The organism is Bacillus sp. VA15, assembly GCF_055721145.1.
In genome coordinates this window covers 1-92,988 of sequence record NZ_JBVQPQ010000009.1, presented here as the reverse complement: position 1 = coordinate 92,988, position 92,988 = coordinate 1, and the positions used below count along the sequence as shown (strand labels likewise).

89 protein-coding genes, 17 tRNA genes, 2 rRNA genes, 3 pseudogenes and 1 riboswitch are annotated in these 92,988 nt (G+C 43.9%); of the genes and pseudogenes, 82 read left to right on the top strand and 29 right to left on the bottom strand.

What is annotated here, in order from left to right; genetic code table 11:
* The 18 genes from AC0DBE_RS19665 to AC0DBE_RS19580 all read left to right on the top strand — a co-directional run.
* Positions 1–129 (top strand): 23S ribosomal RNA (locus AC0DBE_RS19665); the annotation flags it as partial.
* 113 nt (positions 130–242) lie between these two features.
* Positions 243–358: ribosomal RNA gene (rrf, locus tag AC0DBE_RS19660) — 5S ribosomal RNA — on the top strand.
* Between the two features lie 9 nt (positions 359–367).
* Positions 368–442, top strand: a tRNA-Asn gene (locus tag AC0DBE_RS19655).
* 5 nt (positions 443–447) lie between these two features.
* Positions 448–539, top strand: a tRNA-Ser gene (locus tag AC0DBE_RS19650).
* 34 nt (positions 540–573) lie between these two features.
* Positions 574–645 (top strand) — tRNA-Glu (locus AC0DBE_RS19645).
* 9 nt (positions 646–654) lie between these two features.
* Positions 655–730: transfer RNA gene (locus tag AC0DBE_RS19640), tRNA-Val, on the top strand.
* A gap of 7 nt (positions 731–737) precedes the next feature.
* Positions 738–814 (top strand) — tRNA-Met (locus AC0DBE_RS19635).
* Between the two features lie 61 nt (positions 815–875).
* Positions 876–952 (top strand) — tRNA-Asp (locus AC0DBE_RS19630).
* Between the two features lie 12 nt (positions 953–964).
* Positions 965–1,040: transfer RNA gene (locus tag AC0DBE_RS19625), tRNA-Phe, on the top strand.
* Between the two features lie 5 nt (positions 1,041–1,045).
* Positions 1,046–1,118 (top strand) — tRNA-Thr (locus AC0DBE_RS19620).
* Between the two features lie 22 nt (positions 1,119–1,140).
* Positions 1,141–1,225, top strand: a tRNA-Tyr gene (locus AC0DBE_RS19615).
* A gap of 5 nt (positions 1,226–1,230) precedes the next feature.
* A tRNA-Trp gene (locus AC0DBE_RS19610) sits at positions 1,231–1,304 on the top strand.
* A 24-nt stretch (positions 1,305–1,328) separates the two neighbouring features.
* A tRNA-His gene (locus tag AC0DBE_RS19605) sits at positions 1,329–1,404 on the top strand.
* Positions 1,405–1,413: 9 nt separating this feature from the next.
* A tRNA-Gln gene (locus tag AC0DBE_RS19600) sits at positions 1,414–1,485 on the top strand.
* 48 nt (positions 1,486–1,533) lie between these two features.
* A tRNA-Gly gene (locus AC0DBE_RS19595) sits at positions 1,534–1,608 on the top strand.
* Between the two features lie 5 nt (positions 1,609–1,613).
* A tRNA-Cys gene (locus AC0DBE_RS19590) sits at positions 1,614–1,684 on the top strand.
* A 7-nt stretch (positions 1,685–1,691) separates the two neighbouring features.
* Positions 1,692–1,780 (top strand) — tRNA-Leu (locus AC0DBE_RS19585).
* Between the two features lie 280 nt (positions 1,781–2,060).
* Positions 2,061–2,142: transfer RNA gene (locus AC0DBE_RS19580), tRNA-Leu, on the top strand.
* Between the two features lie 92 nt (positions 2,143–2,234).
* On the opposite strand, the gene spo0M is transcribed toward AC0DBE_RS19580, so the two are convergent.
* The gene (gene spo0M, locus AC0DBE_RS19575) at positions 2,235–3,011 is read right to left on the bottom strand and encodes a sporulation control protein Spo0M (RefSeq protein WP_472963444.1); all 777 of its coding nucleotides are present in this window, start codon (positions 3,009–3,011) and stop codon (positions 2,235–2,237) included.
* A 139-nt stretch (positions 3,012–3,150) separates the two neighbouring features.
* Here spo0M and AC0DBE_RS19570 point away from each other — a divergent pair, with 139 nt between their 5' ends.
* A complete protein-coding gene (locus AC0DBE_RS19570; RefSeq protein WP_072566821.1) occupies positions 3,151–3,354 on the top strand; it encodes a hypothetical protein in 204 nt (67 codons plus the stop codon).
* Positions 3,355–3,406: 52 nt separating this feature from the next.
* Here AC0DBE_RS19570 and AC0DBE_RS19565 read toward each other — a convergent pair whose 3' ends face one another.
* A complete protein-coding gene (locus tag AC0DBE_RS19565) occupies positions 3,407–3,667 on the bottom strand; it encodes a spore coat protein (protein ID WP_472963441.1) in 261 nt (86 codons plus the stop codon).
* Between the two features lie 115 nt (positions 3,668–3,782).
* Here AC0DBE_RS19565 and AC0DBE_RS19560 point away from each other — a divergent pair, with 115 nt between their 5' ends.
* The 3 genes and pseudogenes from AC0DBE_RS19560 (at position 3,783) to AC0DBE_RS19550 (ending at position 6,885) form a co-directional block, all read left to right on the top strand.
* Positions 3,783–4,475: a Type 1 glutamine amidotransferase-like domain-containing protein gene (locus tag AC0DBE_RS19560; RefSeq protein ID WP_472963439.1), complete on the top strand. Its 693-nt coding sequence runs from the start codon at positions 3,783–3,785 to the stop codon at positions 4,473–4,475.
* Positions 4,476–4,543: 68 nt separating this feature from the next.
* Positions 4,544–4,651: riboswitch (TPP riboswitch) on the top strand.
* A gap of 131 nt (positions 4,652–4,782) precedes the next feature.
* Positions 4,783–6,555 carry a phosphomethylpyrimidine synthase ThiC gene (thiC, locus tag AC0DBE_RS19555; RefSeq protein WP_327816315.1) on the top strand — a complete coding sequence of 591 codons (1,773 nt, stop codon included), beginning with the start codon at positions 4,783–4,785 and terminating at the stop codon, positions 6,553–6,555.
* A 131-nt stretch (positions 6,556–6,686) separates the two neighbouring features.
* A pseudogene (locus tag AC0DBE_RS19550) lies at positions 6,687–6,885 on the top strand (FbpB family small basic protein).
* Positions 6,886–6,909: 24 nt separating this feature from the next.
* Here the strand turns inward: AC0DBE_RS19550 and katA are convergent.
* Complete coding sequence (gene katA, locus AC0DBE_RS19545) at positions 6,910–8,361, bottom strand: catalase KatA (protein WP_003239645.1); 1,452 nt, start codon at positions 8,359–8,361, stop codon at positions 6,910–6,912.
* Between the two features lie 409 nt (positions 8,362–8,770).
* Between katA and AC0DBE_RS19540 the strand changes: the two genes are divergently transcribed.
* From AC0DBE_RS19540 to rpsN, 6 genes are all read left to right on the top strand, one after another.
* Positions 8,771–9,538, top strand: coding sequence for an ABC transporter ATP-binding protein (locus AC0DBE_RS19540; RefSeq protein WP_061188402.1), 768 nt, complete (start codon positions 8,771–8,773; stop codon positions 9,536–9,538).
* 17 nt (positions 9,539–9,555) lie between these two features.
* Positions 9,556–10,554, top strand: coding sequence for an aliphatic sulfonate ABC transporter substrate-binding protein (locus tag AC0DBE_RS19535; RefSeq protein ID WP_072565976.1), 999 nt, complete (start codon positions 9,556–9,558; stop codon positions 10,552–10,554).
* Positions 10,551–11,381, top strand: a complete 831-nt coding sequence (locus AC0DBE_RS19530) for an ABC transporter permease (protein ID WP_072183475.1) — start codon at positions 10,551–10,553, stop codon at positions 11,379–11,381. The genes AC0DBE_RS19535 and AC0DBE_RS19530 overlap by 4 nt, the downstream gene beginning before the upstream one ends.
* Positions 11,382–11,403: 22 nt before the next feature.
* On the top strand, positions 11,404–12,540 hold the full coding sequence (gene ssuD, locus AC0DBE_RS19525; protein WP_072565978.1) for an FMNH2-dependent alkanesulfonate monooxygenase: 1,137 nt from the start codon (positions 11,404–11,406) through the stop codon (positions 12,538–12,540).
* Positions 12,541–12,636: 96 nt separating this feature from the next.
* Positions 12,637–13,173: a hypothetical protein gene (locus AC0DBE_RS19520; RefSeq protein ID WP_061188404.1), complete on the top strand. Its 537-nt coding sequence runs from the start codon at positions 12,637–12,639 to the stop codon at positions 13,171–13,173.
* A 113-nt stretch (positions 13,174–13,286) separates the two neighbouring features.
* The gene (gene rpsN / locus AC0DBE_RS19515; RefSeq protein ID WP_061188229.1) at positions 13,287–13,556 is read left to right on the top strand and encodes a 30S ribosomal protein S14; all 270 of its coding nucleotides are present in this window, start codon (positions 13,287–13,289) and stop codon (positions 13,554–13,556) included.
* A 17-nt stretch (positions 13,557–13,573) separates the two neighbouring features.
* On the opposite strand, the gene AC0DBE_RS19510 is transcribed toward rpsN, so the two are convergent.
* The gene (locus AC0DBE_RS19510) at positions 13,574–14,047 is read right to left on the bottom strand and encodes a hypothetical protein (protein ID WP_014113134.1); all 474 of its coding nucleotides are present in this window, start codon (positions 14,045–14,047) and stop codon (positions 13,574–13,576) included.
* A gap of 1 nt (position 14,048) precedes the next feature.
* The gene (locus AC0DBE_RS19505) at positions 14,049–14,249 is read right to left on the bottom strand and encodes a helix-turn-helix transcriptional regulator (RefSeq protein ID WP_041521149.1); all 201 of its coding nucleotides are present in this window, start codon (positions 14,247–14,249) and stop codon (positions 14,049–14,051) included.
* A 190-nt stretch (positions 14,250–14,439) separates the two neighbouring features.
* Here AC0DBE_RS19505 and AC0DBE_RS19500 point away from each other — a divergent pair.
* A tRNA-Gly gene (locus tag AC0DBE_RS19500) sits at positions 14,440–14,513 on the top strand.
* Between the two features lie 90 nt (positions 14,514–14,603).
* Here AC0DBE_RS19500 and AC0DBE_RS19495 read toward each other — a convergent pair.
* Positions 14,604–15,227: a B3/B4 domain-containing protein gene (locus AC0DBE_RS19495; RefSeq protein ID WP_072565979.1), complete on the bottom strand. Its 624-nt coding sequence runs from the start codon at positions 15,225–15,227 to the stop codon at positions 14,604–14,606.
* An 82-nt stretch (positions 15,228–15,309) separates the two neighbouring features.
* Between AC0DBE_RS19495 and queG the strand changes: the two genes are divergently transcribed.
* From queG to AC0DBE_RS19415, 16 genes and pseudogenes are all read left to right on the top strand, one after another.
* Positions 15,310–16,470, top strand: a complete 1,161-nt coding sequence (queG, locus tag AC0DBE_RS19490; protein WP_061188232.1) for a tRNA epoxyqueuosine(34) reductase QueG — start codon at positions 15,310–15,312, stop codon at positions 16,468–16,470.
* Positions 16,471–16,537: 67 nt separating this feature from the next.
* Positions 16,538–17,467, top strand: a complete 930-nt coding sequence (locus AC0DBE_RS19485) for an amidase domain-containing protein (protein ID WP_087987987.1) — start codon at positions 16,538–16,540, stop codon at positions 17,465–17,467.
* Positions 17,468–17,504: 37 nt separating this feature from the next.
* Positions 17,505–17,987 (top strand): tRNA (uridine(34)/cytosine(34)/5-carboxymethylaminomethyluridine(34)-2'-O)-methyltransferase TrmL, encoded by a 483-nt coding sequence (gene trmL / locus AC0DBE_RS19480; RefSeq protein ID WP_072183318.1) that lies wholly within the window; start codon positions 17,505–17,507, stop codon positions 17,985–17,987.
* Positions 17,988–18,114: 127 nt separating this feature from the next.
* Complete coding sequence (locus AC0DBE_RS19475; RefSeq protein WP_242734552.1) at positions 18,115–18,756, top strand: YhbD family protein; 642 nt, start codon at positions 18,115–18,117, stop codon at positions 18,754–18,756.
* Entirely contained in the window at positions 18,747–19,460 is a 714-nt protein-coding gene (locus tag AC0DBE_RS19470; RefSeq protein WP_061188236.1) for a bactofilin family protein, read from the top strand. Before AC0DBE_RS19475 ends, AC0DBE_RS19470 begins: the two co-directional genes overlap by 10 nt.
* An 11-nt stretch (positions 19,461–19,471) precedes the next feature.
* Complete coding sequence (locus AC0DBE_RS19465) at positions 19,472–20,179, top strand: hypothetical protein (RefSeq protein WP_472963431.1); 708 nt, start codon at positions 19,472–19,474, stop codon at positions 20,177–20,179.
* 350 nt (positions 20,180–20,529) lie between these two features.
* The gene (gene prkA, locus AC0DBE_RS19460) at positions 20,530–22,425 is read left to right on the top strand and encodes a serine/threonine protein kinase PrkA (protein WP_003224051.1); all 1,896 of its coding nucleotides are present in this window, start codon (positions 20,530–20,532) and stop codon (positions 22,423–22,425) included.
* Positions 22,426–22,604: 179 nt separating this feature from the next.
* On the top strand, positions 22,605–23,783 hold the full coding sequence (gene yhbH / locus AC0DBE_RS19455) for a sporulation protein YhbH (protein ID WP_014113143.1): 1,179 nt from the start codon (positions 22,605–22,607) through the stop codon (positions 23,781–23,783).
* Positions 23,784–23,942: 159 nt separating this feature from the next.
* Positions 23,943–24,407 (top strand): MarR family transcriptional regulator, encoded by a 465-nt coding sequence (locus AC0DBE_RS19450; protein ID WP_242734549.1) that lies wholly within the window; start codon positions 23,943–23,945, stop codon positions 24,405–24,407.
* 35 nt (positions 24,408–24,442) lie between these two features.
* Positions 24,443–25,109, top strand: a pseudogene (locus AC0DBE_RS19445) (biotin/lipoyl-containing protein).
* Positions 25,110–25,149: 40 nt separating this feature from the next.
* Positions 25,150–26,748, top strand: coding sequence for an MFS transporter (locus AC0DBE_RS19440; RefSeq protein WP_088679597.1), 1,599 nt, complete (start codon positions 25,150–25,152; stop codon positions 26,746–26,748).
* Between the two features lie 22 nt (positions 26,749–26,770).
* Entirely contained in the window at positions 26,771–27,301 is a 531-nt protein-coding gene (locus AC0DBE_RS19435) for an NAD(P)H-dependent oxidoreductase (RefSeq protein ID WP_014113147.1), read from the top strand.
* A 12-nt stretch (positions 27,302–27,313) separates the two neighbouring features.
* The gene (locus tag AC0DBE_RS19430) at positions 27,314–27,688 is read left to right on the top strand and encodes a hypothetical protein (protein WP_372402588.1); all 375 of its coding nucleotides are present in this window, start codon (positions 27,314–27,316) and stop codon (positions 27,686–27,688) included.
* A 426-nt stretch (positions 27,689–28,114) separates the two neighbouring features.
* Entirely contained in the window at positions 28,115–29,290 is a 1,176-nt protein-coding gene (locus AC0DBE_RS19425) for a transglutaminase-like domain-containing protein (RefSeq protein WP_472963427.1), read from the top strand.
* A 504-nt stretch (positions 29,291–29,794) separates the two neighbouring features.
* Positions 29,795–30,220: pseudogene (locus AC0DBE_RS19420) on the top strand (ATP-binding cassette domain-containing protein); the annotation flags it as partial.
* On the top strand, positions 30,213–31,154 hold the full coding sequence (locus AC0DBE_RS19415) for an ABC transporter permease (RefSeq protein ID WP_327816314.1): 942 nt from the start codon (positions 30,213–30,215) through the stop codon (positions 31,152–31,154). The pseudogene AC0DBE_RS19420 and the gene AC0DBE_RS19415, both read left to right, overlap by 8 nt.
* Before the next feature lie 92 nt (positions 31,155–31,246).
* Here AC0DBE_RS19415 and cspB read toward each other — a convergent pair whose 3' ends face one another.
* The gene (gene cspB, locus AC0DBE_RS19410; RefSeq protein WP_003224086.1) at positions 31,247–31,450 is read right to left on the bottom strand and encodes a cold shock-like protein CspB; all 204 of its coding nucleotides are present in this window, start codon (positions 31,448–31,450) and stop codon (positions 31,247–31,249) included.
* A gap of 436 nt (positions 31,451–31,886) precedes the next feature.
* On the opposite strand from cspB, the gene AC0DBE_RS19405 reads away from it, so the two are divergent.
* The gene (locus AC0DBE_RS19405; RefSeq protein ID WP_061188244.1) at positions 31,887–32,717 is read left to right on the top strand and encodes a MetQ/NlpA family ABC transporter substrate-binding protein; all 831 of its coding nucleotides are present in this window, start codon (positions 31,887–31,889) and stop codon (positions 32,715–32,717) included.
* Positions 32,718–32,719: 2 nt separating this feature from the next.
* On the opposite strand, the gene AC0DBE_RS19400 is transcribed toward AC0DBE_RS19405, so the two are convergent.
* Positions 32,720–33,799, bottom strand: coding sequence for a GGDEF domain-containing protein (locus AC0DBE_RS19400; RefSeq protein ID WP_079288693.1), 1,080 nt, complete (start codon positions 33,797–33,799; stop codon positions 32,720–32,722).
* 171 nt (positions 33,800–33,970) lie between these two features.
* On the opposite strand from AC0DBE_RS19400, the gene tcyP reads away from it, so the two are divergent.
* Complete coding sequence (tcyP, locus tag AC0DBE_RS19395) at positions 33,971–35,362, top strand: L-cystine transporter TcyP (RefSeq protein WP_072182539.1); 1,392 nt, start codon at positions 33,971–33,973, stop codon at positions 35,360–35,362.
* A gap of 41 nt (positions 35,363–35,403) precedes the next feature.
* Here the strand turns inward: tcyP and AC0DBE_RS19390 are convergent, their stop codons facing one another.
* Entirely contained in the window at positions 35,404–35,805 is a 402-nt protein-coding gene (locus AC0DBE_RS19390) for a hypothetical protein (protein ID WP_079288719.1), read from the bottom strand.
* 190 nt (positions 35,806–35,995) lie between these two features.
* On the opposite strand from AC0DBE_RS19390, the gene AC0DBE_RS19385 reads away from it, so the two are divergent.
* Together AC0DBE_RS19385 and AC0DBE_RS19380 are read left to right on the top strand one after the other, a co-directional pair.
* Positions 35,996–36,583 carry a YhcN/YlaJ family sporulation lipoprotein gene (locus AC0DBE_RS19385; RefSeq protein ID WP_472963421.1) on the top strand — a complete coding sequence of 196 codons (588 nt, stop codon included), beginning with the start codon at positions 35,996–35,998 and terminating at the stop codon, positions 36,581–36,583.
* A gap of 120 nt (positions 36,584–36,703) precedes the next feature.
* The gene (locus tag AC0DBE_RS19380) at positions 36,704–37,678 is read left to right on the top strand and encodes a hypothetical protein (RefSeq protein ID WP_472963418.1); all 975 of its coding nucleotides are present in this window, start codon (positions 36,704–36,706) and stop codon (positions 37,676–37,678) included.
* On the opposite strand, the gene AC0DBE_RS19375 is transcribed toward AC0DBE_RS19380, so the two are convergent.
* The gene (locus tag AC0DBE_RS19375; RefSeq protein ID WP_472963416.1) at positions 37,604–38,263 is read right to left on the bottom strand and encodes a spore coat protein; all 660 of its coding nucleotides are present in this window, start codon (positions 38,261–38,263) and stop codon (positions 37,604–37,606) included. The two genes, AC0DBE_RS19380 and AC0DBE_RS19375, sit on opposite strands and share 75 nt — an antisense overlap.
* A gap of 82 nt (positions 38,264–38,345) precedes the next feature.
* Between AC0DBE_RS19375 and AC0DBE_RS19370 the strand changes: the two genes are divergently transcribed.
* Together AC0DBE_RS19370 and srtA are read left to right on the top strand one after the other, a co-directional pair.
* A complete protein-coding gene (locus AC0DBE_RS19370) occupies positions 38,346–41,999 on the top strand; it encodes a 5'-nucleotidase C-terminal domain-containing protein (RefSeq protein ID WP_472963414.1) in 3,654 nt (1,217 codons plus the stop codon).
* Positions 41,996–42,592: a sortase SrtA gene (gene srtA, locus AC0DBE_RS19365; RefSeq protein WP_090558548.1), complete on the top strand. Its 597-nt coding sequence runs from the start codon at positions 41,996–41,998 to the stop codon at positions 42,590–42,592. The genes AC0DBE_RS19370 and srtA overlap by 4 nt, the downstream gene beginning before the upstream one ends.
* 30 nt (positions 42,593–42,622) lie before the next feature.
* Here the strand turns inward: srtA and AC0DBE_RS19360 are convergent, their stop codons facing one another.
* On the bottom strand, positions 42,623–43,531 hold the full coding sequence (locus AC0DBE_RS19360; protein WP_072565992.1) for an RluA family pseudouridine synthase: 909 nt from the start codon (positions 43,529–43,531) through the stop codon (positions 42,623–42,625).
* Positions 43,532–43,641: 110 nt separating this feature from the next.
* On the opposite strand from AC0DBE_RS19360, the gene AC0DBE_RS19355 reads away from it, so the two are divergent.
* From AC0DBE_RS19355 to AC0DBE_RS19290, 14 genes are all read left to right on the top strand, one after another.
* Positions 43,642–44,037 carry a YhcU family protein gene (locus AC0DBE_RS19355; RefSeq protein ID WP_087987999.1) on the top strand — a complete coding sequence of 132 codons (396 nt, stop codon included), beginning with the start codon at positions 43,642–43,644 and terminating at the stop codon, positions 44,035–44,037.
* Between the two features lie 137 nt (positions 44,038–44,174).
* The gene (locus AC0DBE_RS19350) at positions 44,175–44,597 is read left to right on the top strand and encodes a CBS domain-containing protein (RefSeq protein ID WP_014113165.1); all 423 of its coding nucleotides are present in this window, start codon (positions 44,175–44,177) and stop codon (positions 44,595–44,597) included.
* A gap of 125 nt (positions 44,598–44,722) precedes the next feature.
* Entirely contained in the window at positions 44,723–45,385 is a 663-nt protein-coding gene (locus AC0DBE_RS19345; protein WP_014113166.1) for an HAD family hydrolase, read from the top strand.
* 15 nt (positions 45,386–45,400) lie between these two features.
* Positions 45,401–46,942, top strand: coding sequence for a GNAT family N-acetyltransferase (locus AC0DBE_RS19340; protein ID WP_409509556.1), 1,542 nt, complete (start codon positions 45,401–45,403; stop codon positions 46,940–46,942).
* A 110-nt stretch (positions 46,943–47,052) separates the two neighbouring features.
* On the top strand, positions 47,053–47,967 hold the full coding sequence (locus AC0DBE_RS19335) for an AEC family transporter (protein ID WP_072565995.1): 915 nt from the start codon (positions 47,053–47,055) through the stop codon (positions 47,965–47,967).
* A gap of 144 nt (positions 47,968–48,111) precedes the next feature.
* Positions 48,112–49,464, top strand: coding sequence for an aminotransferase (locus AC0DBE_RS19330; RefSeq protein WP_472963449.1), 1,353 nt, complete (start codon positions 48,112–48,114; stop codon positions 49,462–49,464).
* A 30-nt stretch (positions 49,465–49,494) separates the two neighbouring features.
* Positions 49,495–50,067 (top strand): glycerol uptake operon antiterminator GlpP, encoded by a 573-nt coding sequence (gene glpP / locus AC0DBE_RS19325; RefSeq protein WP_014113169.1) that lies wholly within the window; start codon positions 49,495–49,497, stop codon positions 50,065–50,067.
* 181 nt (positions 50,068–50,248) lie between these two features.
* Positions 50,249–51,073 carry a glycerol uptake facilitator protein GlpF gene (glpF, locus tag AC0DBE_RS19320; RefSeq protein ID WP_014113170.1) on the top strand — a complete coding sequence of 275 codons (825 nt, stop codon included), beginning with the start codon at positions 50,249–50,251 and terminating at the stop codon, positions 51,071–51,073.
* Between the two features lie 18 nt (positions 51,074–51,091).
* Positions 51,092–52,582, top strand: coding sequence for a glycerol kinase GlpK (glpK, locus tag AC0DBE_RS19315; RefSeq protein WP_014113171.1), 1,491 nt, complete (start codon positions 51,092–51,094; stop codon positions 52,580–52,582).
* A gap of 141 nt (positions 52,583–52,723) precedes the next feature.
* Positions 52,724–54,391, top strand: coding sequence for a glycerol-3-phosphate dehydrogenase (gene glpD / locus AC0DBE_RS19310; RefSeq protein ID WP_472963446.1), 1,668 nt, complete (start codon positions 52,724–52,726; stop codon positions 54,389–54,391).
* Positions 54,392–54,523: 132 nt separating this feature from the next.
* Positions 54,524–56,269: a phospho-sugar mutase gene (locus AC0DBE_RS19305; RefSeq protein ID WP_472963408.1), complete on the top strand. Its 1,746-nt coding sequence runs from the start codon at positions 54,524–54,526 to the stop codon at positions 56,267–56,269.
* Positions 56,270–56,419: 150 nt separating this feature from the next.
* A complete protein-coding gene (locus AC0DBE_RS19300; RefSeq protein ID WP_472963406.1) occupies positions 56,420–57,562 on the top strand; it encodes a GAF domain-containing sensor histidine kinase in 1,143 nt (380 codons plus the stop codon).
* Positions 57,559–58,206 carry a response regulator gene (locus AC0DBE_RS19295; RefSeq protein ID WP_014113175.1) on the top strand — a complete coding sequence of 216 codons (648 nt, stop codon included), beginning with the start codon at positions 57,559–57,561 and terminating at the stop codon, positions 58,204–58,206. Before AC0DBE_RS19300 ends, AC0DBE_RS19295 begins: the two co-directional genes overlap by 4 nt.
* On the top strand, positions 58,203–58,727 hold the full coding sequence (locus tag AC0DBE_RS19290) for an NADPH-dependent FMN reductase (protein ID WP_014113176.1): 525 nt from the start codon (positions 58,203–58,205) through the stop codon (positions 58,725–58,727). Before AC0DBE_RS19295 ends, AC0DBE_RS19290 begins: the two co-directional genes overlap by 4 nt.
* A gap of 14 nt (positions 58,728–58,741) precedes the next feature.
* On the opposite strand, the gene AC0DBE_RS19285 is transcribed toward AC0DBE_RS19290, so the two are convergent.
* Positions 58,742–58,984, bottom strand: a complete 243-nt coding sequence (locus AC0DBE_RS19285; protein ID WP_003224139.1) for a YhdB family protein — start codon at positions 58,982–58,984, stop codon at positions 58,742–58,744.
* Positions 58,985–59,184: 200 nt separating this feature from the next.
* On the opposite strand from AC0DBE_RS19285, the gene AC0DBE_RS19280 reads away from it, so the two are divergent.
* Entirely contained in the window at positions 59,185–59,508 is a 324-nt protein-coding gene (locus tag AC0DBE_RS19280) for a YqzG/YhdC family protein (protein ID WP_014113177.1), read from the top strand.
* 43 nt (positions 59,509–59,551) lie between these two features.
* Here the strand turns inward: AC0DBE_RS19280 and lytF are convergent, their stop codons facing one another.
* The 3 genes from lytF to AC0DBE_RS19265 form a co-directional block, all read right to left on the bottom strand.
* Positions 59,552–60,994, bottom strand: coding sequence for a peptidoglycan endopeptidase LytF (lytF, locus tag AC0DBE_RS19275; protein ID WP_472963401.1), 1,443 nt, complete (start codon positions 60,992–60,994; stop codon positions 59,552–59,554).
* Positions 60,995–61,146: 152 nt separating this feature from the next.
* Positions 61,147–61,587 carry a nitric oxide-sensing transcriptional repressor NsrR gene (gene nsrR / locus AC0DBE_RS19270; protein ID WP_014113179.1) on the bottom strand — a complete coding sequence of 147 codons (441 nt, stop codon included), beginning with the start codon at positions 61,585–61,587 and terminating at the stop codon, positions 61,147–61,149.
* A gap of 113 nt (positions 61,588–61,700) precedes the next feature.
* Positions 61,701–63,227 carry a mechanosensitive ion channel gene (locus tag AC0DBE_RS19265; RefSeq protein WP_014113180.1) on the bottom strand — a complete coding sequence of 509 codons (1,527 nt, stop codon included), beginning with the start codon at positions 63,225–63,227 and terminating at the stop codon, positions 61,701–61,703.
* 164 nt (positions 63,228–63,391) lie between these two features.
* Here AC0DBE_RS19265 and spoVR point away from each other — a divergent pair, with 164 nt between their 5' ends.
* A complete protein-coding gene (gene spoVR, locus AC0DBE_RS19260; RefSeq protein ID WP_041520906.1) occupies positions 63,392–64,798 on the top strand; it encodes a stage V sporulation protein SpoVR in 1,407 nt (468 codons plus the stop codon).
* 30 nt (positions 64,799–64,828) lie between these two features.
* On the opposite strand, the gene phoA is transcribed toward spoVR, so the two are convergent.
* Entirely contained in the window at positions 64,829–66,214 is a 1,386-nt protein-coding gene (gene phoA, locus AC0DBE_RS19255) for an alkaline phosphatase PhoA (protein WP_472963397.1), read from the bottom strand.
* Between the two features lie 528 nt (positions 66,215–66,742).
* Here phoA and AC0DBE_RS19250 point away from each other — a divergent pair.
* Positions 66,743–67,756: a C40 family peptidase gene (locus AC0DBE_RS19250; protein ID WP_014113182.1), complete on the top strand. Its 1,014-nt coding sequence runs from the start codon at positions 66,743–66,745 to the stop codon at positions 67,754–67,756.
* A gap of 68 nt (positions 67,757–67,824) precedes the next feature.
* Here the strand turns inward: AC0DBE_RS19250 and citR are convergent, their stop codons facing one another.
* A complete protein-coding gene (gene citR, locus AC0DBE_RS19245; protein ID WP_087988004.1) occupies positions 67,825–68,700 on the bottom strand; it encodes a transcriptional regulator CitR in 876 nt (291 codons plus the stop codon).
* A gap of 108 nt (positions 68,701–68,808) precedes the next feature.
* Between citR and citA the strand changes: the two genes are divergently transcribed.
* The 4 genes from citA (at position 68,809) to AC0DBE_RS19225 (ending at position 73,975) form a co-directional block, all read left to right on the top strand.
* Complete coding sequence (gene citA, locus AC0DBE_RS19240) at positions 68,809–69,909, top strand: citrate synthase CitA (RefSeq protein ID WP_087988005.1); 1,101 nt, start codon at positions 68,809–68,811, stop codon at positions 69,907–69,909.
* A 73-nt stretch (positions 69,910–69,982) separates the two neighbouring features.
* Positions 69,983–70,852, top strand: coding sequence for an SDR family oxidoreductase (locus AC0DBE_RS19235; RefSeq protein WP_014113185.1), 870 nt, complete (start codon positions 69,983–69,985; stop codon positions 70,850–70,852).
* 251 nt (positions 70,853–71,103) lie between these two features.
* On the top strand, positions 71,104–72,501 hold the full coding sequence (gene bcaP, locus AC0DBE_RS19230; protein ID WP_014113186.1) for a branched-chain amino acid transporter BcaP: 1,398 nt from the start codon (positions 71,104–71,106) through the stop codon (positions 72,499–72,501).
* Positions 72,502–72,619: 118 nt separating this feature from the next.
* Complete coding sequence (locus AC0DBE_RS19225) at positions 72,620–73,975, top strand: sodium-dependent transporter (protein ID WP_072183558.1); 1,356 nt, start codon at positions 72,620–72,622, stop codon at positions 73,973–73,975.
* Positions 73,976–74,009: 34 nt separating this feature from the next.
* On the opposite strand, the gene pdxR is transcribed toward AC0DBE_RS19225, so the two are convergent.
* A complete protein-coding gene (pdxR, locus tag AC0DBE_RS19220; RefSeq protein ID WP_472963392.1) occupies positions 74,010–75,419 on the bottom strand; it encodes a MocR-like pyridoxine biosynthesis transcription factor PdxR in 1,410 nt (469 codons plus the stop codon).
* Positions 75,420–75,528: 109 nt separating this feature from the next.
* Between pdxR and AC0DBE_RS19215 the strand changes: the two genes are divergently transcribed.
* A complete protein-coding gene (locus tag AC0DBE_RS19215; protein WP_472963391.1) occupies positions 75,529–75,957 on the top strand; it encodes a GNAT family N-acetyltransferase in 429 nt (142 codons plus the stop codon).
* Between the two features lie 35 nt (positions 75,958–75,992).
* On the opposite strand, the gene AC0DBE_RS19210 is transcribed toward AC0DBE_RS19215, so the two are convergent.
* From AC0DBE_RS19210 to sigM, 3 genes are read right to left on the bottom strand one after another with little or no spacing between them, the layout of a single operon-like run.
* Positions 75,993–76,283 carry an anti-sigma-M factor gene (locus AC0DBE_RS19210; protein ID WP_003224169.1) on the bottom strand — a complete coding sequence of 97 codons (291 nt, stop codon included), beginning with the start codon at positions 76,281–76,283 and terminating at the stop codon, positions 75,993–75,995.
* Entirely contained in the window at positions 76,271–77,347 is a 1,077-nt protein-coding gene (locus AC0DBE_RS19205) for an anti-sigma factor (protein WP_072183560.1), read from the bottom strand. The genes AC0DBE_RS19210 and AC0DBE_RS19205 overlap by 13 nt, the downstream gene beginning before the upstream one ends.
* On the bottom strand, positions 77,337–77,828 hold the full coding sequence (gene sigM, locus AC0DBE_RS19200) for an RNA polymerase sigma factor SigM (protein WP_003224177.1): 492 nt from the start codon (positions 77,826–77,828) through the stop codon (positions 77,337–77,339). The genes AC0DBE_RS19205 and sigM overlap by 11 nt, the downstream gene beginning before the upstream one ends.
* A gap of 196 nt (positions 77,829–78,024) precedes the next feature.
* Here sigM and AC0DBE_RS19195 point away from each other — a divergent pair, with 196 nt between their 5' ends.
* The 3 genes from AC0DBE_RS19195 to AC0DBE_RS19185 all read left to right on the top strand — a co-directional run bounded on the left by AC0DBE_RS19195 (position 78,025) and on the right by AC0DBE_RS19185 (position 80,983).
* Complete coding sequence (locus AC0DBE_RS19195; protein WP_114150758.1) at positions 78,025–79,020, top strand: aldo/keto reductase; 996 nt, start codon at positions 78,025–78,027, stop codon at positions 79,018–79,020.
* 134 nt (positions 79,021–79,154) lie between these two features.
* Positions 79,155–79,754, top strand: a complete 600-nt coding sequence (locus tag AC0DBE_RS19190; protein ID WP_472963385.1) for a 1-acylglycerol-3-phosphate O-acyltransferase — start codon at positions 79,155–79,157, stop codon at positions 79,752–79,754.
* A gap of 101 nt (positions 79,755–79,855) precedes the next feature.
* Positions 79,856–80,983 (top strand): NAD(P)/FAD-dependent oxidoreductase, encoded by a 1,128-nt coding sequence (locus AC0DBE_RS19185; protein WP_472963383.1) that lies wholly within the window; start codon positions 79,856–79,858, stop codon positions 80,981–80,983.
* A gap of 20 nt (positions 80,984–81,003) precedes the next feature.
* Here the strand turns inward: AC0DBE_RS19185 and AC0DBE_RS19180 are convergent, their stop codons facing one another.
* From AC0DBE_RS19180 to cueR, 3 genes are all read right to left on the bottom strand, one after another.
* Positions 81,004–81,903 carry an NAD-dependent epimerase/dehydratase family protein gene (locus AC0DBE_RS19180; RefSeq protein ID WP_003224186.1) on the bottom strand — a complete coding sequence of 300 codons (900 nt, stop codon included), beginning with the start codon at positions 81,901–81,903 and terminating at the stop codon, positions 81,004–81,006.
* Positions 81,904–82,062: 159 nt separating this feature from the next.
* Positions 82,063–83,397 (bottom strand): hemolysin family protein, encoded by a 1,335-nt coding sequence (locus tag AC0DBE_RS19175; RefSeq protein WP_088679553.1) that lies wholly within the window; start codon positions 83,395–83,397, stop codon positions 82,063–82,065.
* A 60-nt stretch (positions 83,398–83,457) separates the two neighbouring features.
* The gene (cueR, locus tag AC0DBE_RS19170) at positions 83,458–83,889 is read right to left on the bottom strand and encodes a Cu(I)-responsive transcriptional regulator (protein ID WP_268400284.1); all 432 of its coding nucleotides are present in this window, start codon (positions 83,887–83,889) and stop codon (positions 83,458–83,460) included.
* A gap of 157 nt (positions 83,890–84,046) precedes the next feature.
* Between cueR and AC0DBE_RS19165 the strand changes: the two genes are divergently transcribed.
* Together AC0DBE_RS19165 and AC0DBE_RS19160 are read left to right on the top strand one after the other, a co-directional pair.
* Positions 84,047–85,228 carry a pyridoxal phosphate-dependent aminotransferase gene (locus tag AC0DBE_RS19165; protein WP_472963379.1) on the top strand — a complete coding sequence of 394 codons (1,182 nt, stop codon included), beginning with the start codon at positions 84,047–84,049 and terminating at the stop codon, positions 85,226–85,228.
* A gap of 307 nt (positions 85,229–85,535) precedes the next feature.
* Positions 85,536–86,921, top strand: coding sequence for a hemolysin family protein (locus AC0DBE_RS19160; protein WP_090558570.1), 1,386 nt, complete (start codon positions 85,536–85,538; stop codon positions 86,919–86,921).
* A 13-nt stretch (positions 86,922–86,934) separates the two neighbouring features.
* On the opposite strand, the gene crcB is transcribed toward AC0DBE_RS19160, so the two are convergent.
* From crcB to AC0DBE_RS19145, 3 genes are read right to left on the bottom strand one after another with little or no spacing between them, the layout of a single operon-like run.
* Entirely contained in the window at positions 86,935–87,291 is a 357-nt protein-coding gene (gene crcB, locus AC0DBE_RS19155) for a fluoride efflux transporter CrcB (protein WP_061188269.1), read from the bottom strand.
* Entirely contained in the window at positions 87,288–87,683 is a 396-nt protein-coding gene (locus tag AC0DBE_RS19150) for a fluoride efflux transporter FluC (RefSeq protein WP_014113200.1), read from the bottom strand. The genes crcB and AC0DBE_RS19150 overlap by 4 nt, the downstream gene beginning before the upstream one ends.
* Positions 87,670–88,401, bottom strand: a complete 732-nt coding sequence (locus AC0DBE_RS19145) for a glycerophosphodiester phosphodiesterase (RefSeq protein ID WP_061188270.1) — start codon at positions 88,399–88,401, stop codon at positions 87,670–87,672. Before AC0DBE_RS19145 ends, AC0DBE_RS19150 begins: the two co-directional genes overlap by 14 nt.
* A 234-nt stretch (positions 88,402–88,635) precedes the next feature.
* Between AC0DBE_RS19145 and AC0DBE_RS19140 the strand changes: the two genes are divergently transcribed.
* The 3 genes from AC0DBE_RS19140 to AC0DBE_RS19130 all read left to right on the top strand — a co-directional run bounded on the left by AC0DBE_RS19140 (position 88,636) and on the right by AC0DBE_RS19130 (position 90,824).
* Complete coding sequence (locus AC0DBE_RS19140; RefSeq protein ID WP_003224203.1) at positions 88,636–88,743, top strand: YhdX family protein; 108 nt, start codon at positions 88,636–88,638, stop codon at positions 88,741–88,743.
* A 149-nt stretch (positions 88,744–88,892) separates the two neighbouring features.
* The gene (gene mscY / locus AC0DBE_RS19135) at positions 88,893–90,008 is read left to right on the top strand and encodes a small-conductance mechanosensitive channel protein MscY (RefSeq protein WP_014113203.1); all 1,116 of its coding nucleotides are present in this window, start codon (positions 88,893–88,895) and stop codon (positions 90,006–90,008) included.
* A 72-nt stretch (positions 90,009–90,080) separates the two neighbouring features.
* The gene (locus tag AC0DBE_RS19130) at positions 90,081–90,824 is read left to right on the top strand and encodes an NAD-dependent protein deacylase (protein WP_061188271.1); all 744 of its coding nucleotides are present in this window, start codon (positions 90,081–90,083) and stop codon (positions 90,822–90,824) included.
* A gap of 28 nt (positions 90,825–90,852) precedes the next feature.
* Here AC0DBE_RS19130 and AC0DBE_RS19125 read toward each other — a convergent pair whose 3' ends face one another.
* On the bottom strand, positions 90,853–91,701 hold the full coding sequence (locus AC0DBE_RS19125; protein ID WP_472963373.1) for a polysaccharide deacetylase family protein: 849 nt from the start codon (positions 91,699–91,701) through the stop codon (positions 90,853–90,855).
* 285 nt (positions 91,702–91,986) lie between these two features.
* On the opposite strand from AC0DBE_RS19125, the gene dat reads away from it, so the two are divergent.
* Positions 91,987–92,835: a D-amino-acid transaminase gene (gene dat / locus AC0DBE_RS19120; protein ID WP_072182726.1), complete on the top strand. Its 849-nt coding sequence runs from the start codon at positions 91,987–91,989 to the stop codon at positions 92,833–92,835.
* A 68-nt stretch (positions 92,836–92,903) separates the two neighbouring features.
* Here the strand turns inward: dat and AC0DBE_RS19115 are convergent.
* Positions 92,904–92,988, bottom strand: an 85-nt coding sequence (locus tag AC0DBE_RS19115; RefSeq protein WP_131121716.1) for an IS3 family transposase, incomplete at its 5' end; no start/stop codon positions are given.

Here is a 92,988-nt window from a genome sequence, read left to right as displayed (position 1 = left end):
CCTCAAGATGAGATTTCCCATTCCGCAAGGAAGTAAGATCCCTGAAAGATGATCAGGTTGATAGGTCTGAGGTGGAAGTGTGGCGACACATGGAGCTGACAGATACTAATCGATCGAGGACTTAACCTACATTTTTGAATGATGTCACACCTGTTATCTAGTTTTGAGAGAATAAGTTTTTTCAAAAAAACACTTGATTTTCTCAAGAATACATAGTATAATGTTAAATGTCACTGAAATTGTCTGGTGATGATGGCGAAGAGGTCACACCCGTTCCCATACCGAACACGGAAGTTAAGCTCTTCAGCGCCGATGGTAGTCGGGGGTTTCCCCCTGTGAGAGTAGGACATCGCCAGGCAGACTTCATTCCGCAGTAGCTCAGTGGTAGAGCTATCGGCTGTTAACCGATCGGTCGTAGGTTCGAATCCTACCTGCGGAGCCATTATTGGAGAGCTGTCCGAGTGGTCGAAGGAGCACGATTGGAAATCGTGTAGGCGGTCAACTCCGTCTCAAGGGTTCGAATCCCTTGCTCTCCGCCACTGATACTTATACATAATTACATTTGAAAGTCTGGGCCCGTTGGTCAAGCGGTTAAGACACCGCCCTTTCACGGCGGTAACACGGGTTCGAATCCCGTACGGGTCATTATATGATGGAGGATTAGCTCAGCTGGGAGAGCATCTGCCTTACAAGCAGAGGGTCGGCGGTTCGAGCCCGTCATCCTCCACCATTATCATCGCGGGGTGGAGCAGTTCGGTAGCTCGTCGGGCTCATAACCCGAAGGTCGCAGGTTCAAATCCTGCCCCCGCAACCAAATATATAAATGATATAAGAAGTGCCCGAAGGGTGCAGCCGAAATCATTTTATACAAATATGGTCCGGTAGTTCAGTTGGTTAGAATGCCTGCCTGTCACGCAGGAGGTCGCGGGTTCGAGTCCCGTCCGGACCGCCATTTAAATAATAAGGCTCGGTAGCTCAGTTGGTAGAGCAACGGACTGAAAATCCGTGTGTCGGCGGTTCGATTCCGTCCCGAGCCACCACCTATGCCGGTGTAGCTCAATTGGTAGAGCAACTGACTTGTAATCAGTAGGTTGGGGGTTCAAGTCCTCTTGCCGGCACTGTTTTTTCAAAACTTAATGTGGAGGGGTAGCGAAGTGGCTAAACGCGGCGGACTGTAAATCCGCTCCCTCAGGGTTCGGCAGTTCGAATCTGCCCCCCTCCACCATTTATAGGGGCATAGTTTAACGGTAGAACAGAGGTCTCCAAAACCTCCGGTGTGGGTTCGATTCCTACTGCCCCTGCCAAATTTATGACATCTTGAGATTATGGCGGTTGTGGCGAAGTGGTTAACGCACCAGATTGTGGCTCTGGCACTCGTGGGTTCGATTCCCATCAATCGCCCCATATTATCATTGGGCTATAGCCAAGCGGTAAGGCAACGGACTTTGACTCCGTCATGCGTTGGTTCGAATCCAGCTAGCCCAGTCTCACTTTTTATATTAATTGCATATGATGTATGAAGTCCCTTAAGATGCGGAAGTAGTTCAGTGGTAGAACACCACCTTGCCAAGGTGGGGGTCGCGGGTTCGAATCCCGTCTTCCGCTCCAATTACGGCGGCATAGCCAAGTGGTAAGGCAGAGGTCTGCAAAACCTTTATCCCCGGTTCGAATCCGGGTGTCGCCTTTCTTTTGCCGGGGTGGTGGAATTGGCAGACACACAGGACTTAAAATCCTGCGGTAGGTGACTACCGTGCCGGTTCAAGTCCGGCCCTCGGCACCAATTTTACTTACATGGTAAGTTGAATTGGTGTTTGTGTTTTATCATTATAACTAATCATATTAATGATCTACTTGTGTAGATCATTTTTTTATTGTTTTGATTTATGCAGCTAAGTTACGTTCCGATACATGATCATAAAGCTGCTTGAGTTATTATGTTTAGTTAAGTCTCTTAATCCTTTTTTATTTTATATTTTCAAAAAAACTTTTTTGAAATACGTTGACACTTTGTAAGATCCATGATATATTTATATTCGTCGGTTAGATACGACGTAAAACTTGCCGGTGTGGCGGAATTGGCAGACGCGCACGACTCAAAATCGTGTTCCTTCTGGAGTGTCGGTTCGACCCCGACCACCGGTATACTGAAAAAAACCTGTTTCTTATACAGAAACGGGTTTTTATTTTTTATCAAAGAAAAGGAGCCTATCTTAATTGAGGCTCCTTTTTACCATTCACTCAGCGTATTGGTCTATGATCTCTTCTAGTACCTCTTTAAGCTCTTCTGCATCTTCAAGCTCTGATTGGCTGAAACGGACGCGTACAAGCTGTTCTCCGTCATTATACATCTCTTCCAGCCATCCTCGTAGGCCTCTTGCCCTGCGGTCGACTTCGAAAATGATTTCTAAACCGTTTTCGTCTAAAAGGAAAATGAGCTCTAATTCATCAAACATCTGACGATAATATCCGGAAGTCGGAACGAACTCGAATTCTTGAACGAATGGAAGACGGCGCTGGAAGTAGGGCGCTTGTTCACAATCTGCTTCGTTAAGACGGAAACCTAGGTTTTCGATTGCTTCCAGCACACTTTCAATCCAAGGGTGCGCTTCAACGAAAATGCGGTCTTGATCGGATTTATCGATACCGCCTTGTATATCAAGGTCTGTCACCACGGCGACCTCTACTTTCCCTACAGTAATTGGTGTATCAAGAGGGAGGGTGAATGAGAACGGAAATTGATGCTCTTCTCCAGGCTGAATGGTGAATGAACCAGTGACCTGAAAAGAATGAATTGTAGCGTATTTCCGGTGTTCTTCATCGTCTTTTACAATGACGTACCGTGTGTTAAGCTGTAAATCAATATAACGGATGTCCTGAGCGATTTTCCCGCCTTTGACATGGACAGTTCCCCGTACTTCTTCTCCTGGATAATATGCGTCTTTCTCTAAAATTGTATCTACTTTTGCAGCACCGATACCGGCACTTGCTGCAAGCTTCTTAAAAAATGACATGTTAGATCTTCCCCTTTTTCTTTTTCTCAACAGATATACGTAAGAAGGAAGAAAAAAGATTCATTTGATTCATACTTTTTACCTATTATTCGTCCGGCCTAGGGACAGACTAAGAATACTATTGAAAGCAAAGGAGCGGATTGAAATGGATAAAGAAAGTATGGTTGCTGATGAATTACACAGAATGTTTTTGGCTGGTGAGCTGCAAATCACGGTAGAGGAGGATATAAACAATATTTCCGAAAGGCTGAGAAACGGCGATCTCAGTTTAGACCGATTAAGCGGTGAAGACGCGTTTATAAAAGAAACGGTAAACGAGGCTTTAAGAAGAGTGGAGCAATAAAAGGGAGAGACGGGATCTGAAAGATGAGATTCCGTCTTTTTTTGTGACTTTGTTACAGTTCTCTGCAAGATAAAAGCAAATCGATTTGAAATGGTTTACTCAGGAGCCAGCCTTTTTCCATCAGAAGTTCAGATAGTTCCCCATGCAGATGAACAGCTGCATCTAATTGATCATGCAACGCTGTTCGGAGGTTGGGGTTTGCAGTTTCCGTTATTGCGACAGTGTACTTTTTAATGATGATTTGTATTGTCGTTAAGCAATCAAGAATCATTATAGGTATGATTGGGGTTGAAAAATCGTTCAATGCCTTCACCGCCTGTTAGTGGGTTTTATCTTTTAGATCTTCCTATTGAGAAGTATTTAGCCTTGTTTCATGGATTTATACAAAATGCTATAATGATTAACAAATTTTTTCGGGGAGTGGGATGATGAAACAGATTATTGCGATGGGCGGCGGGGGTTTTTCGATGGAACCGGAAAATTTGTCCCTCGATCAATATATCATCAATCAATCGGGACGGAAGTCGCCTCGCATTTGTTTTTTGCCGACGGCGAGCGGTGATTCCCAAAACTATATTCAGCGGTTTTATCATGCTTTTCAAACACTGGATTGTGTGCCGTCTCATTTATCCTTATTTAAGCCGCCGACAACAGACTTCATTTCTTTTGTTATGGAAAAGGACGTGATTTATGTTGGCGGGGGAAATACGCGGAATATGCTTGTGCTGTGGAAGGAATGGGGGCTGGATCTTATTCTCAGAGAGGCATGGAAGAACGGGGTGATTTTAGCTGGATTAAGTGCCGGTGCGATCTGCTGGTTTGAAGAAGGAGTGACAGATTCGGCAGGACCGCTGACAAGTATGAAAAGTTTAGGTTTTTTGCAAGGGAGCTTTTGTCCTCATTATGACGGTGAAAAGAACCGGAGGCCGATATACCATCAGTTGATATCTAACGAATTCTTGTGCGATGGCTATGCGGCGGACGATGGAGCGGCTCTCCATTTCATAATTGATCAGCTGTTTCAGACTGTGAGTTCAAGACCGGGTGCAAAGGCATATCGGGTGATGAGGGGTGAACATGAGATTTCTGAAATCCCGCTGCGGGCCAAATATTTGGGTTGAATTAGCTGAATATTTTCTATATTCCTCTTTTTTTTCGATTGGTTTTATGTTAAGATGAGTCCGAAATCAATAGTTACTGGGGGTGCCCGTTTTCGGGCTGAGAGAGAAGGTAAGCTTCTTAACCCTTTGGACCTGATCTGGTTCGTACCAGCGTGGGGAAGTAGAGGAATTGTTTTTATTATTGTCGTGCTGGGCAATAATATGTTTCTTTCTGACTGTAACCGGGTTCATTCACTTGAATCCGGTTTTTTGTGCTGGTTATGGGCTTGATTTTGTCCTTTCAAACGAGAGAGGGGAAGGATCAATGATGCAAAACGATTCAGTGCAGCAAGCCAACATTTCCATTATGTCGAGTTTTTCGGGGAGTAAGAAAGTATACGTGGAGGGTTCTTCCTCGGACATCCAAGTGCCGATGAGGGAAATCGCCTTAAGTCCGACGACAGGATCGTTCGGCGAAGAGGAAAACGCACCTGTGCGTGTCTATGATACAAGCGGACCGTATACGGACCCTGATGTGACCATTAATATTCAAGAAGGATTAAAGCCGCTCCGCCAAAAATGGATCACAGAGCGTAACGATGTGGAAGAATATGAAGGACGGACTATAAAACCAGAAGATAACGGTTATAAAAAGGCAATCCCAAACATAAGCTACCCAGAACTAAAGCGGAAACCGCTGCGGGCGAAAGCGGGTCAAAATGTCACCCAAATGCATTATGCCAAAAAGGGGATCATTACACCTGAGATGGAGTTTATCGCCATTCGCGAGCATGTATCTCCCGAATTTGTCAGAGATGAGGTAGCAAGCGGCCGGGCGATCATTCCTTCAAATATTAATCACCCTGAAAGTGAACCGATGATTATTGGCCGGAATTTCCATGTGAAGATTAATGCGAATATCGGGAATTCAGCGGTTACGTCATCAATTGAAGAAGAAGTGGAAAAAATGACGTGGGCCATCCGCTGGGGAGCGGATACGATGATGGATCTATCTACCGGAAAAGATATTCATACGACGCGTGAATGGATTATTCGCAATTGCCCTGTGCCTGTGGGAACTGTTCCGATTTATCAGGCGCTTGAAAAAGTAAACGGTGTAGCGGAGGATTTAACGTGGGAGATTTACCGTGATACGCTGATCGAGCAGGCAGAGCAGGGAGTGGATTATTTTACGATTCACGCGGGTGTTTTGCTGCGGTATGTCCCGCTAACCGCCAAACGGACAACAGGAATCGTGTCACGCGGGGGAGCGATTATGGCACAGTGGTGTCTGGCCCATCATCAGGAAAGCTTTTTGTATACTCATTTTGAAGAAATCTGTGAAATCATGAAAACGTATGATATTGCTTTTTCTCTTGGGGACGGGCTTCGCCCCGGATCAATCGCTGATGCCAATGACGAAGCGCAATTTGCTGAATTAGAGACCCTCGGAGAACTGACGCAAATTGCCTGGAAGCATGATGTTCAGGTGATGATTGAGGGACCGGGGCATGTGCCGATGCATAAAATCAAAGAGAACGTCGATAAACAAATGGACATTTGCAAAGAAGCGCCTTTTTACACATTGGGGCCGCTGACGACAGATATTGCGCCGGGCTATGACCATATTACTTCAGCGATCGGAGCGGCGATGATCGGCTGGTATGGGACAGCAATGCTTTGTTATGTAACGCCGAAGGAGCATTTGGGGCTGCCAAACCGTGATGATGTTCGTGAAGGGGTCATTACATATAAAATTGCTGCGCACGCAGCAGATCTTGCAAAAGGGCATCCCGGAGCGCAAATACGGGATGATGCGTTATCGAAAGCCCGCTTTGAATTCCGTTGGCGAGACCAGTTTAATTTATCTCTTGATCCGGAAAGAGCGCTTGAATATCATGATGAAACACTGCCGGCAGAAGGAGCAAAAACCGCTCACTTTTGTTCAATGTGCGGGCCGAAGTTTTGCAGCATGAGAATTTCTCAGGATATTCGGGATTATGCGAAGAATAAAAAGCTTAGTGAATGGGATGCCATTCAAGAGGGAATGAAAGAAAAAGCTGAAGAATTTGTGAATCAAGGCAGCAAGCTGTATAAATAATAGATTGACAGGCGAAATGGAATACGTTTTAATATAGCTAATAAATATTTCCAGTATTTGCTGATCGGGACACCGAAGGCTCTTATCTTTTAGATAAGGGCCTTTTTTGTATGAAAAAGGAGGGATCATTGATGGGAATCAAAAAAGAGAAGGGGAGAAAACGATTTAGGAAGCGAAAAACATATGGGAATCAGATTTTGCCGCTTGATCTTCTGATTGAAAAAAATAAACGAGAGATTATGAACAGCGCGGAGCTTATGGAGGAAATTTATATGAAGATTGATAAGAAGCATACGGCAGTGCGTAACTAAATATAAAAAAACCCGCTAATTACAGCGGGTTTTTACATTTCTATTAAGCATCTTTTTTAATCGGCAATCCAAGGCCTTCTGCCACGCGTTTTCCGTATTCTGGATCCGCTTTGTAGAAATGCTCGATTTGGCGAAGTTTGATTTCTTCTTTTTCTACCGGCTTCATGGCGTTTACGATATTTTCAACAAGGCGGGCACGCTCATCTTCGCTCATTAAACGATAGAGGTCACCGGCTTGTGTGTAGTGGTCGTTGTGATCGTAGCTTACGCTGTCAGCGATTCCTTGTACCGGATATGCTGCTTGTTTATCCTCAGGTGACTCTTTCGGACCGCCGAAGCTGTTAGGCTCGTAATAAACAGATCCGCCGCCGTTATTGTCAAAACGCATTTGTCCGTCACGCTGATAATTGTTCACTTCGTTGCGTGCGCGGTTGATTGGCAGTGCTTGATGGTTTGCACCGACACGGTAGCGGTGTGCATCATGATAAGCAAACAGCCGGCCTTGAAGCATTTTATCTGGAGAAACATCAATACCAGGCACGAGTGTTCCAGGTGAGAATGTCGCTTGTTCTACTTCTGCAAAGTAGTTTTCCGGATTTCTGTCTAGAACCATGCGTCCGACTTCGATTAACGGATAGTCTTTTTGAGACCAAACTTTTGTGACATCAAACGGATCGAAGCGATACGTATTTGCATCTTCTAAAGGCATGATTTGCACATATAGTTTCCATGCAGGGAAATCACCGTTTTCAATTGCGTTGAAAAGATCTTCTGTATGGTAATCAGGGTTTTCACCGGCAATTTTTGCTGCTGTATTGACATCAAGGTTTTTTACGCCTTGTTCTGTTTTAAAGTGATATTTAATCCATACGCCTTCGCCTTCGGCATTTGTCCATTTGAATGTATGGCTTCCGAAGCCGTGCATGTGGCGAAGTGTCGCAGGAATTCCGCGGTCTGACATCAGAATTGTCACTTGGTGCAGTGATTCTGGTGAAAGTGACCAGAAATCCCATACAGCTGTAGGGTTTTTCAAGTGTGTTTTTGGATCTCTTTTTTGTGTATGGATGAAATCAGGGAACTTAATCGCATCGCGGATGAAGAATACCGGTGTATTGTTACCGACGATGTCGTAGTTTCCTTCTTCAGTATAAAATTTAACAGCAAATCCGCGCGGGTCGCGAACGGTGTCAGCCGAGCCAAGTTCACCGGCAACTGTTGAGAAACGGATGAACAACGGTGTCCGTTTGCCGACTTCAGAAAGGAAAGCGGCTTTCGTGTATTTTGTTACATCATTTGTCACTTCAAAATATCCGTGTGCGCCTGCTCCTTTGGCGTGAACGACACGTTCGGGAACACGTTCTCTGTTGAAATGGGCCAATTTTTCGAGTAAATGTACATCTTGGATTAAAGTTGGTCCGCGAGAACCGGCAGTCATTGAATTTTGATTATCTCCAACCGGAGCGCCCCAGCTAGTTGTCAGTTTATTTGAACTCATGTCATCACCTCTTGAAATTTATAAGAACATAATATCATCTCTAAGTAAAAAGTCAATATTATTTTATAATTATTATAAAATAGTCATTTCTATTAAGGGATATAAAGTATTAAAAATGTTGATAAACCCTTGTCATAACAGCTTATAAGAGAGAAAAAGTTTTTTGAAGAAATGATTTTTTCTTCTCTATTTGCGAATCAAGCAGATTAAGTGATAAACAAGAATGCCAAAAATCTTGTTTGAAAAAAAGAGTTGACACATCGGAATAGTTTGAATTAACATGATATTCAAACAAAAAACAATTGGGCAGCTGATCGGACCGCCGAAGGCTCTCATCTCTACAACGAACAGAGATGGGGGCCTTTTTGTTTTTGTAGAAGGCGGGGTTGGCAGAAAGAGAGGGATAAAAGTGGCTGTGACCATCAGCATCAAAGAAAAGACATTCGTTCAAGAGGGCCGCAAAACAACGGTCTTGGAGAACATTCAATTATCAATCGCACCAGGTGAATTTCTTACGCTCATCGGACCGAGCGGGTGCGGAAAAAGCACGCTGTTAAAGATTATTGCGGGGCTTGATTCAGATTATGACGGGAGTGTTGAAATTAACGGACGCAGCGTAACAGCTCCGGGTATTCAGCAAGGATTTATTTTTCAGGAGCACCGCCTCTTTCCATGGCTGACGGTTGAGCAGAATATTGCCGCCGATTTGAACTTGAAAGATCCAACAGTCAAACAGAAGGTGGATGAACTGATTGAGATTGTCAGATTGAAAGGATCGGAGAAAGCATACCCGCGCGAGCTGTCAGGCGGTATGTCACAAAGAGTCGCTATCGCACGGGCTCTTCTGCGGGAGCCTGAGGTCCTGCTTTTAGATGAACCGTTTGGTGCACTCGACGCTTTTACTAGAAAACACCTGCAGGACGTGTTGCTGGATATATGGAGGAGGAAAAAAACAACGATGATTCTCGTGACTCATGATATAGATGAATCTGTTTATTTAGGAAATGAGCTTGCGATCCTTAAGGCCAAACCGGGGAACATCCATAAGCTGATGCCCATTCATCTGGCGTATCCGCGAAACCGGACGACTCCGGATTTCCAAGCGATCAGACAGAAAGTGCTGTCGGAATTCGAGAAAACAGAAGATCTAGAGTACGCTGAAGGATCAGGGATATAGAAAGGGCGGAAGCAGAAATGAAAAAAGGACTCATTGTATTGGTTACCGTTTTTTTTCTGCTGGCAGGCTGTGGAGCAAATGGAGCCAGCAGTGACAACAAACAATTGAAAGAAATTCGAATCGGTATTCAGCAAAGTTTAAGCCCGCTTTTGATTGCGAAGGAGAAAGGCTGGTTTGAAGATGCATTTGAAAAAGAAGGCATCAAAGTGAAATGGGTGGAGTTTCAAAGCGGTCCGCCCCAATTTGAAGGACTTGCGGCAGACAAACTTGATTTTTCTCAAGTCGGCAATTCTCCTGTGATCGCTGGACAGGCGGCAGGCATTGACTTTAAAGAAATCGGTTTGTCTCAGGACGGATTGAAAGCAAACGGCATCCTTGTCAATCAAAACAGCGGCATTCAGGACGTCAAGGACTTAAAGGGGAAGAAAATTGCAGTCGCCAAAGGCAGCAGCGGTTTTGATTTTCTGTATAAAGCACTTGATCAAGTGGGGTTGTCAGCTAATGATGTGACGATTATTCAGCTTCAGCCTGATGAAGCGGCCTCTGCGTTTGAAAACGGATCTGTTGATGCCTGGTCCATTTGGGAGCCGTACTTGTCTTTAGAAACAATCAAACACGGAGCAAACATCCTTGTGAACGGGGAAAGCACAGATTTATATTCACCCGGTTTTACTTTAGTAAGAACAAAGTTTGCCGAAGAGCACCCGGACGAAGTGGTCCGTTTTCTGAAGGTGTTTAATAAGGCTGTTGTGTGGCAAAAGGAACATCTGGATGAAGCCGCTGACTTGTATGCAGACATTAAAGGTCTCGATAAAAAGGTCGTCGAAAATGTGTTGAAAAATACTGAGCCTCTGAATGAGGTCATCAGTGACGACATTGTGAAAGCACAGCAGGAGACAGCAGATTTTCAATATCGAACGAAGGCGATAGACAAGAAGATTGATGTGAAAGAGGTTGTGGATAACACATTTATTAAAAAAGCGTTAAAGGAAAATTCCTCAGGAGGTGATCAATGATGAAAGCAGAGGCTGCAGGCTCGCTGCCGAAAACGAATGCGGAAGCGGTGCGAAAAAAGCCCCGAAGGATGAAATACGGCTGGATGAAGGGGCTTTTGCTGCCCGCTGTCATTATCGCCATCTGGCAAATCATCGGCGGCCTTGGGGTAGTGTCCGCTACAGTGCTGCCCACACCCGTTGCGATCGTTCTGACGTTTAAAGAGCTTATTTTGTCCGGTGAGCTGTTCGGTCATCTGCAAATCAGCATCTATCGGGCGGCGCTTGGTTTTTTGCTTGGCGCGGGGCTTGGCTTGATTATCGGGATTTTGGCCGGATTCTCCAAACGGACGGAGCTGTATCTTGATCCGTCATTGCAAATGCTCAGAACCGTTCCCCATCTGGCGGTCACGCCGCTGTTTATTTTATGGTTCGGTTTTGATGAGGTATCCAAAATTTTGCTGATTGCGCTCGGTGCTTTTTTTCCTGTCTATATCAATACATTTAACGGCATCCGCGGAGTTGACGCGAAGCTGTTTGAAGTCGCCCGGGTGCTTGAATTTAAATGGCATCAGCAGATTTCCAAAGTGATATTGCCGGCATCCCTGCCAAATATATTGCTCGGCATTCGCTTATCGCTCGGCATTGCATGGCTTGGACTTGTTGTAGCAGAGCTGATGGGCTCAAGCTCAGGAGTCGGTTATATGATCATGGATGCAAGACAGTTTTCACAAACGAACAAAGTGTTTGCCGGGATTATCATTTTTGCGGTGGTTGGAAAGCTGACGGATTCCTTTGTCAGGCTGCTTGAACGAAAACTGCTAAAGTGGAGAAACAGTTACGAAGGGTAATATACGTAAAGGGGAGATGGATATGGAAATTCTTTGGTTTATACCGACTCATGGAGACGCGAGATATTTAGGATCTGAAAGCGATGGACGGACTGCGGATCATCTTTACTTTAAACAAGTCGCGCAGGCGGCTGACAGGCTGGGATATACGGGTGTTCTTCTGCCGACGGGAAGATCGTGCGAGGACCCATGGCTTACAGCATCGGCTTTGGCAGGAGAAACAAAGGACTTAAAGTTTTTAGTCGCGGTAAGACCCGGTTTAATGCAGCCTTCTCTAGCAGCCAGAATGACATCTACCTTAGACCGCATTTCAGACGGCCGGCTGCTGATCAATGTTGTGGCAGGAGGCGATCCGTACGAGCTGACTGGAGATGGCCTGTTTATCAGCCATGATGAACGCTATGAAGCGACAGAAGAATTTTTAACCGTTTGGCGGAGACTTTTGCAGGGAGAAACGGTTTCCTATGAAGGAAAGCATATAAAAGTGGAAAACAGCAATCTGCTCTTCCCACCGCAGCAAGCGCCGCATCCGCCTATCTATTTCGGAGGATCGTCACAGGCGGGGATTGAAGCTGCCGCAAAGCATACAGACGTGTATTTAACGTGGGGCGAGCCGCCTGAACAAGTAAAAGAAAAGATTGAGAGAGTCAAAAAGCAGGCGGAAAAAGAAGGGAGATCCGTTCGATTCGGCATTAGGCTGCATGTCATTGCCCGTGAAACCGAACAAGAGGCGTGGGAAGCGGCTGAGCGCTTGATCAGCCACTTGGATGATGACACCATTGCCAAAGCGCAGGCAGCTTTGAGCCGTTACGATTCTTCAGGCCAGCAGCGGATGGCGGTCCTTCATCAAGGCGATCGGACGAAGCTTGAAATCAGCCCGAATTTGTGGGCGGGGATCGGCCTGGTCAGGGGCGGGGCAGGAACAGCTCTTGTCGGTGATCCGCAGACTATTGCCGACCGGATAGCGGAGTACCAGGCACTCGGCATAGAATCGTTTATATTCTCTGGCTATCCGCATTTAGAAGAAGCATATTATTTTGCAGAGCTTGTGTTTCCGCTTTTGCCGTTTGAAAATGAGCGCACGAGAAAGCTTCAGAACAAAAGGGGAGAAGCCGTCGGGAACACTTATTTTGTCAAAGAGAAAAATGCGTCAGTTTAAGTAAAACACAGCCCCCAAACATGGTATGATATTCAAATAAAGGGGGCTGTTTTTCTGAAAACATTGATAAGCGCAGCAGTCATTTGCCTGATAGCTATGCTGTCAGCATGCGGACATTCAAAGCAGATGGAAATCAAAGCAGCGGACATGTCAGATCTTGAAAAAAACAGAATGGATATTGCAGCTTCACAGGCATTCACTGCCGAAGCCGTTAATATCAGTGAAAGTATTTCTTCAGCTGACATGTACATCGAACATTATCAAAAAGGAAAGCTTATTGAGACGATTGGTCCGGTAAGTGCAGATTATTCAGAGAAAAAACCCGATACATTACAATTTGTTTATTTTGAGAATGAAGAGGGAGAAGGAAAGACTAAACGCAGCACTGTTCATTTTGGCATTGTTGATAAACAGGGAAATACAGCGGCCAGTTCATCGGTGAAACGTGACGATAGCGCAACACAGGAAATGACTCAGAATATTTCATCGGCGGTACCGATTTCTTTCGAGAAACCTGTTTTGATCGGCAGCAGTATAAAAGGGACTGACGAGCCAATGCACACCTCTGAACATAAAAAAGAGCTTATTAAGCATCAAGATGCGTTACTGTATTATGTGGAGTTGCATCATTAGAAACGGGCGGCTTCAGGCCGTCTGTTTTACAAAGCGGTATGCTTGCTTTTTTGAATGGTGCATGATACATTTTAAATCGTAATAATTTCGATTTAAAAAGGAGGCTATGTGTCTTGGCTAAAAAGTCAAAAGTGGCAAAAGAGTTAAAACGCCAACAGCTTGTTGAACAATACGCTGATATTAGACGCGAGTTGAAAGAAAAAGGAGATTACGAGGCACTCAGCAAGCTGCCAAGAGATTCAGCACCGGGAAGGCTCCACAATCGTTGCATGGTAACGGGGCGCCCGAGAGGATATATGAGGAAGTTTAAAATGTCCAGAATCGCTTTCAGGGAACTGGCTCATAAAGGCCAGATTCCCGGTGTGAAAAAAGCGAGCTGGTAAGAAAAAACTCCGGCCGATTACAGCGCGCCGGAGTTTTTTTCGTTTTTCTTGAAAGAGATGACATAGGATAGGTGCTGGATGATCATAATGATAAACACGATAATAATAGGGAAAAACGGAATACGTGATTGAAAAAGCGGATAAAAAATGAGAAGAACCGCTGCGGCAGGAAGCGAGAAGTAGACGGCGATATATGACGCGCGGCATGCTTTTGCCGTCATCATCTTCTCTCTTTCGTCCTGCTCTTCAAATTCATCAGGCAGAAGAAGCTTTTTTGCAGCAGGGCGGCTTTTTTTCTGTAAGTACAAATAAACCGCAGACGCCGCAACAAACAGAATAAAGGGAGTGAGGTTTAATTCAAACACCATCTCGCCGCTCTTTGTGCGGATAAAGGATGCAATGCCTTCTGATGCTTCAAAGTATGCAATCAGCGTCCAGCATGCAAGGCCAAATAAAACAAGTTGAAAAGCTGCTTTTGTTTTCATGCTCATCTTAGTTTTCCTCCTCTAACCAAAAGACATCCTCCATTTTCATGGAGAAGGCTTTGCAGATTTTCAGTGCTAACAACAGTGAGGGAACATAATCGCCTTTTTCGATAGCTGCCACAGTCTGTCTTGTAACGCCGACCGTTTCTCCGAGTTTTTCCTGAGAATAGCCGAGGCGTGCCCTCAGCTCTTTTACTTTATTTTTCATCATGACGTCTGTCCCCTTCACATTCTCGATTGATTATATTGTATAGTATACTTAACATTATGTAAATGTGACTTAACACTTTACAAAAAGAAAACTTTTTTTCGACAAAATTTTTATATTCTCTTGACGAAAAATTAATAAACGTGTAATATAAAACAAGTCAGCGGTACTGTTACTGAAAAACACAAATGCGGGTGTAGTTTAGTGGTAAAACCTCAGCCTTCCAAGCTGATGTCGTGAGTTCGATTCTCATCACCCGCTCCATACATACGTTATTAACGCAGTGTTTCGTTTCTTAGATAAACGAAGTATTGCGTTTTTTTATGTAAAAAAGAACACGTCATTCGTGTTCTTTTACGTAAGCCAATGTACTGTATGGGCACCGCCGTGAATTTGTTCAAACATTTTCGTTAATGATGATAAGAGTTTAACAGCGCTGCTTTTTTCAATGGATGGCGGGAAAAAAATGATTTGCAGCATTTTCTTCGTCTCGTTTGAAACGGGATAGCGATTGACGCTGTTTTTTAAATCGCCAAATATGCCATTTTCATCAGAGAAAAGCAGTATGTTTTCTTTTTCTCCCAATGAGATTCGGACTGGCTCATGAAGCTTGCCGGCATCATAAATCATAATGGGCAGAGAATATTTTAATGCGAAAAAATCGATGGTGTCATGGGCTGAATCCTTGCTTTCCATGAATTGTTCTTTGGATATTGGGATCAGCATGTCTTCCATTGGGGTTGTTTCTCCCTCAAATGTAGGGTTAAGCTGTTTAAAGAGTTCCCGCCATTCCTTGACGAAGGATTCATCAGATATTCCGCCGTCCGCATAATCGAAAAACAGGGATTCTTGAAATAGGCGAAGCCTGCCTTTCAGCATTTGCGGAGAGGAGCCGACTTCGATATTCTTATAAATCACAGCCGCCGCATGTAAGCCGGCCGCACGTTCAGTAATAACAGAATCAAGTTTGATATTCACTAGCATTCACTCCAGTTACGTGATATCAACCTATTATAAACGCTGTATCGTTTTATCACAAAGAAAGGAGGCTGTGCAAAACATGAACGTTTATCAGCTCAAAGAAGAATTAATTGAATACGCGAAAAGCATTGGCGTGGACAAGATTGGTTTTACGACCGCTGATACATTTGACAGTTTAAAAGACCGTTTGATTCTTCAAGAGTCACTCGGCTATCTCTCCGGCTTTGAAGAGCCTGATATCGAGAAAAGGGTGACGCCGAAGCTACTTTTGCCGAAAGCGAAATCAATTGTGGCGATCGCTCTCGCATATCCTTCCAGAATGAAGGATGCGCCGAGAAGCACGAGAACGGAGCGCAGGGGCATTTTTTGCAGAGCCTCCTGGGGCAAAGACTATCACGATGTGCTGAGGGAAAAGCTCGATCTGTTGGAGGAATTTCTGAGAAGCAAGCATGAGGATATCAGAACAAAGTCAATGGTAGATACAGGTGAATTGTCTGATCGGGCGGTTGCAGAACGGGCCGGCATCGGGTTCAGCGCGAAAAACTGTATGATCACAACGCCTGAGTATGGCTCATATGTGTATTTGGCGGAAATGATCACAAATATACCTTTTGAGCCTGATGTGCCAATTGAAGATATGTGCGGGTCCTGCACGAAATGTCTGGACGCCTGTCCGACGGGAGCACTTGTAAATCCGGGACAGCTGAATGCGCAGCGCTGTATCTCTTTTCTGACCCAGACGAAAGGATTTTTGCCTGATGAATTCCGGACAAAGATTGGAAACCGCCTGTATGGGTGCGACACGTGTCAAACGGTGTGTCCTCTCAATAAGGGGAAGGACTTTCATCTTCATCCGGAAATGGAGCCGGACCCTGAGATAGCCAAACCGTTATTGAAGCCACTCTTGACCATCAGCAACCGCGAATTTAAGGAGAAATTCGGACATGTCTCAGGTTCTTGGCGCGGAAAAAAACCGATTCAGCGAAACGCCATTCTCGCCCTTGCCCACTTTAAGGATGCTTCCGCACTGCCTGAATTGACGGAACTGATGCATAAGGACCCGCGTCCTGTTATCAGAGGAACAGCTGCATGGGCGATCGGTAAAATCGGAGACCATGCATACGCGGAAGAGCTTGAAAAAGCGCTGGAAAAAGAGAAGGATGAAGAGGCAAAGCTGGAAATTGAAAAAGGAATTGAGTTGCTAAAAGCTTCAGGCATGACTAAACAAGGCCTGTCCTGACATACGTATAGAACAGAAGGGAAAAACACTTGAGATGCATCCAAGTGTTTTTTCTCTATAAATAAGTATGGCGGGTGGGGTGAGCTTGAAGCACATTTTAGAACAATTAGCGGAGGAACGGCTGAGCTATTTGGTTAACGGGCATGCTATGAGACAAGAGTCTGAAGTCGGGGACCTTGAAGTCATGGAGCGAAAGAAGAGGCTTCTGGAAAAACGTAAAGTTGACATCATAAAAGCGAAAGCAAAGGCCGTCATCGATCATGTGCGGGTTGAGGATGACGGAACGACCTGCCTTACGTATACCATCCATTATGAATACGTGTGTAAAGAGCATGATGACAGCTTGTATATGGAAGAGCATATAGAGGAGCGGGTAGCTTTCCTTTATGATCATATTTTGATTAGTGATCAGGAAATTGCGAAAAAGCCGGCTGGATTTCATGAAGGGACCAGTATTATTGACTATTCTCAAGAGGAAAGGGAAGCGTTTGGCAGAGCCTTTCAATACGATCGTCTCGGCGCTGTGCAATATGCCGAGAAATTTTGGAACAAGCGCAACCCGGCTTATAAAAATTTCAGCGATAACTGCACGAATTTTATTTCACAGTGCCTTCATGCGGGAGGCGCACCGATGCGCGGCCATCCGAACAGAGGGTCAGGCTGGTGGATGAAACAAAGCTCATGGAGCTATAGCTGGACGGTGGCTCATTCTATGAAAATGTATTTGTCGAATTCAAAGGCCGGTCTTCGTGCGGTGCGGGTGAAATCTGCGGAAGAGCTGATGCCTGGCGATGTGATTTGCTATGACTTTGAAGGAGACGGCCGGTTTAATCATACAACGATTGTTGTGGCGAAGGACAAAGGCAATATGCCGCTTGTCAACGCCCAGTCCTATGACAGCCGGATGAGGTATTGGTCATACGAGGATTCTACGGCATACACGCCGTCAATACGATATGCCTTTTTTCATATCGTTGATGATACGACAAAAGACTAATTAATGATATAATGATGGGCGGATAAGAAAAACAGAGGTGAACATTGTGGCATTACATGTCGTTTTATATCAACCAGAAATTCCCGCCAATACAGGGAATATTGCACGTACTTGTGCAGCAACCAATACAACGCTCCACCTGATTCGTCCGCTCGGCTTTTCAACGGATGATAAAATGCTGAAGCGTGCCGGACTCGATTATTGGGAGTTTGTTAACGTTGTGTATCATGATTCGTTAGAAGAATTGTTTGAGGAATATCAAAAAGGCCAGTTTTTCTTTATCACGAAATTCGGCCAGCAGCCTCATACATCTTTTGATTACACTGATCTTGACGAGGATTATTTCTTTGTATTCGGAAGAGAAACAAGCGGTTTGCCAAAGGATTTAATTCAAAATAATATGGACCGCTGCCTGCGTCTTCCGATGACAGAGCACGTTAGATCGTTAAATCTGTCCAACACTGCGGCGATTCTCGTTTATGAAGCGCTGCGCCAGCAAAATTACCGTGATTTAAAATAGTGAAAAAAATCCGCTCATTGATGATGGGCGGATTTTTTTGTGCTGCGAGAGATGCTTTGTTTTGTTTTTTGGGCTTAACAACGTAACAGTGTTATGTTACAATGTATCCATCAAAGGAGCTGGACTTATGGAAGAACAATTAATCTCTAAAAAAGAATTGCTTGAAAAAACATCGATTTCATACGGTCAGCTGTATCGGTGGAAGCGGAAAAATTTAATTCCTGAGGAATGGTTTATTCGCAAATCCACATTTACAGGGCAAGAAACGTTTTTTCCGAGAGAGGATATTTTAAAACGCATTTCAATGATTCAAAAGATGAAGGAAAATTTGTCACTGGATGAAATGAGGGAAATGCTGTCGCCGAAAATGAAGGATGTCAGCATGACCGCTGATGAATTGATTCATAAAGGATTGATTTCAAGAACTGCTCTTGATGTTTTTTCAGAAGGAGGAGGAAATTCGGTTTTTTCTTCCCGAGACCTGCTATCGCTGTATGTACTTGAAGGGCTCCTGCAGTCTGGAAATGTCAGTCTGGCGGAAGCAAAAATGGCTGCAGAGGTGTTAAAGCAGCATGATACTGAAGAGATCAAGAATCAGACGGAGCTGATTGTGCTGCGGAAGCTCGGTGTCACAACTTGTTTTATAGCGGCTGCAGCGGACAGCATTCTGTTTGAATCGTCCGTCAAGGTTGTGGAACGGGTGGATTTAGTAAAAGCGTCAGAGGAATTAAAAACAACATATATACAGGAGGGCCATCAATGGATGTAATGGAAAAGCTGGTGATAAACGGATCAGGAAGTTCAAAGGGAGGAACATTTCAATCAGTTGAAATTAACGGCAGCGGAACAGTGGCCGGGGACGTGGAGTGTGACACTTTTTCTTTTAATGGAACCGGAAAAGCTGACGGCAGCGTCAAAGCGAAAGCGGTAACCATCAGCGGTTCAGGAAAGATACATGGAGACGTTGAAGCAGAATCGATTCGGATTAACGGAACAGGTTTTATTCAAGGAGAGGTTTCCGCAAAACAATTGAAAATCGCTGGATCATCAACATTTGGCGGCACAGTCAAGGCTGATGGTATTGACATTAGCGGAAAAGCGGTCATGGAAGCGGATTGTGAAACGGAAACCTTTCAATCGGAGGGGAAATGCAAAGTCAGTGGGCTTTTAAATGCTGATGAGGTGACCATTAAGCTTTCTGCCGGGGAAAGTTATGTGCGGGAAATCGGATGCCGCCATCTTCAAGTGACCGGCAGAAAAGGAATGCTGACATTGCTCAGACTAATGCCGCAGCCTGTTTTAACGGCTGAACTGATCGAAGGTGATGTCATTGAACTGACAAATACAAAGGCGAAAACCGTGCGAGGAAATAAAGTGAAAATCGGTCCGGATTGCCAGATTGAAACCGTTGAATACAGCGGGGACTATACTTGTGATCCGAGCGCATCGGTCGAAACATGCACGAAGATGTGAGGAGGATCGTAATGGAGACAACAAAACTGGGAAATTTAAAATTATATGGTGCCGGACATGCTGCAGGCGGCGCATACCACCATGTCAGCATTAAAGGTGAAGGTGTAATCGGTGAAGGGCTGTCTGCCGCGGGCTGCCGCATATTCGGAACAGGCCTTTTTCTCGGGGAAGCAGAGACTGAGCGGCTGCGTGTATTCGGAGAAAGTGAATGTAAAGGCAATCTGACAGCCGGCAGAATCAATATTTACGGCACAATGAAAGTCAGCGGCTCACTTCAATTTGATCGATTCAATCTAAAAGGCCTGACTGAAATTTGCGGGAATATGACTGGAGAATCGTGCGATGTGAAAGGGAAGCTTAGCGTTAAAGGTGATTGTGAAACGGAAATGTTCCATATCACAGGTTGCATTGATGTATCAGGTTTATTAAATGCGGGTGATATCAAGCTTGGATTGAGCCATGATGTAAGCCATGTGCGGGAAATCGGCGGAACAACCATTACAGTGAAAAGACGCGCGAGCTTTTTTCACCGGAAGAAAGTGAAACTGATTGCCGACGTCATAGAAGGAGATCAGGTTTATTTGGAGAATACCGAGGCGGCAGTTGTCAGGGGAAAAGAAGTGATCATCGGGCCGGGCTGCAGCATCGGAACAATTGAGTACAAAAATATATGCGAATGTGATCATCATTCAAAGATTAAAGAAAAAACAAAATTATAAAACATTGTTCTGTTATACAAAAAGGGTGCTCTTATGAGGAGCACCCTTTTTTATTCTTTTCCCGGCTTGCTATCGTACCCTGCGGTAAAAATTGATACTAAAAAAGTGACAATGACACCCATCATGATGATTGTTTTCACCGTCTCTCCCCCTCTTCAATTTTTCGGTGCTGTCCGAGTCTGGATGATTCTGTATTTTTCTTTATTATGAACGGTCGCGGTCTGCCTTGTCAACGCCGTATAAGTATCTTTATTTTTAAGAAACCAAAGCATGTATCACGAGATGGCGGCATAGATTGTATCAAAGTACCTTATTTGCATAGCGCATCAAACATGATGGAGGAGGTCCTTATGGATATATTAAAGAAAATTGAACAGTACAGAGAGGAAGAGCAGCGGCTGAAATGGGAAGGAACATTCGCCGATTATTTGGAGATTATTAAAGAAAATCCAATGGTCGCGCAATCTGCTCATTCTCGTGTTTTTAATATGATAAAAGACAGCGGGATAGAGGAGATTGACGGACGTAAGAAGTACAGCTTTTTTGACCGCGAGCTGTTCGGGCTTGAGGAATCTTTGGAGCGTCTTGTGGAAGAGTATTTTCATCCGGCCGCGAAACGGCTTGATGTCAGAAAGCGGATTCTATTGCTGATGGGACCTGTGAGCGGCGGTAAATCCACGCTGGTCACGATGCTCAAAAAAGGTCTTGAAGCGTACACCTTGACGGATAATGGCGCTGTATATGCGATTAAAGGCTGCCCGATGCACGAGGACCCTCTACATTTAATCCCCCATCATTTGCGTGATGACTTTTACAGAGAATACGGCATTAGAATAGAGGGAAGTCTTTCTCCTTTAAATGTCATGAGGCTGGAAGAAGAGTACGGAGGAAGAATTGAGGATGTGAAGGTTGAACGCATCTTCTTTTCAGAAGATAAGCGTACGGGAATTGGAACATTCAGCCCGTCTGATCCGAAATCTCAGGATATTGCCGATTTGACGGGAAGTATTGATTTCTCAACCATTGCCGAGTACGGTTCAGAATCAGATCCGCGCGCATACCGGTTTGACGGAGAGCTGAATAAAGCGAACCGCGGGATGATGGAGTTTCAGGAGATGCTGAAATGTGATGAGAAATTTCTCTGGCATTTGCTCTCATTGACACAGGAAGGGAATTTTAAAGCGGGGCGATTTGCGTTAATTTCTGCTGATGAGCTGATCGTGGCTCACACGAATGAAACGGAGTATCGCTCATTTATTTCTAATAAGAAGAATGAAGCCCTGCATTCGAGAATCATTGTAATGCCAGTCCCTTATAATTTAAAAGTGTCTGAGGAAGAGAGAATTTATGAAAAAATGATCGCGGAGAGCGATGTATCGGATGTTCACATTGCCCCGCATACGTTGAAGGTCGCTGCGATGTTCTCGATTCTTACCCGATTAAAAGAACCGAAGCGGTCGGATATCGATCTGGTCAAGAAAATGAGACTGTATGATGGGGAAAGTGTGGAAGGATATAATTCTGTCGACGTTGAGGATATGAAAAAAGAATATAATGATGAAGGCATGAGCGGCATTGATCCGCGGTACGTAATCAACCGGATTTCTTCAACGATTATCAGAAAAAATATGGAGTCGATCAATTCTCTTGATGTTCTTCGTTCCTTAAAAGAAGGTCTTGATCAGCATCCTTCGATTTCAAGCGAGGACAGGGAGCGGTATTTGAATTTTATTTCTGCTGCCCGCAAGGAATATGACGACATTGCGAAAAAAGAAGTTCAAAAAGCGTTTGTGTACTCATATGAAGAATCAGCTAAAACACTTATGGACAATTATCTCGATAACGTAGAGGCCTATTGCAATAAAAACAAGCTTCGTGATCCTTTGACAGGAGAAGAAATGAACCCTGACGAAAAGCTGATGAGATCAATCGAAGAGCAGATTGGCATTTCGGAAAACGCCAAAAAAGCGTTCCGCGAAGAAATCTTAATCCGTATCTCGGCTTATGCGAGAAAAGGTAAACGGTTTGATTATAATTCTCATGAAAGGCTGCGTGAAGCCATTCAGAAAAAGTTGTTTGCTGATCTGAAGGATGTCGTTAAAATTACGACGTCAACAAAAACGCCGGATGAGCAGCAGCTGAAAAAGGTAAATGAAGTCGTTGCCCGTTTAATTGATGAACACGGCTACAACTCGACGAGTGCCAATGAGCTGCTGAAATATGTCGGCAGCCTGCTGAACCGATAAGCAACGTGACCCGTCCGAATAGGGCGGGTTATTTTGTCCCATTTTCTAAATAGTTTGTCAATTAACCGTGCTTTTGTGCATATGATGAATATAAATCTTTTCGAAAGACTTGTTTCATAATCTGGCACAAGCCGGAATACGTATGTATCACGACCACAAATGGTTAAGGAGGGGAATTCATGTCCCAAAATGACAGCGGCCATTTTTTGATTTCTGAGGAAAACTGGTCCCTCCATCGCAAAGGCTTCGATGACCAGCAGCGCCACCAGAAAAAAGTGCAGGAAGCGATCAAAAATAATCTTCCGGACCTCGTGACTGAGGAAAGTATTATTATGTCTAATGGAAAAGATGTAGTGAAGATCCCAATCCGTTCACTGGATGAGTATAAAATCCGTTATAACTATGATAAAAATAAACACGTAGGGCAAGGAGAAGGCGACAGCCAGGTTGGAGATGTTGTGGCCAGGGATGGATCAGACAAAAAACAGGGACCTGGAAAAGGGCAGGGCGCCGGTGATCAGGCAGGCGAAGATTATTATGAAGCAGAAATTTCATTAATGGATTTAGAAGAAGCGCTTTTTAAAGAATTAGAACTTCCAAACCTTCAGCAAAAAGAGCGGGACAATATCATTCATACAGATATTGAATTTAATGATATCCGTAAAACAGGGTTAACCGGTAATATTGATAAGAAAAGAACAATGATGTCAGCTTTTAAACGAAACGCGATGTCAGGGAAGCCATCGTTCTATCCGATTTACCCGGAGGACCTGAAGTATAAGACGTGGAATGACATAACAAAGCCCGAGTCAAAAGCCGTCGTCTTAGCAATGATGGATACAAGCGGCAGTATGGGGGTTTGGGAAAAATACATGGCCAGAAGCTTCTTTTTCTGGATGACCCGTTTTTTGCGGACGAAATATGAGACTGTAGAAATTGAATTTATTGCCCATCATACGGAAGCAAGAGTCGTGTCGGAGGAGGACTTCTTCTCAAAGGGAGAAAGCGGTGGAACAATCTGTTCTTCCGTATACCGGAAGTCGCTTGAGCTTATTGACGAAAAGTACAATCCCGCCCGCTACAACATTTACCCGTTTCATTTTTCTGACGGTGACAACCTGACATCTGATAACGCGCGCTGTGTGAAACTGGTCAATGATATTATGAAGAAGGCCAATCTTTTCTGCTACGGCGAGGTCAATCAGTACAACAGGCATTCAACGTTAATGTCTGCATATAAAAATGTGAAAGACGAGAAATTTAAGTACTATATTTTAAAACAGAAGTCTGATGTTTTTCAGGCGCTGAAGAACTTTTTCAGAAATGAAGAGTCCGGAGTAAGCCATCAATTTTCGTAATGAAAAGCCCATTTCAGGGCTTTTTTTTATTTAATAAAAGTAAGAAAGCGGTTGCGAAAAAAATACGGGAAAAAAAGAGATTTTTCCTTTGACAAATCTTCTTTCATTTATTAATATTTTATCTTGTGAACTATTATTGAGGAATGAGGTGAAAAGGAGTTGACTGAATCAGAACGTGCTTTGCTCACTTTTGAACAGCTCTTTGATACGTCTCGGGCTATCTATAAAAAGCAGAAGAAGATATTGGAGATTGTACTTGAGCCTTTTGATATTACAGTCCTTCAATATTTACTGATGTTTAAAATTCATCAAAGCGGAAGCACGCCGCTCAGTAAGCTGGCCATGTCTCTTGATCTTAAGCCTGCTTCTGTGACCCGGATGACCGATATCCTGTATAACCGGCAATTGATGAATCGATATGACAGTCCGGCTGACCGCCGTATCGTAATGATTCAGTTAACCGAAGAGGGGGAAGAAGTTTTACAGAAAGCCGCTGTGAAATACGCAAAAATGGGCGCGAGCCTGTATCAGGAGCTTGACACGTCTCAGCTTCAATATTTGCGCAAGCTTGCTGGGAGCTTATCGAAGCTCGCTGAAGGCTGTTCAGAAAAAAGCGGTAATTGAAAACTTCCCACATATTTTCACCATCTTTCCACAAAATGATAGAGGATGAAACGAAAGGAGAAAAACAAAATGAACAGAGGACGTTTAATTCTGACCAACATTATCGGTTTGATTGTTGTTCTTGCAATTATAGGCGGAGGTGCTTACTACTATTATCAAAGCACAAACTACGTAAAAACAGATGAAGCAAAAGTAGCCGGCGATATGGCTGCTATTACAGCTCCAGCAGCAGGTAAAGTATCTGACTGGGATCTTGAAGAAGGAAAAACAGTGAAAAAAGGCGACACAGTTGCAAAAATCAAAGGTGAACAAACTGTTGACGTAAAATCCATTATGGATGGAACAATTGTGAAAAACGAAGTGAAAAACGGACAAACCGTACAAGCTGGTACAACAATTGCACAAACGATTGACATGGACAACCTATACATCACAGCAAATATTAAAGAAACAGATATTGCGGATATTGAAGTAGGAAATAGTGTAGACGTAGTAGTTGACGGAGATCCTGATACAACTTTTGACGGTACTGTAGAAGAAATTGGCTATGCGACTAACTCAACTTTTGATATGCTTCCATCTACGAATTCAAGCGGAAACTACACAAAAGTAACACAAAAAATTCCTGTTAAAATTTCAATCAAAAACCCATCTGATAAGGTGCTTCCTGGTATGAATGCATCTGTTAAGATTTCTGAGTAAAACAGATCAGTCATCACACCATGAAAGGAGGTTGTCTTAGATGGCTACAGGCAAAGAAAAAAATGCAAAAAGCCCTATGTCATTGCTAATTGTGCTAATGGCGGGTTTATTTCTGGCAATTCTAAACCAAACACTGCTTAACGTTGCAATGCCGCACTTAATGACTGAATTTGGCGTAAGTGCAACGACGATTCAGTGGCTCACAACAGGTTACATGCTTGTTAACGGTGTCTTGATTCCGTTATCTGCGTTCCTGATTACGCGCTTTGGTCAACGGAGTCTCTTCCTCGTTGCCATGTTCTGTTTTACGCTCGGTACGTTAGTCTGCGGTATCGCACCTAACTTCTCTGTAATGCTGATCGGCCGTTTGATTCAGGCCGTGGGCGGAGGTATCTTGCAGCCGCTCGTTATGACAACCATTCTGTTTATCTTCCCTCCTGAAAGCAGGGGGAAAGGAATGGGGATTTTCGGACTTGCAATGATGTTTGCTCCTGCGGTCGGCCCGACTCTTTCTGGGTGGATCATTGAGAATTATACATGGCGCATTATGTTTTACGGCCTTGTGCCGATCGGTGCCATTATTATTATTGTGGCTTTCTTCATCTTTAAAAACATGGTGGAACCGCAAAAAATCAAACTCGATACTCTCGGAGCGATTCTTTCTATTGTCGGTTTCGCATCTCTGCTATACGGTGTCAGTGAAGCCGGCTCTGACGGCTGGACTGATCCTATTGTATTATCAACAGTGATTATCGGCGTCATCGCAATAATTGCGTTTGTTGTTCAGCAATTGCGCCATGATGATCCGATGCTTGATTTCAGAGTGTTTAAATATGACATTTTCTCACTCTCGAGTGTCATTAATATCATTATTACAGTGGCACTTTACACTGGTATGTTCCTGTTACCGATCTATCTGCAAAACCTGGTCGGCTTTACGGCGCTTCAATCCGGTCTGCTTCTGCTTCCAGGTGCGATCGTTATGCTGATTATGTCACCGATCTCAGGTATTTTGTTCGATAAATTCGGACCGAGACCGCTTGCGATTATTGGGCTTCTCGTGACAGTGGTAACAACATATCAATATACGCAATTAACAATTGATACACCATATACGCACATCATGCTGATCTACTCAATTCGTGCATTTGGTATGTCTCTCTTAATGATGCCAGTCATGACAGCTGGGATGAACCAGCTTCCAGCCCGTCTGAACAGTCACGGAACGGCGATGAGCAACACGCTTCGCCAAATCAGTGGATCAATTGGAACTAGTTTAATTACGACGATTTATACAAACCGTACGACATTCCATTATTCACAAATTGCAGATAAAACAAGCACGGCGGACCCGAACTTCCTCCATGCATTCCAAAATGCAGTTTCGAATTTAATGGTGAATATGAATGTACCTTATGAAACAGCGAAAACGTATGTTTACACTCATATTTATAAACACGCGTCACTCGATTCAAACGTCATGGGGATTAATGACGCCTTTATGTGGGCAACATTATTCTGCGTAGCAGGATTAATTTTAAGTATCTTCCTGCGTGACGTCAGAAAAGATAAATTGCGTAAGAAGAAAAAAGAGGAGCTTTCATTACTTCCTGCTCCAAAAGAAGCTAAGGAATCTTAATCTGTACAGGGAGGTTTCCTGAATGAAAATTTATGTAGTGTATGATAGTGAAGGCGAACATACTAAGGTGCTTGCAGAAGCGATTGCTGAAGGCGCGAGAGAAAACGAGGCGGCTGAGGTATTGATTGACCATGTCGATCAAGCAGATATCCGCAAGCTGAAAGATATGGATGCGATTATCTGGGGATGCCCAGGGCATTTCGGAACAATCAGCTCCGGTCTTAAAGCTTGGATAGACAGACTTGGCTACTTGTGGGCTGAAGGCGAGCTGATCAACAAAGTCGGCGCTGTTTTCTGCACAACGGCAACAACACACGGCGGTTTGGAAATGACAATGCACAACTTAATCACGCCGATGTTCCACCAGGGCATGATCGTTGTCGGTCTGCCTGGCAACGTGCCAGAAAACGCACTGTACGGCTCTTATTACGGAGCAGGCGTCACTTGTCCGGTTGACAGTGATGAGTTAATGTCTGAGGAAGGTATTCAGCTTGGACGCGCCTTAGGAAGACGCGTCAGCCAAGTCACAGGAAACCTAACAGCAGGACAGTAAGGAGAGGTTGAAATGGCCATTATTATAGCAATTATTGCTGCTGTCATTGTCATTGCGGGCCTTATTACATTTAACGTCCGCAACGCCTCTCCTGGACCCGAGAAGCAAGAAGCAACCGAAAGAATCGCCCCTCCAGAAGAGGAAAAAAACGAAGCGCAATACCCAGCTGAAGCAAGGGCTGCCGAGCATACGCCATCCGTTGTAAAAAACGATTCTCTAAAAGAGAAACGAGAAACAATAGGTGATGATATTTACAGGCAGGCGCTGCAAAAGTTTAAGCATTCTGATGAAGATCAGGCAGAAGAAGAGGTCACTGAAGAAAGTGACAAAATGCAGGACCGCAGCTATCGTGATGCACTGCTCTCCATGAAAAATAAGAAAAAGTAATCAAAAAGGCAAATCCGTTTACTCATGGCGGATTTGCCTTTTTTTTGCTATATGTCTGTATGTTTTATATTTGATAAGCGATATTATTATCTCATCTGATTTTTTAATAGTTTTCTCTACCTATTTCACTATTCTTTTGCAGGTAGCATTTCCCTTCTTACTATTTAATAAGGTAACAAAGTATATAGCACTTATCTTACTTATCACTTTACACTTAGGAATTGCAGTAGTAATGGGATTGATAACCTTCTCTCTAACTATAATCGTGATAGATGCAATACTTATTAGTGATAAAGATTATAAGAATATTTATAATTATATTAGAAGTAAAATAAAGAGGCCAACGAAAGAAGAAGTAATACTCCCTCAAAACGGTCTAGTGGAATAAAGTATAATGAAAATATTAATGAAGGCAGATGAGATTAGATGAGGAAAAAACCGTTTATTGTCGATTATCTTTATAAAAACTCCTTAGATCAAACAATTGAACTTTGGCTCCCTATTCCTGATGGATTGGCTCACGCATCATTAAAACCATCTCAACTACATAGATTGCCTACTGGTGAAAATCTAGGTTACTTCATTCTACATAAAAATGATACATTACATTTCCAATATACTCGCGAATGGTATACCTCAGAAGGGGAGACGATACCTTTAAGCAAGGAAGAGGAAGAATACTATTTAAGAGATACGATTCTTTCACCTGTTAATAAAGAGACTTTAGATCTTGCACAGGATATTATAATAGGGATAAACAGTAAAAGGGATCAAGCAAAAGCGATTTTTCGATATATTGTTAACAATTACAAGTATAAGTATCCCCCTAAGAGCAGAGGGGTAAAATCCTTCCTTCGATTTAAAAATGGAGATTGCGCTGAGTTTTCCTTTTTATTTTCTTCCTTGTGCAGGTCCCTGGGAATTCCTACAAGAACTTTATTTGGAAGTTGGTCATTTGGAAAAATGAATGGGCATGCGTGGAATGAAATATATTTAGAGGATGAGGGGTGGATTGCTGTTGATGTAAGTATGGCTAATCTGCGGAAACATAATATACTAAGGTTTTTATATAGCGATTTACGAACTATGTGGTGGGGAAAATATTTTGGTAAAACAGAAGGACAGCGGGTTGTTTTCTCCCGAGATAGTGAAATCGAACTTATGCCTGCATACGGCGACAGCAAAGGTAGATCCATAGCAATTGAACCTCTGCAAATTAATGATAGAGCTTTTTATTGGGGACAGGAGTCCTTGAAGGGTGCTGCCCCTTACCTTCAACCAGCGTATGTGAAGATAGATACGCAAAATCTCCTACCTAGCACATCTATTGGTGTGGAAAACCTTCTGGGAATCTGGAAAGTAAAGGAAACTGGATGGCGAGGTTTCTTGGCACAATCAAAGAAATATTTAGCAGTAATCGCCCTAACTACAATGGGTATAAATTATATTTATAGTAATGACTATCTTGAATTTTTATTTAAGTTTAGTTTTGTTGCGTTATTTACATGTTTTGTTTTAAGGAGAGAGCGAGCATTCTTATTTAGCATTTTTTTAGTTATTATGACTCTTTCTCTTTTATCTACAATATCTGAATTATTGTGAGTATATATTAGTTATAAAAAAATAACTTATAGGAAGAGAAAATGTGTATGAAGGTGCTTATATGACGGTGGATGCAATGTATGAAGTAGTTAATAAAAATTATTGTTCTTATTAATATAAAATAAAGAACGTTATATTTTTATATAGACTTTCATAGTGGCTGGTGGTACTTCATCCAGACATCGATATTTAAATTAATTTCCGAGCGACTAATGGACAACAGTGTATAAAATCTTAGTGACTAACAGAACACAAGAATTTTAAAATCTGATTCTTGCCCTATTCCCTCAGAAAAAGCTAAAAAGAATGTTTTTACCATAACATATTATTCACTACTAACTTCAGACTTCTATAATCTGTTAAGTAACTATATGAATATAATAACTATAGAGCTGGGACTTTACCCAGTAGAATAAAAAATGTGGCACTCACCAATCAGCTGTGAGTGCCATGTTTTATCTATTTTAATTTTTTGTACACATGAAGTATACCTTCATTTTTTTACCTCTCATTTTGAGGGAAATCAGAGATCACTTGAAGAAGTTGACGCGAGAAAAAGGAATGGCTGTCATCGTCTCAAGCCACCTGCTGTCAGAAATGGAACTGATGTGTGACCGAATTGCGATTCTGCAAAAAGGAAAGCTTATCGATATTCAAAATGTGAGAGATGAAATCACTGATGAGAACGATACATATTTCTTTCAAGTTGAGCAGCCGAATAAAGCCGCTTCTGTTCTGAAGGAGTACAATTTGGTGAAGAAGGCAAATGGTGTAGAAGTCAAACTGGCTAAAGACGAAGTCCCTGCGGCTATTGAATTGCTGGTGATGCAGCAAGTCCGCATTTACGAAGTTAAAGTAGTGACAAAATCGTTAGAGGACCGTTTCTTAGAAATAACAGGTGAAGCAAAAGAGGAGGTTCAACATGCTTAATTTGATTTATAATGAGTGGATCAAAATTTTCAGCCGTGCCGGAACATGGGTGATGATCGGGATTCTGGGATTAACAATGGTTGGATTTGCATTTCTGGCGAATCATTTTTCTGCTGGTGATTCAAATCTCCATTGGAAACAAGAACTCCAAGCGGAAAACACCGTACTGAAGAAAGAAATCAAAGAAAATCCTTCACTGAAAGGTGAATATGAAGAAACAATCACACTTAACAACTATCGTATAGAGCATAACATCCCTGGTGACACAGGCTATACTGTATGGTCTTATGTAACAGATTCAGCAGGCTTTACAATCCTTACCGGGCTGTTTACCATTATTATCGCAGCCGGAATTGTCGCGAACGAATTTAATTGGGGAACCATAAAGCTATTAATGATCCGCCCGCTCAGCCGTTTTCAGATTTTGCTCTCCAAATATATTACAGTTCTCTTGTTTGGTTTCTTATTGCTGTTTATTTTATTTATAGGTTCTACTTTGCTGGGACTGATCTTTTTTGGGACAGGCGGTGACACTGCCGCGAATACTCATTTAATCTATAAGGATGGCCATGTCATTGAGCAAAACATGATAGGGCATTTGGCCACAACGTATCTTTCTGAATCCGTCGCGGCTTTAATGGTGGCGACGATGGCATTTATGCTGTCCGCTGTATTTAGAAACAGCTCTCTTGCAGTAGGGTTTTCTATCTTTTTGTTGGTAGCCGGTACGACTGCCACTGCATTTATTGCAGCGAAATTTGACTGGGCGAAGTATATATTGTTTGCTAATGTAGATTTGTCTCAGTATGTGGATGGCACACCGTTAATAAAAGGGATGACTATGACGTTCTCTATCAACATGCTGGTGATCTACTTTATCATCTTCCTGTTGCTTGCTTTCGGAATCTTCATGAAACGGGATATTGCAAACTAATGAAAAAAAGCTGTTTTGCTTATGCAAAACAGCTTTTTTATCCAAATAAAAACTGCAGGTTTGCACCTGCAGTTTTTCATATCAATTTATGCTTACGCTTCTTTAGTAACGTTAGCAGCTTGTGGTCCGCGGTTTCCTTCAACGATTTCAAAAGAAACAGCTTGGCCTTCTTCTAAAGTTTTGAAGCCTTCGCCTTGAATAGCAGAGAAATGAACGAATACATCGTCTTGACCTTCTACTTCGATGAATCCGAAACCTTTTTCAGAGTTGAACCATTTTACTTTACCTTCTAACATGAAATTTCCTCCTAAAGCGATCATAACGCTTAAATTCACTATTCTTGCTCTTAACAAACTTTCAAGACGAAAACTCTTACAAAACTTTCTTCTTAAAGATAGTTCGAACAAAAATAATTACCTTTACTCTACCAGTAATCTTCAGAAAAAACAACTGCTAAATGAAACTTTTTTCGGAAAATACCATATTTATTTTTCAATTTGATATTTATTTACGGAAATTCATCTGTTTTCTCGATATGTGATCATACGTTTGCCTTAGTATTCCTTCTTTTCGGGAAGACAATGTAATAGGAATTGACAACCTTATTGGATATGAGTAAGGTAAAAGTTAATCAATATTACAAATGACAACGTTTATCAACTAAGAGAGCGTATGATTTTTATGTCTGATATTGCTTGCATGCTCTAATACATAGATAGGAGTATGGTCACAATGAAGAAGTGGCTTATATGCAGTTTCGTTGTTGTTCTTCTCGTTTCATTTACAGCATGCTCACCGTCAGCAGAACATGAAACGATAAAAATCGGAATTGCTGAGTCTGACGAGGCAATATGGAACTATATTGCTAAAAAAGCTGAAGAAGCAGGGCTGGATATTCAGCTGATACCTTTTTCTGATTATGCGGAGTCTGATATCGCGCTTGCTAACAAAGAAATTGATGCTAACGCCTTTCAAAACATTTCATTTTTTCAGTCGTTCACTCAAAAATACAAACTTAAGCTGGAACCGCTCGGTACGACATACATAACGCCTATGGGCATTTATTCAAAACGGTATAACCGATTCCAAGATATACCACGAGGAGCTGTCGTTTCTGTACCGGATAAAGCACTCGATTTTGGCAGGGCGCTTACGGTGCTTAAGGAGGCAGGGTTGCTAACGTTGAAAAACGGATTTAACGGAACAGGTTCAGTCGATATGATTAAAGATAATCCGAGGCACCTGAAATTAAAAGCCGTCCGGCAACAGGATGCAGCGAGCGGCACCGACGTGTTTGTCATGAAACCGTCTGAAGCAAAAAAAGCGGGACTGAACCCGGAAAAACATGCCATAAAGAGCGGTGGACTAATGTCTAAGGAAGAGATGAATTTGATTGTTGTCAGAGCGGAGGACCAAGATCGGGAAGCGCTGCAAACCATTCTTGAGCTCTATCAAGCTGATGATACAGCGGCATTTATAGAAAAAGAATATCAGGGGGATCTTGTCCCGGCTTTTCTGCCTTTGAAACGTCTTTCAGATTGGAAGAATGAATTCGAACATTGAATTCATTCTTTTTTTTCTGAAAAACATACTTTGTTTCGTCCCGTTTCTTTCGCTTTGTACAGCATTTGATCGGCAAGAATCGGCAAAGATTCTGGATGCTCCGTATTATTAGGATAATGAGAGGCCCCCAGTGATATCGTAACTGACAGCTCTTCACCATTTGTTAATCTAATTGGTGCGTCACTGACAGCACATCTGATCCGTTCTGCGATCTGGGCTGCTTTATCAAGCGTACAGTTCGGCAGGAGCACGGCAAATTCTTCACCGCCAATCCGTGCGGCAGGATCAGTATTTCGGATGCTCTGCTTCAGACGTGAGCCCAGCTCTTTCAGCACCTGATCTCCTTCATGATGGCCGTATTGGTCATTGATGGTTTTAAAATGGTCGATATCCATATAAATCAGTGCGAATTGAAAATGCGGGGTATTGGCCGCCTGTTGATATAGAGCTTGTGTGATTTCTTCAAACTTTCTTCGGTTATAAATGCCTGTTAAAAAGTCAAAGTGCGCCTGAAACTTATATTGTTTAAAAAGAAGATGTGCATTTGTTTCATGATCAATAATATATAAACTGAGCATGCCGCCCGCTATTGAGACGATCCAAAAATATAAGTGAAGTTCATATGAATGTAAATCTATAAGAAAATAAAAGGAAAAGGAGATCATACTATTTGTGATCATTAAAAGATAGAAAGCATGTTTTAATTGGACTTTTTTTCTTCTAGAAACAATGAGTGACGGGATGGCAGCGATACAAATGATAATAACCGAGTATATTGCAGATGTGTTCATCGTGATCAGCATGCGGCCTGCAGCGATCATAACCAAGGCCGTTGCCGTTGAAACCCAGCCCCCATAAAGAGCGGCAATCATAATAGGGATATTTCGAAGATCAATGATTGAATGCTGATAGGTAAATCCAAAAACCATTAGAATAACCCCGAGCAAACCGCAGGCCAGTCCTTTAACAGCTTGGAAGGATATGCTGTCTTTTTTATGTACTAACCTTTCTTTAAACAGGTGGGTGAAGAGATAATTAAATGTGATTAAAATGGTCAAGTTTACAAACAGTTCTTTCAGCAAATATTATCACCCTTATATAAGGTACTAAAGATGGAAGGGAAAGAAAAGAACAAAAAAGGGATTATATAAGGTTTTTTTACTTGAATCCTTAGTTGGAATAATTCGCACTTGACCTATCGGAATTAGTGTAATATAGTAAATGAGAAAATTTGAAGGGAGAGTTTACCTGCTTTGGAGACTTTACTAGTTGTATTACATGTATTTATTTTATTTTTACTTATCTTAGGGCTTTTTGTGATGCAGAAAAAACATGTTTCCTTCTCTAAACGTGTATTTACTGCGCTGGGGCTGGGGATTGTATTCGGATTTGCGCTTCAGCTGATTTACGGCCCGACTTCAAATATAGTCATTCAAACAGCGGACTGGTTTAATATTGCCGGGGGCGGATATGTCAAATTGCTTCAAATGGTTGTCATGCCGCTCGTTTTTATTTCAATTCTCGGCGCATTTACAAAGCTGAAGCTGACAAAAAATCTCGGAAAAATCAGCGGTTTGATTATCGGGATATTAGTAGCGACAACAGCTGTAGCGGCAGCTGTCGGTATTGCCTCCGCGCTTTCTTTTGACCTGCAGGCGATTCAGGTTGACCAAGGGGATACAGAGCTTTCACGGGGACAGGAGCTTCAGCAGAAATCAGAAGATATGACAGCGAAATCGCTGCCGCAGCAGATTGTTGAACTGCTGCCGGGAAACCCGTTTTTAGATTTTACGGGAGCTAGACCGACTTCAACGATCGCGGTCGTTATTTTTGCCGCTTTCCTTGGAATGGCATTCCTCGGTGTGAAGCATAAACAGCCGGAACAGGCAGAAACATTTAAAAAAATGGTTGATGCCGTTTATGCCATTGTCATGCGTGTTGTCACCCTCATTTTGAGACTGACGCCTTATGGGGTGCTGGCCATTATGACAAAAACGATTGCGACGAGTGATATTGACAGCATTCTAAAATTAGGGATGTTTGTGGTTGCTTCGTATGCCGCGTTAATCACAATGTTTATCATTCATTTGCTGCTGCTGACGCTCAGTGGTTTGAATCCGGTTGTTTATTTGAAGAAGGCGCTGCCTGTACTTGTATTTGCTTTTACTTCACGGTCAAGCGCGGGTGCTTTGCCGCTAAATATTAAAACACAGAAAAGCATGGGTGTGCCGGAAGGAATCGCAAACTTTGCCGGTTCGTTTGGTCTTTCAATCGGGCAAAATGGATGCGCCGGCATTTATCCTGCGATGCTGGCGATGATGATTGCTCCGACTATCGGCCAAAATCCGTTTGACCCGGTGTTTATTATCACAGTTATCGCAGTCGTTGCCATCAGCTCTTTCGGTGTTGCCGGAGTTGGCGGCGGAGCGACATTCGCGGCGCTTCTTGTTTTATCATCATTAAATATGCCTGTCGCACTCGCAGGTTTATTAATCTCAATCGAACCGTTAATCGACATGGGGCGTACTGCTCTGAATGTCAGCGGAAGTATGACATCTGGCCTCATTACGAGTAAGGTAACGAAGGAAATTGATCCAGGTATATTCAATGATCAATCCAGAGTGATCGAAGCCGAAGAAGCGTAACATATGAAAACGTGTAATCCATCTTGGATTACACGTTTTTTTTAACGTCCGGGTTCTAAGTCCTCAAGCATTTCCATCATGGTGTTGTCGTCCATCACATTCATTGCGCTTTGTTCAAATTGAATGGGTTCAGCATAATGCGGCTGTCTTTTTTTCGCTGCTGTCTCAGTTTGCCTAGTTTGAGTCTGTGTATGCTGATGCTGGGTTTGCTGCGCTCCGGCATGCTGATGCTGACGGCCATTTTGCTGTTGGCTTTGATTTTGCGAACGTTCCTGATTATTACCGCCGCCAAGTGCTTGTTTGACCATATTTCCTACATTAGAAGCATCAAACATGTTATTTTTAGAATTTTGTCTGTTCATTTGTCCTGTAATAAACCCGCTGATTTTTTGGCGGATCTGTGGTGATAAAGCAGCAATAAGCATAGTTGACCCTATAATCATTGCTGCGGGGCTGAGTCCTCTTCGCTGATTGAACAACGTGATCCCTCCTTTATAAGTGTATTGATATTTTCCCCTCTAATTAGACAAATTAACCGCTTTATTTCCCGGGAAAGCATTTCCGTTATTTTTTCATGCATAATTAGAGCCAGTTAGAAAAACCTATAAGTAAAGTGATAAAGGAGGAATTCACATGCTTGGAAAAAAACAAGTCCTTGCGTCCATGCTTCTTATCCCTTTGCTTATGACTGGCTGCGGTATGGCCAATCAGGGTGAGGGCAGACGTGATAATGCAAATCCAGAAAACGTTAACTACCGCAATCCGGCAAACGATAATGGCACAAGAAATATTAACGATGCCAATAATAATCGTGACAATGTCGATAATAATGTAACTGACAATGTCAACGATAACGGCAACAACAACGGCAACAACGGTAATGATAACCGTAAATTAGAAGTTGCTGACGATGCTGCCGACAAAATCACTGAAATGAAAGAAGTAAAACATGCAAATGTAATTGTTGCCGGAAATCAAGCATATGTTGCAGTTGTATTAACAAATGGAAATAAAGAAGTTGGAAAAGACCTCAAAAAGAAAATTTCTGATAAAGTGAGAGACACTGACAAAAACATGGATAATGTTTATGTGTCTGCGAATCCGGACTTTGTAGACCGAATGCAGGGATATGGCGAGCGGATACAAAATGGCGATCCGATTGCTGGATTCTTTGATGAGTTCAGTGAAACTGTACAGCGTGTATTCCCTCAAGCTGAATAAATGAAAAAAGCCCGCATAATTTGTGCGGCTTTTTCTTTGCGTTAATGGCACACCGCGAACTCAGGCTGCATAAAGTAAAAATAAAAGGTACAAGACGGACCGGCTCAGGGAGGGAGACGTTTGCGGGATGGCATAGGAAAGCGTGCGGCATCCGCTCTATTCCTGTGCGGAGTCCTTGTGATGCTGGCTGTAAGTTCGGCCATCGTATCAAGCACGATGTATATCCTGTCTTTGCCAGGGCAGGCATCTGGTATAACAAAAGAACAAGTGACGAAGCACATGGAGAAAGAGTCAATCAAACAGGCCGATATTTATTACACTTCTAAGGAAAAGTCCTTACTGCCATTGACGAAAGAAACGCTTGAATATGCGGTCAGTATTAACCAGATTATGATTGGATATTCGAATCAGAAGCCTATTGATATTATTTTTTTTCCTAATGAAAAACAGATGGAGGCGTACTCCGGTTTACTGGATGTCGTCGGTTTTTATTCTGAAAGGGAGCAGCTGATTGGATTATTGCCTGAAGAGAAAAAGAAACTTTTAGAAGGCGACGAAGTAGCGGTTTATTTGTACCAGCGGTTGTTGATTCATGAATACACACACCATGCGTTTCACCAGAAATTAAAGGAGCTGGAAGCAGATCCCGATGAGTTTCCGTTATGGTTTCATGAAGGGTTAAGTGAGTGGATCGCGAACTATGAATTGCTTATAGATCCGATCACGTTTTCTGTCGTGCCCTTTGACCGTTTGCAGACAGATCAAGATTGGCAGAAAGCACGAGCTCAATATGACACTGACGTCTATATGCAAAGCTTTTATATGATCAATGAGCTGACGGACAAATACGGGAAAGGCATTATTTCAGAAATGATAAAGGAAACGGCAAAAAAAGGGGACTTTAAAAAAGGATTTAAATCGGCAACAAAGGAAAGCCTTAATCAATTTGAAAAGGATTTTAAGAAAACATATGAAGAAAACAGTGAGGCATTGGATAGGATTTATCCAATGCCTTTGTTATTAATGAAGTCCTTGCTGTTGCTGTCCCATACCGCCTTGAGTTGGAGGCATTTGTCCTTGTGCCGGAGCAAATGAATTTCTCAATTGTTCCATATCCTGCGCATCTAGCTGAGGAACTTGGTAATAGCCGTGTTTGTTTTGGTATAGGAAAATTTCAAAAGCCATTTCAACATACTGCTGAATTTGCGCAGATAGTACGCGTCTTACGGCTGGGTTTGTCATTTCCAGAGAAGCCATCGTCAGCATAGAAGCCTGTGCTTTAACTGCGCAAAGCATTTGTCGGCTGATGATGCTGTCATCAATATCATTCATGGATTGAACAGGTTTTTTAGGCTGTGACGGCTGCATGCCGTAAACAGTCTGGTTGTCTTCCTTCATCATATAAGTTGCTGTTTTTTGTGAAGGTTCGCTTCCTGTTTTGAAGCATTCTGCAGTTAAGTTATATTGAGACGTAATGAATTGATGTTGACGATCAAGGATGTTTAATAATTCCTGATCCTTACAAAATTGTCTCAGCATCATAAACTGATCAAGTACAGTAAGTGTTCCGGAAAGCACCTCGTGCATATCAAACATTTCATGTCCGCCGTGATTTTTATGCGGCTTGCCAGGAATACCTTTGTTCATTTGGGATTGTTGCTGCTGATTTAACTGATCCAAACCGAATTCCTCCTTTTTTTTCAGATCAGCTGTATTTTGTGTCAGTCTGTCGCGATTTATGCAGAAGCCTGAAAGGAATTATATGCTGTCTGTCGAAATGATAAGCAGACAAAGTCGTTGTCATAATGTGTATCTTAAGGGAGGAAAAATGATGAGGCGTATTCTGCATATTGTGTTGATCACGGCATTGATGTTCTTACATGTAATGTACACGTGCGAAGCTGTAAAGGCAGCTGAACCGCAACAGCCGATATCGGTTGATAAGGCGATACAGCAAAAAGAAGGACAGGCGCTTGTCGAAGGATATGCTGTCGGCCAGGCTGTTTCCCCGCAGAACTATAAGCTGACAAGCCCTTTTTCAAATGATTATAATGTCGCGCTGGCAGACAGTAAAACCGAGACATCGTCCGATCACATCCTTCCCGTTCAAATCCCCTCCGCCTTCAGAAGCCAATTTGGGCTGCAAACCAATCCGCTTCTTCTTGGAAAAAAGATAACTGTTCAAGGAAAGCTTGAAAATTACTTTAACACGACAGGACTTAAGAACGTTCAGTCGATGGACTTAACTGACGACGCGAAAACTCCGCCGGCTGAACAGCCAATGACGATAAATGAAGCGCGGGGACGACTGAATGAAGAAGTAACGATAAAAGGAATCGTCACTGCTGATCAAAGCGCGATCGGAGGCGGGAAGCTGTCGACCTTTATGCAGGATAAAACCGGAGGCATTAACATTTATTCGCCTTCCCCTAAACAATTTCCCGAATTAAAAGAAGGCATGGATGTCACGGTAACAGGGAAAGTCACGACATACCAAGGGCTGACAGAAATCGTTCCAAACTCATCAGGCATCAAAATCAACCAGTCAAATCAACCTATCCCCGCTCCTAAACATTTAACAATAAATGAACTGATTAACAGCAGTCTTGGTGATCAGTTTGAAGGCCGCCTTGTGACACTAAAAGCATTTGTTTCCTCAATTCCAAATTCTCCTGCCGGCGGGGGTTATAATGTAACGATGGTAGATGAAGACCATCATGCGATGACGCTCCGGGTTATGAATGAAACAGGGGCGATAGACGAACTTGATGAGGGCAAATGGTATGAATTTACCGGTGTGTTAAGCAGATACCAATCCTTTCAGCTGCTACCGCGAAAATCGTCTGACCTGAAGGTGCTTAAAGAACAGCCCGCACCTCCGTCTGCGGAGGGTGAATATGAAGGTATTGTTGACCGGGTTGTTGACGGCGATACCATTCATCTTAAAACTCCAGTACTAGGAACGACAAAAATCAGGTTTGTAAATGTAGATACACCTGAAACGTATCACACACCCAAAAATGAAGCGGACGAAAATCAATTAAGATTTGGAAAAAAAGCATCTGACTATCTAAAAACGGTTCTGTCTCCAGGAGATAAAATTACTGTCAAGGTCGGAAGTGAAGCCAAGGATAACTATGGCAGACTTCTTGCACAGGTCATAACCGAATCGGGTTCAAACGTGAACTTAGAGCTTGTAAAAAATGGCTATGCTCCGACGTATTTTATTTGGCCGTTTGACAATGAAGAGGATTATCAGCAGTTTCAAGCTGCCGTAGCTGCTGCGAAAAAAGAGCAAAAAGGAATTTGGAATGAAGACGATCCCCTCTTGGAAATGCCGTTTGAATTTAGAGCCAGAGAGCAGGGGAAAGGCCTGACAAGATATGTGGGAGATTCATCAAATAAAACATATGTGCAGCCAGCTGACTGGAAGCAGGTAGCTGTGGAAAACAGAATTTTCTTCGCCTCAGTAAGTGAAGCGGAGAACGCAGGATATAAAAAGAGGCAAACGGCACCTCAAGAAAGTGTTCCGCTTAGAATTCTCAGCATGAATGATTTGCATGGCAAGATCGACCAGCAATATGAGCTTGATCTCGATGGGAACGGAACTGCAGACGGCACTTTTGGACGCATGGACTATGCCGCCGCATATTTGAAAGAGAAAAAGGCCGAAAAGAAAAACACGCTGATTGTGCACGCGGGAGATATGATCGGAGGCAGCTCTCCAGTTTCATCTCTTCTTCAAGATGAACCGACTGTAGAGCTGATGGAGGACATCGGATTTGATGTCGGAACTGTCGGCAACCACGAGTTCGATGAAGGTACGGATGAACTGCTGAGGATCTTAAATGGCGGAGATCACCCGAAAGGCACGAGCGGATATGATGGACAGAACTTTCCCCTTGTATGCGCCAATTGTAAAATGAAATCTACAGGAGAGCCCTTTTTGCCGGCATATGACATCATAAATGTGGAGGGCATACCCGTTGCCTTTATCGGGGTTGTCACACAGTCGGCCGCGGGCATGGTCATGCCTGACGGAATAAAAAACATCGAGTTTACAGATGAAGTAACAGCGGTGAATGAGGCGGCCGAAGAGCTGAAGAAAAAAGGCGTGAAGGCTATCGCGGTTCTCGCGCATATGTCAGCCGAACAAAACGGTGCCGCAATTACCGGTGAATCTGCTGATCTTGCAAACAAAACAGATTCTGAAATCGACGTCATTTTTGCAGCGCATAATCATAAGGTTGTTAACGGTGAAGTGAATGGAAAACTGATTGTTCAGGCGTTTGAATATGGAAAAGCGATAGGTGTTGTTGATGTAGAGCTCGATAAAATGACAAAAGACATTGTCAAAAAGTCAGCGGACATCGTATATGTCGACCAAAGTAAAATAGAACCGGATGCCAGTGCGTCAGCCATTTTAAAGAAATACCAAACACTTGCTGAACCGATTATCAGCGAGGTTGTCGGCGAAGCGGCTGTTGATATGGAAGGGGGGTATTCGAATGACGGTGATACGCCTCTTGGAAACCTGATTGCGGATGGCATGCGAGCGGCCATGAAAACGGATTTTGCTCTTATGAATGGCGGCGGAATACGGGAAGCGCTGAAGAAGGGTCCCATTACGTGGGGAGATCTTTACAATATCCAGCCGTTCGGAAATGTGTTAACGAAGCTTGAGATTAAAGGAAAAGATTTAAGAGAGATTATCAATGCGCAAATCTCGCCGGTTTTTGGTCCTGACTACAGCATCAGCGGGTTTACGTATACGTGGGACAAAGAAACCGGAAAAGCTGTCGATATAAAATTGGCAGATGGCACCGAGATACAGCCCGAAGCCACATATACATTAACCGTCAACAATTTTATGGCGACGGCGACAGGAACTAAATACCAGCCAATCGGATTGCTTGGGAAAAATCCGGTGACAGGGCCTGAGGATTTGGAAGCGACAGTTGCTTATGTGAAGAGCTTTGATGAGCCAATTGCTTATACAAAAGAGGGAAGAATTAAGCTTGCTGAAGCGAGTGACATTGAAGACCCTGTAACAGAAGACCCAGTTACGGATGAGCCGGGAGATGCCCCGGGAACGGAGCCGCCGGTTAAAGAGGATCCAGAGCCTGGGGAAGACCAGAATGATTTAAAAGAGACTCCAGGTACTGTGCCGGTTCATCAGCTGAAGCCTACAGACATTTTGAGATTAGGTGAAATGCCGAGCGGTGAAAAATATACTGACACAGCCGGCAAGATCAGCACATTGCCTTTACAAAATGGAACTGCGAAAGGCGGGTCTGATCATCAGCTTCCGGATACATCAGCGGGCTACTATAACTTTATGGTAATCGGTGCGGCGGTGACACTGTCTGGAACTTATCTATATGTCAGAAGAAAAAGGAGCGCCTCCAGAACGTGAAAAAGGTTATTCCACTCGTCATCATTGCGGTCGGTCTTTTGATCACAGGCTATGGGGGCCTTAAATTGATCGATACGAATATGAAGACCGAACAGACATTAAAAGAAGCAAAACTGTTTGCTGAAAAGCCGCAGGAAGCTTCGGGCACAAAACAAAGCGCAGGTCATGCAGAGAACAAAGCATCATTTAAGCCTGAGACCGGCAAAGCGAGCGGCATTTTAGAAATACCTAAAATCAACGCGGAGCTTCCGATCGTGGAGGGCACCGATGCAGATGATTTAGAAAAAGGTGTCGGGCATTACAAGGACAGCTATTATCCTGATGAAAATGGGCAAATTGTGCTGTCGGGACATCGGGATACCGTTTTTCGCCGGACGGGAGAGCTGGAAAAGGGGGATCTGCTTCGTATACTCCTGTCATATGGAGATTTCACATATGAAATTGTGAAAACAAAAATTGTCGATAAAGATGACACATCCATTATTACGCTCCAGCATGAAAAGGAAGAGCTCATTCTGACGACCTGCTATCCGTTTTCATATGTCGGAAACGCCCCGAAGCGTTATATTATATACGGAAAACGAGTCACTTAAAAAGCCGCAGTCAAGTCCTGCGGCTTTTCTTCATGAAAAATATGTGTCGCAAAGGTTTTCTATATCAGCTGGGAAAGGCGCTTCGGCAACAATCTGCTCGCTGGTTATCGGGTGAACGGCTTGTACCTTTTTGGCGTGGAGCGCCTGTCTGTTTAGCAGCTTGCTCCCGCCTCCATAAAGCGAGTCTCCTGTCAGCGGATGGCCGATGCTCGCCATATGAACACGAATTTGGTGTGTTCTTCCTGTTTCCAGCTCTAATTCCACGAGCGTCAGCCGCTCTTTCGCATTGCTGGCAATCACCTTGAAATGCGTGACGGCTGTTTGTCCGCCTGGTGAAACCCGGCGTCTTGTCGGATGTGATCTGTCTCTGCCGATCGGTGAATCAATTGTACCTTTTTTTGACTTTAGCTGTCCTTCAGCGATGGCGGTATACGTTCGTTTTAGCGTCTTTTTCTCTAACTGCTGATCCAGGATGGCGTGTGCCAAACGATGCTTGGCAAAAACGATTGCGCCAGATGTATCCTGATCAAGACGATGGACGTGGCGCACCTTGCATATTTCCCCATTCACCTGATAATGGTATGCGATCAAATTAGCCAGTGTGCCGGTTTGGCCATCCTCATTCGGATGCGTCGCTATGCCTGCAGGTTTATTGACGATAAGCATATGATTGTCCTCAAATAAAATATCAAGCTCTCCATACTCTGGTATGACGGAGGATTCTTCACTTTCCTGAAGATTAATGAACACACGGTCTCCTTTTTTGACGATAACATTATTTATGACGGATTCGTGATTGACCTTTACCCGATGATGGGACATCCAGTCTTGAATCACGGGTTTAGAGGCTTTAAGCGCTGTTTTCAGTACAGAAAACAGCCATTGGCCATCTTGTTTTTCATTGATGAGGAGCTCAAGCCCTCTGCCTTTTTGTTTCATGTTAAATGGCTCCTTTTCGATGCGGAAGGCTGCTGTTTCTCATAGGAAACACTTACCTTAGCTTTCGTGTTTTTTTCTGTGCTATTCTTGATTAAGACTTAGGATATTCGATGGCAAGAAAGGTGATTGACGTGAGAATTGTGAACGCAGCAACTGCAGAACAGGAGAGCTTTATCAAGGAGCTGTCAATGGAGCTGATCCATGATGTATTTCCTCTTTATTTCTCCGAACTGGACATTCAGCGCTTTAAAAAGAAAGGCGTTCTGTCTTTAAATAACCATTATTACCAAGGAACATTAAAAGAAGCATTTCAAATTATGGCTTGTCTGCAAATGATACATATTATCCTGACAAAGCCTTCGCCGCACACTGATTTGAATGATCAGGCGATTTTTGAAAAAAACAGCAAGATGCTGAATGATTTTGGGATTTATTTTCCGTTTGCTTTTTCTGACTTTCAAACGAAGACAAACAAAGCCTTTTTCGGTCACAGAAGGCTGATATAATCAGGCAGCAAGAGCTTTTCCATTTTCAGAAAAGCTCTTTTTTGTATCAGAGAAATCATATCATAAAACCTTTCCTCTAACTCCCTTTTTAATCGGCACGTGTCTGAACATACTAATGATTGAAAGGGGTGCTGACAATGAGTTCAGTAAGAAATACAATGACAACGCAGGTGGCTACCGTTTCTCCGAATCAAACGATTCAGGAAGCGGCTTCTCTCATGAAACAGCATAACGTCGGGGTAATTCCCGTTGTAGAGCAAGGTGTTTTAAAAGGAATGCTGACTGACCGTGACATTGCATTAAGAACTACAGCTCAGGGCCGAGATGGCCAGACACCCGTTTCAGAAGTGATGTCAACAGACCTCGTATCGGGAAATCCTAATATGAGTCTGGAAGACGCGTCGCAGCTGATGGCCCAGCACCAAATCCGCCGCCTTCCTATTGTAGATCAAAACAATCTAGTCGGGATCGTTGCGCTTGGAGACCTGGCAGTCAATCAGATGTCGAACGAGTCTGCTGGAGAAGCGCTGACAAACATTTCTCATCAAAACATTCATTAATAAGAAAGAGCTTGCGGTGTGCAGGCTCTTTCTTCACATAAACCTTACTTTTTGAAAGCAGACATGTTTCGGGGTATAGTGAGTGTATACATATGTCTCAATTTGGACTAAAGGAGTTGTACGCAGTGATTAAAGCGTTAATTTTTGATTTTGACGGACTTATTCTTGATACAGAAACACACGAATATGAAGTCCTTCAGGAAATATTTGAGGAACATGGCTCAGTCCTTCCGTTATCCGTCTGGGGAAAGGTCATTGGAACAGCCGCGGGATTTCGGCCGTTTGAATATTTAGAAGAGCAGATCGGCAAAAAGCTGAACCATGAAGAGCTGACAACATTGCGAAGAGAACGCTTTGCGAAACGCATGGAAACAGAAAAAGCAAGACCGGGTGTCGAGGCGTATCTGAATGCGGCAAAGGATTTAGGCTTAAAAGTAGGCCTTGCCTCCAGCTCTGATTATAAATGGGTATCGGGCCATTTGAAGCAAATCGGCCTGTTTGATGATTTTGAGGTCATTCAAACGGCGGATGATGTGGAAGAGGTGAAGCCGAATCCTGAACTATATTTATTGGCCGCAAACAATCTTGGCGTATCACCATCAGAATGTCTCGCGTTTGAGGATTCTGTCAATGGTTCGATTGCTGCGAAAAGAGCGGGGATGAAGTGTGTCATCGTCCCGAATAAAGTAACAAGCACCTTGATGTTTGAAGATTATGATCACAGGCTTGAATCAATGGCGGAGATGGAACTCGCCCTATTGCTTGATCATCTGAATAAACAACAATAGAAAGGAGCGAGTAGATTGTCTGAGAAATTAGATTTGACCCGTTTTGAAAAGAAAATGGTCATTCGCAATATCGAAGAGCAAGACATCGACAAGATTATCGATCTTCAAAAGGACTGCTTTCCGGGAATGGAGCCTTGGAAGCGGGAGCATTTAATCAGCCATCTGGAACATTTTCCCGAAGGGCAGTTTTGTGCAGAATTCGAAGGTGAAATTATCGGTTCGTGCTCAAGTCTCCTGATTAATTTTGATGAATATGATGACCGCCATACGTGGCAGGACATTACAGATGATGGTTATATCACCAACCATAATCCGGACGGCTTGAATATGTACGGAATTGAGGTCATGGTGCATCCGAAATACAGACGAATGAAGATCGGCCACCGTTTGTACGAGGCGAGAAAGGACTTGGCCAGACGCTTAAATCTGAAAAGCATTATCATAGGCGGACGGATCCCGAACTATCATAAATATGCAGAAGAAATGACGGCGAGAGAGTATGTTGAACAGGTGACTCGCCACCAAATTTACGATCCGGTCCTATCTTTTCAGCTGATGAACGGCTTTACCCTTATGCGAATTAATCCGAACTATCTCCCGGATGATACAGCTTCGATCAAGTATGCGACGCTGATGGAATGGAACAATGTCGATTATCTTCCGCAGCAGACAAAACGTTATTATAAATCGGCGTTCCCTGTGAGAATCTGTGTGATCCAATATGAAATGAAGAAAATTTATTCCTTTGAGGAATTTGCGAATCAAGTAGAATACTATGTCGATGTCGCTTCTGACGCGAGATCTGATTTTGCGGTGTTCCCGGAAATTTTCACAACCCAGCTGATGTCCTTCCTTGAGGAACGGTCACCGAGCTTGGCGGTGCAGAGAATTACGGAGTATACAGAAGATTACATCAGCCTGTTTACTGACTTGGCTGTGAAGTATAACGTCAACATTATCGGCGGATCTCATTTCGTCGAAGAGGAAGACAAGATCTATAATATCGCTTACCTGTTCAGACGGGACGGAACAATCGAAAAGCAATACAAACTCCATATTACGCCGAATGAACGCAAATGGTGGGGGATCAGCGCAGGAGACCAAGTTCGCGTGTTTGATACGGACTGCGGAAAAATCGCGATCCAGATCTGTTATGACATTGAATTTCCTGAGCTTGCCCGGATTGCGGCGGATAAAGGGGCCAAAATCATCTTTACGCCATTTTGTACAGAAGACCGTCAAGGCTATTTGCGTGTCAGATACTGTTCGCAGGCTAGAGCGGTTGAAAATCAAATTTATACGGTTATCTCTGGAACGGTTGGAAACCTTCCGCAAACGGAAAACATGGATATCCAATACGCCCAGTCAGGCATCTTTGCCCCGTCTGATTTTGAATTCGCCCGAGACGGCATTGTCGGCGAAACAAACCCGAATATTGAAATGGTCGTCATCGGCGATGTTGACTTGGAAATTCTCAGAAGACAGCGCCAAAACGGTACAGTGCGCCAGCTAAAAGACAGACGGCGTGATATTTATCATATTCAATATAAAAAATAATCCCGAAACCGCCTGAAAATGGCGGGTTTTTTTATTAAAAACGGAATTGAAACGATTACGCGCTTTCTTTAAAATAAAAGTAAATTGTATATCGGAAAAGAAGGTGCCTTATGGAGTTTCTGCTTGTTTTAGTTCCTATTTTCGGAATTTTCGCAATTGGTTATATCGGACAGAAAACGCTCGGCTTTGATATTCAAACGCTGTCCAAAATGTCCTTATACTTAATGTCTCCTTTTCTGGCATTTGATACGTTTTATACTAACAAGCTGACGATGGATTATGTCTATCTCTCTATTTTTGTGCTGGGGCTTTGCCTGGTTCTTGTTCTATTTGTCTACTTTTTATCTTTTTTTCATAAGTATCCGAACCAAGATCGCTGTGCCATGATCCTGTCATCCGCTTTTATGAATAACGGCAATTACGGAACGCCTGTTGTCCTGCTGGTGTTTGGGACAGCCGGCCTGGACACGGCCGTTGTGTTAATGGTGCTGCAGCAGTTAATCATGAGCACGATCGGCTTGTATTATGCGGCAAAAGGAGGTTCGGAGGAAGGCGGATTTAAAATGGTCATGACCCGGGTTATCCGTATGCCTGTTGCGTACGGGGCACTTTTAGGCGCAATACTTCAGCTTATGCATATTTCAATTCCTAAAGAGTTAATGACAGGAATTGAGCTGGTCGGAAATGCAGCCATTCCTACGATTATGATCATTCTAGGCATGCAGCTTGCATTGATTTCTTTTAAGCATATTGAATACAGAAAAATTTCTTATTCATTGCTTTTGAAGCTGATGGTATCTCCGGTGATTGCGCTAGGCTTCACATTGATATTGCCGGTGGATGACATGACAAAACAAATCATGATTCTCGTCGCCGCCATGCCGACAGCTGCTAACACGACTTTAATGGCTGTCCAGTTTAATACAAGGCCGGAAGTCGTTTCGAGCGCGACCTTTATCAGCACGATGCTGAGTATTGTCACTTTGCCTGTTCTGCTTTGGATGCTGCATCCCCTTTCTTCTTGAGAAAGAGGATGTTTTATTATTTCCGGGGTTTATTGACTCTAACTCCGTCTGGCTTTATATTGAAGGCAGGGAAATCATCACCAAGACATCACATAAGAGAAGGTCTGTTTCAATTGAATTGGCACTTTAGTGAACGCTAATGAAATGGAGATGATGGGGATGGAAAACATTCAGCAAAATCAGGGATTAAAGCAAAAAGATGAGCAATTTGTGTGGCATGCCATGAAGGGAGCGCATCAAGCGGACAGCCTGATTGCCCAAAAGGCCGAAGGTGCCTGGGTGACCGATATAGATGGACGCCGCTATTTGGATGCGATGTCCGGTTTGTGGTGTGTCAATATTGGTTACGGGAGAAAGGAGCTTGCGGAGGCTGCCTATGAGCAATTAAAGGAGCTGCCTTACTACCCGCTAACGCAAAGTCACGCACCGGCGATTCAACTGGCGGAAAAGCTGAATGAATGGCTTGGCGGCGATTATGTCATCTTTTTTTCCAACAGCGGATCGGAAGCAAACGAAACTGCTTTTAAAATCGCCCGCCAGTACCATCTGCAAAACGGCGACCACAGCCGTTATAAACTCATCTCAAGATACAGAGCATATCACGGCAACACATTGGGAGCGCTCTCAGCTACCGGCCAGGCGCAGCGAAAATATAAATATGAGCCTTTAAGCCAGGGGTTTCTGCATGCAGCTCCTCCAGATGTATACCGGAATCCTGAGGATGCCGACACGCTAGAAAGCGCAAATGAAATTGACCGCATCATGACATGGGAATTAAGCGAAACGATTGCCGGGGTCATCATGGAACCCATCATTACTGGCGGAGGCATCTTAATGCCGCCGGACGGATATATGAAGAAGGTGGAGGACATTTGCCGCCGTCACGGAGCTCTTTTGATTTGCGATGAAGTCATCTGCGGGTTTGGACGGACAGGCGAGCCATTCGGATTTATGCATTATGGCGTGAAGCCTGATATCATTACGATGGCAAAGGGAATCACCAGCGCGTATTTGCCATTGTCAGCGACTGCTGTTAAACGGGACATTTTCGAAGCGTATCAAGGTGAAGCTCCCTATGACCGTTTCCGCCACGTGAACACATTCGGCGGAAGCCCGGCTGCCTGTGCATTGGCGTTGAAAAACCTGCAAATTATGGAGGACGAACAGCTGATTCAGCGATCCCGCGACCTGGGAGCAACGCTTTTAGGTGAGCTTCAAGCCCTAAGAGAACACCCGGCAGTCGGAGATGTTAGAGGAAAAGGACTGCTGATCGGAATCGAGCTCGTCAAAGATAAATTGACAAAAGAGCCGGCTGATGCCGATAAAGTAAACCAAGTGGTTGCGGCGTGCAAAGAAAAAGGGCTGATCATCGGCAAAAACGGCGATACAGTCGCCGGCTACAACAACGTCATCCAGCTCGCCCCGCCATTTTGCCTGACAGAAGAGGACCTTTCCTTTATCGTGAAAACGGTGAAAGATAGCTTTCAGACGATTTAATATAAAAGTGATTTGTTAAAGGAGCACACAATGAGTTTTCACAACCAGCCCATTTTACCGGCTATTCGCAATATGAAGCAATTTGATGAGTTTTTGAACAGTTCATTTTCCTACGGTGTTATTCTTGATATTCATCTCGGCCAGCTGAAGGGCGTGATCAGAGAGGCACAAAAGCATGGAAAGAACATGATGGTGCACGTCGATCTCATTCAAGGGATCAAGCATGACGAGTACGGAGCGGAGTTTATTTGCCAGGACATCAAGCCCGCCGGGATTATTTCCACAAGATCGAACGTGATTGCCAAAGCGAAGCAGAAGAAAATTTATGCCATTCAGCGCCTATTTCTGCTTGATACAAGCGCGATGGAGAAAAGCATGGAGTTTGTCGGCAAGCATAAGCCAGACTTCATTGAAGTGCTGCCAGGCATCGTTCCGTCACTCATTCAAGAAATTAAAGAGAAAACGGGGATTCCCATCTTTGCTGGCGGTTTCATCCGTACGGAAGAGGATGTAGAACAGGCCTTAAAAGCGGGGGCTGTTGCTGTTACAACATCAAATACTAAATTATGGAAGAAATATGAAAACTTTTTGAACGGAAAATGATTGACACCGCTTTCATCCACTGATACAATTGCACTAGGTTAATACATTGTGATGGAGAACTCGGAGACCACAGCAGCTCTTTACGGTAAATGTTTATGCACCCGTAAAGCGGTTTGTTGTGGTTTTTTATTCTCTTCTTCTCTATCATACTTCTTAATCGTGACTTTAGGAGGAATGTGCTATGACAGCATTTTGGGGAGAAGTCATCGGTACGATGCTGCTTATCATTTTTGGGGCAGGTGTTTGTGCAGGTGTCAATTTAAAGAAATCGCTTTCATTCCAGTCTGGCTGGATTGTTGTTGTATTTGGGTGGGGATTGGGTGTTGCCATGGGCGCTTATGCAGTTGGCGGCATCAGCGGAGCCCATTTGAATCCGGCGCTAACGATAGCGCTTGCATTTGTGGGAGATTTTCCATGGAAAGAGGTTCCGGTTTATATTGCGGCGCAAATGATCGGAGCGATCATCGGTGCGGTGATTATTTATCTGCATTACCTGCCGCATTGGAAGTCAACGGATGATCCCGCTGCCAAGCTGGGTGTTTTCTCAACAGGTCCCAGCATTCCGCATACATTTGCAAACGTTTTAAGTGAAGTCATTGGGACATTTGTCCTTGTGCTTGGAATCTTGGCCATTGGGGCAAATCAATTTACAGAAGGGCTTAATCCTTTAATCGTCGGTTTCCTCATTGTAGCGATCGGTATTTCTCTAGGAGGCACCACCGGCTATGCGATTAATCCTGCCCGCGACTTAGGTCCGCGGATTGCACACGCTTTTCTTCCGATTCCGGGCAAGGGATCATCAAACTGGAAATACGCATGGGTTCCGGTAGTCGGCCCGATCTTGGGCGGATCATTCGGCGGCGTATTTTACAACGCTGCATTTAAGGGGCACATCACAAGCAGCTTCTGGATTGTAAGCGTTATATTGGTTGTGGTATTGTTAGGGCTATATATCTATACGAAATCACATTCTGCTAAAACATTATCAAATTCAAAATATATTTAATCAAAGGGGAGACACCTTATGGAAACGTACATTTTATCCTTAGATCAGGGGACGACAAGTTCAAGAGCGATTCTGTTTAACAAAGAAGGCAAAATCGTTCACTCCGCTCAAAAGGAATTTACACAATACTTCCCGCATCCAGGCTGGGTTGAGCATAATGCGAATGAAATTTGGGGATCAGTGCTTGCTGTTATTGCATCAGTCATTTCTGAATCGGGAATCAGCGCTTCTCAAATTGCCGGCATCGGCATTACGAACCAGCGTGAGACGACGGTTGTGTGGGATAAGGATACAGGAAAGCCTGTCTATAATGCAATCGTTTGGCAGTCCAGACAGACGTCCGGCATTTGTGAGGAACTTCGTGAAAAAGGATATAATGATAAATTCAGAGAAAAAACTGGGCTTTTAATCGATCCATACTTTTCTGGCACGAAGGTGAAGTGGATTTTAGATAATGTAGAAGGTGCAAGAGAAAAAGCGGAAAAAGGCGAGCTGCTGTTTGGAACGATTGATACATGGCTCATTTGGAAAATGTCAGGAGGAAAAGCGCATGTGACTGATTACTCCAATGCCTCCAGAACGCTGATGTTTAATATTTACGATTTAAAATGGGACGATGAACTGCTCGACATTCTAGGCGTACCGAAATCCATGCTCCCTGAAGTGAAGCCGTCTTCCCATGTGTATGCGGAGACTGTTGATTATCACTTTTTCGGAAAAAATATCCCGATTGCGGGAGCGGCAGGCGACCAGCAGTCCGCATTGTTCGGCCAGGCGTGCTTTGAAGAAGGCATGGGGAAAAACACATACGGCACTGGATGTTTCATGCTGATGAATACAGGGGAAAAAGCAATTAAGTCCGAACACGGGCTTTTGACGACAATCGCTTGGGGCATTGACGGAAAAGTTAACTATGCGTTAGAAGGAAGCATTTTTGTTGCAGGCTCTGCCATCCAGTGGCTGAGAGACGGATTGAGAATGTTCCAAGATTCATCGCTTAGCGAAACTTATGCAGAGAAAGTGGATTCAACTGACGGCGTATATGTTGTTCCGGCATTTGTCGGATTGGGAACGCCTTACTGGGACAGCGACGTGCGCGGTTCGGTTTTCGGCCTGACAAGAGGGACAACAAAAGAGCACTTTATTCGTGCTACACTGGAGTCATTGGCTTATCAGACAAAAGATGTGCTTGACGCAATGGAAGCAGATTCAAACATTTCATTAAAGACGCTTCGTGTAGACGGAGGGGCTGTGAAAAATAATTTCTTGATGCAGTTCCAGGGAGATCTTCTGAATGTTCCTGTGGAGCGTCCGGAAATTAATGAAACAACTGCGCTTGGCGCAGCCTATTTGGCAGGTATTGCTGTGGGATTCTGGAAGGACCGTTCTGAAATCGCGAACCAGTGGAACCTGGATAAACGGTTTGAACCTGAATTAGAAGAAGAAAAACGAAATGAGCTGTATAAAGGCTGGCAAAAAGCCGTCAAAGCAGCTATGGCTTTTAAATAAAATCATACTATGATATAATGGTTACAAGTTAATAAGAACGGTCCTGAGATGAGGAGAGACCACAGCACCAAAGTGTAAGCATGCACTTTGGCTGTTGTGGTCTCTTTTTCTATTTACAAACCGTGACAACAAGGAGGAGCAATAATGAAACATCAATTTTCAAGTCTTGAAAGAGATCGCATGCTGACAGACATGACGAAAAAAACCTATGATCTATTTATTATCGGAGGAGGAATTACAGGAGCGGGAACAGCTCTTGACGCGGCATCAAGGGGAATGAAAGTTGCGCTTAGCGAAATGCAGGATTTCGCGGCGGGAACATCAAGCCGATCAACTAAATTGGTTCATGGCGGCTTGCGCTATTTAAAACAATTTGAAGTGAAAATGGTTGCTGAAGTAGGGAAAGAGCGGGCGATTGTTTATGAAAACGGCCCGCACGTCACTACCCCGGAATGGATGCTGCTTCCGTTTCATAAAGGCGGTACATTCGGTTCATTCACAACCTCTATCGGTTTAAGAGTTTATGACTTCTTAGCAGGTGTGAAAAAATCAGAACGAAGAAGCATGCTTTCAGCAAAAGAAACGCTGCAAAAAGAGCCATTGGTGAAAAAAGACGGCTTAAAAGGCGGCGGGTACTATGTGGAATACCGTACTGACGATGCAAGACTGACAATCGAGGTCATGAAGGAAGCAGTCAAATTCGGGGCAGAGCCTGTGAATTATTCAAAAGTGAAGGAGCTCCTTTACGAAAAAGGCAAAGCAGTTGGTGTATTAATTGAAGATATGCTGACAAAGAAAGAATATAAAGTGTACGCGAAAAAAATTGTCAATGCGACAGGCCCTTGGGTCGACCAGCTCAGAGAAAAAGACCATTCAAAAAACGGAAAGCATTTGCAGCATACAAAAGGCATTCACCTTGTATTTGACCAGTCTGTCTTTCCGCTGAAACAGGCAGTATATTTCGATACACCTGACGGCCGTATGGTATTTGCGATTCCTCGTGAAGGCAAAACATACGTGGGAACAACAGACACTGTTTATAAGGAGGCGCTGGAGCATCCGCGAATGACAACGGAGGATCGTGATTACGTCATCAATTCAATCAATTACATGTTCCCGGAACTGAATATCACTGCGAATGACATCGAATCCAGCTGGGCGGGGCTGCGTCCGCTGATTCATGAAGAAGGCAAAGACCCTTCTGAAATTTCACGGAAAGACGAGATTTGGACCTCTGACTCAGGCTTGATCACCATCGCCGGCGGGAAGCTGACAGGATACAGAAAAATGGCGGAGCACATCGTCGATCTTGTGCGCGATCGCTTAAAAGAAGAAGGCGAAAAGGATTTCGGTCCATGTAAAACGAAAAACATGCCAATCTCAGGAGGGCACGTCGGTGGTTCGAAAAATCTTATGTCCTTCGTTACAACGAAAACAAAAGAAGGAATCGCAGCCGGCTTATCAGAAAAAGACGCAAAACAGCTGGCGATCAGATACGGCTCCAATGTAGAGCGTGTATTTAATCGCGTGGAAGCATTGAAAGATGAGGCCGCGAAACGCCACATTCCGGTTCATATTCTTGCTGAGGCAGAATACAGTATAGAAGAAGAGATGACCGCAACACCTGCTGACTTCTTTGTCCGCAGAACGGGACGTTTATTTTTTGATATCAATTGGGTAAGAACATATAAAGATGCCGTTATTGATTTTATGAGCGAGCGATTCCAATGGGATGAGCAGGCAAAAAACAAACATATAGAAAACCTCAACAAGCTTTTACACGATGCGGTTGTACCGCTCGAACAATAAATCATAACGGGCTGTCTCTCAGCCCGTTATTTCTTTTTACGTGCCGAAAGTGCCAGACCCCAGGTTAACAAGTGACAGAGGCACCCGCTTCATATAAAATAATGGCATAAGCTGATACATAGGAGGACGAATATGACTTGGAGAAAGAGCTATGAACGTTGGAAACAGACAGAAAATTTAGATCCGGAACTTAAAGAGCGCCTCACTGAATTAGAGGGGAATGAACAGGCTCTTGAGGACTGCTTCTATAAAAACCTTGAATTCGGTACCGGCGGAATGCGCGGAGAAATCGGCGCCGGGACGAATCGGATGAATATTTACACTGTGCGCAAAGCATCAGCCGGGTTTGCGGCATACATCTCGCAGCAAGGTGAGGAAGCGAAAAAACGGGGCGTTGTCATTGCTTATGATTCCCGCCATAAATCGCCGGAGTTCGCGATGGAAGCGGCAAAAACACTTGCGACACAAGGCATCCAAACATACGTCTTTGATGAGCTTCGCCCGACGCCGGAGCTGTCATTCGCTGTCAGACAGCTGAACGCCTATGGGGGAATTGTGGTAACGGCAAGCCATAACCCGCCTGAATATAACGGCTACAAAGTATACGGGGATGACGGCGGCCAGCTGCCTCCAAAGGAAGCGGACATCGTCATTGAGCAGGTAAACGCGATTGAAAATGAGCTGACGATCACAGTCGACGATGAAAATGCGTTAAAAGAAAAGGGCTTAATCAAGATCATCGGTGAAGACATTGATAAAGTCTATACAGAAAAATTAACGTCCATTTCCGTTCATCCTGAATTATCCGGAGAAGTAGATGTAAACGTTGTTTTTACACCGCTGCATGGAACTGCAAATAAACCGGTCAGACGCGGTCTTGAAGCACTCGGTTACAAAAGTGTAACGGTTGTTAAAGAACAGGAGCTGCCGGATTCAGACTTCTCTACTGTTACCTCTCCAAACCCGGAAGAGCATGCGGCATTCGAATATGCCATTAAGCTTGGGGAGGAACAGAACGCAGATATTCTCATCGCAACAGACCCTGACGCTGACCGTCTCGGTATAGCAGTGAAAAACGAACAAGGCCAATATACAGTACTGACAGGAAACCAAACCGGTGCGCTGCTGCTTCATTACTTGCTTTCTGAAAAGAAAAAACAAGGCATCCTTCCTGACAACGGTGTCGTTCTCAAAACAATCGTCACAAGTGAAATTGGGCGTGCGGTCGCTTCTTCATTCGGTCTTGATACGATTGATACGCTGACAGGCTTTAAGTTTATCGGTGAAAAGATTAAGGAATACGAGGCATCAGGCCAGTATACCTTCCAATTCGGTTATGAAGAGAGTTACGGTTACTTAATTGGGGATTTTGCCCGCGACAAGGACGCTATTCAGGCGGCGCTTTTGGCAGTTGAGGTTTGCGCGTTCTATAAAAAACAAGGAATGTCATTGTATGAAGCGCTCATCAACCTCTTTAACGAGTACGGTTTTTATCGTGAAGGGCTGAGATCCCTGACGCTGAAAGGAAAACAGGGGGCAGAGCAAATTGAAGCGATCCTTGCTTCCTTCAGACAAAATCCGCCGCGAAAAATGGCCGGCAAACAGGTTGTGACAGCTGAAGATTACGCTGTAAGCAAACGGATGCTTCTGAAGGAAAACAAAGAAGAAGCGATCGACTTGCCAAAATCAAATGTACTGAAATACTTCCTGGAAGACGGGTCTTGGTTCTGCCTTCGTCCTTCCGGAACTGAGCCGAAGGTCAAATTCTATTTCGCCGTAAAAGGAACCTCTTTAGAAGACAGTGAAAAGCGTCTTGCCGCTCTTTCTGACGATGTAATGAAGACGGTAGATGACATTGTAGAGGCTACAGCAAAATAATTCGAGTATAAGCTGGATCATTGTAAATGATCCGGCTTTTTTCTTTTTCTCATCCAAAAGTCTGAAAGAAAATCCTCCCTCAAGCGAAGTAGAGACATACAAAAAACTGGTATAATCTAAAATAACAAGACCAATGCCGGAGTGAGAAACGTGAGCAAAACGAGGATGGAAAAATTAAAAACGCTGAAAACGATTGCGGAAACCTTAAATCAAGGGCACGATGTCAAAGCAACACTGGATGAGGTTTTAAAAGAATTGCTGAGTCTGACGAACCTTCAATCCGGCTGGATTTTTCTGATCGAAGAAGACGGGTCCTATACGTTAGCGGCCGACGCTTATCTGCCCCCGGCTTTAAGCCGTAAGGAAAAAGTGCTGATGTGCGAAGGGGAGTGCTACTGCCTGACAAAATTCAATAACGGAGGGCTTAGAAGGGCGGCTAATATCATGAACTGCAAGCGCATAGAATCAGCCAAGGAACTGCACTGTTTTGACACAGAAGGGATTACGCATCATGCAACTGTGCCCTTAGAGGACGGGGACAGGAGATTCGGGTTGTTAAATGTAGCGTCGGCCGGAAAAACCATGTTTGATGAGGAAGAGCTGCATTTACTCGAATCTGTCGCCTTTCAGATCGGAACGGCAATACAGCGCATGAAGCTTTCTGAATATAAACAAAAAAATGCTCTTTTAATGGAACGCAACCGCCTCGCTCAGGAGCTTCACGATTCTGTCAATCAAATGCTGTTTTCCGTCAGTTTAACAGCCAGAGCGGCAAAAACACTGACAAAAGATGAGAATTTGCAGCAGATGATTGATTTCATTCAAAACCTATCACAAGACGCGCTCGCAGAAATGAAAGCGTTAATTTGGCAGCTTCGCCCCGGAGGATTGGAAAAAGGGCTATCTGAAGCCATTAAAAGCTATGGCGCGCTCATTGGATTGAATGTCATTTTTACACAAAAAGGCTGTCCTGTTCTTACCGATGAGCAGGAGCATATGCTGTGGCGTGTTGTTCAGGAAGCTTTAAATAACTGCAAAAAGCACGCCGGAACTGATACGGCGTATGTCAGTCTGACTGCTTCTTCGTGCCATGTAGAGCTGAGTATCATCGATCATGGGGCAGGGTTTTGCTATGAAGAGCATGAAGGTCTGCCTTCACTCGGCATCAAGGGTATGAAAGAACGGGTGGAAAAAGCAGGCGCGGAGTTTTTGATTGAGTCAGAACTTGGAGCGGGGACAAAGCTGTCCATTAGGCTCCCGCTTACCAATCAGAAAGGAAGGACAGTACAATGAAAATTGTAATTGCGGATGACCACCATGTTGTCAGAAAGGGGCTTCGTTTTTTCTTTGCCACCCAGGGTGATATTGAAGTTGCAGGCGAGGCGGCAACCGGAACAGAAGCTCTTCGTGTCATCGAAGAGACAAAACCTGATCTTGTGCTGATGGATCTGTCTATGCCTGAGATGGACGGCATTCAAGCCATAAAAAAAGCAGTACAGCAATTTCCGGGGATCAATATCATTGTGCTGACGAGCTACTCCGATCAGGAGCACGTCATCCCCGCGCTTCAGGCAGGTGCGAAGGCGTATCAATTAAAGGATACGGAGCCCGAGGAATTGGTGAAAACACTAAGACAAGTGCATGCCGGCCAATACAAGCTTTCTTCAGCTATTATGCCCCATGTGCTCACACATATGAGAAATCAGCATGGTTCGGAAAAAGAAAAATTTTATCAATTAACACGCAGGGAAAAGGACGTTCTGAACGAAATTGCGAACGGGAAAAGCAATAAAGAAATCGCGGCAGCCTTGTTTATTTCAGAAAAAACAGTGAAAACCCATGTGTCAAATCTTTTAGCAAAGCTTGAAGTGGCCGACCGCACGCAAGCAGCGCTTTTCGCAGTGAAATATAACTTGAATGGAGAGATTACGAAATGAACATGTTAGTCATAAACGGTACGCCTAGAAAACATGGAAGAACGAGAATTGCCGCATCCTATATTTCAGCGCTGTATCACACGGACTTAATTGATCTAAGCGAGTTTATATTGCCGATTTTTAACGGAGAAGCGGAGCAATCTGCACTTTTGCAGGTACAGGAGCTTAAGCAGCGCGTCACTAAAGCGGATGCAATTGTCTTATTATCTCCTGAATATCACAGCGGCATGAGCGGCGCTTTAAAAAATGCGCTGGATTTTCTAAGCAGCGATCAATTCAAATATAAGCCCGTGGCATTATTGGCAGTGGCGGGAGGCGGAAAAGGCGGCATCAACGCGCTGAATAATATGAGAACGGTAATGCGGGGTGTCTACGCCAATGTCATTCCGAAGCAGCTCGTGCTTGATCCCGTGCACTTTGATATTGAAAATGCTGAAGTGACGGAAAAAATAAAGGTCAGCATAAAAGAGCTTGTCGAAGAACTCAGCATGTTCGCAAAAGCAGGAAATCCCGGCGTCTGAACGCCGGGATTTGTTTATGTGAGCAAGGCTAATTGATCTTCGTAGGTCAGCTCTGTGGCATGATCAATATAACGGAGAAGGGAATACAGCATCTTTTCAAGAACGGCGTAATCCTGTTCAAAATGATACGCATGCAGAAAATGTTCGATTCGTTTTGATAACAAATCATCCTCTGTACGCACCATTAAAATTAATAAATTATCCCATTGAGAACGATGGGTGTAATACAGCGCTTTATCGTAATCGGCATAATCCATGAATCGCTTCTCCTTTCTTGTGTGAGAAGTTCATGATTAGTTTATGCCGCATCCCATGTTATTGACGGGGCAAAACTTGGCGTCTGCGGCAGTACAGGGATAGCAATATGAGGGAGACATAAAATCAAAATGCCTGAATGAAGCTGTCGCTTTTGGAAAACCTATGATAGAACATAATCTGGGTACAGGAGACTGAAAACATGAAATCTCTGCCGTATACCATTGCGCTTCTTTTTTGCGGATTGATCATCTTGTCAATGGCCGCAAAAGGACATTCAGCGGACACAGACGAGTCCGTTCAAAAGTGGGAACAGCTCGCCTGGAGCAAAATTCAGGATGAATATAAGGGTGCTTCATTTTCTGATTACGCTTATATGGGGCGGACCGAGGTGAATGATGAGCAGACGAAAGATGTTTTTCGGGTGACGGTCAGACAGAAAGCTGATACCTTTTCTGTTCGGGCCGAAGTCTATTTTCATCCGGTGACAAAGCATATGATCAGCATCAACGTCTTTAGGCTCTAATCAAAAAAACTGTACAGCCGCTAAGGCCATACAGTTTCTGTTTTTAGAAATATCGTTTTGCACCAAGATAGCGCTGTTTCCAGTAAGAGTTGTTCATACTGGAAATGACAACTCCGGAATCGTTGGCATTAATAAATTCCCCGTTTCCAAGATAAATTCCGACGTGGGAAGGGCCGGCTTTATATGTTGTGAAGAAAACGAAGTCTCCGACAGCAGGCTGGCTGACAGATTTCATTGTGTTCCAATATCCGGCTGCCGTTAATCTAGATACAGATGTAACTTTGTTCAGTGCATAGTAAATGAATCCGCTGCAGTCAAACCCGGCCGGTGTCGTGCCTCCCCAGCGATACGGAACCCCAAGCTGCTCTTTAGCGGCGGCAATCATTGTGTTAATCTTCGCGCTTGTTGAGCTGGAAGTGCTTGAAGAACCGGATGAAGAAGAGGATGAAGATGAAGCTTTTCCGGTAATGACCAGCTTTTGGCCAACCTGCAAGACATCTGTTTTTAAATTGTTTTTCTCCCGAATCTGCTGAGCTGTTACATTAAACTTTTGAGCAATCACCCATAAGGAATCGCCGCTTTTCACCGTGTATGTAGTCGTCGTGCTTGAGCTAGCATTTGACGAAGAAGACGATGATGAAGTGCCTGAAGATGCTTGACCTGTCAGCTTCAGCACTTGCCCGACGTACAGCATGTCTGATTTCAGATTATTGCTGTTTCGGATTTGCTGTACAGTCAGGTTATAGTTGTTTGCAATTTTCCAAAGTGAATCTCCGCTTTTTACAGTATAATTCTTTGTTGCTGAAGTTTGGCTCGAATTGGATGAAGTGTCTTTGGAAGACGTATTAGAGCCGCTTGATTTTGTTTTCAACACTTGATTCACATAAATGGTGTCTGATTTTAAGTTGTTCAAGACCTTCAATTCAGCGACGGACATATTGACTTTGTTTGCAATTTTCCAAAGCGAATCTCCAAGCTGCACCTTGTATGTTCCGGTAGAAGATGAAGAGCTTGAGCTCTTATTGGAACTGCTTTTTGTACTGGAACTAGAGCTTGAGCTTGAGCTTGAAGAAACCGTACCGGCTACCTTTAATTTCTGACCTGCACGAATCATGTCGCTGCTTAGTCCGTTTAATTTTTTCAGTTCCTGCACCGTCATTTTATACTCATTTGCGATCAGCCAAAGTGAATCTCCGCTTTTCACTGTGTAAACAGAACTTCCGCTCTTCTTGGTTGTTGAGCTTGAAGTAGATGAAGTGCCTGAATTGCTGTCCGGAATGGTAAGCGTCTGGCCGATAGACAGAACAGTAGTCGAAAGATGGTTGGCGGATGTGATAGCCGCCACACTTGTGTTGTAGTTTTGGGCCAGTTTCCATAAAGAATCTCCGCTTTTGACCTTAATCGTTGCTGCTTCAGCTGGTGTCACTGCTAAAGTTGTACTGACAATCGCAGATGCTGTCAGCCCTGCTGCTAATTTCTTTTTCATCTGAGCTCTCCTTTTTCCCCCAATGATTTTGAATATGCTGTTTCTTTTTTATATCGGCAGGTTCGCCCCATCGTTTTGCCTTTTTTTGAAAAACAGCCATATTATCTTAACAAAAAGGGGGAAAAAGGGCATAAAAAAAGAAGGAATCATGATCATTCCTTCATTCTTAAAAGCTTCATGATGTCTTCTTTGTTTTTGACAAGGTCGCGCAGTGTATAGTTGTCCAAAACCGCAAGATAGGCCATAAGCGCTTCATTCAGCACATGTTTTAAGCCGCACACCGGGGAAATAACGCAGAGATTCTTGTTTACATCAAAACATTCAACAATATTAAAATCGTCTTCCGTTTTTCTGACAACCTCACCAATGTTGATGTCTTCAGGGTCCATGCCTAAGCGGATACCGCCGCCTCGTCCGCGTATTGTTTCTACATAGCCGAGCTGGCCGAGCCTGTATATCACTTTCATGAGATGATTTTTTGAAATAGAATACGTTTCGGCAATCTGTTTTATATTCGAAAGTTCTCCGGGACGTTCTGCAGCCAGAAAAATCAACACTCTTAATGAGTAATCTGTATAATTTGTTAACTTCATAATAAGACCTCGTAATAAGACATTTTCTATATCTTATCATAATCGATTGAAAAATGAAAAAAAAGGAATTTTTCACTGGAAAAACGTGTACCCTGCTGGGTACACGTTTTTGATTACATGTTATTCGGCGGATTTTGGTTTTTACGGTTCTTGTCAATTTCGGTGTTTTGCATTTTACGTTCAAATGCAGACAGATAACGCGATGCAAAATCCTTTCCGCCAAGGCCAAAGGATAAACCGAAGGCGAGTGCGAAGCCGCTAAGCACGATGATGAACGCGGAATTGACGATTGTGGCAGCGACACCAAGCTGGTCAAGGGCCATAAAGAAAGCAAGTGCGATAACCGTATATTTAGCAATCGCCGCTAAAGACTTGAATTCCTGGCCTTTGATTATGCTTGCGAGCACTTTTCGCACCAATTCCCCGGCGTAAAGGCCGATGCCGAGAATGAATACAGCGACAAGGACATTCGGCAGATACGCGATGATGCCAGTCGCAATCTCTACGAGAAAGTGCAGCTGAACAATTTGCAGCGCCTCGGCTGTAAACAGCAGAATGACAATGATTTGCGCAATCATACCGACAACTTGAGACAGGGACAGCTTGGCAGGCGTTCCTGTTTCCATGCCCATTTTTCCTAATACAGAATCAAAGCCTGCGCGATGGAGGAGTCCGGACACCATGGTGTTTACCCATTTTCCTGCCCACATACCCGCTAAAACAAGCACGATGGCAATGATGATGTTCGGAAGCATGTTTAAAATGGTATTCAGCATAGAGACAGCCGGTTTCGAAATGCCTGCGACATCCAGCTGGTCAAGCGCTGAAATGACAACTGGTATTAAAATCAGCACATAAGCGATTGTTCCGATGACTGCAGAAAGACTTGTATCTTTTAAGTAAATAGATAAACCCATACGTGCGGCGAATCTTTCCGTACCGATGCTTGCAAGGAAATTCGTAATGATGTCACGTACAAGACGGGCAACAAGCCAGCCGATTAAAACGATAAGCGCGGCGGCAAATAATTTCGGCAGAAAAGCAAGCACGCTTTCCATCATATTTGTAAACGGACCTGAAATGCCGCTGATTTTCAAAGAAGATAAAACCCCTGGCAGGAAAACAAGCAGCACGAGATAAAAGACAATTTGCGAAGCGGCATTGACTGCCTGATGAATATCTTTTCCTTCAGACACCAAATTCCACTTGCGCAGCTTGTCACTCGTGTTCAGCTTCATCCCGATTTTTTTAACAAGGAAGCTCAATACAGAGGCTGCAGCCCATCCTAACAGCAAAATGAGTCCAGCCTTCAGCACACTCGGGATAGCTGCTGTAATTGCGGAAAGCATGCTGACAAACGGTGACGCCACTGATGTCAGGTGCAAAATGTTAAAGAATAAAATAAAGACGATAATCAATGCGATAAAATAAACGACCTTGCTTATGACTTTTTCTGAGGAATAGCGTGATGGCTTTTTCCCAGCAAAGAGCTTGTCGTCAATTTTTGTTTTTCTGAGCCCTTTGTAAACCGCCTTTTCAATGATTTTAGCGATAGCCCATCCGATTAATAAGACGAGTAAAGCAATGATTAAGTTTGGCAGCTTACTGAGATAAGAAGAAAGCATGTCTGCTACATTCAATTGGTATCGCTCCTTTTTTTCGTAATATGGTGTGTTTTTACCCACTGGCACAATCGGCAAACAGCTGAATGTGCCGAGCGAATTTTTTTCTGCCCAAGCGAGGCTATCATCTTTTGTCAGGCGGGCTCATACATTATAGATAAGTCCAAGTAGGGGGGATTCGGTTGAACGCGGAGGAGAAGAAGGGATTACAGCGGGCAATTGAGGAAATTACCGAAATTGCAAAAGGATTCGGCCTTGATTTCTACCCGATGAGATATGAAATCTGCCCGGCTGAAATTATTTATACATTCGGCGCGTACGGGATGCCGACAAGATTCAGCCACTGGAGCTTCGGGAAGCAATTTCACAAAATGAAGCTGCATTATGATCTTGGATTAAGCAAGATTTATGAGCTGGTCATTAACTCAGATCCATGCTACGCTTTTTTGCTGGACAGCAACTCACTGATCCAAAATAAATTGATTGTCGCTCACGTTCTGGCCCATTGTGATTTCTTCAAAAACAACTGCCGATTCCAAAACACGAAGCGCGATATGGTGGAAAGCATGGCGGCAACGGCTGAGCGGATTAAACATTATGAACAGGTTCACGGGATAAAAGAAGTAGAAGCTTTTTTAGACGCAATCCTTTCGATTCAGGAGCATATCGATCCGTCTTTGGTCCGTCCGAAGCTCCTATGGAGTGTGGATGATGAGGAAGAGGATATTGAAGAGGCAGCGACGCCATACGATGATCTATGGTCTTTGGATGAAAAGAAACCGAAAAAACAAGTCAAAAAATCGAAAAAACCTTTCCCGCCGCGGCCGGAAAAAGATATTCTGCTTTTTATCGAGGAGCACTCCCGGGAGCTAGAGCCGTGGCAGCGTGATATTTTAACGATGATGAGAGAGGAAATGCTTTATTTCTGGCCTCAGCTGGAAACAAAGATTATGAATGAGGGCTGGGCTTCCTATTGGCACCAGCGAATTATACGTGAGCTTGATTTAACCTCAGATGAAGCGATAGAGTTCGCCAAGCTGAATGCAGGTGTCGTTCAGCCGTCCAAAACAGGCATCAATCCTTATTATTTAGGGCTGAAAATATTTGAAGACATTGAGGAGCGGTACAACAACCCGACGGAAGAAATGAAGAAAATGGGCGTGAAGCCTGACTCAGGCAGGGAGAAAATGTTTGAGGTCAGGGAAATTGAATCCGATATCTCTTTCATCCGCAATTACTTAACAAAAGACTTAGTTATGCGCGAGGATCTTTATTTGTTTCAAAAACAGGGCAGAGATTATAAAATCGTCGACAAAGAATGGAAATCGGTACGCGACCAGCTCGTGAGCATGCGGGTAAACGGCGGGTTTCCATATTTGACAGTAAACGACGGCGATTACATGAAAAATAACGAGCTCTATATTAAGCATTGGTATGAAGGCATAGAGCTGGATTTGAAATATTTGGAGAAAGTGCTCCCTTATTTATTTCAGCTTTGGGGAAGAAGCGTACACATCGAGTCTGTGCTTGAGGATAAGGAGGTCATGTTTTCGTACGATGGAAAAGGTGTTCACCGCAGGTATTTATAAAAAAAGAGGATGCAGCGTTCTGCATCCTCTTTATTTTCCTGTTTTTAACATCTTAAATATGATGTTTGCCTGATCGGTATTGTTAATCAGTCCGCGGAATTTTTCTTTTCCGGGGCCATACGCGTATACTGGTACTTCTTCGCCGGTATGATCGGTACTCGTCCAGCCGCTGTTAGATCGTGTGTTAAAAATCTTGATGATGGCTTTGTAGGCGCCTTTGCTTTTGTCAGCCTGTGCAGCAGCTTCAACACTTTTGATTTCTTCTGATGTAAATTTCAGATTTGTATAGCGGGCGAGCACATCTTTGACCGGTTTGCCTTCACTGATTTTTTTGGCCATAAATTCAGGCGTTTTTTTCGCGGAGAGAATCGGCTCCGCGTGCCAATTCTTTTCGCCGTTTGCGCCAATGGCAAAGCCGCCGGTTGTATGGTCAGCAGTTGCAATGACAAGTGTATGTTTATCTTTTTTCGCAAAATCAATCGCAGCTTTATAGGCCTGTTCAAAATCTTTAACCTCGCTCATGGCTCCGACTGTATCATTGTCATGGGCCGCCCAGTCAATTTGGCTGCCTTCGACCATCAAGAAAAATCCTTTTTTATTTTGGTTCAGGCGGTCAATTGCTGAAACCGTCATGTCTTTGAGAGATGGTGTTTTGCTGTCACGGTCGAGTGCTTTAGCAAGCCCTCCGTCTGCGAAAAGCCCGAGCACCTGCTGATCTTTATTTTTCTTCAGTGCTTGTTTTGTTGTTACATAGCTATAGCCGGCTTGTTTGAATTCCTTCGTCAAATCTCTGTCCTTGCGGTTAAAATACGATTTTCCGCCGCCAAGCAAAACGTCTATTTTTTGTTTGCCTTTTATTTTGTCATCCATATAGCTATTGGCGATTTGGTCCATGTTTTTCCGTGATTCATTGTGGGCGCCATATGCGGCTGGAGTGGCGTGGTTAATTTCAGATGTTGCGACAAGCCCTGTTGACTTGCCTTGCTGTTTGGCCTCTTCAAGTACTGATTTTACTTTTTTCCCGTTTTTATCGACGCCAATTGCATTGTTATATGTCTTAACGCCTGTCGCTAATGCTGTTCCGGCAGCTGCTGAATCTGTAATATTATAGTCAGGGTCATCCGGGTGCGTCATCATCATGCCTGTCAGATTCGGGTCAAACTCCGTTAACTTCGGGTTATTCGGTGTTTCACCGTTATTTTTTAGGGAACGGTAGGCGTTTATGTAAGGAGTCCCCATGCCGTCACCGATCATCACAATGACATTTCTGATCTCGGCTTTGTCTTGTTTTTTGGCGCTAGCCGTTTCGGTTTGCTGCAGCTCGGCTCCGGCAAAGATCCCAGCTGTAAGGACAGAAACAGCGGCGATTGGCAAAAGTTTTGATTTCATGTTTTGAAACAAATTCATTTTTTGCATGCCTCCTTTAATGTATTCTGTTTATCATGTTAGGGAAATTTTGTTAAACGCGGCTGTTGATCGTGTAAACATTAAGTAAAGCATTGTAAGGAAATGAAAAACGTCGTTTCGTTATTTTGCCTTAGTTGGTTCAAAGCATTCATTTTTCAGAAAAATCTTTACCTCTCTGTCCTTGCATGATATGTTTGTTTAAATAAAAAAACTGCGGATAACCGCAGCTTTCCTCGTATATTCTTTATCACACATTCTTCCATAAGTGAGTGGACCCCAAAAGTTTTTCATTTATTTCCTTTATATTGAAAAACATCCCAAAAAACATGACAAAAGCACTCGTTTTTTGTCACCTTTGAAACGAAAATGAAATATTTAATACCCTTAAAAACTTTTTTTAGGAACGAATAATTAAGAAATTTGTCGCATGAAGTCAAGACTATTTCTGTTGGGAATCTATCCTTATAATAGAAAACAATAAGATTAATTTAAAAAAAGAGATACATATATATAGATTTAACATTTGGGGAGGAAAATATGAAAAAGCAAATCATTACAGCTACGACAGCAGTTGTTTTAGGATCGACATTATTTGCAGGAGCGGCATCTGCACAAAGCATCAAGGTGAAAAAAGGCGACACTTTATGGGATCTTTCAAGAAAATATGACACTACGATCAGTAAAATTAAATCAGAGAACAACCTTCGCTCAGACATCATTTATGTAGGGCAGACTTTATCGATTAACGGCAAATCTACAAGTTCAAAAAGCAGCAGTTCTTCATCATCTTCTACATACACAGTAAAGAGCGGGGACAGCCTTTGGAAAATTTCGAAAAAATACGGCATGACAGTCAATGAACTGAAAAAACTGAATGGCTTAAAGTCAGACTTGCTTCGTATCGGACAAGTCCTGAAACTGAAAGGTTCAGCAAGTTCAAGCAGCTCAAGCTCATCAAGCGTATCAACATCTTCAAGTTCAACTTCAACTTATAAAGTGAAGCGCGGGGACAGTCTGTCTAAAATCGCAAAGCAATACGGCACGACCGTTAGCAAATTAAAAAGCTTAAACGGCTTAAAATCAGATGTAATCTATGTCAACCAAGTGTTGAAAGTAAAAGGAACAAGCACAAGCTCAAAACCTGCTTCTTCCAGCTCTTCATCATCTTCAAGCAGTAAAGCATCATCTACCACATCACTTAATGTGAGCAAGCTGGTTTCTGATGCCAAAGCGTTAATCGGAACGCCATACAAATGGGGCGGAACGACAACTTCCGGCTTTGACTGCAGCGGATTCATTTGGTACGTGCTGAATAAACAAACAAGTGTGGGCAGAACAAGCACTGCGGGATACTGGAGTTCTATGAAGAGCATTTCCAGCCCGTCTGTCGGAGATTTTGTCTTCTTCACAACATATAAATCCGGCCCTTCCCACATGGGAATTTATGTCGGGAACAACAGTTTCGTACATGCAGGGTCTGACGGCGTACAAATCAGCAGCCTGGACAACAGCTACTGGAAGCCTCGTTATCTCGGTGCGAAAAGATTCTAATTTTAAAGGAAACCCGTTCATTGGAACGGGTTTTTTCATTAGACGGAGCACATCCGTGTTGGTTGCTCCTAAAAATGAAAATGTGATAGAAAATCCAAGAATTTTTTTTCTTTCTTATTTTCATAAAGGGCGATTGCGTAAGCGCCGGCATAGGGCAGCTGTATTGATTGATAAGGGATTCTGATCATCTGTTTCTCTGTCAATTCACGCTTTACTGTAGATAAGGGCAGAAATGAAACTCCAAGTCCTTCCTTGATAAACCGTTTCGTTATATGTGTTTGTGTCACTTTCATTGTTCTCACAAATGGAAATGTCACTCTGACTTGACGGAGCAAGTCGTCCCAGTAATCAGGATGATTGTGGGTCAAAAGCAGGTACTGCTCGAGCACCTCTTTGGCATCAATTTCTTTGTCATCTATGAAACGCTGATCAGGGGGGGCAACAAGGACAACAGGGTCTTTATATAAACAGTGGCAGGTTAAAGAGGAAGACTGTACCTTTAAACAGCTCAGTCCGATATCTGCTTCCCCGGCTTTAATCTGCGACGCGATTTCTGCCGATTCGAAAATCGTAACTGCCATTTCTGTTTCCGTATTCATCGCTGTGTACCGCTTCATGACAGAAGGAAGCACAGTATCTGCGATAAGCGGAGAAACCGCGAGCTGTAAGGTTTGAGAGTAGCCTTGTCTCACTCTGTGAAGCTCTGCCATGCTGTTTTCGTAATCATCAAGAAGCCGCAGCGCATACGGCAAATAAGCCCTGCCTTCATCAGTCAGCTGGATCTGCCTGCCTTTTCGCTCGAACAGCTTACAGCTGATTTCTTTTTCTAATTGCTTGATATGTACGGTCACAGTGGGCTGAGATAAAAAAAGCGTTTCCGCTGTTTTTCGGAAGTTTTCATATTTCGCAGCGGTCACAAAGGTGTGAAGCCATTTGAAATCCATTTCTATTCTCCCTCTGATTAATATTTTTAATTAATTCCCTTTAAAATATTCAATATTTTTTAAATATTATATTTACTATAATAACAGAAAAGGATAGGGGGAATACAAATGGTACATTACGGATTAAAGGGAATTACATGTGTGGAGACATCTATCAGCCATATTGATGGTGAAAAAGGCCGTCTGATTTACAGAGGCCATCATGCAAAAGACATCGCGCTGAACCACAGCTTTGAAGAAGCCGCTTATTTGATTTTATTTGGAAAACTGCCGTCACCTGAAGAGTTGCATACATTTGAAGATAAGCTGGCTGCGGAGCGGCACCTGCCGGAACACATCGAGCGCTTGATTCAGTCACTGCCAAACAAAATGGACGACATGTCGGTGCTGAGAACGGTTGTTTCAGCATTGGGGGAAAATGCATACTCGTTTCAACCAAAAACTGAAGAAGCGATTCGGCTGATTGCAATCACGCCTTCTATCATTGCGTACAGAAAACGATGGACGCGCGGTGAACAGGCAATTGCGCCATCTTCCCAGTACGGACATGTCGAAAACTACTATTATATGCTCACAGGTGAACAGCCTTCAGAGGCAAAAAAGAAAGCGCTTGAAACATATATGATCCTGGCCATGGAGCACGGCATGAACGCATCCACTTTTTCGGCACGGGTCACATTATCCACAGAGAGTGATTTAGTGTCTGCCGTCACTGCTGCTCTCGGCACGATGAAAGGCCCGCTGCACGGAGGCGCTCCTTCTGCGGTAACAAAAATGCTTGAAGACATTGGAGAAAAAGAAAATGCTGAAGCATATCTGACAGAAAAACTCGAAAAAGGAGAGCGCCTGATGGGATTTGGCCATAGGGTGTACAAGACGAAGGACCCGCGGGCAGAAGCTTTGCGGCAAAAAGCAGAAGAGGTGGCCGGCAATGACCGCGATCTTGATCTTGCGCTGCATGTAGAAGCAGCAGCGATTCGTTTGCTTGAAATCTACAAACCGGGACGTAAGCTGTATACAAATGTTGAATTTTATGCGGCGGCTGTCATGAAGGCGATTGATTTTGAGGATGAATTGTTTACACCGACCTTTTCAGCAAGCAGAATGGTAGGATGGTGTGCCCATGTGTTGGAGCAGGCAGAAAACAACATGATCTTCCGTCCATCAGCGAAATATACAGGCTTCATTCCTGAAGAAGTTCTTTCTTAACATATTTTGTCGTTTATTCGCTTCTATGGCGTGGTAACGTTCAGTATCAACCACATGTCTAGGAGTGATGAATATGAACCCAATGGACAGACAAACAGAAGGGCAAGCGCCGCAGCATCAGGACAGACAGCCGGGCATTGAGTCAGAAATGAACCCGCTGCCTCTGTCAGAGGACGAGGATTATCAAGGGAGCGGAAAGCTGAAAGGAAAAGTCGCGATCATTACCGGGGGCGACAGCGGAATAGGGAGAGCAGCTGCTATTGCGTTTGCTAAAGAAGGGGCTGATGTCTCCATTCTATACTTAGATGAGCATTCGGACGCAGAAGAAACGCGTAAACGGATCGAAAAGGAAAATGTCCGCTGTCTGCTTATCCCGGGAGATGTCGGGGACGAGAACCATTGTGAACAAGCTGTGCAGCAAACCGTAGACCATTTTGGCAAACTTGATATATTGGTGAACAACGCCGCTGAACAGCATCCGCAGGACAGCATTCTCAATATTTCAACAGAACAGCTGGAAAAAACATTTCGCACAAACATTTTTTCCATGTTTCATATGACGAAGAAAGCTTTGCCTCACTTGAAAGAGGGGAGTGCAATTATTAATACGACTTCGATTACCGCTTATGAAGGGAATACGGCGTTAATTGATTACTCCAGCACAAAGGGTGCGATTGTCTCCTTTACGCGATCCATGGCGATGTCGCTTGCGGATAAAGGCATCAGAGTGAATGCGGTAGCGCCCGGCCCGATTTGGACACCGCTTATTCCGGCGACATTCCCTGAGGAAAAAGTGAAACAGCACGGTTTGGATACCCCAATGGGAAGGCCGGGACAGCCGGTTGAGCATGCAGGCGCCTATGTCCTGCTGGCATCTGACGAATCTTCCTATATGACAGGGCAGACCATTCATGTGAATGGCGGCCGTTTTATTTCATCATAATCAACGAAAACCAGCATGATGGCTGGTTTTTTATGTGAGGAGAAATTTAAAAATAAAAATTTGTCGATTTTTCTAACAATTCTGTTTTCATTTTTGTGATTTTATATATAATATTGAATAGGAGAAAGGAATGATTTGCGACCGGTACAAATAGAGTAGAAAAAAAGAAAAATGACCATTGTCGCTCATGAATTCAGAAAATTCAAATAAAATATATAAAAATAGATCATTAGTCTAGGAGTTGAAGGGGAATGAAAGGGAGCGTATTTAGGAAGAAAAGCATTCAGGATTTAATTGCTGCGACGAGTGGTGAAAAATCTTTAAAAAGAGAATTAGGGGCATTCGATTTAACATTGCTTGGAATCGGAGCCATTATTGGCACAGGGATTTTTGTGCTGACGGGAACAGGTGCAGTCACGGCAGGTCCCGGGCTGACCATTTCATTTGTTGTGGCGGCGCTGGCTTGTTTATTCGCCGCCCTGTCTTACGCAGAATTTGCTTCAAGTGTGCCTGTTTCAGGTTCGGTGTATACATTCACTTATGCGACATTGGGTGAGCTTATGGCCTTTATTATCGGGTGGGATTTAATTTTGGAATACATGCTGGCGGTAAGTGCAGTGTCAGTCGGCTGGTCTGGTTATTTCCAATCGTTTTTATCAGGGCTCGGCATTCATCTTCCGGTTGCTTTAACAGCGGCACCGGGGGCAGTGAAAGGCACCTTTACCATGTTTAATCTGCCTGCATTCGTCATTGTAATGGCGATAACGTTTTTGCTTTATTTAGGCATTAAAGAATCAAAAAGAGTCAACAACATCATGGTCATCTTGAAAGTGCTCGTCGTTCTGCTGTTTATCGCTGTGGCAGCCGTTTACGTGAAGCCGCATAACTGGCAGCCGTTTATGCCGATGGGCTTTGGCGGCGTATTCAGTGCAGCTGCGCTCGTATTCTTTGCTTTTATCGGATTTGATGCTGTATCCTCTGCTGCGGAAGAGACGAAAAATCCTGCGAAGGATCTGCCTAAAGGCATTATATTCTCTTTATTGGTTTGCACGATTTTATATGTCACCGTATCAGCGATCATGACAGGGGTTATCCCGTTTGCTCAGTTCGCGGGTGTGGATCATCCGGTTTCTCTCGTTCTTCAAAGCGCCGGGCAAAACTGGGTGGCAGGCATCATTGATATTGGCGCCGTTTTGGGAATGACAACCGTTATGCTCGTGATGCTTTATGGACAGACACGCGTCATGTTTGCCATGTCGCGTGACGGACTGGTGCCTGGCTCACTTTCTAAAGTACACCCAAAGCACAAAACACCTTATGTGGCCACTTGGTTCTTCGGAACGATGTCGGCGCTTCTCGGCTCACTTGTTCCGCTGGATGAACTTGCAAAGCTGGTAAACATCGGGACGCTGTCAGCGTTTGTGCTGATTTCTGTGGCAGTTATCGTTTTGAGAAAGAAACAGCCGGATCTTCCGAGAGCCTTTAAATGCCCAGGGGTTCCAGTGATCCCAGGCCTGGCGATTCTGTTCTGCCTGTTCTTAATTTTAAATCTTGGATGGGTGACGATTGTACGCTTCCTTGTGTGGCTGTTAATCGGCTTGGCAATCTATTTCCTGTATTCAAGAAAGCATTCAAAATTAAATCAATAATCTTTCGATAAAAGAGAGCGGTGATTCAGGCCGCTCTCTTTTATATTCTTGATCATGAATATATAGAAATGAAGACAAAAATAAGAGATAATATAGGCTGGAAAGGAAGTGACGTTTATTGTCTGAGCAAAAACCAGTCCAATGGGCTTCGAAAATCGGTTTCGTCATGGCAGCCGCCGGCTCGGCCATCGGCTTGGGCGCGATATGGAAGTTCCCTTATGTAGCGGGAACCAATGGAGGAGGAGCCTTTTTTCTTATCTTTGTGTTATTTACCATCCTCTTAGGCTATCCGCTTTTAGTGGGGGAATTTCTTTTTGGAAGACGGAACCAGACGAATGCCATTGATGCATATAAAAAAGAAGCGCCGCGAACAGCTTGGTTTCTTACAGGGTGGGTCGGCGTAGCCGCATGTTTCTTAGTACTGTCGTTTTACAGTGTAATCGGAGGATGGATTTTGCTGTATATCTTGAAGACAGCATCAGGTTCACTGTCCGGACTTTCTCAAGCGCAGTATGGCACCCTTTTTGCTTCTATTATCCAAAATCCGGTGCAGACGCTCGCGGCTCAGTTTGTATTTATGGTGCTGACTGTCTTGGTAGTCGCCAGAGGGGTTCAAAAAGGGATTGAACGGGTCAGCGCGGTGATCATGCCGATTTTGTTTATATTGTTTATTCTTCTCGTTCTTCGGTCTCTCACACTTAATGGTGCGATGGAAGGCGTGAAATTTTTGCTTGTGCCTCATTTCGGCGATCTGACTCCGGAATCCATATTATTCGCGCTGGGACAGGCCTTCTTTACGTTAACACTGGGGGTTTCGGTGATGGTGACTTACAGCTCTTACTTGCCGAAAACACAAAATGTCCCTCGTTCGGCAGCCTCCATTGTCGTGATGAATATCATTGTGACACTCTTGGCGGGTTTGGCCATTTTCCCGGCGGTTTTCTCATTCGGCTTTCAGCCAAATGAAGGTCCGACACTGCTATTTACAGTGCTTCCGGCCGTATTTGAACAGCTTCCGTTCGGCACGCTGTTTTTTATCGGCTTTCTCGTTGCGTTTTTATTTGCAGCCTTAACCTCAGCGTTTTCGATGGTTGAAATTATTGTCGCCACAATCGGAAAAGGGAACGAAAAGAAGAGAAAAAAACTGTCATGGGCGAGCGGGCTTTTGATTTTCTTGGTCGGAATCCCTTGCTGCTTGTCGTATGGTGTATTGAGCGATGTGCACATATTTGGTAAAACGTTTTTTGACATTGCCGATTTTACCGTCAGCAATGTTTTAATGCCATTAGGGGCTCTGTTAATTTCTCTTTTTATCCCGCTCAAAATTTCGAAGCCCGAGCTCTGGGAAGAAATGAGAAACGGATCAAATGCAGGTAAAGCATTCTTTTACACATGGTTTTATTTGCTTCGTTTTATCGTGCCATTAGCCATTATTATTGTATTCTTAAATTTAATCGGGATTTTATCCTTTTAAAAAACAAGCTCCGTTTCCGGAGCTTGTTTTTTATTTAATAAGACGATATCAACGGTGCCCATGCCGTTTTCAGTTTTTCGATACCGAGCCTGATGTCCCCTTCTGACAAACCGCCATAACCGATTAAGACAGAAACAAATGGCGGCTGTCCTTTATATGAGGGGGATACGGGATAGATGGTTACGCCGTTGTCGGCGGCAGCTTTAATCGCTTCTTCTTCACTGACTGGAAACAAAAGCCGCAGCAGGATGTGAAGCCCGGAGTTTTTACCGAGAATCTCAACGCTGTTTCCCAGTTCAGAGCGTATGGCATCTAACAGAACAGCATGTTTTTTTCGGTATAAGGCTCTCATTCTATTTACGTGCTTTTGCCACTCTCCGCTTTCGATGAAGTCTGCCAGTGCCATTTGTGAGTGGAAAGAGACCGTTTGCTTCATTAACTGAGCGTTTTTTCTGACCGGTTCCATGAGTGCAGGGGGCAGAATCATGTAGCTGAGCCGCAAGGAGGGCAAAAGTGACTTTGAAAAAGTGCCGAGATATATGACTCTGCCATTCGGATCAAGACCCTGCAAAGACGGAATAGGCTGGCCGCTGTAACGAAATTCTCCATCGTAATCATCCTCAATAATGAACGAGTTTGCTTCTTTTGCCCATGCCAGCAGCTCCTGTCTGCGGGTTATCGTCATAATGGTCCCAAGCGGGAACTGATGCGAAGGAGTCGTATACATGAGATACGGATTCTGGCGTTTAAGCTCACCCAACAGGACGCCTTCTTCATCAGAACAAATCGGAATGACATTCATGCGATTTGCTTCAAACATCCTTCTTGACCGGTGAAAACCCGGTTCTTCAAAACCGATTTTTGTTCCTGGCTCAAGCGTAAGGCAAAGAACCTGCAGAAGCACGGTTGTTCCTGCGCCAATAATGATCTGCTCTGGCTCGCAATGTACTCCTCGTGACAGCCTGACAAAACGGGCAATCATGTGCCTGAGTTCAGGTTCTCCTTGTGGGTCGCCAGAGGTGTGAAACGATCCGGAATAGCGATCCAGACTTTTTGCCGTACTTTTTCTCCAGGCGTTAAAGGGGAAGTGGACATGATCAACATTGCCTTGATGAAAGTCAATAGCAGGTGCTTTATTTTCATGTATAACCTGTCGCATAGACTGCTGAAAATGGTCAGGAGCCGCCGGGAAGTCTGCTTCTACTCCCGCCGCGAACCAGCCGATTTTTGGCTTGCTTTTGACATAGCCTTCAGCAGTTAATTGCTCGTAAGCACGTTCGATTGTTGCCGTACTGACACCGAGCGAGCCGGAGAGCCTGCGTTTTGACGGAAGCTTTGTTCCCTTCGTGATTCGCGCGTGTGAAATTTCTTGTTTGAAAAAGGTATAAAGCTGCTCATACAGCGGTGTTTTGCTTTTTTTATCAAGAAACGGCGTGATATCCATCTCATATCTCCTTTGTATCTGGCATGGTCAACTTTTCTAATATTGGCTATTTGGCAAATGCCATTTATTCGCTATGATCATTGTAACGAAAGGAAAGGGGATTGAGAAGATGATTCATATGAAACAACTAACCACGATAGAAGAATGGGCCGAGTCGTATCCGGTAATGAGTGAATTGAGAACAGATCTGGATGAAGAGACATATTTACAAAGGCTTGAAGCCTGTGTGCAGAAAGAATCGTATATGCTGTTTGCCTTATATGAGGATACAGCAATCAGGGCGCTGTGCGGCGCGCTGCCGAGAGTTTCCATTCATAAAGGGGAGCACTTATGGATTGCGGATCTTGTGACAACCGCGCCTTGCCGATCAAAGGGATACGGCAAAATGCTTTTAGATTATGCCGCAGACTGGGCGAGAAAAGCCGGGTTTGGCTTTGTCAGTCTTTCATCTGGCCTTCAGCGTAAAGACGCACACCGGTTTTATACAGACAAAATGGGTTTTACTATAGAAAGCTACCTGTTTCGAAAGCAGGTGTAACTAAAAAAAGACGCCTGAAGAGGCGTCTTTTTCTTTTAAAAGCCAAACTGTAAATTGGTATCTACAGATACAATGGTATACACACAAATGATCACAAAGAGATTCAAGATGACGCCGAGCAGGCCGGGGCCTGTGCGTCCTCTCTTGATGAAGAGTTCAATAACGCCAAACGGAACGGCAGCCATGGCGAACGGAAGCATTTGATAGGAATAAAATGTGACGTTGCTGATAATCGCCAAATTCAGTAAGAGCAGGGACAGAACCGCTGTCCCGACAGAGATCCAGCCGAATACATTGTGTTCTTTAAAAATTCTTACCAGTTCCATAATTCCACCTCGCCGACATTCGCTGATTTTACAGATTTGTTTTTCAGCATGCGCTGGATTTCCTTGGTTGGTCCTGTAACGACCGAACCGTATACATTGACACCGTTTTTCTCGACATAATCCAATCGGTTATCCACATTCAGGTCTTTTCGTTTTGAAATGACCTGCGCCCATTTTTCGTGCTTGGACATGAATTTCAGGGCGTTGATAAACTGATCGCCATTTGACTTGCCTTTTGTATTAAGTGCGGCCAAGAACTTTGAATCCTTCCCAGGATAGCCAAGAGGTTCTGTGTACACTGTCTCATTTGTATTTTTCTCTGTTTCAATTGCATTCCACAAGAAGCTCACATCATAGCCTTTGAACTTGTTATACACTTCTTTTGTCGGGTATGCACGGTCATATGAAAGATAGACCTCGGAAACCGTTCCTTCAGGTAATGTCTTTAACGTTTTTTCTGCTTTTGCAGTTGTTTGTTCTGATGCATTTGATGGGTGTGTAAAGTAATGGCCGGTTTTATTCACTTCTAAGTCATAGTAGTTAACGGCCGGCGCTTTCACTTTATCATAAAACATTTCAACCCGTTCATTCCCTACGGCAGCTGTCTTCGTGCCGATTTGCTTTTGCAGCGGGAATTCCGTATTCATGCCAAACAGCTTTACCTGGCTTTTCAGTCCGGATGTATCGACAAGAACATTCGGCATGGTCAGGGCTACAGTGACTGCGGCGGTTTCCATAAACTCATTGCCAGTGCTGTGTTTTCCTCCCATTCCGTAATAGAGGTAGCTTCCCAGCGTACAAAGCGGCAAAATCATCAATGTCGAAATGACGGCAAGTACAGAAATTCGCAAATAAGACTTGCGTTTGCCGTAGGCTAAAATCGCTTTTTGTTTTTCAGGACTGATGCTGACATCCCAATCGTTATCGTCCTCTAGCTCGCTGTCAATCAGTTCCTGATACACTTCTAGCTTCTCAAGTTCTTCCTCAAATGCGGTCATTTCCTGGTCGCTCATTTCCCCATTTTTATATTGATCAAAACGCTTTTTAAATTCTTCATTCATCATTAACACCTCTATTATAAAGTGCTTTCAGCCGCTGTCTGGCGCGAAATAAAACACTTTTAAAATTCGCCTCTGAAATATTCATAATATGGGATGCTTCTTTGTAATTTAACTCTTTTAAATAATATAGCGTTAAGGCCTCCCGATAATTATCGGGGAGCTCGGACATATAACCAGTCAGCACTTCCTTTATCTCTACCTGATGGGCAGGGCTCTGAACAGCATTTTGAAAGAGGCTCCCGATCAAGTCATCAGATATGGTTACTTCTTTCTTATGCTTTCTGACGTAATCAATGAAGGCGTTTCGCGCCACTTGAAAAAGCCAGGGCTTTACTTTGCTGTGATCATAGGAGTGAATGTGTATGTATGCCCGCATAAAGGTTTCCTGCAGCAAGTCTTCGGCAAGATGCTTGTCTTTAGTCATGGAGAGCAGGAACCTGTAAACATCATTCATGTACATTTGGTAAATTTCATCGATCGTCACTGCCTTTTCTCCCCTCTATCTTATACACGCATAAGAAAGGTTTAAAGTTGCACATTACGTGCAAACGGCTTTTTTATACCTAATCAAACACCATTCCTATATAGTAACCAAAAATGGCCGCGAAAGATAGTACCGAGAAATGTTTAACATTTTTTCCAGAGGGGAAAAGATAGTGAAAAAGTGAAGGAGTGGCATAATGGAATATACCAGTATTGCAGATACAGGAATCAAAGCCTCCAGAATCGGCCTCGGTACATGGGCAATTGGCGGAACGATGTGGGGAGGCACTGACGAAAAAACATCCATCAAAACAATCCACGCCGCTCTTGATCAGGGGATCACACTGATTGACACCGCGCCGGCTTATGGCTTCGGGCAGTCCGAGGAAATCGTCGGCAAGGCGATCAAGGAGCACGGCAAAAGAGATCAGGTGATTCTCGCAACGAAAACGGCTCTGGACTGGAAGAACAACCAGCTGTTCCGCCACGCGAACAGAGCGAGAATCATAGAGGAAGTCGAGGCTTCTTTGAAGCGGCTTCAAACGGATTATATTGATCTTTATCAGGTGCATTGGCCTGATCCGCTTGTGCCAATTGAAGAAACGGCAGAAGTAATGAAGGAATTATATGATGCGGGGAAAATCCGGGCGATTGGCGTCAGTAATTTTTCAGTTGAGCAAATGGATACATTTCGCGCCGCTGCACCGCTTCATACGGTACAGCCTCCATATAATCTGTTTGAAAGAGAAATCGAAGAGAATGTTCTTCCGTATGCGAAAGACAAACAGATCACAACGTTATTATACGGCAGTTTATGCAGAGGGCTGTTAACAGGAAAAATGACCGAAGAGTATCCATTTGAGGGCGACGATCTGCGAAATCACGATCCGAAATTCCAGAAGCCCCGCTTTAAAGAGTATCTTTCCGCTGTCAAACAATTGGATGAGCTGGCGAAGACACGTTATGGAAAATCAGTGATTCACTTGGCCGTCAGATGGATCTTAGATCAGCCGGGAGCGGATATTGCTCTTTGGGGAGCAAGAAAGCCTGAGCAGGTTGAGGCGGTATCAGAGATTACAGATTGGACGCTGAGCAGTGAAGATTATAACAACATCAATGCCATATTAGAAAATACGATATCAGACCCGGTCGGGCCGGAGTTTATGGCACCGCCGACCAGGGAGGAAATATAACAAAAGCTGAGGGTGAATCCTCAGCTTTTTGGCGTTTTAACCGGAGAAATCATAAAAATTAGTACCAGGTAATAAAAAATGTTGTTATAATAAGTAACAGTAAGAATCATTGATTACGACAAAGGAAGTGCGATATGTATAAGTTTTGTGCAAATGCTTTAAAAGTTATTCTTTCTCTTCGCGGAGGAGTGAAGGTGTATAACAAAGAAAACCTTCCGGCCGATTCAGGTTTTGTCATCGCGTGTACACACTCCGGCTGGGTTGATGTGATCACACTCGGAGTCGGGATTCTTCCTTATCAAATACACTACATGGCGAAAAAAGAGCTTTTTCAAAATAAATGGATCGGTTCGTTTCTGCAGAAAATTCATGCCTTTCCGGTAGATCGGGAAAATCCCGGGCCAAGCAGTATTAAAACACCGATTAAGTTGCTGAAAGAAGGAGAGATCGTCGGTATCTTCCCAAGCGGAACAAGAACCTCTGAGGACGTGCCTTTGAAAAGAGGTGCGGTGACGATTGCGCAAATGGGGAAAGTGCCGCTCGTTCCCGCTGCTTATAAAGGGCCCTCAAGCGGAAAGGAATTGTTCAAAAAAGGAAAAATGAAGCTTATTATCGGTGAGCCTCTTCAGCAGGCTGATTTTGCCCACCTGCCGTCAAAGGAAAGACTTGCAGCTATGACAGAGGCTTTGAATAACAGTATTAAAGAACTTGAAAAGAAGCTTGAGCAGTTATAAACCATCAGTACTTCTACTCACTAATTTCCCGATTGTTTATAAGTTCCTCGGCAATTAGCTATACTAATTGAGGAATTGACTATTGGGAAAGGTTACGGAAAATGAAAAAAATCATCGTAGTCGGAGCTGGAATTCTGGGAGCGTCAACTGCATATCAGTTAGCCAAAATGGGGGCTGAGGTTCTTGTTATAGATCGGAAAGATAAGGGACAGGCCACCCATGCGGCGAAAGGCATTATTTGTCCGTGGCTGTCACCCAGGCAAAATCAAGCGTGGTACAGAATGGCAAAGGCAGGAGCACACTTTTACCCCAGCTTGATAGAGGAGCTTAGAAAAGAAGGCGAGAAAGAAACGGGTTATGCTCCTGTTGGTGCTCTTAGTATCCATCACGAGAAAGAAAAGGTAGAGAAAATTGAAAAACGGGTGCAGGAACGCAAACAAGATGCCCCGGAAATCGGAGAGATTTCCTTTCTATCTGAAATGAAAACCGCTGGCATGTTTCCGCTGCTGGCTAAACGGTACCATTCCATTCATATAAGCGGAGCTGCCCGAGTGGATGGTGAAGTGCTGAGAGATGCATTAGTGCGTTCAGCTCAAAGAATGGGCGCCGTTTTTTTTACAGGCGATGCCAAGCTTCAATATCATTCGAAACGAGTGACAGGAGTAACCGTGAGTGATGAACGTTATGCTGCTGATGAGGTGATTGTTTGTGCAGGTGTATGGGCAGAGCAATTGCTGGAACCTTTGGGCATTCGCTTCAAAGTAAGCGTGCAAAAAGCGCAAATCGTATACGTGCAGGTTCCGGCCGCAAATGATATGGACAGCTGGCCGGCTGTGATGCCGCCTTCTAAGGAATATCTGTTAGCTTATGCTGACAAGAGAATAGCCATCGGAGCAACTCGTGAAGATGACATAGAAGGACATGATGTACGGATAACGGCCGGCGGGCTGCAGGAATTGTTGAACAAAGGTTTAGAAATGGCTCCTGGTTTAGCAAATAGCACCTTTCAAGAAGCAAGAGTCGGTTTACGCCCCTTTACACCAGGTGATGTGCCGGTGATCGGACCCCTTCCCGGCTGGGATGGGATCATAGCAGCAAATGGCCTTGGATCGTCAGGTTTGACAATGGGGCCCTATATGGGGCTGCAGCTGGCAAAGCTGGCTCTCAAAATGGATGTAGACATCAATTTAGAAGATTATGATATAAAAAAAGCAGCAGACATTCATTGAACATCTGCTGCTTTTTGTTTTTATATTTTGGATAATGAAAGCTGATCCTCTGGCAGTGCTTTGAGTGAGCCGTCATTGTTTAATACAGAACGCCACGTATAACGCGGTTCATAACCAAGGATCTTTTTCGCTTTATCGATTGCCATCAGCGTTTCATATCCTTTTATATCTCTTTTTAAAGAGACATCCGGGAAAAACCGCTTAACTAAGTCTTCACTCGGTTCTTTCATGATGGTGTCCGGCGCAGTAATATGGAAGACATCGTTCCCGAGATTATTTTTTTCGACTGCAAGGAGGCAAGCGTGTGCTGCATCTCTTACATCGCAATACGCCCATGCATTTTTCTTTTGTATCTCTTTTTGCTGCTCGTTCCAGTGCATGCCAGGGATTTTTTCGTACTCATCAGGCTCATATATATTCGCAAAACGGAGAGTGACAATTTGTGTTTTGGTAAGCTTTGAATACATATCTGAGAGAATTTCAGTCAGCCGTTTTGCCATGGCATACGATGATTTTACGATCGTCGGGTGTTCCTCGTCTACAGGAAGGTAGCTGAGCTCTTTCGGGACAAACGGATATCCCAGCACCGTTTCACTTGAGGCCCATACCAGCTTAGGGATTTTAAAATCTTTACAGGCTTCCAGGACATTAAAATTGACGAGCATATTATTTTCAAATATCGCCTGGGAGGTATTCCTGACATCGGTCGGGATATTCCCGAGGTGGACCACAGCATCACAGCCCATAATAAGCTGGCATACCTGGCCATAATCCCGCAAATCTGCTTGAATAAATTTTTTCGATGCTGATTCTTCTCTTAATAACCGATCTGACGCTGTCACATCGTGGCCGGCCTCCAATATTGTTCTTACGGCCCACCGTCCTATTTTGCCTGCTGCCCCAGTTACCACTACTTTCATGTTTTCACTCCTTTTTCTTGTTTTAAATGAGATCGAACCCCCTGATTAGACTTCCCGAGGATTAGCGTTTTATTAGCAACAGTTTTCATAGGAGCAGAATGGGGAGGCTAAAACAAAACATAATAAAAAAGACACCTCAATAAAAGGTGTCTTTTCACATTATGCTTCTTTCGGTTCTCCAGCTTCGACCAGCTCTTCAGCCGCAAGCTTTTTAACTTCAATATAAGCGACGTGGTGACCGTCAATTTCGTTGATGATAAATTCGCAGCCTTCTTCAATGATAGAATCGCCTTTTTCAACATCGTATTTTTGGGTAAGGAACCAGCCGCCGATTGTATCGACTTCTTCGTTCTCTAAATGGATGCCGAGCAGGTCGTTTACTTGATCGATCAACACTTTTCCGTCAAGAATATAATGGCCTTCGCCGATTTTGCGGATTTCGTTGATTTCATCAATATCAAATTCATCGCGGATTTCGCCGACGATTTCTTCGATAATGTCTTCAACCGTCACGAGCCCGGCAGTCCCGCCGTATTCATCAGACAGGATGGCCATGTGGACCCTTTCTTTTTGCATTTTGACAAGCAGATCTTGGATCGGCGCAGATTCAATGACATGAATGATCGGGTTGACGAATTGAGAAATGGTGGAATCAACAGATACCTCGCCGCTGATGCAGGCGGTCAGCACTTCTTTAATATTAATAACCCCGATAATGTTATCCTTATCGCCCTCTTCTACAGGGTAGCGGGTATATTTTTCAATCTGAATGATGTCCATCATTTCAGAAATCTTGATATCATGCGGAAGGCTGACAATTTCGGTCCGCGGAATCATAATTTCTTTCGCGAGCCTGTCATCAAATTCAAAGATTTTATTCACATATTTAAACTCTGACTGGTTAATTTCACCGCTTTTATAGCTTTCAGACAGAATGATTCGCAGCTCTTCTTCAGAGTGAGCGAGTTCGTTTTCTGAAACGGTCTCCAGGCCAAATGCTTTTGTCAATAACCGTGCGGAATTGTTCAAAAGCCAAATGAACGGGAACATAATGCGGTAAAACCAAATCAACGGTTTCGCAAACAGCATAGACACTGCTTCCGCCTTTTGGATAGCGACTGTCTTAGGTGCAAGTTCTCCGACAACAACGTGCAGGAACGTGATAATGGCATACGCAAAAATAAACGATATGACATGTGAAAGGGAACCTGGAACGTTCAATTGTACGAAAAGCGGGTGAAGCAGCCTTTCAATCGTTGATTCACCTAAAACCCCTAATCCGATGGAAGTCAATGTAATTCCGAGCTGACACGCAGATAAATATTCATCAAGATGCGTGGTCACTTTTTTTGCGGCTATTGCTGCTTTATTTCCTTCCGCGATCAGCTGATCGATCCGTGAGCCTCTGATTCTGATAATGGCAAACTCAGATGCCACGAAAAATGCCGTCAGGGCGATTAAAACAGCAACTAAAATCAAATTCACTATGTCCAATTAGAACCTTCATTCTAGCAATGAGAATGAAGGTAACACCTCCTGTTAGATAGAATGGTTTTAACTTAACAGCAGCATAAATGATTGGAGCACGGCGAGCTTTTCGGGCGGGAGCTTGCTTTTCAGCTTGTCACGATCCTCGGGCTTCAGCCGTTCAAACCGATGCAAGATTCCGGAAATGTTTTGATTCATATGATCAATTTCTAATGCCAGATTTCCAATTTCATCATCAAGTTTAGCTGAAGAGGGAAACTGGTTCTCCAGTCGATCTTTAATATCGGACAGGGCCAATCGCTGCTTCTTACAATCTACAATAAATATAAGCCGTTTGAGTGCATTTTCGTCGTAGTAACGGTAATTTGAACAGGATCTGGCCGGCGTAAGCAGACCGATATTCGTATAATAATCAACTGTTCGTTTCGTTACTCCGGCAAGTGCCGCTAGTTCACTGATGCGATAAGTCTCAGCCCCATCTATATCCCTCCCAACCATCACGTTATAGTTATGAGAATAGTTTAATATATGAATGGTGTCTTGCACAAGTTTATTGTTTTTTTCCAGACGGGAACTGGAAGTTGTGGAATTCATCATCTGATTGAAGTAACATAGAAAGATAGAATTTTCAAACTTTTATATGAGGAAGGGACAGATGAAATTGGCTGGGTTATCCCGGGAAATTGAAGAAAACTTAAATAAAGGCTCATGGATTCGCAAGCTGTTTGATGAAGGCGCAAGGCTGAAGAAAGAGTTCGGGGATGACCAGGTATTTGATTTTTCACTCGGCAACCCGATTGTTGAACCGCCTGAAGCTTTTAAAAGAGCGTTAATAGAGGAAGCTGAAAAAGGCCATCACGGATACATACAAAACCAAGGGCTTCCGGCAGCGAGAGAAAAAGTCGCGCAATTTCTGGCTTCCCGTTTTGAAGCAGAGTTCTCGGCGGAACGCGTCGTCATGACGGTGGGCGCGGGCGGCGCATTAAATGTCGCGTTAAAAAGTATCGTAAACCCGGGAGAAGAGGTCATTATTCTCACACCTTATTTTGCCGAGTATAAATTGTATATTGAGAACTACGGAGGAAAGGCTGTCAGCTGCCCGTTGACGTCCCGGTTCGAGATCGATATAGAAGCGGTAAGGCAATCGATCACTCCAAAGACGAAAGGGCTGATTCTCAATACACCTCATAACCCGACAGGTACCGTACTCAGCCAGAAAAATATAGATGATTTAGGCGATTTATTAAAAGAAACAGAAGAGAAGAGCGGCCAGACGATTTATGTGCTGTTTGATGAACCGTACAGTCAATTAATCTATGATGAAGAGCTGGCAAATCCGTTTCAATCGTATCATCGTGTGATCTTGGCGAGCTCATTCAGTAAGGATCTTGGTATAGCCGGGGAGCGGCTCGGGTATATCGGTTTAGACAACAAGATGCCGGATGCCGGCCTTTTGATCAACGCTTTTGTGTACTGTAATCGAACGCTTGGATTTGTGAATGCGCCTGTCATGATGCAGCGGGCTGTGGCAAGAATGGGTGATTTAAGAGTAGACGCAAGCGCTTATAAAGAGCGCAGGGATTTAATGGTCGGCATTTTAAAGGAAGCCGGTTTTGAATTTGAAATGCCAAAGGGTGGCTTCTTTGTTTTTCCGAAATCGCCAATTGAGGATGAAGTCGCATTTTGCGTGCATGCCGCCCAAAAATACAAACTATTAATCGTGCCGAGCAGCGGTTTTGGAATGAAAGGGCACTTCCGTTTATCCTTCAGCGTGCCGACCGAGCAGATTAAAAACTCACGGGATATTTTCATATCCTTATATAGGGATTTTGCTTAGGAAAGCAAAGAAAAAGAAAACGGCTTTAAATGCTGTTTTCTTTTTTATTCACAAAACCCTCCCTTTTCCAATCCAACAGGCAATAGAATTGACAGGCTGTGCCTGACAAAAGTCTAAAAATTAAAAATCATTTTTGGAATGAGTTGTGTTACAATAAAATATACAAATTATAATCAAACTTTGACTTGGAGGTGGTATGATGGGGCCCTCTGCTTAGGCAACAATACACCGCGTACCTCAATGTTAAGGAAAAATGATTATATCAGGAGGTGACTCCTTATCCTTTCCATGAGGGGGATAAGGTTAAATGGACGATATTGACAGTCTGATTTTAATTGGCGTGCTCATTGCTTTAACCGCGTTTTTCGTTGCGAGCGAGTTTGCGATTGTTAGAGTAAGGAGATCCAGAATAGATCAGCTTATAACGGAAGGAAACAAACGGGCGATACTCGCAAAGCGTGTCATTACAGATTTGGATGAATATTTATCCGCATCCCAGCTGGGCATTACATTGACATCAATTGGGCTTGGCGTGCTGGGGGAGCCGGCATTTGAACGGCTGCTGCATCCATTGTTTGAACCGCTCGGCCTGCCGGAATCGGTTTCTCATGCGATCTCATTTGCGGTCGCATATGGCTTGATTACATTCCTGCACGTTGTTGTAGGTGAGCTTGCCCCGAAAACGGTCGCGATTCAAAAGGCTGAACAGCTGACCTTGCTGATAGCGGGTCCATTGCGTTTATTCTATTTGCTCCTGTTTCCGTTTATTTGGATCCTCAATGGATCGGCGCGGTTTTTATGCGGCATGTTCGGTTTAAAGCCTGCGTCAGAACATGACGGTTCCCATTCTGAGGAAGAACTCAGAATGCTGTTGTCTGAGAGTTTAAAAAACGGAGAGATTAATCCGTCTGAATATAAATATGTAAATAAAATTTTCGAATTTGATAATCGGATTGCCAAAGAAATTATGATACCGCGGAAGGAAATGGCAGCTGTGTCAACAGAGATGACAATGGCCGAGATGCTTGAAGTCATGCTGAAGGAAAAATACACGCGCTGGCCTGTCACAGATGGGGACAAAGACAGTGTCATCGGTTTGGTTAATACGAAGCATTTGTTTTCCGATTTGCTGTTTATGACAGAAGAGGAACGAATGAAGATGACGATCCATCCGTATGTGCGACCCGTAATCGAAGTGATGGAAACCATCCCGGTTCATGACTTGCTAATTAAAATGCAGCGCGAACGTATTCATATGGCCATATTGTCTGATGAATACGGAGGAACCTCGGGACTTGTGACGACAGAGGATATTCTTGAGGAAATTGTCGGCGAGATCAGAGATGAATTTGACGAAGATGAACAGCCGCTGATCCAAAAGCTTGGCGATCGCCATTATGTGATGGACGGAAAGGTTCGGATCGATCAGGTGAACAGCCTTCTTGGCGCATCGATTCAAGAGGACGTCGATACGATCGGCGGACTGATATTAAAAGAAAACATCGATATTGAGGCTGGTGAATTCATCCGCATCGGTTCATATACGATAAAGGTGCTGAAGATGGACGGCCGATTAATCAAACAAATCGATATAAAAGAAGAAGCTGGCAACACAACCGGGATTACGGCGCACCACACGCTGCCAATGCCCGAGCCTGTGATGCTGAACAGTGCAACCTTGAGCGAGAAATAAGCTCAAGGTTTTTTTACGTTGCAATTGTCCAGCCGCACCAAAATGCCAAAAGCGACCCGCAAATCGTCAGGGCGATGTACAGGATGCTTTCCATTACGCGTTTGGCCAGCAGGAGCTGAACACTTTCAACGCTGAAAGTGGAAAAGGTCGTGAAGGCGCCAAAAAAACCCGTGCCGATGATGAGGGAGGCCGAAGCATTTGTAACGTGAAGCCCTGTGAATATTCCAAGCCCGAGAGCTCCGAGAATATTGACTGTTACTATGCCGATGGGCAGGCTGAGACCTTTGGATTTGGCGGTTATGACATTGCCAACCCAGAAGCGCAGCATCGCGCCAAGACCGCCCGCTATGAAGATACCCGCTAGTGTCATCTTTCCTGCAGCCCCTTTCTTAGCAGAATGCCTGCTATGCGCCGTCCCGCCAGAACGCCAATCAGTGCAAGAACGATTCCCGATATCAGTGAGACTGCCATATACAAAACAGCCAGTGAGGATTGTGCTTGCAATAGCATCACCGTTTCTTTAGAAAACGTAGACATTGTCGTAAATCCGCCGCAAAAGCCGGTGCCTAAAAAAGCCGACAGCAAAGGCCGTTTTGCCCTGATCATAAAAAAACCGGTCAGAATGCCTAATAGAAGGCTGCCTGCCGCGTTTTCCAGCCAGGTTGCTGCCGGGAATTGATCGGTGTGTATCCACATGTTTAATCCGTATCGGAGGCAGGCGCCAAGCGCACCTCCGATAAAAACTGCGCTATATATTTTCATGTTTTCCATCCTTTTTGATGAAATCCGGGTAGTCTGTTACGATGCCGTCCACACCCATGGCTTGTAATTTTGCTGCTATCTTTTGATTCTTGACAGTCCATGCGAATACTTTTAAGCCATTTTTATGGGCGGAAGCGATCATCAGCCGGTTGAGTCGTGTGTATTTTATATTGACATAGTTTGCGATAGATTGGCAGGCCTTCAGCTGATTTCTGGACAGCATGCCAAAATTGGGCCTTGTAATGACTGCTGTCGGAATCGATGGATAAAGCTCACGGAACCTCTGGACGGAGCGGAATTGAAAGGATTGGACAATATTGTTGATAGAAAAAGAAAATTGCTCTAACAGCTGTCCCACTTCTTCTTCAATTCCGACTTGAGATGGATGGCCTTTTAATTCAATTAAAAGGCCGATTTTTTTATGGTAGCGCTTAAGCACCGCTTCCAAGGTTGGAATGCGCTCTCCCTGAAAAGCGGGGCCGTACCAGCTTCCTGCATCAAGCTTTTGCAATTCCTCCAATGTAAAATCCTTAACAAAACCCGAGCCGTTTGTTGTTCGGTCAACCCTGTCATCGTGTATCACAACAATCTGCCTGTCTTTTGTAAGCTGGACATCCAGTTCGATCATATCTGCATTCTTTTCCGCCGCAAGGTCAAATGCGGCAAACGTATTTTCCGGAGCGTAACCTGATGCTCCGCGATGGGCAATGGTGTACAAGCTAAGTCAGCTCCTCGTATGGGCATTTCTGTTATTGTATCAAATCCATATATGCGCGGCGATACAAACTGGTGAATTTTTTCTGCCATAATCGGAATGGTCCGGGCTGAGGGCTGCGTATAACTAAAAAAAGACACTCAGCGCATCAGAACATATTTCGCCAGGAAATTAGGCCTTTCGACATATTCACAAAACATTCTGTTACTTTATAATAGCAAAAAAGGAGGCGAGATCATGGGAAAAGGGAGAATCAGAGTGGAGGAAAGAATTAAAGCCGAAACGGATGCTGAAATGCAAAAAGCAACTCTCCTTGATCAGACACAAACGAAAAAAAGTAAGTGACTGTCCCTATTGAATCTGGCTGATAGATGAATTGAGAAATGACCCCGGCGGAACGCCGGGGTTTTGTGCTGTAAAAAGACATTTAGAAGAGCATCTTTACGAATCTTTTAGTATAATAAACATTCGATTTAAATAGAAGGGAGACTGTCATGCCAGATTATCTGCAGCAATATTTCACGCTTGATAAAATCATACAAATCGGCATCAGCTTGGCGATTTTGCTGGTGTTTCTTATACTCAGAAAATTGTTCACAAGATATTTCTTTAATCTGCTTTTTAATTTGACAAACCGGCCGAAAACAGAAATTTTCAAACAGGTGGTTCTGGCGTTTGAAAAGCCGGCCAGATGGTTTTTTGTTGCCTTAGGGCTGTTTTTAGCGATCCGGTATTCACCGTTTTTAGACGAACAAATGCCGGTCATCAGCAAAATATATCGCTCACTGATTGTTGCGTTATTGTGCTGGGGGCTTTGTAATTTGACCGCAGCGTCGTCGTTTATCTTCCATAAGGTGAATCAGCGCTTCGAGCTGGACATGGATGACATTCTGGCGCCGTTTTTATCCAAATTGCTCCGTTTTGTCATCATTGCGCTCAGTGTCAGTGTGATCGCTCAGGAATTCAATTATGATGTCAACGGGTTTGTGGCGGGCCTAGGTCTTGGCGGGCTGGCTTTTGCGCTTGCAGCGAAGGATACCATCAGCAACTTCTTCGGCGGTATCATTATCATTACTGAAAAGCCGTTTACCATCGGTGACTGGGTGGAGACGTCGACAGTAACCGGATCAGTAGAAGATATTACCTTCAGGAGCACGAGATTCAGAACAGCACAGGGGGCGCTTGTAACGGTGCCGAACTCTACGCTGTCGATGGAAGCGATCACGAACTGGACGAGAATGACCAAACGCCAGATCACGTTTTCCATCCATGTGTCCTATGCAACGCCGATTGAGAACCTTGAACGCTCCATTCGTTCTCTCAGAACCATGCTCTTAGAACATGAGGGCGTTGATAATGAAACGATCATGGTCAACTTTGATACGTTTGCCGACAGCTACTACAATTTATTTTTCAACTTCTATACAAAAACAACGGTTTGGGCTGAAAACCTTGATGTTAGAGAGGATATCAACTATAAAATTATTGAAATTCTCGCCGCAGAAGGTGTTGAGTTTGCATACCCCGGCCAAATGGTTTTTGTAAAGCAAAAGCACCAAAACGATCCGTTCCAAGTCAATCTGAATAAAGAGGAAAAGGAACGGGCTTAAAAGGGAAAGACTTCGTCTGACAGAGGCGGAGTTTTTTTCGTGGTAAAATAAGAGAAAAAAGGCGGTGTTGAGTTGGAAGCATTCAGAAATATTTTAAATGAAGCGCAGCGAATTATCGTGCTGACCGGAGCGGGGATGAGCACAGAATCAGGGATTCCCGACTTTCGTTCAGCCGGGGGCATTTGGACGGAGGATGCCTCAAGAATGGAAGCGATGAGCCTTGATTACTTTTTACACCATCCGCGTCTGTTTTGGCCTAAATTCAAAGAATTGTTCCAGATGAAAATGAGCGGCAGCTTTGAACCGAATGAAGGGCACTTGCTTTTAGCTGAGCTGGAGAAAGAAGGGAAGCAGGTCGATATTTTTACGCAAAACATTGACGGTCTCCATAAAAAAGCCGGGAGCAGACATGTGTACGAACTGCATGGCTCTATCCAGACAGCAGCTTGTCCGGCATGCGGCGCCCGTTATGAGCTCCCTCATTTGCTGGAGCGGGAGGTGCCAGAGTGCACGGCGCCCGGAAAAGATGGTGACATTTGCAGAACGGTATTAAAAACCGATGTTGTTCTCTTTGGCGATGCCGTCTTGCACTTTGACACCCTTTATGAAAAGCTGGATCAAGCAGATCTTTTATTGGTCATCGGCACGTCTCTCGAAGTTGCTCCGGCGAGATTTGTGCCTGAGGACGCAAGCCAGATTCCCGGCCTGAAGAAAGTCATCATTAACCTCGAGCCGACGTATTGTGACAGCTTGTTTGACATGGTTATCCATCAAAAAATTGGGGAGTTTGCCCAAAGTTTGGGCATAAAAAAGTGAGGCCGCCATATGCGTGCGCCTCACTTTTTTATTCATGAACAGGAACCATGGTGTCCTCTAACACTCCGAAGGAATAGCCTTTTTCTTTTAGTTTATTGATTAATGCCGGCAGCGCGTTTACGGTAGCGGGAAGATCATGCATGAGAATGACATACGGCCTGCTTGAATGGCTGTGTTCCATATTCTCAAGCTGCTGTAATACTGCCGTCACATATTTTGAATTCCGGTATTTCCAGTCCATGCTGTCAATCGTCCAATCCCAGTACACAAAACCGTCTTTCTCAAGATTGCGGATTTGTGTAGCGGTCAGTGACGGCTTGCTCCCGTATGGCGTTCTGACAAGATCGGTTTTATATCCTGTAATGTCTTGCAGCGTGTCACGCGCCTCCTGCATTTCTTTTAACGGAGATGTCGGTGTTTGATAGAACAATTTGTTATTATGGGTGACGCCGTGTAAACCGAGGGCGTGGCCTTCCTTTTCTGCCCTTTTCACCGCTTGTTTGAATTCGTTCATCCGCGGTGACAGCATAAAAAATGTCGCTTTTACATCAGCGCTTTTCAGTACGTCGAGCAAGCGGGTTGTATAGGCTGACGGGCCATCATCGAAGGTTAAGTAAACCGTCTTATCTCCCATGTTCTGCTTTGTCTGCAGATGTTTGATCAGAAGATCGGGGGAGTCGTTTTTCAGCTTCAGGCTTTCCTTCTCATTGCGAAGCTGGCCGTTTGTGGTGACAGTGACTTCCTTTGCTTTCGATGAGCTGTTGGAATACCCCAGAATCACCATAAGCAAAAGCAGCACACATAAAACTGCTAAACTTGCAAATTTAAAAGCAAGCGAAACTGCAGAAGGAGAAGCGTCTCCTCTTGTTTGTCGCATAACAATCTCTCCATTGGCATAAAATCTCTACATACTGCTGTACAGCAGGCAGCTTATGAAGATGCCATATGTTTACAACCTATGTATTACCAGTCAAGTATACAGGAATAAAACTGGAAAGAACATAGAAAATTTGTCGAAATATCAGATTTTAAGGAAAAAATAAACTCCTTCCCGCTATAGATCTCTTGGATCTTTCTGTTTTTCAGCTAGTCCAATATGGTAGAATAAGTGACAATGACAGCTAGAAAAACATCAGGGAAATCTCGAAAAGGGAGGGCTATTATGAAGGTTTTAGTCAACGGCCAGCTGATCGAACGCAGCGAAGCTTCGATCGATTTGGAAGATCGCGGTTATCAGTTTGGTGACGGTATCTATGAGGTTATCAGGGTGTACAAAGGGGTATTGTTTGGCTTGCGCGAGCATGCGGAGCGTTTTTTCAGAAGTGCGGCTGAAATCGGAATGTCACTGCCGTTCAGTATAGAAGATTTAGAGTGGGACCTGCAAAAGCTTGTACAGGAGAATGCGGTTAGTGAGGGAGCGGTATACATTCAGACAACAAGAGGTGTGGCGCCGCGAAAACACCAGTATGAATCTGGACTTAAGCCGCAGACTACTGCTTACACATTTACCGTGAAAAAACCGGAGCAAGAGCAGGCATACGGAGTGGCAGCCATTACTGATGAGGATCTTCGCTGGCTGAGATGCGACATTAAAAGTCTGAATTTACTGTATAATGTTATGACCAAGCAAAAAGCCTATGAAGCAGGAGCGTTTGAAACGATTTTACTAAGAGACGGCACTGTTACGGAAGGTACATCCTCTAATGTTTATGTTGTGATCAATGGGATGGTGCGAACGCATCCAGCTAATCGGCTCATTCTCAATGGAATTACACGGATGAATATTTTAGGGCTTATTAAAAAGAACGGGATCGAGCTTGAAGAGACGCCTGTCAGTGAGGAAGAACTGAGACAGGCGGAAGAGATCTTTATTTCGTCAACGACCGCAGAGATCATTCCGGTCGTGACGCTCGATGGGGAATCGGTCGGAAGCGGTGAACCCGGACCGGTGACAAAACAGCTTCAGGCTGCTTTTCAAGAAAGCATTCAGCAGGCAGCAAGCATTTCATAATGAAACATAAAAAAAGAGCCCGCTTTGGGGACTGACCCCCGTTTTTGAGACAGGGATCAAAACACCTTTTAAACAGCCAATTGCCGATAGTTTATCGGTGATTGGTTGTTTAGTTTCGTTTGAATACGAATATTGTTATAATAATGAATGTAT

Bases quoted from the DNA above. Each gene is read 5' to 3' on its own strand.
- spo0M (WP_472963444.1), bottom strand. From the start codon at position 3,011: ATGTCATTTTTTAAGAAGCTTGCAGCAAGTGCCGGTATCGGTGCTGCA.
- AC0DBE_RS19560 (WP_472963439.1), top strand. From the start codon at position 3,783: ATGAAACAGATTATTGCGATGGGCGGCGGGGGTTTTTCGATGGAACCG.
- thiC (WP_327816315.1), top strand. From the start codon at position 4,783: ATGCAAAACGATTCAGTGCAGCAAGCCAACATTTCCATTATGTCGAGT.
- katA (WP_003239645.1), bottom strand. From the start codon at position 8,361: ATGAGTTCAAATAAACTGACAACTAGCTGGGGCGCTCCGGTTGGAGAT.
- AC0DBE_RS19535 (WP_072565976.1), top strand. From the start codon at position 9,556: ATGAAAAAAGGACTCATTGTATTGGTTACCGTTTTTTTTCTGCTGGCA.
- AC0DBE_RS19530 (WP_072183475.1), top strand. From the start codon at position 10,551: ATGATGAAAGCAGAGGCTGCAGGCTCGCTGCCGAAAACGAATGCGGAA.
- ssuD (WP_072565978.1), top strand. From the start codon at position 11,404: ATGGAAATTCTTTGGTTTATACCGACTCATGGAGACGCGAGATATTTA.
- AC0DBE_RS19520 (WP_061188404.1), top strand. From the start codon at position 12,637: ATGCTGTCAGCATGCGGACATTCAAAGCAGATGGAAATCAAAGCAGCG.
- AC0DBE_RS19510 (WP_014113134.1), bottom strand. From the start codon at position 14,047: ATGAGCATGAAAACAAAAGCAGCTTTTCAACTTGTTTTATTTGGCCTT.
- AC0DBE_RS19505 (WP_041521149.1), bottom strand. From the start codon at position 14,249: ATGAAAAATAAAGTAAAAGAGCTGAGGGCACGCCTCGGCTATTCTCAG.
- queG (WP_061188232.1), top strand. From the start codon at position 15,310: ATGAACGTTTATCAGCTCAAAGAAGAATTAATTGAATACGCGAAAAGC.
- AC0DBE_RS19485 (WP_087987987.1), top strand. From the start codon at position 16,538: ATGGCGGGTGGGGTGAGCTTGAAGCACATTTTAGAACAATTAGCGGAG.
- AC0DBE_RS19475 (WP_242734552.1), top strand. From the start codon at position 18,115: ATGGAAGAACAATTAATCTCTAAAAAAGAATTGCTTGAAAAAACATCG.
- AC0DBE_RS19470 (WP_061188236.1), top strand. From the start codon at position 18,747: ATGGATGTAATGGAAAAGCTGGTGATAAACGGATCAGGAAGTTCAAAG.
- AC0DBE_RS19465 (WP_472963431.1), top strand. From the start codon at position 19,472: ATGGAGACAACAAAACTGGGAAATTTAAAATTATATGGTGCCGGACAT.
- prkA (WP_003224051.1), top strand. From the start codon at position 20,530: ATGGATATATTAAAGAAAATTGAACAGTACAGAGAGGAAGAGCAGCGG.
- yhbH (WP_014113143.1), top strand. From the start codon at position 22,605: ATGTCCCAAAATGACAGCGGCCATTTTTTGATTTCTGAGGAAAACTGG.
- AC0DBE_RS19440 (WP_088679597.1), top strand. From the start codon at position 25,150: ATGGCTACAGGCAAAGAAAAAAATGCAAAAAGCCCTATGTCATTGCTA.
- AC0DBE_RS19435 (WP_014113147.1), top strand. From the start codon at position 26,771: ATGAAAATTTATGTAGTGTATGATAGTGAAGGCGAACATACTAAGGTG.
- AC0DBE_RS19430 (WP_372402588.1), top strand. From the start codon at position 27,314: ATGGCCATTATTATAGCAATTATTGCTGCTGTCATTGTCATTGCGGGC.
- AC0DBE_RS19425 (WP_472963427.1), top strand. From the start codon at position 28,115: ATGAGGAAAAAACCGTTTATTGTCGATTATCTTTATAAAAACTCCTTA.
- AC0DBE_RS19415 (WP_327816314.1), top strand. From the start codon at position 30,213: ATGCTTAATTTGATTTATAATGAGTGGATCAAAATTTTCAGCCGTGCC.
- cspB (WP_003224086.1), bottom strand. From the start codon at position 31,450: ATGTTAGAAGGTAAAGTAAAATGGTTCAACTCTGAAAAAGGTTTCGGA.
- AC0DBE_RS19405 (WP_061188244.1), top strand. From the start codon at position 31,887: ATGAAGAAGTGGCTTATATGCAGTTTCGTTGTTGTTCTTCTCGTTTCA.
- AC0DBE_RS19390 (WP_079288719.1), bottom strand. From the start codon at position 35,805: ATGATTATAGGGTCAACTATGCTTATTGCTGCTTTATCACCACAGATC.
- AC0DBE_RS19385 (WP_472963421.1), top strand. From the start codon at position 35,996: ATGCTTGGAAAAAAACAAGTCCTTGCGTCCATGCTTCTTATCCCTTTG.
- AC0DBE_RS19370 (WP_472963414.1), top strand. From the start codon at position 38,346: ATGCTGTCTGTCGAAATGATAAGCAGACAAAGTCGTTGTCATAATGTG.
- AC0DBE_RS19360 (WP_072565992.1), bottom strand. From the start codon at position 43,531: ATGAAACAAAAAGGCAGAGGGCTTGAGCTCCTCATCAATGAAAAACAA.
- AC0DBE_RS19355 (WP_087987999.1), top strand. From the start codon at position 43,642: ATGGCAAGAAAGGTGATTGACGTGAGAATTGTGAACGCAGCAACTGCA.
- AC0DBE_RS19350 (WP_014113165.1), top strand. From the start codon at position 44,175: ATGAGTTCAGTAAGAAATACAATGACAACGCAGGTGGCTACCGTTTCT.
- AC0DBE_RS19335 (WP_072565995.1), top strand. From the start codon at position 47,053: ATGGAGTTTCTGCTTGTTTTAGTTCCTATTTTCGGAATTTTCGCAATT.
- AC0DBE_RS19330 (WP_472963449.1), top strand. From the start codon at position 48,112: ATGGAGATGATGGGGATGGAAAACATTCAGCAAAATCAGGGATTAAAG.
- glpP (WP_014113169.1), top strand. From the start codon at position 49,495: ATGAGTTTTCACAACCAGCCCATTTTACCGGCTATTCGCAATATGAAG.
- glpF (WP_014113170.1), top strand. From the start codon at position 50,249: ATGACAGCATTTTGGGGAGAAGTCATCGGTACGATGCTGCTTATCATT.
- glpK (WP_014113171.1), top strand. From the start codon at position 51,092: ATGGAAACGTACATTTTATCCTTAGATCAGGGGACGACAAGTTCAAGA.
- AC0DBE_RS19305 (WP_472963408.1), top strand. From the start codon at position 54,524: ATGACTTGGAGAAAGAGCTATGAACGTTGGAAACAGACAGAAAATTTA.
- AC0DBE_RS19295 (WP_014113175.1), top strand. From the start codon at position 57,559: ATGAAAATTGTAATTGCGGATGACCACCATGTTGTCAGAAAGGGGCTT.
- AC0DBE_RS19290 (WP_014113176.1), top strand. From the start codon at position 58,203: ATGAACATGTTAGTCATAAACGGTACGCCTAGAAAACATGGAAGAACG.
- AC0DBE_RS19285 (WP_003224139.1), bottom strand. From the start codon at position 58,984: ATGGATTATGCCGATTACGATAAAGCGCTGTATTACACCCATCGTTCT.
- AC0DBE_RS19280 (WP_014113177.1), top strand. From the start codon at position 59,185: ATGAAATCTCTGCCGTATACCATTGCGCTTCTTTTTTGCGGATTGATC.
- lytF (WP_472963401.1), bottom strand. From the start codon at position 60,994: ATGAAAAAGAAATTAGCAGCAGGGCTGACAGCATCTGCGATTGTCAGT.
- nsrR (WP_014113179.1), bottom strand. From the start codon at position 61,587: ATGAAGTTAACAAATTATACAGATTACTCATTAAGAGTGTTGATTTTT.
- phoA (WP_472963397.1), bottom strand. From the start codon at position 66,214: ATGCAAAAAATGAATTTGTTTCAAAACATGAAATCAAAACTTTTGCCA.
- AC0DBE_RS19250 (WP_014113182.1), top strand. From the start codon at position 66,743: ATGAAAAAGCAAATCATTACAGCTACGACAGCAGTTGTTTTAGGATCG.
- citR (WP_087988004.1), bottom strand. From the start codon at position 68,700: ATGGATTTCAAATGGCTTCACACCTTTGTGACCGCTGCGAAATATGAA.
- citA (WP_087988005.1), top strand. From the start codon at position 68,809: ATGGTACATTACGGATTAAAGGGAATTACATGTGTGGAGACATCTATC.
- AC0DBE_RS19235 (WP_014113185.1), top strand. From the start codon at position 69,983: ATGAACCCAATGGACAGACAAACAGAAGGGCAAGCGCCGCAGCATCAG.
- bcaP (WP_014113186.1), top strand. From the start codon at position 71,104: ATGAAAGGGAGCGTATTTAGGAAGAAAAGCATTCAGGATTTAATTGCT.
- pdxR (WP_472963392.1), bottom strand. From the start codon at position 75,419: ATGGATATCACGCCGTTTCTTGATAAAAAAAGCAAAACACCGCTGTAT.
- AC0DBE_RS19215 (WP_472963391.1), top strand. From the start codon at position 75,529: ATGATTCATATGAAACAACTAACCACGATAGAAGAATGGGCCGAGTCG.
- AC0DBE_RS19210 (WP_003224169.1), bottom strand. From the start codon at position 76,283: ATGGAACTGGTAAGAATTTTTAAAGAACACAATGTATTCGGCTGGATC.
- AC0DBE_RS19205 (WP_072183560.1), bottom strand. From the start codon at position 77,347: ATGATGAATGAAGAATTTAAAAAGCGTTTTGATCAATATAAAAATGGG.
- AC0DBE_RS19195 (WP_114150758.1), top strand. From the start codon at position 78,025: ATGGAATATACCAGTATTGCAGATACAGGAATCAAAGCCTCCAGAATC.
- AC0DBE_RS19190 (WP_472963385.1), top strand. From the start codon at position 79,155: ATGTATAAGTTTTGTGCAAATGCTTTAAAAGTTATTCTTTCTCTTCGC.
- AC0DBE_RS19185 (WP_472963383.1), top strand. From the start codon at position 79,856: ATGAAAAAAATCATCGTAGTCGGAGCTGGAATTCTGGGAGCGTCAACT.
- AC0DBE_RS19180 (WP_003224186.1), bottom strand. From the start codon at position 81,903: ATGAAAGTAGTGGTAACTGGGGCAGCAGGCAAAATAGGACGGTGGGCC.
- cueR (WP_268400284.1), bottom strand. From the start codon at position 83,889: ATGGTTGGGAGGGATATAGATGGGGCTGAGACTTATCGCATCAGTGAA.
- AC0DBE_RS19165 (WP_472963379.1), top strand. From the start codon at position 84,047: ATGAAATTGGCTGGGTTATCCCGGGAAATTGAAGAAAACTTAAATAAA.
- AC0DBE_RS19160 (WP_090558570.1), top strand. From the start codon at position 85,536: ATGGACGATATTGACAGTCTGATTTTAATTGGCGTGCTCATTGCTTTA.
- crcB (WP_061188269.1), bottom strand. From the start codon at position 87,291: ATGACACTAGCGGGTATCTTCATAGCGGGCGGTCTTGGCGCGATGCTG.
- AC0DBE_RS19150 (WP_014113200.1), bottom strand. From the start codon at position 87,683: ATGAAAATATATAGCGCAGTTTTTATCGGAGGTGCGCTTGGCGCCTGC.
- AC0DBE_RS19140 (WP_003224203.1), top strand. From the start codon at position 88,636: ATGGGAAAAGGGAGAATCAGAGTGGAGGAAAGAATTAAAGCCGAAACG.
- mscY (WP_014113203.1), top strand. From the start codon at position 88,893: ATGCCAGATTATCTGCAGCAATATTTCACGCTTGATAAAATCATACAA.
- AC0DBE_RS19125 (WP_472963373.1), bottom strand. From the start codon at position 91,701: ATGCGACAAACAAGAGGAGACGCTTCTCCTTCTGCAGTTTCGCTTGCT.
- dat (WP_072182726.1), top strand. From the start codon at position 91,987: ATGAAGGTTTTAGTCAACGGCCAGCTGATCGAACGCAGCGAAGCTTCG.